This window comes from Sporosarcina sp. FSL W7-1349 (genome assembly GCF_038003045.1).
In the GTDB taxonomy this organism is placed as follows: domain Bacteria; phylum Bacillota; class Bacilli; order Bacillales_A; family Planococcaceae; genus Sporosarcina.
The window spans coordinates 2,248,107-2,358,813 of the sequence record NZ_JBBOOK010000001.1 but is presented as its reverse complement, the minus strand read 5'-3'; the positions used below and the strand labels follow the sequence as shown (position 1 = coordinate 2,358,813).

The following is a 110,707-nucleotide window of genomic DNA, read 5'->3' as shown; positions in this document are numbered from 1 at the left end:
CATCCAGCCCCGGTTACAGTTCGACAATTTGAAAGACAAAATGCTTTATCAACATTTTATAGATGCGGCGAATTACATTGAATCCAGCGATTGCAGAATCGGCCAATTAATCACTTCCGTTTCATCTATTGAAAAAGAAACTGGTTGGAGTTATGGGACCGTCAGAGGGATTCTTGGCAGGCTCGAAGATGCAGGGTTGATAACGGTAGCAACAAGGAGTCAAAAGCGCGGCATTACGGTAACTATCGTGGATTATTCTCGCTTTCAGACCCTTAAAAACTACGAAAAAATTAACAAAGAGGATAACAATCCAGTAACAAAGAGAAAACAATCCAATAACAAAGAGGATAACAAAGAGGACGATTCTACAAAGCCAGTCGTACCAACGGATGAAAGGGGTTCGGAAATGCCTGATAACAAAGAGAATCACAATCCAGTAACAAACCAAGAACAATCCAATAACAAAGAGAATCGCAATGCTATAACAGCATTTATAACATCACTTAACAGCATTAACAGCAATATAACGTTAAAACAATACGTCGATCAGGCGAATGTGAAAAACATAAACTTGTCTTCGGCTGAGGATATCGAAACCTTTGTTGATTTCGCTTTGCGAACCAACGCTTTCCCGGATGGTACATCCAAAAAAATCCTGATTAATTATTTTGACACGATCCGATTGACGCGTTCCACATGCAGGATATCCGCCAAGGTGCTTGCTGGTGTGATTGAGAGGATGGGCAAGTACAGTGCTAATCAAATTAACTATGCACTTTGGACACATTGCGAAAAGCACGATGACAAGCGGGAAACCTATACGCTAGGAATTTTGCGGCAAACGAAAGAGCCGGAAGCGCGTAGGGGCTTGATGCTCCTGAAGAACAAGAATGGTGGTGTGGAAATTGGAGCCAATCAACCAGGTACTCCAAGAAATGATGCAATCCAATCCAAAATTGATGCAGCGAATGAACGCCGTAAGAGAATCGCTGGAATCGAATCCGATCGAGATATTGACGTCCCCTTCTGACGATTGTCCTTTTCGTAGATGTGACGGTACCGGGTTCATCTGGATTAAAGACTGGTCGAAACGCCATGAAAAAAATGTTGTGGATGAATGGAAAGAGGAATGCGAGTGCTACGATCGGCTAATCAAACAACGAGAAATCGATAAAAAGCTAGATTTGTCTGGCATTCCTCCAATTTTCAAAGAGGCAACAGTCCGATCTTTCCGGACAGATATATATCAGCAAACTGATAGCAGGGAGAGGGCAATTGTTGCTCGAAAAGCGGCAATCAACTACGTTACAAACTTTGAAGTCATGCAAGAGAACGGCAAGGGGCTTTACTTGTACAGCGATGTGAAGGGGTCTGGCAAGACTAGGTTGGCTGTTAGCATTGCCAACGCACTTGTCGGTCAACATGGTGTTGATATTGCGTTTATCAAGTCGATGGACCTCATATCTCAGGTGAGAAAGACATTTAAAAATGATTCGGAGCTCACTGAAAGCGAAGTCGTTGAATCGTATCGGAAAGTTGGGCTTCTGGTCGTTGATGATCTGGCAATCAAGGGTGCATCAGAATTTGAAGAGCGGATATTTTACGACATCACAGATTACAGGCTTGAGCATAATAAACCGACTTTATTCACGTCCAACGTTTCAATCGATAGCCTGGAAGACTTTTATCCGGGGGGCCGAGTGGGCAAGCGGATAAAGAAAATGTCGTTGGAAATCTACATGCCAGAAGAGTCCATTCGGGACCAGGAAGCGGATAACGAGAACAATGATTTTGAAAAAATATTGTTCGGGAATTAGGGGGAATTGAAATGACTGAAAAAGTGAAGTTGACGAGGGAGCAGGATACTAGATTGAAAGAAATGCTGAAGGACGTCATGTATTCGAAAGGGTCTATCTTGGTGCAACAAGCTAAAGGATGGAGAGACGGAAATAACATTTGCTTGAACGCATTATCGTTAGATCAATTGGCAAAGGTCTTATACGAACCAAACAGCTATGAAGTCGAAGAAGAATACAAGGTTGGGGATTGGAAGAAAGTTCAGCTTGCCAATAAAAAGTGGGTTATAGGGAAAATCGACACCGTTACTTTTAAAGAAAAAGCTGAAGAAATTGCTCTTAATTATTTGGATGAAGATAGAGTGTGGCGAAGAGTTTGGGAATCAGCTAAGTGCTCTTTCAATCCCACTCCTGAAGAAATCAAAAACGAGAAAGAGCGCAGAGCATGGGCGAAGATCGGCAGGGGGCCGGGAGAGTTTCGGGATGGTGACTTCGGAATTTCCGAATACGGGAACCTTATCGATGGACCAAGTATTTTAAAAGCTCGTTACGAGCTTGGGCAACTACAAGGCTTTTTTCCCGCAGAATCCTTCATCAAGTTTGGAGGTGCAGCTGATGCCTGAATGGATAAAGGGCCCGGGGTTTTACGTGATACAGCCGACTGGCCCGGTAGACAAGGAAATCTTAAAAGCTGAAATGGTTGCACTGGAAATCAAATTGCAGGAAGCGGAAGCTCGTATCGCTGCGAGAAAGGTGGAGTCGGCATGATCGGCACAATTGTACAACCGTCCCGGGAGACAGAGCGGCAGATTTTCATTGAGGATCTAAAACGTCAGGGAATCTATGAAACTCCGAAACAGGAGCCGTTGGAGAGTTTGAGTTATTACTCATTACGGACACTACTGGCGACCAGAATGGCGGTGGCGGAATGAGCAGGGAAATCAGATTCCGGGCGTGGATCCCGATGACAGAGCAAATGATAGGTGTGGATGTGCTTGCAATCAGTCCGGTTGGATGGAGTAGTGACGGAACCGGCGTTAGCCTTGCGTATCAGCCGCACATAAAGGTTATGCAATTCACCGGGCTTCGGGACCGGAACGGCGTGGAGATCTATGAGGGGGATATATTGCAAGGCGGGCATTACCCGATTAGGGGCGAAGATGGATACGTTTTAGTAATTGAATATGATCACGATAGATTTTGGGGCGTTAGGACATTAAAGTCCGGTTCAACGGCAAGAGGCATTTCGCACGGTATTGCTGACGGGCTTTATGAATTTGTTGACGGAGGAATTGAGGTCATCGGCAACATCTACGAGAATCCGGAATTGCTGGAGGTGGCGGAATGACATTACACCAACTGTCCTGTGACAAGGGCCATGAGTGTTATTTGGACCTCAAGTTACCGGAGAACATGATGGTCGTCGTAAATCTGTTGAAACGGATGACTTGCCCGGTTTGTCGTAGCGAGGAATTGAGTTTCCATCCGCAGGGAATCGAGGTGGCGGAATGATCACCTTGCTGATGATTGTGGTGCTTGTCGTGATTGCGGGCCTCTCTTATGGGCTCGGTTGGGTTGACGGGAGGAATCAAGGTCGTGAATGAAACGCCCTATGACCGCTATCTTGATGGACTGGGCAGATTGACCATGGCGCAAGCTGAAAAATTGAAAAAAGGAGAGCCGCTGCTCTATTACGGCCCTGGATCGTTTGAATGGGTGCCGGTGGAATTTGACAGCGTCCGGACATCTCAAGGGAGTCCTGTCGTGATAGTCAAGACGCCGGAAGGCCACATGGTCGCATATTACGAGCGTCTAAAAACGATTGGAACAAATGATTTGTTGGAAGTGAGGTTTGGAAATGACAACTGAAACGAATGCTAAGCAACTGGATAAAATCCAACAAATGTACGGATATGTCGAGGCCGACGAATTTACTATAAAGGCCAAGGACTATGAATGGCTATACAGGCAAGCCGAACGAGCGCAGATTTTAGAGAAGGCCCTGAAAGGAGAATCGGAATGACGAATATCAAAGAACCGATCGCCGTCTGCCCATCCTGCGAAAAGGTCATCTGGTCCGGTGCCCGTGTTTGGCGCAAAGGGGACGAGCTTTATTGCCACAGTAAGTGTCTGGTTGCTTCGTTCTCCAAGGAAAAGGCGGTGGCTCAGTGAACAGTTTTTATGTGTACGAGACTCAACCGGAATTGACGAAAGAGCATTATGACCAAGCCGAAGCTAACGGCATCAGTCGGGCGGCCGTTCGAAAGCGCATCAAGCTTGGTTGGCCTATTCACCGGGCGATAACGGAGCGGATTTTGTCGCAAAAGGAAATTACGGAGAGGGCTTCGGCTGCTTCTCCCTTTCGGGACACCAATAAGTTGCATTTCATAAAGGAGGGCAATGGATGCTGAATCGTGTTGTTTTAGTTGGTCGTCTCACCAAGGATCCGGAGGTCCGTTATAGCCAGAGCGGCGTTGCAATTTGCCGGTTCAATCTTGCGGTCAATCGAGCTTTCAAAAATGCGAGTGGAGAGCAAGAAGCGGACTTTCCAAGTATTTTAACTTTCCGGAAGACCGCGGAAAACGTTGCGAACTTTTTGAAGAAAGGTAGTCTGTGTGGCATTGACGGCCGCATCCAGACAGGCAGCTATGAAAAGGACGGCGTGCGGGTCTATACCACGGAAGTGATTGCGGATAGCGTCCAATTTCTCGAACCGAAGTCCAACCGTTCGGAATCGCCGAATAGTTCCTATCAAGCGCCACAGCAACAATACGGACAACAGCCGTACACATCACCGGCAAACGATCCGTTCGATAGTGGAGGGCCGATTGAGGTTACAGATGATGATTTGCCTTTTTAAAAACCATAAAACTTTGAAAGGGTGAACATGGTGACAGCACTCATTGACGAAACTATTGAATATGGTCCAAGCAATCGGATGAAACGGCACCCGGACTATCATTTCGCGCAGGGCACGCCAATCCAGTTGGAAGAGTTGATTTACCTTTGCAAATTTCACGAGAGTGAACCAGCGCGGACAATCTCATTTGCATTGGGCCGGACCGAGTCCACCTTGCAAAATACGGTCAGTCGATTGAAACGCGACGGCATGTATGACGACCTCAAAAAAGGTTGGGATCGAAGAATCGGGATAGGGGATGAGGATATGACGGAAACCATTGAAAGGACGGCCGAACGCGGCCGGTTATTGAAAACCATCGCCGTGTATTCGCCGGGACGGAACGGCAGGATGAAACACGAAGTAGGGTTCGTCGTTTCGCGCACCAGGCCATTTCAAGATATTTTAACAATTGCGGAACATGAGGATGTTTGCAAGAAAGCGAGGTTGAGCCGATATGGTCAAAGCTTATTCGACAGCTGTTTTAAAAACTGGTGATGACCTTGCCTGGAAATGGCAGCAGGAGAATGCGGAATTGCGGAAGCGGCTGCGTCTTTGTGAAACGGCATTGGAATTTTACGCGGACAACAGCAATTACAAGCATTACGGTTACGATGGCATCCGGCGCGTGACTAATGTCCAGACAGACCGGGGCGAGAAAGCGAGAGAGGCATTGGAGGCGTTTAGTAGTGGGACAGGTTACCGGACTCATGCAAGCGGTGAATGACGAAGTTTTAAACGAGCGGAAGCGGCAGAATGCCAAGTGGGGCCATCAGCGCCATGATTATGGCTTTTGGCTAGCAATCTTAGGCGAGGAGTTCGGGGAGGTTTGTCAGGCCATTCAGCAGGGCAGTGTAGCGAGCAAGTACACGGATGCTGATGATCTGTACACGGAACTAATTCATGTGGCAGCGGTAGCTTCGGCCATTGCAGAGCAAGTGAAGGAGGAACGGGAAAGGAGTCAGCGTTATGCTCAGAACGCTATATCGGATGATTGACGGGGAGCGGCGGGTCATTCACGGACATTTGAGCAAATACGAGGTGGCGGTACTCCGGCAAGAGGGTTGGCGGGAGGATCGGCCACAAGTAAACAAAAACGGGATACCGGTGGGGAGGGCGGTCTAATGGGTGTTTGTAAACGGTGCAATAGGAAACTGAAAACGACGAAGAGTATTGAGGTTGGGTTTGGCCCGGTCTGTAAGAAAAAGCACGATGAAGCGGAAGCGGAGTTTCTAAAATTACAGGTTACGATCGATGAAGAAATTGCGTACCAGGAGCGGATCAGCGTATGAGGCAAAGCGTTCGAAAAAGACCAAGGTCACCCAAGCAGCCACGGGAGTTCCATTCAAAGAAAATTGAGGTTGACGGCATCGAATTTGATTCCAAAACGGAAGCGGCCTATTACAAATTTCTTAAGAAGGATCCAGCAGTAAAGGACATAGAGATTCAACCGAAATTTCAAATCATCCCTTCGTACACCGTCGTGTGTAAACGCTGTGGCGGCTCAGGGAAGCGGACAAGCCCGAAGACGGGGAATCTTATCAACTGCTCTTTGTGCCATGGGAAACAAGAGCGTGAGAAGGCAGGGGCTATCTATACGGCGGACTTTAAAGTCACTTACATAGATGGCTATGAGGAAATCATCGATGTGAAGGGCGGCCCAGTTACTCGGGACTTCCCTTTGCGGAGGAAGCTGTTGGAGAAGGCGATCAGGCAAGAGTTGGTTGTTGTGAGATTGAAAGGCAAGGAGTGGGTGAGGGAATGACAATCATTACAATACCAGAAGCGGTTTTCATTATATGTTCTGGCGTGCTGCTGATGCTATCCGGTTATGCGTTGGGGCGGTTGAGCAAGTGACGCGTCACATCAGACGGGGAATGCGAAGGAGGAAAAAAGAATGGAAAGACAGTATTTTTATATTTCGATGACAGGGCTAAATGAAGATGAAATTCAGGAGGAGTTAGGAGAATTCCTAAATGGATTAGTCACCAAACATAAAGGTTTTGGTGCCACAGTATTAGGGATGACGAAAGAAGCTGCCGAAAAAGTTGAGAAAATGCTAAATGAGTAGTGTCGCATTCCGAAGATGAAATGCAGGAGCCGCATTAAGCGGCTCAGTCTTTGAATCTACTCGGGATAAATCCATAGTGCGAGCGAATGGTACGGATCCAACCTGCTTCCTTGGGGGATCTGGTGGTATTGCCTAACCTACCCGCTACGAGACCTGTTGTACATCCCAAGAAATCAGCTATCTGCTTAATGGACCACTTTTCTTCGTGATAAAGACGCTTAATTTCTTTTGTTGAGTACATGATATCACTCCCTTTTAGTCAAGCTATCAAACAATCTTCAAAAGGGGAAGGTTTAAGAACAAGCAAGAGAGCGCACGCACGAGAGGAGGATGAACATGAACCCGATACAGGAAATATCAAAACTATCAAATCAAATTCCGATTGAAGCATTGCAAGACATTAACAGCCGCGTAACAGATTGGATTGCCGGTGGTGGCAATCATGACGATCCATATATTCATCAGCAATTGCGATATGCAAAGAAACTCGCAAGGAGTGAGGGGAATGGGTGAAGAGATTATTCGAAGATTGATGAGAGACGCAATGTTCGCCGCGATGCACGCTCAGCAAATAGAAGTATATCGAGCGTTCGGCCATCTTAAAGTCTCTTATTTTGACTTAGAATACAGCCCGAAGATCCAAACGAGATTGACCGATATGGATATGCTGCTTCTTCGAATTGATATGGCTCTGGATGCCGGGGATAAGAAACAGTTCTTGCTGTTAACGGATCAACTGAAAGAGGTGGAGCATGAGCAATCGTAAAATTATTTCAATCGCGAACAAAGTGACATTCCTTCGGAAGTATGACGGCCTGAGCATCCGAGAGTTATCAGCCGAATTGAGATTCCGTATGGAGCACATAGCCGACCTGGAAACGGGCGCTGTTCAGGCGGATTTGGAGGATGTTATCAGGTATTGTGATTTCTTCGGAGTGGATTATGAGGGTTTTCTCTTCGATGAGTTCGGAGATTTCAAGGCAGCTTATATCGCAGATAACGAGAAGATGATGAAGGCGATTGGGTACAGCGTATGAGGAATATTCAATAAAAAAAAGACAGGCTCCTCCTGTCTCTACACACATACATCATACCATAGGAGGGGTCCGGGTGGAGAAAACAGCGGTTGTAAATTTGGAGGAAAATGCGGTTTATGTCGTCAAGCGAGGGCAGTTGACAAAGGTTACAGCAAAAAATCATGGCCAGGACGTCATCATCTGGAAGAATGGAGAGGTTCTCGATGTTGATAGGAACCAACGGGTGAGGATAGAGGGACAGGAGGTTATATAAACAAAAAAGAAGGACTTATCAGTGGTTGGGGTACTCCCGTTTCATCCACAAGCGCCTTCTTGCATCTATCTTACTATGTGACAAGTAAGACTAATAGAGTAATTGTCCTTACGGAAGAACCGACGGACACTGAGTAACGGCATTTTCGCTGTTGTTTGGTGTCCTTTTTTTATTTTTCGGTTTATCAACTTGTAAGGATTGCTTGCATGTTCAAAAAAGGGGGTGACGGGGTGAATAAGAGTTTGCGAGAACAGCTGACCGAAATTAAAAAGCAACTTTCAATTCATTACGGGATGTCGAAGGACGAGTCTTCACTAACGATTGACAATGCGTTGCTAGAAGCGCCACAGCCTCTTTCTGGCCTGGTGGATAAAAAGAAGCTTGCTACAAAGAGGGTGGGAAAGGAACGCCTGTCCGACCGGGAACTGCGGGAATTGATGGGGGTTAATCGGGATGTGTACCGGAGAGGTCCGGGCGGGGCTTTTCGTAGAAGATAAGGGGAGGCGATCTTATGACGGAAAAGCAGATCGAGCAGCTGTTGAAGGATTATCATTGGATGATTAATTCCGTGAAAATTATGCGTGAAGGGCTAAATGATATTGGCGATGGGTTAACGGCTCAATATGGACTGGATGCAGCAATGCCGAAAGCTAGTGGGAATCATAGCGATCCAATCTACCGAGAATTCACCCGTCGGGAAAAACGGTGGAAGAAGATCGTGGATTATGAGCGTAAAATTAAGGTGGTCCAGGAACGGATGCACGTAATTACGATTGATCGAGAAGTTGAAGTGCTGCATTGGCTATTAGAAGGTAAAAGCATGAGGTGGATCGGATTGCATATGGGATTGTCTGATCGACATATTGGCCGGATTAAGGACACCGTAGTGCGGAAGATGTCGCAAATGTCGGATAGGTCGGAGATGTGACGAAGGTATATTCCAACTGTTACCATGGAAGGCAGGTCGGGGAGGCGGGTAGGTGCGGGTGTTGCACCTGTCCGCTTTTTCAATTTGTGCGGGTTTATGACCTTCGGTTTAAGTGCGCTTTTTAGGAGGATTTTCACCTTTTTTTGGCGAAGGATGTCAGTGGGGGTGGAAGTGTATGAACTTTGACACAAAATATTTAATTAGATGGGGAATACCAGGGTGGATTATGGTAATGATTTTATTTCCATATTTCCTTTTTACTTATTATGAAGAATTTCTTATGTTAAAAATTGATTTGACTGCATTCCTTGCAGCTGGGGCGGTCCTTACAATTCTTGGAGTTCCCTTAGGGCATATGTTAAACCAAATACATCATGCGATTACTTGGGTATTGCCAAGGATGAAAAATGACGGGTGGCGAAAGTATTTCGAAGAAGAAATTAAAGCGGATAAAATATTCCAAGAAAATGATTATGTAAGAGAAAGATATAGGTATTTGCTATCGAAAAAACATGAGGTAGGAAGTATTTTAGTAAGCTTTACAATTTCAGCAATTGTAATACTGCTAGTGAATGTTGGATATAACAATCAAGGCTGGGCGTGGTTTTATTTTGCAGTCGTACTAATACTCTCAGTGATAATGTTTTTTAGCCGATTATATACAAGTGGAAACATCGAATATTACTTCGACGATTACTTACTTGAGAAATCAAAAAACGAAGTTAATGCTTTTCAGAATGACACAAATATAGAACGAGAATCGGAGGAGGAGCTCTCTCTCTATTACAGAAAGAAAAATTAGCATCTCTTCGGAGGTGCTTTTTCTATACCTAAAAATAAACTAAGCGATTAGCATAATGAGGTGATGCCATTGAATGTGAAGAAATTAAATCCGAAACAACAGGCGTTCGCCGATCACTACATCGAATTAGGAAACGCCGAAGAAGCTGCACTAAAAGCAGGATATAGCAAAGCGTACGCTAGAGGTAAATCATATACATTGTTGGCAAATGTCGGCATAAAAGCCTATATAGAAAAACGAATGGCAGAATTGAAGTCTGAACGTGTTGCGGATCAGCAAGAAGTCATGGAATTCCTCACTGCAGTTATGCGTGGTGAAGTTGAGGAGCCGATTGCAATTCTTGATGGTGAAGGTTATCAAAAGGTAGTCAATGTTAAACCGAGTGCTCAAACCAGAAGATCGGCGGCTGTTGACATTGGGAAGCGTTATGCAATGTGGACGGATAAACAACAAACCGAAGTAACCGGCGCTGTTCAATTCATTGACGATATAAGCGGTGATACAGATGCAACGTAAGCTATCCGAATTCCTCCCGAAAGCATTTCATTCCGTCTGGCGTGCAGCTATTGCGGAGGAAATCCTAAACATCGTTTGCAAGGGCGGCCGGGGCTCAGGGAAATCCTCTGATATTGCACATATCATCGTTCAGCTGCTCATGCGGTATCCACTGAATGCGGTCGGCATCCGGAAAGTGGACAATACAATCGAACTATCCATTTTCGAGCAAATGAAATGGGCCATTTCGGAGCAAGGCGTATCGCACTTATTCAAGATCAATAAATCTCCGATGCGAATCACATATATCCCTCGCGGTAACTACATGGTGTTCCGAGGAGCCCAGGAACCAGAACGGATCAAATCACTCAAGTCAGCTAACTTCCCATTCGCAATTGCTTGGATAGAGGAGCTGGCTGAATTCAAAACGGAAGATGAAGTTACAACTATCACCAACTCCTTATTACGTGGAGAATTGGGCGATGGTCTTTTTTATAAGTTTTTCTTTAGCTATAACCCGCCCAAACGGAAACAGTCGTGGGTGAATAAAAAATATGAATCAGCTTTCATTGCGGATAATACGTTCGTTCACCATTCTACCTATTTAGACAACCCGTTCATCTCAAAACAGTTCATTGAAGAAGCGAATGCGGCCGAAGAACGTAATGAATTGCGTTATCGGTGGGAATATCTTGGTGAGGCAATCGGTTCCGGTGTCGTGCCATTCGATAACTTGGAAATCAAAAAAGGCTGCATTACTGACGATATGGTTAGGAATTTCGACAATATTCGAAATGCTGTTGACTTCGGTTATGCAACAGATCCATTAGCTTTTGTTCGTTGGCATTATGACAAAAAGAAAAATGGTATTTATGCTATAGATGAATTTTACGGCCAAAAGATTAGCAACAGACATTTAGCTAAGTGGTTGCATGGTCGTGGTTATCAATCAGATCGAATTGCAGCTGATTCAGCTGAACCAAAATCAATCAATGAATTGAGAGATGAACATGGTATCAGGCATATGTACGGAGTCAAAAAAGGGCCGGATAGCGTTGAATACGGCGAGCAGTGGTTAGATGATTTAGACTTCATTTGCATTGACCCTTTACGCACTCCGAACACGGCGAAAGAGTTCGAAAACATCGATTATCAAACGGATAAGGATGGGAATACGATTCCAAGATTAGAAGATAAAGATAATCATACAATTGACGCCACTCGTTACGCATTTGAAAACGATATGCGAGGCAACACATTCAGCTTCGACTAAGAGAGGTGAGAGCATGAAGGCGGCTTATTTCCCATACCAAGGCGCAGTCACGGAAACGGACAAACTAAATCAAGTGATTGCAGACGGAAACAAGGCAAAACAATTTGAACTGAATAGGTTAGAAAAGGAAATTGCAAAATTTATCGGATCCGACAAACGTAATATGATGCTTACTGGCGAAAGGTATTATGAAGGCGAGCACGATATCCTTCAAAGAAAGCGACTGGTCATCGGCGAAGGGGGAAGGTTGCAAGAAGCCCCAAACCTTCCGAACAATAAGCGTGTCGACAATCAATACGCTTCGCTTGTTGACCAAAAAGTGAACTATTTACTCGCGAAACCATTAACGATCGAAACGGAAAACGAAGCATATGAGGAAGCGCTGAAGCTGGTTCTTAACAAGCGTTTCCATAGATTGCTTAGAAATACCGGCGAAGCTTCCCTTAATCATGGAATCACTTATTTGCATCCTTTCTATGATGAGCACGGAGAATTGCAATTTAAAAGGTTCCCGGGTTACGAAGTTTTACCTTTCTGGTTAGATACGGATCATACACGTTTGGGTTCGGCTTTGCGTATATACACGGTTATTGATTATGACGGCGATCGAGAAATCGAAGTCACGAAAGTGGACCATTACACCAACAACGGCATTAAGCATTATATCTATGAGCACGGCCGTTTGAAATCAGGCGCAGTCGAACAATCTAGCTATCTCACGATTGAAACGGAATCTGATGAAGGGATAGACGTTGAGTTCAGAAACTGGCAGCGACTGCCGTTGATCCCGTTTAAATATAATCACAAATCGATTCCATTGATTCGGCGCGTGAAAAACTTGCAAGATGCGTACAATAAGATTCTTTCAAACTTCGAGAATCACATGGATGAGGATACGCATAACACGATCATCGTTCTCGAAAACTATGACGGCCAGAACCTCGGGGAGTTTCGGCGCAACCTGTCTCAATATGGAGCGGTGAAAGTACGATCGACAGAGGGTTCCCGAGGTGATGTCCGGACGCTCGAAGTGACGGTCAATAAGGATAACTATGAGTCCATCCTGACGCTGTTTAAAAAGGCGATTATTGAAAATGGCCGTGGCTATGATTCCAAAGATGATCGCATGAGCAATAACCCGAACCAGATGAATATCCAGTCGATGTATTTGGATATCGACCTAGATGCCAACATGATTGAAACCGAGTATCAAGCGGCGTTTGAAGAATTGTTATGGTTCGTCAATCAAGACCTGGCGAATAAAGGGGTGGGTGACTTTGAGAATGAGGATGTGAACATCATCTTCAATCGTGATGTATTGATTAATGAGACCGAGGTAATTGAAGGTCTTGAAAAATCAGGGTACCTGTCTAATGAAACCCGAATTGCTCAACATCCATATATCAAAGATGTTCGCCTAGAAATGAAGCGACTTGAAGCCGAACAGCGCAAACAGATGGATCTCATGGATAACTACGATACCCACTTTAACCAATTGAATGGCGGCGGTGCGGATGGCCAAGAGTAGGGAATACTGGCGCAAGCGATTTGAAATGCTGGAAGATGCTCAGAATCGCAAGGCCGTTAGCTATTACAAAGACCTCGAAAAAGCATACATTCAAACTATGGGTGCAATTGAAGCGGATATCGCTAAATGGTATAGCCGTTTTGCCAAAAACAATGAAATCACGCTGGATGAAGCTAAACGGCTACTGAAATCTGAGGAATTGAGAGAGTTTCGATGGACGGTCGAAGAATACATTGAGTATGGCAAAAGGAACGCAATCAATCAGCAATGGATGAAGCAACTTGAAAACGCCTCCTCCCGCGTCCACATTAGCCGTTTGGAGAGTTTGCGACTACAACTTCAACAGCATGTCGAAAAACTGTATGGTGGGCAAATTGAAGGTTTTGAGCGCTTGATGAAAGAGATTTATCAAGACCAGTATTATCATACGGCTTTTGAGATTCAGAAAGCATTTGAAGTCGGATTCACCTTACAAGCGCTGAATGAGGATGTGCTCACAAAGGTCATCAGCAAACCGTGGACTGTTGACAATATGACATTTTCAGCGAAGATTTGGCGCGACAGAAACTTGCTGATCAATACGTTACACACTGAAATGACGCAGGCATTCGCTCGCGGTGAAGGTCCTCAACGCTTGATATCCGTCATTCAAAAGAAAATGAATACTTCCCGATCTAACGCTGCTCGATTAGTGCAAACAGAGCAAGCGTTTTTTAGTGCTTCTGCTCAGAGGGATGTCTTTAAAGAGTTGGATGTTGATAGGTATGAGATTGTTGCGACCCTGGACAGCAAGACATCTGATATTTGCCAGTCGATGGACGGAAAGGTGTTCGAGATGAGTGATTATCAGCCTGGCGTTACTGCTAATCCGTTCCATCCAAGATGCAGGACCACAACGGCCCCTTGGTTCGAGGATGATTATAGCCAACGTATTGCTCGTGGTCGTAAAGGCAAGGTGTATTACATTTCCAGCAATATCAAATTCCCTGAATGGAAGGAGAGGTTTGTTGCGTGAATTACTTAATCGTTATAGCAAATGGTGAAATGGTCACTAAGCGAAGAATTTCAGGAGTTCACTCCTTAGTTACTTATGATGAAAGGGTTTATGTTTTCCTAGATGTAACAGGAGCAGTTTTATTCTCGGCCCCGTTTGATTCGGTGGTTTATATCGAACAAGAATAATCACTCAAATAAGTTACGATTTATTATGTTTTGACCCAAAAGAGAAATTGATTCGTTAGGAGCGGGATTTATGCGAATTGGATGGCCAAAAGGATTTGCAGAATGGGGATTAGCCATTGGCTTAGTTGGAGGTATAACAAAATGGTACCTGTCTGAACATCCTACAAACTTTCAGTTTCTGGTGATTCTTTTACTTCTGGCAATCTTTAACCGACTGAAAGAAAAGAAAGTAACCAAACGTACTCATTATTTTGAAATCAAGGACTGTAAGAAACACATGTCGGATTCAGGAGAGGCAAGGTGATCCAACATCTCCGTTTGCTACTCGGTTATGTAGCTACTAAAAACGAGGAGGCGCGTTGCATGGAAAGGTATCGAAGAAGGCCACAAGAAGTTCGAGCATTGAAAACATATGAAGGAATGCCGTTGGATGATATTAAACGGTTTCTGGAAGGGTCTGGTTTCGATGTTCACAACCACGATGAAGGGGCTCGACTTAAAGGTTCTCTGGAAGGGGATTTGAAAGTCGCAGCCGGAGATTATATTGTGCTTCACGACGACGGGAAAGTCACATCCTGCTCGGCCGTTGAATTCGAGAAGGACTATGAAAGTGCCCTTAATATGGACGAATTGCATTACGTGATCACTCGATATGGCTATTCGGTTAAGGGTGCCGAGTACTTGCTCCGAGATGAAAGGGCAAGAGCAATTGTATTGGCTCCGTTTTTGGAACAGAAAAAGGAACGGCTTCGGCGGAAAAGTGCTTGCAAATCCGTGAATTCCAATGAAGCCACAGAAATCGTCTCAACAAAACTAGCGCATGCGATAGCGTATAGGTTGCAAAATACTAATTGTTTAAGTGAATAAATTCATCGTCTTTTTAGCATTTGCAGACGTAAAAGATTCAAAGCGAATACCTAACAGGGCGTTGCCTGTAAAACACGAATTAGGAGGAAAATGAATTGAATAAAGAACAATTAATCGCTCTTGGCCTGTCTGAAGAGCAAGCTGATAAAGTGGTGGCCGGTTTCGGACAAATGATTCCGAAAAGCCGTTTGGATGAGAAGATCCAGGAAGTCAAAGATTTGAATGAACAAATCACGGATCGGGACAAGCAGTTGGAAGAATTGAAGAAAGTCGATGCGAAAGGATTGCAGGCAAAGATTGATGAGCTCCAAACAGCCAATGAAACGACAAAAAAGGATTATGAAGCCAAGTTGAAGGAGACGCAGCTTTCTTCCGCTGTCAAATTGGCTCTTGCTGGGAAAGTTCATGACGCTGATCTGGCCGCTTCACTAATCGACACCGGCACGATTGAACTGGATAAGGACGGAAACGTCACTAAAGGACTTGATGAGCAGCTGAAAACGCTGCAAGAATCGAAGTCCTTTTTGTTTGTGCCTGAAAAGGAAACAAAAACAAACCTCAAAGGTACGAAACCCGCTGAAAATTCCAATGGCGGAGAAGGTACAGTGAACATCGGCGCTGATTTCGCGAAAATGCTAAACGACCGCGGCGCTGCACCAAGCAATGAAAATAACCCATGGGGTTAACACAAGGAGGAAACTGATATGCCATATGTAAAACAAGTAGATACATTTAACCGCATTAACTTTTTAGCGTCATCCAAGGTCCAGGCGTTCACTTATCAAGTGAGTGACACTGGTGTTGCGGCGGATGCGAGAGGTCGAAAAATCGTGAAAGCAGGTACGATCCTTCCGGCGAATGATGCAACCGCTGAAGGCATTCTTTACACGGATGTGGACGTGACGGAAGGGCCGCAACCCGGCTCGCTGATCGTGGAAGCTTATGTACTGGAAGAACGCCTGCCGGTTGCGCCCGCTGAAGAAGCAAAAACCGCACTAACAAAAATCACATTCCGATAATTAATTGACAGGAGGAAATGAAATTATGCCAGATGTATTAGAACTATTTGATTCCAAGACGGTGCTAAATTATTTGAAAGAGCGGCAATACAAACCATTGTTGGGGGAAACGTTATTCCCCGAAGTGAAACACGACACATTAGATTTCGAGTATCTAGTAGGGGCGAGCTCTCTCCCAGTCGTGGCGTCTGTACATGCTTTTGATACGGAAGCGGAAATTGGATCTCGTGAAGCGGCGAAACAGGCGCTGGAGGCAGCTTACATTAAACGTAAGATGCAAATCACGGAGAAAGATCTAATCGCATTGCAATTCCCACGCACACCGCAAGAGGAACGATATTTAACAGGTCGTGTATTTAATGATATCGATACATTGGTGCAAGGGGTTAAGGCTCGTGTCGAACTGATGCGAATGGAAGCTTTGTCAACTGGTAAAGTGACGCTGAACGAGAACGGGTTAGACATGTCCGTGAACTACCGTGTACCGAGTGAGCACCAAGAATCGTTAGCGGGAGATGACTTGTGGACTTCGGCTAACGCGGATATTATCGGTGATATGGAGCGTTGGCAAGATCTTCTGGATGAAAAAGCAACTCGTGCTTTAACATCTACAAAAGTATTAACGCAAATCCTTCGCAACAGTAAAATCATCGGTTATCTATACGGGAAAGATTCCGGCCGTATCCCGACTCGTGCGGATCTGAACGCGTTTTTGCTTCAACACGACTTGCCACAAATCGCGGTATATGATTCGAAATTCCGTCGTCAGAATGCTGATGGTTCCTATACAACAGAACGTTACCTTGGCGAAAACAAATTCGTTATGTTCGGTGCGGGAACTCTTGGTGAAACGCTATACGGACCAACCCCGGAAGAGTCTCGCATGGTTCGTGAAGGCAATGAACAAGTGCAAAACATCGATAAGGTGATTGCGATGGTTTATGAGGAAGGGCTGGATCCGGTATCAACTTGGACGAAAGCGGCAGCAACTGCAATCCCTTCATTCCCTGAAGCGAACAACGTATTCCAAGCGCAGCCGATTGCATAAGGAGGTTGTAAGAAGTGGCAAACATTAAAGTAAAAGTGAAAGACGGCGCTTTCCCCATTCGTTACAAGGGAGAGCGCTTTTTGGTTGGCGATGAATTGACGATTGATGACAAACACTTCGATGAATCGTCTATGGAGCGATTAGATGAGCCGAAAAAAGCCACTCGCTTTTCTAAAACATCCGAAAGCGGGTGATTCGCATGTTGGAAGATGTAAAAAAACGATTGGGTTCACTAGGCATCTCAGTGTCCGGTGAGCCTTCAAATTCTGACGATCTAATTTTATCGTTCACCATCGACAAAGTTGCAAATCACATTAATAACCAAACGAACCTTATGAGCATTCCGAAAGGCTTGGAAGAGATCGCCATCGATATGGTTGTTGGCGAATTTCTATTCCTGAAAAAAAGCATGGGGCAGTTGGATGTTGAAACGCTCGACTTTTCCCCTGTTACTAAGCGGGTGCGGGATGGTGATACAGATGTGGAATTTGCCATCGGAGAAAAGAGTACCCCGGAAGCGAATTTCGGCGCGCTGTTGACTTACCTGCGGCATAACGAAGTCGATTTTGTGAAATACCGGGTGATGACATGGTGAACGCTCGCAGAAAGGCCATACAAAGCTTGTATCGAGGTGTCTGCACCGTTAGAACGTGGGAATCGGTGAAAGATCCAATCACTAAAATCACCACGGAAAAAGAAGTGACGAGGTTCGAAAATGAACCTTGTAAACTTTCCTACGAAAAGCAAACCACTACTTCAAATACAGGTGGCCCGGCCGTTATTTCGCAAACCATTAAACTGTCGCTTGCTCCCGAATTAGATGTGCCTTCCGGCAGCAAAATTATCGTTGCCCAAGACGGAGTTACGAATGAATACACTCGTAGCAGTCCTCCGGAAGTGCGCATGGATCATCAGCATATCACGCTTGAACTATTCGAGAGGTACGCGTAATGGCCAGATGGGGTAAGGTCAACTTCAAACAGTTAGAGCGCCTGCAAAAGAAAATGCAGAAACTTGAAAAGGCTGATTTTGATAAGTTCTGCGAAGATATGGCGAAGGAGATAGCCGCAAGATTGCTAGCTAGAGTGATTAAACGGACGCCAGTAGGTGATTACGGCGATGGCACTGTCGGAGGCACTCTACGTAGAGGATGGACTGCTGGAAGTCATCGTGAAGCGGAACTTTCATCCACGTTCGGTGGCGGTGCGGGAGCCAAGAAGTTTGCCGATACAATGACAGTTGTCAAAAAAGGAAGCACGTATGTAATCGAAGTGATAAACCCGGTAGAATACGCCTCTTACGTTGAATATGGCCATCGGACCCGTAATCATCAAGGTTGGGTTCCGGGTCGGTTCATGATGACTATATCAGCGGACGAGGTAGAACAGCTGGCTCCGAAATTGATCGAAAAGAAACTCATGAAACTATTAGGGGAGGCTTTCAATGGAGATTAACGACATTATTACAGCTATCTCCATTAAGTTGAACCAAACTTTCGGGGATGGCTATTCGAATTATATCGACGATGTGCCGCAGGGGTTTCGAACTCCTGCTTTTTTAATTCTCTTTTTAGACCTAGAAGTTGTTCCGCAAATCGGTAAGCGGTGGAAGGTCACTACGCTTTTCAATGTGCAGTATTTCCCTTCTGGCGGTCGTGCTGATGCGTCTAACCACGTATTGAAGGTACAACAAGCCCTTAAAAAAATCACACTGCTGAATGGAGCTGTAATGTTGGGCACTCGGGCGAACAGCGAAATTGTAGACGGAAATGCACATAACTTTATCCATTTCAATTTCTTCTTGCAAGAGATAGAAGCAAAGACTTTCATGGGATCGCTAAGACATTATGCAAACGGAAACGAGGTGGCGACAGTTGGCGAAGAATGAAGTTATTAAGAAAAAATCAAAGGCGACTGCGATTATGGTTGCGGAAGCAATCAACGGAAAAACGCCAACCTTTTCGAAAGCCCAGCTTTTAAAAAGCAAAAAGTATGTTGGTCGTCGAGATGCTTTAAGTGCTTTGCTTAAGGATGGAGAAACATACACACATGATCAAGTGGGACAGATATTAGAGCAATTCTACAAAGGAGGTAGCAAATAATGCTAGGTGGAGGCCCGTTCCTTACACAAAACAAAGTACTTCCTGGTACTTATCACAACTTTATTTCCGCGGCACGTGCATTCGTGAATCTATCGGACCGCGGTTATGTCGGCTTGCCGATGGTCCTTGATTGGGGCGTTGACGGTGATGTATTCACAGTAACTGTCGAGGATTTACAAAAAGATTCGTTAAAAATCTTCGGGTATGATTACACCCATCAAAAATTGAAAGGGATCCGAGACATTTTCAAGAATGCTCACACGGTATTCTTTTATCGGTTGGAAGAAGGCGCTGCAGCGGCGGCCAATTTATTCGGAAAAGCGAAATTCAAAGGCGTACGCGGCAATGACTTAAAGACGGTCATTTCAGCGAATGTTGACGACCCTGCCAAATTCGATGTGCAAACATATCTGGGTACAGCTTTAGTTGATGAGCAATTAGCGGTTGCGACTGCTGCTGAATTAATCAATTCCGACTTTGTTGTTTGGGACGATGCAACAACATTAGATTTAACAGCGGGCACCAACTTTACTGGTGGCACAAACGGAACGGGATTGACCGGAACTGCCTATCAGAATGCGCTAGATTCACTGGAAGCTTATGGCTTTAATACACTTGGGTGCTTGTCTGGCGAACCGACAATCAAATCGCTGTTCGTTGAGTATACAAAGCGTCTGCGGGATAGTGTAGGGGCTAAATTCCAACTTGTTGGGCACAAATTAGGCGCAGCAGATCACGAAGGTGTCATTGATGTCCAGAATGATGCAATCGGCGATGGAGAAGAGGTCTTTGGTGCTGTTTACTGGGGTGTCGGTGCCCAGGCGGGTGTTGCGGTAAATAAATCGAACACCAACAAAGTTTACGGCGGAGAATTTACGCTAGATATGACCGAAACAAAAACTCAACAACAGCTCACTGCTCTATTAAAAGCAGGAAAGTATGTGTTCCATCGTGTGGGCGAGGAGATCCGTGTGCTGGAAGATGTGAACACTTTCACGTCATTCACTGTTGACAAAAACGAGGATTTCTCCATGAACCAAGTCATCCGAGTTCTGGATCAAATCGCTATTGACACGGCAACTTTATTCAACACGCGCTATTTGGGTCAGGTTCCAAATGATCAAAGTGGGCGTGTTTCTTTATGGGGAGATATTGTTGCCCACCGTCGTGAATTGCAAGGCATCCGTGCCATTCAAAACTTCGATCCGGACGAAGTTGTTGTCGCGCAAGGTAATTCGAAAAAATCCGTTGTTGTGAATGAAGTGGTGGAACCGACAGTGGCGATGTCACAGCTCTACATTACAACGACGGTAGCATAAGGGAGGGATATCCATGACAGAAACAATGCACGCCAAAGATTCAATTCACGGGGCGCAGGGAGAAGCGTTTGTGACGGTTGAAGGTAATCGTTATAAATTTGCGAACGTAATCAATTTGGAAGCGAGATACGACAAAACCAAAACGCAAGTTCCGATCATGGGACGAGTTAGCAAGGGGAACAAAGCAACTGGCGGCGAAGGAACCGGTTCGGCCACGTTTCATTACAACACTTCCATTTTCCGAGAGCTGCTTTACCGCTACCAGGAAACAGGGGAGGATATCTACTTCGACATCCAAGTGACAAATGAAGATGCGTCTGCGACTGTTGGTCGGCAAACAACAATCCTGAAAGATTGCAATATGGATGGCGGCATCGTGGCATTAATCGACGCGGATGCAGAATACCTAGAGGATTCTTTCGACTTTACGTTTGAGCGGTTCGAATTCCCAGAACGGTTCAGTATTTTAAATACAATGCAATCGTAATCAAGGCTCACTTCGGTGGGCTTTTCTATTACCCAAATTTGAAAGGATGATATTGAATGAGTAACTTACAAGCTTTCTTTGCACAAAATATTGAAAAAGTAGGAATCGAGAAAATAGAGGTTTCTAAGCGGTTTAAAGAACCCGTCCTTGACGAGAATGGTGAACAAGTTTTTGATGAAAATGGCAAACCTGTAATGCAAGTCATTAAGTGGCATTTTGGGGCGATTGACGGAGAGCAAGACACCGCTAACCGTAAAGCGTGTACGAAGCGGATGCCGGTTCCAGGTAAAAAGGGTATGTTCATGCCAGAGACAGACTTTGACCAATACACCCTAAAAAATGCGGTTTCGACGATTAAGTTTCCTAATTTACACGATGCAGAATTACAAAAATCATATGGGGTTAATGGCGCTGAAAACTTGCTTCAAAAAATGCTGTTGCCGGGTGAACTGACAGAAGTGAAAAAGATCACTCAAGAAGTTAACGGTTTCAATATCGGCATGGACGAACTTGTAGAAGAAGCAAAAAACTAATTGATGACGGTGATCCGGATGCAAATATAGCCCACTACTGGCTTCATAAATTGCATAGATTGCCGTCAGAATACTTAGCTTTGCCTCGGCTTGAAAAAGCATTTGTAATTGCTTCTATTCAGGCGAAAATTGAAGCCGACAAAAAAGCAGAGCAAGAAGTAAAGCGGAATAGCAAAAAAGGTAAGCGTGGCAAGAAGAGATAGCATACCCCCTTTTTTTTCGGTATATTGATGGTTAAAGGGGGGATTGGCATGGCAAGAAATCAAGTAATTGCCGGAGACTATGAAGCAAAAAACATAATGCTCAAGACCAGTTTTTTAGGTAAACAAAAAGTGCATCTGTTCACTGGATTCACCAAAAGTTTTGAGTTAAACAAGGAGACTGTTAAAGACTATGAAGTAATAACAGAAGAACATCGTAAAAGCGCTGTTAGCGGTGTCGCTCGTGGTTTAGTGGGTGGCGCTTTACTCGGTCCTGTAGGGCTTTTAGCGGGGCTTTCAGCAAAAAATAAAGGGACACATACATTAGCAATCGAATTTCATGATGGAAAACGTTCTTTAATTGAAATTAATGAAAAAATCTATAAAGCACTTATCAGTGAATTGTTTTAATCATGCTTAAAAATTTTTTTCTAAGTTATTCAAGAGTTCATCTAACGAAATTATTGTTTCAGATGACGATTATTGGATCACAACTAGGAAGTTAGAGGACAGTAAATATTGCGATGTTTCTGAAGGCGAAGAAACCTTTATTAGAAACATGATACTTAAATCCAAATCGAGGAATCTAAAATATTATTTTGTTCTCGAAAGAAAGAGTGATAAAGCAATTGCTGTTTTTTATAAAAGGATCTACGTTGGCAGAATTAAACTTCAAGGCCGAAAAACTTGGATGCAAATATTGCCTAACCTATATGATGTTAGAAAGTTAGAGAACGAAGAATTGGATACTTATATCGAAAACATCGATTTGTGGATTGATTATATTAATAAGGTTCAAGATTAGATACATCGAAACGGTGTATCTTTTTATTTTGCCTACAAAGGCGGTGAGAAAAATAGCAACCATACGCACGTCCATCATGATAAATGACATGATGAGCCAACAATTCAGGGCAATGAATATGGCGATGTCCACGGTCATTGATAGCTTCCATTCATTAGAAGACGCGACAGGTAGAGCGGTAGACGTCTCTGCTTTGAATGCGGCGCAACGCGAATTACACAAAGTTGAAGCAAGTTTCAATCAAATAGAAGGCGAGATAAGGCAAGCTGAACAAGCTCAAAACAGGTTGAATAACGACATTAATGAAGGTAGCAATCTAATGAAGCGATTTGGAAGTGCGGTTTTAAGCGCTGTTTCTGCTTATGCTTCATATAGAGGGCTGGAGAAACTAACCAACATATCAGACGCATACGCAAATACAACTGCTCGAATATCAATGATGAACGACGGTCTACAGACAACTGCCGAACTGCAAGATGAAATTTATCAAGCGGCCCAAAACTCTTATTCATTATTTAGTGATACTGCCAATATGGTTGCGAAACTAGGAAATAATGCTGCTAGTGCATTTGAAAGCAGCGCGGAAATTGTAGACTTCGCTGAATTGATACAAAAGCAATTTTCTATAGCCGGAACGAGTGCGATGGAAGCGAGTAACGCGGCATTACAATTAACCCAGGCGTTGGGGTCAGGCGTATTACGCGGTGATGAGCTTAACTCGATCTTTGAGCAAGCGCCAAACATCATACAAAACATTGCAGATTATTTAGATGTGCCGATCGGATCCATTCGAGAGATGGCCAGAGAAGGGGAACTGACTGCCGAAATTGTGAAAGCCTCCATGTTTGCGGCTGCTGACGATATTAACCGCAAGTTTGACAGTATGCCCAAGACGTGGGGGAATGTTTGGACCGAGATGACAAACTATGCCAATAACAAGATGTCAAGTGTATCGCATCGTATTAACGATTTTATCAACTCGGCAAACTTTGCGTATCTGCAGCAATCAGCTATGCAGGCATTCGATATAGTCGTAATGGGGATTAACTTCGTTATCGCAATGTTGATTTCATTCGGGAACATAGTGGCAAATGTAGCTCAATTCTTTCAAGAACATTGGTCGATATTCGAGCCGATCTTACTGGTAATCGCTGTGGTGCTAGGAAGTATTGTCACTATACTTTTAGCTAAATACGCAGTCCTAGGGTTGATAAGGGTGGCAACGCTAGCTTGGGCGGCTGCTCAATGGGTTGTTAATGCTGCATATTTAGGAAGCCCGATTACTTGGGTCTTGATCGCAATCATCGCAATCATTGCCCTGATAGTGTACGCCCTTATTATGTGGGGTGAACAAACAGCTACTGTAATCGGTTTTATCATCGGGCTGTTCATGTTGCTATATGCTCGTATTCATAATGTTATAGCGAATCTATGGAACATCTTTGCGGCCATAGCTGAGTTTTTTGTAAACGTTTGGCAGCATCCGATGTATTCTGTTCGAAAAATGTTTTACAACCTAGCTAGTAATGTGCTAGATCAAGCGATTGCAATGGCTCGTGGCTGGGATGGATTCGCCACATCCTTCGTAAATGCAATTATCAAAGCGGTTAATATTGCAATTAAAGCGTGGAACGCATTTATTGAGATTCTTCCAGATGGGGTCGCATCGACCCTCGGGCTAGGAAAAGGAACGGAGTTTTCATACAGAGAATCAATCACAAGTGATCTAGAAGGAATCAAGGGAGCTTTAGGAGACTGGGTTGGAGAAACCCCGGCTGATTACTGGGAAGCGCCAAAAATGGACTTTATGGACTTCGGTGAAGCGTGGAATTCCGGTTTTGATTGGGGTTACGACGGAACGATGGTTGTCAGTGATTCATTAAATGGCCTCGTTGAAAAAGCAAAAGGTTTCCTCGATTATGATACACCCATGAATGATTCGGCATTACAAGCTGCGCTTGAAGGCTACGGTCTTGGTGGTACTGATTACGGTGGTCTTCTGGATGCAATTGACGACGGCAACGACGCGGGTAAAAAGACCGCAGGCAATACCAAAAAGCTTGCTGATAGTGTAAGTATGGCGGGGGATGACTTGAAATATCTCCGGGATCTAGCAGAACGTGACGTCATCAATCGCTATACGACAGCTGAGATTAAAGTGGATATGAAAAACGAAAACTACATCAATAACGAAATGGATATTGATGGTGTAATTGATCGATTCGGCGAACGCGTCGAAGAAGTAGCAGAAACATTAGCGGAAGGTGACGATAGCGATGTATAACTTCTTTCTGGATGGTGTACAGTTTCCAATCGCGCCTTCCGAAATGAATATGCGGATTAATAACCAAAACGAAACCATCGTCCTAATGAACGAAGGCGAAGTTAATATTTTAAAGAAACCCGGCCTAACGGATATTGAGTTTGAAGTCCTTCTTCCAAACGTCAAATATCCGTTTGCTGTTTATCCGGACGGATTCCACCCGGCTGCTCACTTTTTAGAGAAACTTGAACAATTAAAAATTGGACAAGAGCCGTTTCAATTCATCGTCAATCGAATGATGCCAAGCGGAAATCTTTTGTTTGATACAAATATGTCGGTATCTCTTGAGGATTATGAGATTCAGGAGGATGCAGAAAACGGCTTTGATATTGTAGTCTCGATTAATTTGAAGCAAGACAGGCCATACGGCACAAAACGATTGAAAGTCGAAACAAGCACTTCGAACGGCGGTACGACTAAGAAAGCGACTGTAGAAAAACAACGTCCTACCACCTCAAAGAAGATTCCAAAATCAGTAACGGTCAAAAGTGGAGACACACTTTGGGCGATCGCTAAACGGGAGTTAGGGGATGGATCAAAATATACCGAGCTCGCCAAAATTAATAACCTTGCCAATCCAAGTGCAATCAAAGCTGGGCAGGTGATTAAGCTTGAGTAAATCAAAGCTATATATCCTCTCAAGAGGGCGGATATTTGAATGCGCTGTCGAGGAAGGGGTTGTTTGGGAAACCCATCGCAAAAGCACTCCGGGCAAGCTAGCTTTCAATGTACTGAAAGATGAAGCATTAGGATTTCACGAAGGTGATGCGGTGCGCTTTGATTATGATGGCCACAAAATATTCTTTGGTTTCGTATTCATAAAAAAGCGAACCAACAACCGAATCATCAGCGTAACGGCATATGATCAGTTGCGTTATTTTAAAAACAAAGACACGTATGTCTACAAAAATAAAACGGCTGCACAGGTCCTTCAAATGGTTGTCAGTGATTTTCGGCTTAAAGCAGGTATTGTCGCAGATACAAAGCATGTTATTGCATCCAGGGTGGAGGACAATCAAGAGCTCTTCACCATAATGGATAATGCTTTATCAATAACCACCCAAAATACCGGGGAGTTGTACGTACTGTATGATGACTACGGCTCGCTGAATTTGAGAAGTGCCAAAACGCTTAAAACCGATATTTTAATAGATGAAGAAAGTGGTGAAACGTTCGAGTACACCACTTCCATCGATGAAAATACGCATAATAAAATCAAACTTTCTCGGGAGAATAAAAAGACCGGGAAACGGGAAATTTTCATTGCCCAGGACAGCGGGAACATCAACGATTGGGGTGTGCTCCAATACACAGACACAGTTGAAGAAAAAGAAAATGGTAAAGCGAAAGCGGATGCCTTATTGAGTTTGTATAATAGGAAATCCCGGAAATTGCACATCAACAAGGTTTTTGGCGATGTACGAATGCGTGGTGGCGCCACTGTCGGTGTCCAAATGTATCTCGGCGATTTGACCGTAGCTAATTTCATGATGATTGAAACGGCCAAACACACCTTCAAAGAATCGGATTATAGAGTTGATTTGAAACTGATAGGCGGTGATTTCGTTGCGTGATATGACTGATATTATTCGGGCTATCCGTAAAATTGTATTAAATGCACTGAATGCCCAACAGCTCACCAATATTGTTTATGGCACCGTTGAGAATGTTTCACCTTTAAAAATACGAGTGGACCAAAAACTCCTACTTGAACAGGAGCAGCTTAAATTAACACGTGCAGTAATGGATTATGAGGTTGATATGACAGTTGATCACGTGACTGAAAACCGTTCCGGAGGCGGTGGTTATGCAGAATTTGAATCTCATAACCATGAATATAAAGGTCGAAAGAAGTTCCTGATTCATAATGGTTTAGTTGACGGAGACAAAGTGACGATGATTCGCGCGCACGGCGGCCAGCAATATCTTGTTATCGATAAAGAGGTGGTTGGATGATACCTCAACAAATTGAAAATGATGGGTTAGAACTTAATTTCGAAGAAGCTCAAAGTCCTTCTCGAACATATAAAATCGACTTGGAAAAGAAGCGTATTATCGGCTATATCGATGAACGCGAAGCGGTCGAACAGTTTATTTATAAAGTCTTATCAACTGAGCGCTATGAGTATTTGATCTACAGTTGGAATTATGGAGCTGAGATCGCGAAACTGTTTGGCCAGCCGATTCCATATGTATACAGTGAACTTAAAAGATTAATAACGGAAGCATTGACGCAAGATGATCGAATTACAGGCGTTGATGCTTTTTTGTTTACCCACATTAAAAATAAAGTCCATATGCGTATGACCGTTCACACCATTTACGGTGAGATTGAAGCCGAGAAGGAGGTACTGGTTGCATAATGTTTGAATATCAAACTTTCGAGACAATTACAGATCGTATGATTGCATTTGTCGAGGAATGGAAGCGTGAAAAAGGCGAATCCATAGACATACGTGAAGGTGCCGTTGTCTATGATATGAGCGCTATGACCTCAAAGGAGCTTCAAGAATTCTACATTGCGCTTGATGGCGTTATCCTAGAGACTTACCCAGAAACAGCATCAAGACCGAATCTAATTAAACGTGCAGCTGAGTACGGCATTGTTCCCGATGAAGCTACCCATGCGGTGTTAAAAGGCGATTTCAATATTGATATTCCGATCGGTTCAAGATTCTCGCTTGGTGAACTGAACTACGTTGCTATACAACGAATATCACCAGGTGTTTATGAAATGGAATGTGAAACATCCGGAATCATCGGTAATACGCAATTCGGTTCACTCATCCCAATCGAATACATTGATGGGCTGCAAACCGCCGAATTAACCGAGCTACTCATTCCTGGTGAAGATGAAGAGGAAACTGAAGTGTTTAGACGCAGGTTCTTTCTGACTCGTAAACAGATTCCGTATGGCGGAAATCGGGATGATTATTATCAAAAGGTATTGAAAATCGATGGGGTCGGAGGGATGAAATCGTATCGCGCCCCAAATGGCGGCGGAACCGTAGGTGTCACAATTATCGCTTCTGATTACAGTGTACCCACTCCCACTCTTATTAATGAAGCTCAAACGATTATAGATCCAATACCAAATAACGGCGAAGGTTTGGGAGTCGCGCCATATGGGCACCGAGTAACGGTTAAAGGCGTTGAAGAGGTCGTGGTAGATATCGCTATGAAGCTCGTTTTATCAAATGCAACTCCTGGACAACTCCAACCAGAAGTCGAAGCGATCTGTGAAGAATATCTTCTTTCTTTACGTAAGAAGTGGAGCGAGAATGATGTCTTGGTTGTTCGTAAACTTCAAATTGAAGCAAGCGCAATCAATATTTCTGGAATAGCAGATATTACAGAATCGACGATTAATGGAATCGACTCCAATTTAATTTTAACTCGTGACCAGATTCCGGTTCTCGGGGTGGTGACTCTCAGTGAGTAATCGTGTAATGCGAAATCTCCCTCCTATCTATCATGAATTGATTGAAGCGAAAGCCTTAACCGAAAGCGTATCGAATGAACTAGAAATGATTGAGGTAGCAAAAAAACGGGTTGAAAATGAGCAATTCATTGAGACTTCAAGCGAACGGTTTATTCGGATTCGTGAGCAAGGGTATGACATTCGCGCGGATCCATCAACTGAAACGTTGGACTTTAGACGAAGGCGACTTATCGCAAGGCAATCCTCAAGAATGCCAATCACTCAACGTAGGGTGCATGAGATCTTGAGGACCTTGGTGAGTGGTGGATTTGAAGAGCATCTTGATGTAGAAAAGTGTGAAACGCTTTTTGTATTTGATGCAACCGAACAGTCAATTAGTCGAGAAATTGACTACACATTAGAGCGTTTAATTCCACTTAACATGAAATTGTCAATTGCACGACGTGTGAAAACAAAAGTTTATGTCCCGGCATACATGAACGTAGGAACTGAGATCACGATACACCCTATGCAAATTGGTGATATCCGAGATCAAGTTAACTTGAATGTTGCTGCATATGCACAAATTACTCGGGAAGTAACGATCAATCCTATATAGAAAGGAGTTAGAAAATGGTACAGTACGGAACGATAATTACGAACATCGGCCTAGCCAAGATTACAAATGCTCAAATCACCCAAGATACTGTAGATCTTTTGCACATTGCCCTGGGGGATGGAAACGGAGCTTATTACGTACCGTCTCAAAATCAAACTACTTTAAAGAAGGAGGTTTGGCGTGGAGTAATTGCTGATATGTCAGTCAGCGAAAGTAATCCCAATCGCATCTCTGTAAGCGCCTATATCTCCAGTACTGTGGGCGGTTTCACAATAAGGGAGATTGGTCTGTTTGATACAGAAAACAATCTAATAGCTCTATCTCTTTATCCAGAGCAATACAAACCCCAACTTTCCGAAGGTGTGTCGGAAGACGTTTTGCTTCATTTTGAAATCGAAACGTCAAATGCAAGCGTAGTAAATCTCGCTGTTGATCCAACTATTATTATTGCAAGTAGGAAGTATGTCGATGACAAAGTTGCAAGCGCTATGGGGAACACCTCTCAAAAAGTGGATACTTTACAGACATCGCTTACTGCACATTTGGCGGATATGGCGAAGCATAATCAGTTTATTCATGAAGGTCAACTGCATCAAATCGGTTTTGGTTATAATCCAACACTAGGTTGTGTGACGTTCAGTATTAGAGAGGTGATGTAAATGAATATTGATGGGAATTTTCCTAGTTATGAAAGACAGGCTGAAATTAAAGATGCTGTAGATGCTATTCGTGAAGTAATAGATAACCCTGTATCTCCATTTAAAACATTGAAAAGCAAAGTGTATACAGCTAACGGCACATTTATCGTTCCCGCTGGTGTTACGGAGGTTTATTTGACTGGAGGAGGCGGAGGAGGCGGAGGAGGCGGTGGCAGTTCCAGTGGCACAGTTACCCCTACTGGCGGTGGAGTAACTTCTTTCGGCACTCTGCTATCCCTAAGTGGTGGAGGTGCTGGTCAAAATTCTGGTAGAGGTGGAGCTGCTGGAGGACCTGGGGGTAGTAATGGTGGTAGCGGAGTCGGAGGTAATGGAGGCGGAGGCAGTAGTGGGTTTTACAGCGGCGACCCAGGTAGTTCCGAATCATCAAGAAAAGGACCTGCATCTTATTGTAGCGGCGGAGGAGGAGCTGGCGGCGGAGGAGGAGCTGACTTCGTAATAGATTACCCAGTATCTGTAACACCTTTATCGTCTATAAATGTCACTATCGGCGCCAGTGGTCGGGCCGGCGGGCTTAATGGCGCTTGGGGCGGCGACGGAGGTCCTGGCATCCTAACCGTCAAATGGTGGGAATAAGGAGGGAATTATAAATGAAAAAGTTTGCGCAAATTCTCTATAATAAAGCACACTGGATATTCGAAGCCGAAGAAAAACCCGAATTTGCTCCCAACATAGTGCTAGTGGACATTACAGGAAATGCCGAAGTGCAAGAGGGCTGGGACTACGATCCCGAAACAGGCGTATTCACCGAGCCTGTATTTGAACCGGAACCAATGCCGGGGCCGATTGTACCAATCGAGCAAATTGCAGAAGAAACCCTGTTAGAAACTAAGTATCAAACGTTATTACTCGAAATGATGATTTAATAAAAACTAGGAGGAATTTGACATGACAGCATATCAATTATTAGTAAAAGCAATCGAGCGTAAATCCCAATCGGAACAAGACCTAACAAAAAAGGCGAATACATTTTTCGCTTTTGACCAGCTTACGGAAACTGAATATCAAGATGTGATGGATCGTATTGCAATGATGGAAGACGCAGCGTAAGCTTGCGTTATTTTTTATGTCAAAGATCAGTACCTGAGAAATTGAAAGATAAGCCAGATTATAGACTTATCTGGCTTATTAATATAAATTAATCAAAGTTCTCTTCCTTGGCGGCTTTAAGTGCTAATTCTTGCGTGTCATAACCTGTTTGAGATTGCCTTCCGCCTGGAGGGCATGATTGCGCAGACTCGTAGACATGCCATTTGCCGGTAGGTAATTGTTGAACATAGACTCCTATTCTAAGCATGATATTCACCTCTTTCGGATATTCCTATATCTATCTTTACATGATTAAATTATTAGCTCAATAGTTAGATTTTAAACTTCCGAAGTGCTTTTTAATGTTATATCATTCGCTTTAGGACGCTAATGTGCAGCAAGCAATATCAATTGCCAGTTGCGGAGTATTTAGCGGCGGAAGTTGAAAAAGAAGGTAAATAAAAGGACTATCTCCCTTTTTGTCGAATAAAGTCAGAAGATGAGAAAGAAAGGGGGATAAAACATTGGGTGTAAACGAAGTGTTAGAAGCGGTTTCTAGTGGAGAATATTTATTAGAGCTGAACGTTTTTAATGATGCTCCTGCTGACACCGTCATTGTAGGTGCTGTTTCAGAGAAATCTAATCCTGGTGGCTTTGGGCGTCGTGAATTTGCTTTTAGAGGCGAACAGCAAAACGAGCTTTTGGTAGGATTAGCAGAAATTATTAACACAAAGTAATTTTCGGAATTAGAAAAATATATGATTATTTAGGACGTCCACTGGGCGTTCCTATTTTTTATCCTTAAAAATAGAGAATAGGGGAAGGGGGTACTTGAATGACGAAGGGAGAGAGTACCGGTGACTCGTATGGAAATTACAGGCGTTAAAAGCATCGGGGCGCTCGTGGTCAGCTTTTTGATATATTTGATCGGAGTAGTGAATGAGGCGGTTGTAGTTCTCGTCTTTTTCATGCTCCTCGATGTCGTAACCGGTCTACTGCGTTCATGGATTACGAAGTCATGGGACAGCACTATCGGGTTTTCAGGCGTCGTCAAAAAGCTAGGTATTTTCATCATGATCGGCATGGCAGCATCCATCGAATACATGGTCATGGCTGTCGGACAAGACCCGAAAAGCTTAATCATCCTTGGAGTAACGTCTTTTTTTATTGTCAACGAGGGGATTTCCATTCTCGAAAACTGCGCACAAATTGGATTGCCCATCCCGGCAGTCCTTTTTAATGCCTTAGAAAAGATGCACCGGGATCCCTCCGGAAAAGAGCAACGACTTATCCGGCATCCGATACTAGATCGGATTGATAAAAAAGAGCTATTAAAGGAAAACGAGGCTCTGCATCATCAACTAAAAAAAGCAAAAGGGGATAAATCAGATGAAAATCAATTGGAGAGTACGAATGAAGAATAAACTGTTCTGGCTGGCCATGGTGCCGGCTTTTTTATTGGTCATGCAAATTGTAGCTGGATGGTTCGGCTACGAATTGGCAGCCGATCTAATCGGGGAAGAGGCCACCAAGTTTATCAACTCTGTTTTTGCCCTGCTCGTCATCCTTGGGGTCGTGGTGGATCCGACAACCGAGGGTGTGGAAGACAGCCATCAGGCCTTGTGGTATGATCGTCCGAAAAAGAAGGGGTTGAAGTAAAATGACGCAGTTTACGAGACCGTGCGATGGTAGAATCACCAGCTATTATGGTCGGCGCCTTCACCCCATCCATAAAGTAATGATGGGCCACCACGGAATTGATATCGCTGCATCCGGTCGTGTCCCAGTTAAAGCGGCAGCAGCCGGTAAGGTGTCTCGTGTCCTGCTAGATGGAACGCCAGCTGCCGGAGGATACGGTAACTGTATTATGATCAAGCATCCGAATGGTATGGAGACGGTATATGCGCACTTGGCCAGTTTCTCGGTCAGCCTACACCAAGATGTTAGTCAAGGTCAGCAAATTGGCATCATGGGCAATACGGGGAATTCCACTGGCCAACATCTGCATTTCGAGATTCACAAGAGTCCTGGATGGAATAACAAGTACACCAATGAAGTCAACCCCCTCCATTATTACGTGGATCCGGATGTCAAACGGTTGCAACAGTTACTCATCAATGTCGGCCAAAAAATTGCAGTCGATGGCGAGTTCGGCCCAGCGACCGAGGCGGCGGTCAAAGCGTTTCAAAAGGCTGCCGGATTGGTTGTGGATGGCTCGGCCGGCCCGGCGACTTTGGCTGCGTTGGAAAAGTTCGCTTCCGTCAAGGTAGCAGCAGATGGCAGCAAAGGAGATGAGGACTTGAAATTTACGAGCAAAGCGGCCCGGGAGTTATGGGAAACATTTATCGAAAGCAAAGCCCAGCGAGAAATTGTCATACAGGCTGCCGTAGATGCTGGATATAGCGACACATGGATTCAGGATCTGAAAGAAGGTAAAGTCGAACCTGGAGATTTTGCCGGGTTGATGGCCGGTACGATTGTAAAGCAGCACAAGCAAAATAATTAAAGTGCATTTGGCCATAATGTAAACGTTGATATGACGCGGTTTGTAAATTGGCCGAATATCAGTTAAAGCACCCTATCCATGTGGACGGGGTGCTTTTGTCGATTTGTAGTATAAAATAAGGAAATCAGTCATATGCTATACATAGTAGTCTATCTCGTGTTTAAAAGTCTTGTTGTTTAAATCAACAATATTTGTTGACTAAGATAACTATTTGGGTTATTATATAAATGTACGAAACTTCTAATTAGAAAGGAGGAACCATCTGTGTTGAATTCATTCGGTAAGTTTTGTAGAAAACTGCGAATTGACAAAGGTGAGCTTTTGAAAGACATGGCAACAAGACTAGGGGTCACATCTTCCTATCTGTCCGCTGTTGAAAATGGCAAAAGAAACGTTCCTCGCAACTGGATTGAAAAAATTTCCGAAATGTATTCGTTGAACGAACAGGAAATAGGAGAATTAAAACGTTCATTCGACGAGTCCAAAAAGGTAGTTCAGCTTAATTTCGAAGGCTTTAGCAGCGAGGAGAAGAACGACTTACTGGCTTTGGCGCGAGAGTTTAAGGGATTAAATGAAGACGATCGTGAAAAGATTAAGGATATTCTCCTAAAAAGCAAAAAAAGGAGAGATTGAATGACGCTGTACATTGCAAAACCCACTTCCAGGAAAAAGATTCGGGATCTTGCCAATACGCTGAGAAGAATAACCGGATTATATGATGAAGCATATTTTCCGGTTGTCGAATTTTTGGAATTAGCTATGCCCGAATTATTTAAAGAGTTTGAGTATGAAATAGTACCAATCTGTGGGATGCCGAACGAATATGGGATTACATATCCTGAAAAAAACCTGATTTCTATTCGGGAAGATGTTTACGAGAGGGCTATTGATGGTGTGGAGAGAGATAGGTTCACCATCGCTCATGAGATTGGTCATTTTATTCTACACAAACCTGGAATGATTGAACTTGCAAGAACCCAAACAGTTCAAGATATCCCTATTTACAAGAAACCGGAATGGCAAGCAAACACATTTGCTGGCGAGTTGCTTGCCCCTCCACAAGTTATTAGAGGGTTAAGTTTGGAAGAAGTATCGTCAAGTTGTGGAGTGTCACTGCAGGTAAGTGAAATTCAATTAAAAAACATGAATAAGTAAGGAGGACAAGCATTTGAGGAGCAATAAAAAAAGCCCTTGTAGAGGGCCCACATAAAAATATGTACAGTGTCAGTCGCTACAGGACTGTATTTAAAACTTTGGCGAGTTTATACATACTGTAACACTGTAAAAGGCCCTTTGCAAGATATTAATTTGTGAAGGGAAATGATAGCATGATGATTTGTACACCATATATTACTTTGAGGAACGGTAAGCGTCTATTTGCACACGAAAAAGGTTTGGAGGCTTTCTGTTTTGAAGTGACGCCAGAGCAGCATAAAAAATACATGGAGAAGAAGGCGAAAGAGGAAGAAAAAAAGAAAAAGCAGGATGAAAGCGAAGAGAAGGAAGAGTAAAAAATTATTGAAGACCCTTGCGACGGGGTCTTTTTTCTTTCCTTTACATACGAACAATAGTTCTCTATAATGAGTAAAAGGAGGGGAACAAACGTGCGCAAAACATTGGAGAAGTCGGTAATTTATGGAGAAGTACTGGAAATGATGTACTTAGCCAAAGACGGCCAGATCAGCAAGCGTCGGATTAAAGTGATTCAAGTGGGTGAGTCATCGTTTCGTGCTTTTTGCTACATGCGGGGATCTCGAAGGACTTTTACAATCGACAACGTTTTGGCACTAGTTCCCCTGATTGAAAAAGAAGGCGTGGTGATCTGATGCCATTGATCCCGGTAGAAGCGCTGCCAAAATTCGAAAACGCGATATATTTCCCGCTGCTCATCCAGGTATTGGAGCGCGATCGTGTGGCGGTTGAAAGAGGGCCATTCAAGCTGAAAGGGCCATATCTGAAATTAATCGATCAGGCGTTAAAAAATATTCACGCCGAGCAGAAAGAAACAAATGCTTATCTGCGCGCCAATAAAATGAAAGTCATCAAAGGGGGGAATGATGGCACCTTTACCGAGTATTCGTTTTTACACGACGGCTACGAAGACAGCCGGAAATATCTAAACGTCAGGCTGCGCAATCGCACCGAAGAGTTGATGTCCGTTTATTTTGCCATGGTTGAAAAATGATGGGAGGATGATCGTGATGACAGCAATACCAAAACCACCAAAATCGAAAAAGACGAGTGTAGCAGCTCCACAGCTGACGGAATATGATTACACCGAAATCGGGGAGCGGATCAATGAGTCCTTGGAGTTCGGGGCAGAAGTTGAAATCCAGATATATCACCAGAAAAGATACGAAACGTTTCGGGGAGTCGTTACGAGTGCAGACGCTCAAAGTGGATACCTAAAGTTGCGAGTGGGGTACGATACGCTGAAAATCAATATCAATGCCATTGTTGGGGTTAATTGAAGGAAAGGTTGATTGGATGAAAGAATCCATCCGGGACCGGGGAGCCAAGAAGTGGTCCATGTCTATCATGCTGCCGGAGCACGTCCAGAAACTGCGGGAGTGGTACGACGAGGATAATTATGTTGCGCGTCCACATCTAGACAATTTTGATTTACAAGTCTTACAGCACGAAATCGAACGGGCCTATAAGCGCCAATGCGAAACCAAAATAGAAGTTTGGAAAGCAGGCCGGATTGATTTATATATGGGAAAAATATGCGAGCTTGATCCACAGCTCGGCTGCATATCGATCGAGGGGCCGTTTGGCCATGACAGAATATCAGTGCATGATATCGTGTCTGTCCAGTGTGTGGATTAAAAAACGACCGCGTTAGCAGTCGTCTTCAAATATCGCCATGGGTTGATACGGGAACCGTGCTTCCCATGGCACCGGCAGCCAATGTAATTCGGTATTCTGCATTGCTTCCGCAAACTCCGCATCGTCCATCCGTTTGCTGTGATCTATCAGGACATCGCAGAAATGCGGGTGGGCGTATAGAGTCCGGTCCTCGTTAAGTACGCAGATGGTCTCGTTTAGGGATTGAAGATAATATTTCATCGTTTCACCCCTCACTCCTTATCTCTCCAGTGATTAACCACGAATTCTGTCACGGTGTCCTGCACTTTCTCCACGCCGATCCGCACCTCATCCATTAGATAGGTCAGCAGGGAGGCCCACGAAATCCGCTCGTCATAGGGGTTCCCGGCATTAATGTATGCCAGTACCTTCTTCAATTCTTTCATCCTTTTTTCGTCCACATTGGCTTCTATATATGTTCTAGCGAACTCATTCACAAACTCCGTATCTCTCACAGTCGCGTCCAGTAGCAATGTAGTCGCTCGGGCCACTGAACATCCCATAGCGTATCCGATAGCGGACAGGCTATCGTGCATGGATTCCGTCACACGCGTGGAGATTCGTTCCCCTTTTTCATTTGGAGTACGTTTGCTCACTGGCATCCGGTCTGAGTCTCCCAAATAAATCGAGTTCCCTATTTTGACATCCCGAAGAAAGTAACGTGATAGGTAACTAATCACTTTCCGATTAGTAGATCCTGCAATCAGAATCTCTTCAATGACATCCTTGATCGGTGTATCAGTGATGAATGACAAACGGTAAATGCAGTCCTTCAGTTCCTTAGTGACGGTCGGTTTTATATCCCGTTTTTTATCACTCCGGACTTTTCTCTGCCCTACCTTATCCACTCCCCCACTCCTCTTTCTGTCATTTAGCCCCTGTACACTGTTCTATTGTACCGGGGGTATTACAGGATATGCGGGGGAGAGGTGAGGTATCACTTCTTCTTTTTGGGTTTCTTTCGTATTGGAATGCTATATTTGTTGGCGTTGTCTATGATCGCCTTCGCCAAGGCGCTAGTATCCTTCTTGGTCATCTAAATCACTCCACTTTTTACCTCTACCCTGTCCTATTGAAGAATAGTTTATACCTGATTCACATATTGTTTTATTACAAGCGCAATAACAGCCCTCGGGAATGGTCCTGAAATTATGACAGGCGTAATAAAACTGTGGAGGGAATCAGTTGAGCAAACTAATTCTAGGTGTCGACGCCGGGAACTACATGGCCAAGGTCGCCGGGCCATATGGAGTCGATTCGTACCGGACAGCTATCTGCGAATGGTTTGAGAGAAATATCGAGGAATCCTTTGCCGACGACGACATGGAATTTGAAATCGCCGGCCGAAAGGGGTTTGCGGGAACGATCGCAGCATACGAGGATGTGTTCGGCGGATCGGGAGCCATGTTCGGGGATTCGAAAGCGCACGAAGACACTAAAATCCGCGTCCTGCTCGCCATTCATAGATACACCGATAAATACTGCCCGGGCGTTGAAGACGTGACCCTAGTCACGGGGCAGCCTATCGTATCCCACGTGGATGAAGAGAAAGAGCGCATCCAGGAAATGCTTGTCGGGCATCACAAGTTCACCGTCAACGGAACGAAACGACATATCCAGATTCATAATGTCGGCGTCTCGGCCGAAGGGGCAGGCGCTTACTGGTCCAGTCCAGAAGAGGGGACGATTCGCATCCTGGACATCGGCAGCGGGACGGTCAATGCGGCAACCATCATCGACACCAAATACATCAATAACGCTTCCGATACGTTCAACTTTGGGATGGAGACGGTGGATACCGATAACTTAGATAGTGTGGCCCGAGGAATTGTCCGTGCGACCACACGATTAAAATGGAATAGGAACGATTCTGTATATATTTGTGGAGGGATCGCTCGGGAAATCTTGCCGTGCATCGCGTCTCACTATGTAAATGCCCGCATTCTCCAACCTATTCTGGATGAAAAGGGATTCGTCACGGTGGCGGAGCCGGTCTTTTCCAATGCGATTGGTTTTTACAAGTTGGCGAAAGGAGTTCTCGGATGAAGCGAAGGCAGCCGAAGTCGATTAGTTTCAATTTAATGGATGAGTATGAAAAGAAGCTTTTGGATCACGCCGAAAAGGGGGAGAATGGCAACTTTAGCCGTTATATCAAAAGACTGATCGCGAACGACATGGAAGGGTGGCAGGCTCGACCGGCAGCTCCAGTAAATTCCCAAGCCAAAAAGGTAATAAAAGAAAAACCGAAAATAAGTCGGGATTCGATGGGTGGGTTTTTGTGATAAATAAAAAAGAGAAGACGCGGCAGTCTTCTCTTTTTTTATCGCCGACAATCTGCCGACATTTTGCCGACCAACTTAAAAGTTCATAAAGTTTCTTGATGTGGTATAATAAGCTTTAAGTACAGTCTAATCAATCATTTCACCCTATAAAAATTTCTGTAAAAACCTACCCTTGGACACTGGCAGTGTGAAGGTCAGGGGTTCGAACCCCCTATGCTCCATATGCAGGAACCGGGTCAAATTAACCTTTGCCCGGTTCTTTTTTTTATGCCTTTTCTCGGCGTTCGGTCAGTGTTCGCTTTTTGTGTGTCCGGACTGTGCCCGATTGATGAAATTGCGAGTAAAAAAGACGCTGAACCAGGAAGAAATGCCCGAATCCTATCCACTCCAAATCCGTATTACATAAAGGAATGGAGAGGAGAGGCGAATCGTATGAAAATGTGGAAAACAATCGGCATTGGGTTGCTTTTGGTATTCATCGCGGCAGGTTGCAGTGCCCAAGAGGACGCGGCTGCCAAAGATGAGGAGCAGGCTGAAGAACCACAGTTTACACCGGGTGAGTTCAAACCGGGAAATTTCAGCCCAGGCAATTTCAGTCCAGGAGAATTTAATCCGGGTGAATTCAACCCGGGCAACTTTAGCCCCGGCACGTTCAAACCGGGGACCTTCAATCCCGGTAACTTCCATCCTAACGTGCAGGTGAAAGTGAAAGAAGAGGAAATTACGGTGGAAGTGCCAAGTGATTTGCTCTTTGATTTTGATCAAAGCGATTTGAAATCGAAAGTGACGGGCATATTGGACCAAGTCAGTGTCGAGCTCAACGAATACGAAGGGGCGCGTGTTTTCATCGCCGGGCATACGGACAGCCAAGGGGAAGATAATTATAATCAGACCTTGTCTGAAGAACGGGCGGCCAATGTGGCAAATTATTTGAGTGGGCTGGTAAACACCGAACATGTCCAGTTTGAAGTGGCAGGCTATGGTCAAACAAAACCGGTCGCCTCCAACGACACGGAAGAAGGCAGAGCCCAAAATCGGCGTGTCGAAATCGTGGTCGAACCTTTAGAGCAAAAGTAAATGGTGATCTGCTCTTGAATTTAAGTATGGGGGTTGTCGGGAATTGGATGAGGTTTCCTAATTTCCACTTGGGATGGGGACAGAGGCGCTTAAATAGCTGACACCATAGGAGCTGTCCAATAAGTCAGTAAGAACTGGCTTTATCGGATAGACTCATTTTTTAGGTTATGCTAGGAAAATCGCACACGGAAAGGGAGCCTCCCTGGACGATTTTCCGGGATTCAGGACAGTCTCTGCGTATGATCACAAAGAAGCTGCCCATTTCAATGCCTCATGATAGAACTGAAACACTTTTTCATCGGAAATCCCGAATAGGGCACATCCGCTTATCATCGCTTCCCAGTCCCCCTTTTCAACCGAGATAGATAATTCAAGTGTATCCCGCAGCGCATTTGAAGTGCCTTTGAGTGCATCGGTGATATCTTCTTGCAAAGGCAAAATATGTAACACTTCATCCATTTCTTTCCCCAGTAAGGCATCCATTAGGGAAAACATGCCGGTGATAAAAAATGCTGATGCTTGTGGTATTTTCATCTGGATAGCAATCTGTTCGCACATTCTTGCCCTGATTAAGCTCAATCGAATGATTTCTTTAAATCGATCATTCTCCGCAAGAACATTTTCTCTTATCGAAAGTACATAAATCCATTTACGAAGTTCATCTAGTCCAAGTAGAACAATAGCCTGACGGATGGAGTTTATCTTATTTTTTTGTCGATACCCCGCCGTGTTAATTAGTTTAAGTAACTTATAAGACAAAGATAGATCCTGCTCAATGATTTTTGTTATGTCATTTATATTTGGTTCGCTTTGAGATAAAAGATTAATAATTCTAGGGTAGTTATGAAAAGACTCGGGAATTTTCCGCGCAGAGACGATGACCGGCTTTGAGAAAAAGAAACCTTGAAAATAGGTATAACCACTTTCAACGGCTTCATTGAATTCCTTCATGGTTTCAATTTTTTCGGCAAGCATTTTTTTCTTATACTTTTGTACCAGCAGCTCTGTTTTCTTCCTTGCTTCATCCGAAGTTCCCTGAAAATCAATTTTAATAAAGTCCGCTTGTTCTATTAACGCATAAGTATATGGGTTATCTGTGTTTATAACAAAATCATCCAATGCGATTTGATAGCCTAATCGTTTAAGGTCTATACAAATATCCACTAATTCTTTCGTTATCTCAATAGACTCCAGGATTTCAACTACAATTTCAGACGGACGGAAGAAAGTGGGGATTCTAAGACAAAGCAGCTTTTCCGTGAAATTGATAAAACATGGTTTGCCATTCGAAAGTTCTGTAATCCCGATATTTAAGTAGCTGTTAATCAAAACATCTATCGTTGCTTGATCGCCATCAATCTCGGAATAAAAGTTGAGCTGACTATTGCGATACAGAAGCTCGTATGCAAAAACTTCCTGATTTCTAGTGAAAATGGGTTGTCTTCCGACAAAAGCCTCCAAATTGTCACCTTCTTTATGAAATATAAGCTGGTTTTCCGTAAAGAAAAAGCATAACTCTTATTTAATTATGTGCTTGAGGTAATTTATCATAAGAAAATCGTCCTTTATTTTATAATTTCAAAGTGTTTTAATAATACAATTTACATATCCGAGTATTTCGACACTATTTTCCTATTTCCTTTTTTCATTTAATCGGTAGGTTGAAATTGTGGAGAAGCTTTTGGAGATAAAATAGGCGAAGGAATGCTATTTCTCTTTTCCTCATAAGATTGGGGGAGGGGGCGATGAATAATGTATAATCGACAAGCGGCGGTGGACTACGCCAATCAATGGTGGAATGGCCGCAACCCGGCTTTTCCCGCGTTCGACGTAGATTGCACGAGCTATATTTCCCAATGCTTGCTCGCCGGCGGGGCACCGATGCACGGATATCCGAATCGGGAACGAGGTTGGTGGATCCAGGGAGGCACCTGGAGTTTCAGTTGGTCGGTGGCTCATTCGCTGCGCTGGTATTTGGCGGGGTCAAAAAAAGGCTTGACGGCGAGGCAAGTATCTTCCGCTGAAGAACTCGACTTGGGCGATGTCATTGCCTATGACTTCCAAGGGGACGGCCGGTTCGACCATTCTACGATTGTCACAGCAAAAGACGGGGCCACTCCGCTCGTCAACGCGCATACCTACGATGTCCGGCAACGCCATTGGGACTACAAGGACTCCTATGCCTACTCGCCAAACGCGAAATACATTTTCTTTAAAATCAATGACCAATTTTCGTAAATGAAAGCTGTTCAACCGGCCGGGTTGAACAGCTTTATTTCATTTATTCAATCAAACCACAAGACAGCCAACGTGCCTTCCCCGGCATGGACGGCGAGCGTCGAGCTGATGTCACCGATTTCCACTTCAATTCCGGGTACTTGCTCGGCAATCATTTGTTTAAGTTGGATGGCCTGCTCCATCACATTCCCTTGCATCAGATGGATTTTCTTTCGGCGGGGGGTATGGCTTTCCACCACGCGATCGACCAAATATTGAAGGGCTTTTTTCTCGGAACGAACTTTGTCGATTGCTTCCAATTCCCCTTTGCTGGAAATCTGGACAATCGGTTTCACCTTCAGCAAACTGCCGAGGAAAAACTGGACGCCGCTCATCCGGCCGCCTTTGTAAAGTTGTTCGAGCTGGCCGATCAGGATGAAGTTTTGGAGAGTCCCTGCCATTTTCTCGAGTCGGCTTTTGATTTCCGGAATCGTAGCTCCATTTTCATGTAGTTCCATCCCTTTTTCAATCAACCCCGTAATGCCATACGACAGGGATAGGGAATCGATGAAGGTGATTGGAAATCCCGCCAACTCCGCCCCTGCCGTCGAAGAGGCAAGCGTCCCGCTTAGTTTGCTGGAGACATGCACCGCAATTGCCTGCTCATATCCTTCGGCAATCTTCCGAAAGCGCTCCGCAAATTCCCCGGCAGACGGTTGGGAAGTTTTCGGAAACTCTTCTGTATCCTTGATTTGCACGTACAGCTGTTCGGGCGTCAAGTCGACTCCATCGATGTATTGCTTTTCCCCGAAATGTATTGTCAACGGAACTGTAAAGAAATCAGGATGTTGCCGAAGATACTCAGGAACATAGGCAGTGCTGTCCACTATCCAGGCAAGCGGTTTCTTTTTCATAAATCGGATCATCCTTTTTCGTCAATTTTGCTTCTATTTTTACTATATCATGAAAAGTAATCAGAATGTCCAGTAGATTAAGAGGCGGAGTGAACGAAGGGGTGTGCGGCCAGACAAAGTACGGTATACTGGAGGGAGTATATAAAAAGGGGACATGAGGTATGAATCAACAAACATTGTCTGTTAGAGAAGCCATTCGGACAAGACGTTCAATTAAAAACTTCAACGGACAGCCGGTGGATCAAGAAGATATTGAAGCGATTCTAGAGGATGCAGTTTGGGCACCCAATCACGGAAACCGTAATCCATGGCGCTTTGTCGTAGCATCCGGAAAACAATACACGGGTTTTTTGGAAGTGTTGCGTGAATACGGCGTCCCGAACTGGAAAGAGCTAACTCCCGAAGACTTGGAAAAGCAGATGAAAAAATTCACTGGCGCCGGCGCGGTAGCCATGGTCATCGTACCGGAGGATGCCCGGCAGAAAGAGCGCCTCGAAGATTTTGCAGCCGCCAGCACCTGTATCCAGAACATCCAGCTGTTAGCGTGGGATCGAGGAATCGGGACATGCTGGAAAACACCGGTCTTCCTGGATCATCCGAAATTACGGGAAGCCTTGGGCGTCCAGTCGGGCGAGCGGATCATCAGCATGCTGCAATTCGGCTACTATGATGAAATTCCGAAAGCCCGTCCACGTAAACCGCTCGAGGAAATCGTCACATACTATGGAAATGCTAGCGAAGAAGAATAAAAACAAGGGGCCGTCCGGGAAGTCAGTGAAAACTGACTACCTGTGACAGCCCCTTTTGTGTATTCCATGGTAGGTCGCGGGGGAGCGCTCATATATGCTGCGCCCGCGCTTATAACTTCCGTTTCGGCGCTCATCGCTTAATACGGGGTGCCAGCCGACCTAGAGAATTTATTTCTTCAATTCCTCGCCCGTTAATCCTGCGATTTCATAGTAATAATCTCCGATGACGCGCAATCCTTTGTCGAAGTTCTCTAAATGGAAGTGTTCGTTTGGCGCATGGAAGTTTTCCGTATCCAGTCCGAATCCCATGAGAACGACAGGAACTTGCAAGAGTTCATCAAATGCGGCGACGATCGGAATCGAGCCGCCTCCGCGTGTGTAGGCGGTCGGCACGCGGTATACCTTTTCATATGAACGGCCGGCCGCTTGGATAGCGGGGTGGTCGAACGGCGTGATGAACGGTTTTCCTTTGTCGAATTCGCTGACTGTCACCGTGACGCCCGCCGGTTTATGTTTTTCGATATGGGCTTTCAACTTCTCGACAATTTCTTCCGGGTCTTGGTCCGGCACGAGGCGGCATGTGATTTTTGTCCCAGCTTCTGCGGGCAATACGGTTTTAATGCCTTCTCCGGAAAAGCCGCCGAAGATGCCATTCACTTCGAGGGTCGGCCGCGTCCACGTCCGTTCCAAATGGCTAAACCCTTTTTCCCCGAATAACTCGGTGACGCCGACTTCTTGTTTCAACGCCTCTTCATCGAAATCCAACGCCGCATACGCCGCCCGTTCTTCGTCCGTCAGCGGCCGGACATTGTCATAAAATCCATCCACCGTAATCGTGCCTTCCTGGTCATGGAACGAAGCGACGATGGATGCCAACGCATGGATCGGGTTTTGGATGCCCCCTCCATACAATCCGGAATGAAGATCGCCTTTGGCACCCCGGACATCGATCTGCACACCGGCCAACCCGCGCAATCCATAACAGACGGCCGGCTGTCCCGGTCCTGCCAAGCCAGTATCCGAAATAACGATGACGTCAGCTGCTAGTTTTTCCTTGTTCGCCTCGATATACGATTCCAGGTTGGGACTGCCCACTTCCTCTTCGCCTTCGATGATGAACTTCACATTAACAGGTAATTCACCATTCTTCGCCATTAATGCCTCGACGACTTTTACATGCATGAACACCTGCCCTTTATCATCACTGGCGCCGCGTGCATAAATTTTATTGTCCCGGATTTCGGGCTCAAATGGTTGGCTCTCCCATAAATTCAACGGATCGACCGGCTGTACATCATAATGTCCATATACAAGAATGGTCGGTTTTCCTTCCGCATGCAGCCAGTCGCCGTACACGACGGGATGCCCTTCGGTTTCATCGATGAACAGGTTTTCAAGTCCCGCCTGTTTGAAGGAATCCATTAACCACTCTGCTGCTTTCCGCATATCCGCTTTATGTTCCGAGAGTGAGCTGATGCTGGGGATGCGAAGAAATTCCTTCAACTGCTCCAGATGCGCATCCCGATTTTCATTGAAATAATTGTCTAACCCATTGATATGATCCACTTCAATCCCTCATTTCACAAATTTTCATGTTTGGAAACAGTATAACAGAAGGAAAGAAGTTAAGTGAGGAGGACAGACTTGACGAGGTTGGTATGGTATGATATTCGAAAGTTCTAACATTAGTTAGCCGACGTTCTAAAGTCTCTGGTGGAACTATTGTACAGAGGCCTATTTGATTAAGTACAGACTCAATTCGAACTTATCCTGGAGGGACTGCCTTTGTTTATCGCGCTCGGATTCTTTTTATTCTTGTCGTTTTTCCTGTCGGGAAGTGAAACGGCCCTAACCGCTGTAAATCGAATGAAAGTCCAGTTCCGGGCGGATCAGGGGGACAAGCAAGCGATCCGTCTGCAACGACTCATTTCAAAACCGGATCGCATGATCACTGCGATTTTGATCGGGAATAATATTGCCAATATTATGATGCCGACTATCGTCACGATGATTGCCATCGACAAAGGGGCCAATGTTGGAATATGGACAGGGGTGCTGACTGTCATTTTGATCGTTTTCGGAGAGGTGTTGCCAAAGACCATCGCCGCGACGTTTGCGGATCGTGTCGCGTATGTCGTTGCGCCGACCATCAGTCTTATCGTTAAAGTCATGACTCCGATTACCGCCTTGCTGTCCATGTTCACCAATCTTTTCATCCGCATCATTTCGAAAGGTACAGTGACGGAGGCGACGTTGACAAAAGAGGATCTTCGTTCGTTAGTGGATATCGCTTCCATTGAAGGGACGTTTGAACAAGATGAATCCCTTCGCTTGAAAGGGGTGCTCGACTTTCCGGAGAAAGACGTGTCGGACGTGCTGGAGACGCACCGTACGGACATTGTCGGCCTGTCGATCGACTCCACTTACGAGGAAGTGCGGGATACGATCTTGGAGCATTCATATACCCGCTATCCCGTGTATGAGGAAAGCATGGATGCAATTGTCGGGGTCTTTTATTCTAAAATGATTATTAGCTGGTCGTTGGAGCCGGACCGGAAGCTAGGAGAACTGATCGACCGAGATCCACTCTATGTCGTCCAATCTTCCAGTGTCGAACGTGTTTTCAAGCTGATGCTTTCGAAGAAAAAGCATATGGCGATCGTATTGGACGAGTATGGCGGGACGCTCGGTATCGTGACGCAAGAGGATATCATCGAGGAAATGATCGGACAAGATATTGAGGACGAGACGGACCAAGAAGAGGAAGAGCTGGTCTATGAAAAAACGGACACGATGCTCATCTGCCACGGGCGGCTGGAAATTGTCGATGCGATGGAACTGATGGATATTGAACTGCCTACCGATAATGAAACCTTGGGCGGATTTGTCCTGCAAGAGCTCGGCCATCTTCCCGAGCCGGGGGAACGCTTTACGTATGAAAATCTGCGCTTTGAAATTGAAGAGATGGATCGGAGCCGAATTTTGCGAATGAAGATCACGATCAAGGAAGAGGAAAATGAGACGCCGGCCACCTGAAAATAAGCGGATCCAATGTTCTGTTCACTTATTTTTCAACATGCTTACAAGTTTGTAAGCCAACTGAAAGAGAATCCGATGGTTTGTAATCTCCGTATTGCCGATAATGGTATCAACAGTAAGAATACGGGGGCGCTACAATATGAACCAGAATTTGAACGAACTATATGAAGAATACGGACGATACATATATCACCTATGCTTGAAACTAACCCGCAACAAAGAAGAAGCGGAAGATCTGATGCAGGATGTTTGGGTGAAAGTCGTCCGCTACAGTGGACGGATGGCGGATGTCGACCATATGAAAGCCTGGTTGACGACAATTTGCATGAACACATTCCGTGACCGATACCGGAAAGACGTCAGACGCAGCAAACATGTGATGAATCAACCCGAAACACTCGATGTGCCGCTGTTGGACTTGGTGGAAAGCGATGGACCGACACCACCTGAGCTGCTGGAACGAAACGATATTCAAGTACGGGTACAAGAAAAAATCAGCGAGTTGGATCATATTTACAAAAAAACGATTGAATACTTTTATGTCTATCAATACTCTTTGATGGAAATTGCAGAAGTGATGAAGGTGTCGATCGGCACAGTGAAATCCAGACTGTTCCGAGCCAAAAAATACTTGAAAGAAATCCTTATGGAAGACAATACTGTTCGCGACTATGTCATCGCGTAAACACAGCCCAACTGCGGCTGTGTTTTTTGTTTGCAAGTTTCCGAGTCAGGGAATCTATGAATGACAAATGGCAACGCAGAACGGGGTTGGAAGGATGACAAAGACACAGAGGAAACGCTTTCGGAATTATGCAAAGCCGATTGTAATTGGAATGCTGCTGCTCTACGGATTGCTCTATATCGGGGTCATCGTATGGCATACATATAAACCGTTGCCGGACGGCATTTCCTATGAAGGGGATTTACATTTCACAGACCACGTGGACATGTTCACGGACTTGACGTACGCCCAGAACGAGGACGGCGATGGGATGGCGCATGAGTTGTCGATTTTTGAAGAAGTCTATAAGATGGTGGACGAGGCGGAGGAATTCATCGTCCTCGACTTTTTCTTTCTCGACCATCATTACGATGAAGATGTGGACTTTCCGAAAATTGCACAGACGTTGACGGAGCGTTTGATTGCTAAAAAAGAAGAGAATCCCGGAGTCCGTATTGTGTTCATTACCGATCCGGTCAATACGGGATACGGTTCATATGAATCGGAATGGTTCACCAAAATGGAGAAGGCTGGAATCGAGGTCGTATATACCGACTTGGATCCACTTCGGGATTCGACTCCAATCTATTCGGGGTTATACAGGACCCTGTTCCGCTGGGGGGATCTCGAGAAGAAGGGATGGATCCCGAACGCAATGGCAAGCGAGGCGCCTGAAATGACGCTGGCTTCCTATATGAAATTGCTGAATGTGAAGGCAAATCACCGGAAGACGTTCGTTACGGAAAAAGCGGCTTTGGTCACCTCCGGCAATCCGCATGACGCGAGCGGTTTCCATGGCAATGTCGCGTTGAAGGTGGAAGGCAGCGTTTTGAATGATATTTTGGAGGCGGAGGAGGCCGTTCTCGCTTATACTAACGGAGGTTCGTTGCCGCGGGTGAAAGTCGAGGAGCCGGCGGACGGGGATTATGCAGTGCAATATATTACCGAGAAAAAGATCTTTGATGCGTTGCTTCATGATATTCGGATGACGCAATCCGGTGATACGATTCGGATGGGGATGTTTTTCATAGCTGAACGGCAGCTCGTCAATGCGCTAGTCGACGCGGCGAACCGCGGGGTGCACGTGGAGATGATTTTGGATCCGAACGAAAACTCTTTCGGAAATGAAAAATCCGGTCTGCCGAATCGTCCCGTCGTGCAAGAGATGGTGGAAGACACGGATGGAAAGCTGGAAGTCCGCTGGTATAACACGGTGATCGGTCAATATCATACGAAATTGGTCGTCATTCAGACGGCCGAGGAAACATACATTACGAACGGTTCTGCGAATCTGACGGAACGGACACTGGATAATTATAATTTGGAGGGGAACTTGCGGGTGATTGCCCCGAATGACAGTGAATTGGCCCAAGAGCTGGACTCCTATTTTCATAGGCTGTGGGAGAACGAGGATGCCATGTATACGGTGGATATGGAAAAATATCAGAATGAGTTCACGTTTCTCCAACGAGGCATCTATTCATTGCAAAGTTGGCTGAAGTTGACGACCTATTGAAAAGAGGCTGTCCGATAGGGATGGCCTCGTTTCAATCTGTATATCCAATGTGGTCGACTGCGGAGCAACCTGTCCCGCCCGTATCCATCAAGAAAATTGGGCTAGTTGTTTATTCAGCTCGGCCAGCTTTTCTTCCATCGCTGCCAAGCGGGCTTCGGCTTTTTGGACGGATTGGTCGTTCCCGGTGGATTCGAGTTTCTCGATATCTCCTTGGAGATTCACATAATCCATCTTCAATTCGGCAATTTCGGATTCTAATTGGCTTTTGTTCATGATAGGAGCCCCCTCATTTTTCTTCTAGTGTAGCATATGGGAGGTCTCTATGCCTGTCGAACCGCCGATATTGCGTTTCGGATATTCCAAATAGTAACGGATGGCTTCGCATACCGCATCCTTGCCGTCGCCGAGTCCGAGGGACAGTTGTTTGGCCACCGCTTTATGGCGGAGCGTTTCATGGAGAAGAGGCTCCATCACGGCATTTAACAATCCCGATTGCTTCACTTTACGACCGAGCCCGAGGTGGATAAAACCATGCTTTTCTTTTGGGAAGGCGAGTCCGAGCTCAAAGTCATTTTGCGCCAGGACGACGCAGGGAATCCCCATTACGGCGACTTCGTAAGGCATATAGCCGGATGAACAGAGTACGACATCTGCCGTCGAACAGACTTCGGCAAAACTGTACGGAGGCAAGATGATCTTCGTATTGCGACGGCTCAAGGCCATAATCCGAAGCGTGCTAATATCATGACTATAATGCTCGCCGACGAGAATGGTTATTTTTAGCGGAATCTGAAGCTGCAACATATGGCGCAAAGCCCTATACGTCAAGTTCCCTTCATCTTCATCCCCAAACGAGATGACAAGATGGGGAAGCGGGCCCGCGGATTTCTGCCGAAGCCCGATCTCTTTGAATGAATCAACCTCTTCATCCGGAAAGAAGCTCGTCGTCCCGACGACATAATGGTCCGGCACCTCTTCGTTGGAATCCATATACAATGTTTGAAAGACAAGATCCGCCCAATTTCCCCCATCGCCGAAATCATCGAAGTGGATGATGGAGGGAACGAGTTCTGTAATCTTTTCCGCATCTTCCTGGGTTGTCGATCCGCTATCGCGGATTAGGAGATCGGGCTTTAGGACGGCCAATGTCTGGGGAAGGGCGGTTTGGCCGAGAATAGAGATGCTTCGGAATCCGTCCGGTGCCGGGGGGGAATCCTTCCCGCACAGGAAGACGATTTCCGTTTCTTGCTGCAGCGCGTGTGCGAGCATCGTGGCTCTGCGTTCGGGATAGGAGCCTTTTCCATCCGAACGCGCAATATAGAATGCGATCCGTTTCTTTTCTTGTCCGCTTATTGGAATCACCCTTTCAAGGAATATCTTAGATACCATCTCTTCACGATATGTGAACGAATAGGCAACTATGCTCCTTAAAGGAAAGTCAGTTCTGTTCATCCGAATTATAGCTGTGAGGTAGAGGCGTTTTTCTAGGTGAAAAATCTATATTCCGGTTGGCTCCAAGCTGCTCGAACCCCTTCGTGGCAGGCTTTTCGTCAATTGTTGGAGAAGGAGGGAGGGAGTATGGTACACTGGCATTATTTCGTTTGCCTTGCTGAAAAAGTTGAGACGGTTGTCGAAGCGGAAAGCTGGAGAGTAGGATAAAACGAAAACGGCAAGATCTGGGGGGATTCCGTGTTTGATTCGATATTGTTTGATCTGATGCTGATCATTTTGTTAGGGATTTTATCGCAGTGGATGGCTTGGAAATACCGGATGCCGGCGATCGTCATCATGTCGGTTGCAGGTCTATTGGTAGGTCCGGTTTTCGGGTTGATCGACCCGCAGGAAAGCATGGGTGAGCTGTTCGGGCCGATCATTTCATTCGCGGTTGCAATCATTCTGTTTGAAGGCAGTTTGAATTTGGACTTCCGGGAAATCCGGGGTTTCAGCAAGCCGGTCGGCCGGATTGTGACGGTGGGGGCGTTCATCGCTTGGATTGCCGGTTCGCTCGCCGCCCATTATTTGGCAGGACTTTCTTGGGCCGTTGCTTTCATTATCGGTGGGCTTTTCATTGTTACGGGGCCGACTGTCATTTTGCCTTTATTGCGGCAGGCGAAGTTGAAGCCGCGTCCCGCTGCTATTTTGAAATGGGAAGGAATCGTAGTGGATCCGTTCGGGGCGCTGCTGGCTGTGTTCGCGTTCGAATTCATTAAATTCCTGAATAGTGAAGTGACACTGAAAGCATTGCTTCTGTTTTTTGCCGCTTCCCTATTCGCCGTCCTTCTTGGCTGGGGGGCTGCCCGCATCATTGGCAGTGCGTTTGAACGCGGCAGCATCCCGGAGTTTTTGAAAGCACCGATTCTGTTCGTCGTCGTCATTTTCACATTTGTATTGTCGGATGAAATCATGCACGAGACGGGCTTGCTGGCTGTGACAGCGATGGGGATGACGATGGCCAATATGCGGTTGACGACACTCCATGATGTGCGCCATTTCAAGGAGAATATTTCCGTACTGTTGATTTCAGGAATCTTTGTCATGTTGACGGCGTCTCTTGACCCTCATGTGCTCATCGAAATCTTCAACCCGAATATTATACTGTACGTACTTGCGATGCTGTTCATCGTCCGGCCTTTGTCAATTTGGATTTCGACCATTGGCACCGATTTGAATAATCGGGAAAAGCATTTAATTGGCTGGATTGCGCCCCGGGGTATCGTGGCGTTAACCGTTTCCGGTTACTTCGCGACCATTCTGCTGGAGAACGGCTATCAGGATGCAGAATTGCTGACAGCCTTGACGTTTGCGCTCGTCTTTTCAACAGTTGTTTTGCATGGGTTTAGCATCGGCTGGTTGGCGAAACGACTGAATTTGACTACGGCGGACGAATCGGGAGTACTTTTGGTCAGCGGCACTCGGTTTGCGGCTGAACTGGCGGTCTCCATCAAAGAGACGGAGAATGCCGTGATGCTCGTCGATCGATCTTGGGCAGGGCTGTCCCATGCGAGGAAGCGTGGATTGACTAGTCATGTTGGGGATATCTTATCGGAACAGATTGAATACCATTTGGATCTGACGCCGTATCGGTATATGCTGGCGATGACGAAGGTGGATACGTATAACGCGCATATTTGTGCGGATTTTGCACCGGATTTAGGACGTGAGCATTTATTCCAGACGGCCTTCCATGTCGGGAAAGATGTGGAGTCGTTCAATATTACGGGAGGGCAAACGCTTTTCACGCCTGCCATTTCCATCTATGATCTGGAGGAGCGGATGGATTCGGGGCATGTCATCCGCAAGACGTTGATTACAAAGCAGTATAGTTATACACAATATTTGCGGGAGCGGGATGATACCTCGATCCTTTTGTACATTCACCGGGCGGACGGATCGATCGAGTTTTATTCGCCGAATTTCGAGTTGCAGGCGCAGGCCGGGGATGCGGTCATTGCCCTGACATCGCCGTTCAAGACGATCGAGCGCGTCAAAGACCGGTTGGCAGCGGAGAATGGGGAGGACGCGGTTCCTGTAGAGGAAATCGAGGACTTTTTCACGGAAGAGAAAAAGCCGGGAAAACCGAAAATTCCGGGCGAAGCGCCACTTTCCCAGCGCTAGAAGTTGGTTTCTGGGATAGCGGACCTTTTTTCTGATACGATAGGGAAGGATTAGGAAGGAGAGGGTTCGAGTTGAAAGTTTTGTTTGTGGACGGGACCATTATCGGCAGCAAAACGGGTGCAGTACTGGAAACAGTCCGGCAATATATTGAAGAGACCGGCTATGGCTACAATCTGGAACTACTCAAATTGGCAGATTACGACCATCAATTCGTCGATGGTCGCCCTGCGAATGCATATAATGATGACATGCAGAAGCTGGTGAAGAAGTTCGAAGAGGCGGATGGCTATATTTTAGCGACGCCCATTTTCCAAGGGTCGATACCGGGTGTGTTAAAGAATACTTTTGATTTGCTCCACCCGCACACATTACGGTACAAACCAGTTTCCATCGTGGCGAACGGCGGCACGTATCAGCATTATTTAGTGGTCGAAAATCAGCTGAAGCCGATTTTGGATTACTTCCGTTGCCTCGTCACACCGAATTACGTTTACACCCATGCCAGCCATTTCGATGAAACGAATAAGATTATTGATGAAGATGTGCACAACCGCTTGCGCGAGTTGGCAAGAGTATTCGTCCAATATGCGGAAATGAGCAAGGTATTGCCTAAAAAAGCATTAGATGAACAATAACCAAAACCCGCCTGGTCATTCTCGCCAGGCGGGTTTTTGGGTTGTGTACTCGGTGCGGCGGTTTGGTGCCAGGCACTCACACAAATTGGACACTATTCAGAAAACTATGGTGGACTAGCCGTTGATTCTGGCATATCAAAATAAAGTTTTGAGGCCGCATTTCCTTAGGAAATTCGAATTTGAGTATGTGTTTCCTCAAAAAGTAGGTTCAAAATACAATTATCTAATTTTGTATGAAATTGACACATTATGCCCCTTCCTTTACGGTGTTCGAAAAGGGGAAAGGAAGAGGACGTTGGTGCGAAAACAGAGAAAGTGGAATCCGAAATTTTTCGATCATGTCGTCATGCGTGGAAATAATCGGCAAGATATATTTCTTGATGGGAGGGATGTAGCGGCATTTTTTCGGGTTCTTCATTACACTTATGAAAAGTATCCGTTTACGATTATTGCCTATTGCATCATGAATAATCATTATCATCTCCTCATCCGTTCACCAGAAGTACAGCTTAGTAAAGTGATGGCTTATATAAATCGGCGTTATAGCGAGATGTTCAAGAAAAAATATCAGTATACAGGGCACCTCTATGAAAGTCGTTATTTTTCGGTGATGGTTATCACCCCTCGATCGCTCTTGAAAGTCAGCCGCTATATCCACCGCAACCCAATCGACACGAAAACCCCAATGGTGAAGCGGATGGAAGATTATCCTTATAGCTCATTTTATCTTTATAAAAATAGCAGCAATGCACCGTATCCATTTCTGGACCTGGAATACCTGCCTACACTCCTATATAAAACACATGAAAAGACATCCGATGCCTATTGCTCTTATTGTGAGGAGGAGAAGGACAGTGAAGTACCCAATTCAGAGGAGAATGAAAAACAGTCCATGTTATAATAAGAATTACTGGCAGCTTAACTTTATAAGTAGTATCAATTGTGCGAACAAACATGATTGTTTAAACAAACACGTTTGTTTGGGTGCCTGGCACCAGAAAGGAGATTTTGATGTCCAAATCTGTAGTATTAGCTGAAAAGCCATCGGTCGCCCGTGATATTGCGCGGGTGCTCGGTTGTCATAAAAAAGGAAATGGGTTTTTGGAAGGAAATCAATACATCGTCACTTGGGCGCTTGGCCATTTGGTGACGCATGCCGATCCGGAGGGCTACGGGAATGAATATAAAGAATGGAAGCTCGAACATCTCCCGATCATTCCAGAACCATTCAAACTGGTGCCGATTCGTCAGACGTCCAAGCAATATAACGCGGTGAAAGCCCTGCTTAGACGGAACGATGTCAAAGAGGTGATCATTGCAACAGACGCTGGTCGGGAAGGGGAGCTTGTCGCCCGCTGGATTCTGGAGATGGCGAAAGTCCGCAAACCGATCAAGCGGCTCTGGATTTCCTCGGTGACGGATAAGGCGATCAAGGACGGGTTCAATCAATTGAAAGACGGTCGCCAATATGACCATTTGTACGAAGCGGCTGTTGCCCGGGCGGAGGCGGACTGGGTGGTCGGCATTAATGCGACGCGGGCGCTTACAGTGAAATACAATGCCCAGCTCTCGACAGGGCGTGTCCAAACGCCAACTCTTGCCATGATTGCGGAGAGGGAGAGGCAGATCCGCGAATTCCAGTCGAAATCCTATTACGGATTGCAAGCGTTGACAGAAACAGCAAGGTTCACTTGGCATACGAAAGCGGGCCAGACTCAGTCTTTCGATAAAGAAGTCGTTGAAAACGTCCTTCACAAGCTGGACGGGGTTCATTCCGGAAAGGTGCTTGATGTGAAATCAACTCCGAAATCACAACCCGCTCCGCATCTGTTCGATTTGACGGAATTGCAGAAGGAAGCCCATCGCCGCTGGGGCTGGTCGGCGAAAGAGACGTTGTCTACGCTTCAAAATCTATACGAACGTCATAAAGCGGTCACCTACCCACGGACCGACTCAAAGCATTTGACGTCCGACATGGCGGGGACGCTAAAAGAGCGCATCAGGGCAGTCGATATCGGACCGTACCGGAAGTCGGTCAATGCGCTGCTTCGCTCCAATGCCACGAAGCCGCAAAAAGGTGTCATCGATGACAAGCGGGTGTCCGACCACCATGCCATCATTCCGACGGAGGAAACACCGATTTTGCAAGACTTATCCGACAAGGAGAATCGCCTGTATGACCTGATCGTCAAACGGTTTTTGGCTGTCTTCTTCGGCGCGTTCCGTTATGATCAAGTGACGGTAGAACTCGAGGCGGGCGGAGAAATGTTCAAGGCGAAAGGCCGGACGATCACGGACGAAGGTTGGAAAAAAGTCTATTCGACAGACGAAGAAGAAGCGGACTCCGATGCGCTTCCGCCTTTCCAAAAAGGCGACGAAGTGAAAATCCGAGCGATTGTCATGACGGACGGACAAACGAAACCGCCTGCCCGTTTCAATGAAGGGACGTTGCTTGCGGCAATGGAAAACCCGGTGCAATTCATGGCAGGTGAATCGAAAGACCTGATTAAAACAATCGGTGAAACCGGCGGACTCGGGACGGTAGCAACTCGGGCAGATGTCATTGAACGGCTTTTCAGCACTTTCGTCATCGAGAAGAAAGGCAACGACATCTACACGACATCGAAAGGCCGCCAACTGCTTGAACTTGTTCCGGAAGATTTGAAATCACCCGCGCTGACGGCAGAATGGGAGCAAGGGCTGACGAAAATCGCAAAAGGTCAAATGAAAAAAGAGGCCTTCATGAAAGACATGATCGATTTCTCCAAAAAGACCGTTAGCGAGATCAAAACGGATGATAAGAAGTTCCGTCATGATAATGTGACTGGGAAAACATGCCCTGACTGCGGCAAACTGTTGCTGGAAGTGAACGGCAAGCGCGGCAAGATGCTTGTCTGTCAGGATCGGGAATGTGGACACCGCCGCAACGTCTCCACATTGACGAACGCCCGATGCCCGGTGTGTAAAAAGAAGCTGGAATTGCGCGGGGAAGGCGATGGCCGGATTTTCGTTTGCAAATGCGGACACCGTGAAAAACTGTCCGCCTTTGAAAAACGACGGGCCAACTCCGGAGGTAAGAAAGCCGACAAGCGGGATGTGCAAAAATATATGAAGAAACAAGAAGAGCCTGTGAATACGGCAATGGCGGATGCATTGAAGAAATTATTCGAAGAGTAAGTGACAGGTCGACCGAAAGTGCGTTAATGGGAGTTAATAACAAATTACGTAGACCTGTCGAGATATTTTATCTATCTCGACAGGTCTACGCACAGTACTTTGATGGATGGTTCAATTTCAAATATCCAACAGATGATTTAAAATTCCTATTTTGAAAATTGCACAGTAGCTTCGCCCAATGTTGAGAATTTAGCAACAAATGTATCCCCGGGCTCCGCCACAACTGCAGTAGATAGTGCTCCAGATAAAATGACCTCACCGGCTTTTAATGAGACACCATATTCGTATAATTTATTAGCAAGCCAAGCTACACACAACGCGGGATCACCCAACACGTCAGTACCTTTGCCTTCATTCACGATTTCGTTATTTTTTAACAGTTGCATTGTTACACTTTTTAAATCAATTTCGTTGATAGTGACCTTATTGGAACCGAGGACATATAAACCACATGATGCGTTATCCGCCACGGTGTCGATCAGATTGATTTTCCAATCTTTTATTCTACTATCTATAATTTCAATTGCGGGTACAACGTAATCTGTTGCACGCATTACCTGTTCGATCGTCACGTTGGGACCAGCTAAATCTTCTTTTAATACAAAGGCTATTTCGCCTTCAATCTTTGGCTGGAATAACGTTCTTAAACTTACTGCCCCTCCGTTCGGGATTTCCATTGATGCCAGTAAATGGCCATAGTCAGGTTGATCTACACCAAGTAAACTTTGCATAGCTAACGAGGTTAAACCGATTTTTTTCCCCGTTATAATACTGCCTTGATCTACAGCAACTTGGATTCTGTGCAGTTGTATTGAATACGCATCCTCAATAGACAGATTTGGAATTGTTGAGGAAAGAGCTTCGATTTCCTTATGATCTTGATAAGCCTCGTCTAATAATAGAGTAGCCTTTTCTATTGAAGCATTCGTCATGATAAGCATGCACTCCTTTCAAGATTAGGCTTCCTAATGTTAGAAGCATCTCTTTAGTGTTAGTCATTTGAATATGCCTTCAAATCAGCTGCAACCTCTAAAATTATATCTTCTTGTCCGCCTACTGCTTTTCGCTTACCAATTTCAATTAAAATATCACGTGAATCAACTCCAAATCGTTCAGCCGCTTTTTGAGCATGAAGCAGGAAACTAGAGTATACCCCTGCATAGCCAAGTACTAAACTGCCCCGAGTGATCTCTTGAGGCTGCGGTAAAATTGGTGCTATAATTTCTTCTGCCACATCCATAATTTTGTATAAATCAATTCCTGTTTGAATACCCATTTTATCCAATACACTGACAAGCACTTCTGTCTGTGTATTCCCGGCACCCGCACCCAAGCATCGAATACTTCCATCGATACGTTTAGCACCTTCCTGAATGGCAGCCAACGAGTTAGCCACTGCCAAAGATAAATTGTTATGTGCATGGAATCCGATTGGTACACCAATTTCCTGTTTAAGTGCCCGGACACGATCAGCTACTTGATTGGGTAATAAAGCACCTGCGGAGTCCACGATATAAACTACATCCGCGCCGCCCTTTTCCATTATTTTCGCCTGTTCAACGATTTTAATCGGATCAGCCATATGCGACATCATAAGAAAACCGACTGTTTCCAGTCCTAACTCTTTTCCTAAATGTAAATGCTGTAAGGATACATCGGCCTCTGTTACATGCGTTGCCACCCGTAACATAGAAACACCTAGCTGAGCAGCTTGCTTAATTTCTTGTTTTGTTGCTATACCTGGTAATGAAAGTACCGCAATTTTTGCCTTTTTCGCTGTTTCTACAGCCGCTTCAATTAATTCAAATTCATTAGTTAAGGACTGCCCATATTGAATGGTAGATCCTCCTAAGCCATCTCCGTGTGCGACCTCGATATACGGAATATTTGCCTCATCTAAGCCATGCACCGAACGCTTTACTTGATCGACAGTAAATTGATGGCGCATGGCATGACTCCCGTCACGTAAGGCTACCTCTGTAATAATGACATCACGTTTCATCGCTGTTACCTCCTACTCATGATAGAATCTGACTTTGCCCATTCCTCGGCAATTTTAACAGCAGCAGCTGTAATAATATCCAGATTTCCAGCGTAAGCAGGTAAGTAATCCGCTGCACCGGCAACTTCAAGGAAAATTGAAATTCGATTTCCTTCTATATACGGGCTAGCTTTTAAACGATACCCGGGCACGTACTGCTGCACTGCGCGTTCTGTTTTTTTAAGAGCAGTGTATAACGCATCTTCATCTGATATCTCTTGCCTTACTGTCAAATGAATCGTATCGTTCATCATAATAGGCGGCTCAGCCGGGTTTAAAATAAGAATGGTCTTACCACTTTTCGCACCACCGACCACTTCAATTGCACGGGATGTCGTAGCGATAAATTCATCAATATTTGCCCGAGTAGCCGGTCCAGCACTTTTGCTGGCGATTGTAGCTACAATTTCTGCATACTCTATATCATATAATTCAGATACTGCATGAATCATTGGAATCGTTGCCTGTCCGCCACAAGTAACCATATTGACATTGTCTGTGTCTAAATGATCGTGGAGATTCACAGTAGGGACGGTTAATGGGCCGATTGCAGCGGGGGTAAGATCAATCATTCGCTTTCCAAAAGCTTGTACTTGTTCCGCATGCTTTATATGGGCATAAGCACTCGTCGCATCAAAAATAACATCTGCAAGCTCCGGTGTCTCTAAAAATCCATCCAGTCCTGTATCAATGGTTTGGAAACCGGAATCTCTTGCCATACGCAAACCATCAGAATCAGGATCAATTCCGATTACCGCTGTCAACTCTAGAGTAGGCGAACGTTGAATTTTTTTCATTAAGTCGGTACCAATATTGCCAGAGCCTAAAATAGCTACTTTTAACTTCGACATTATAAACTCCCTTTTGAAAATTATTTCCGGTGTACTTTTAAGTAATGCATACAAAACAGTTTTTACGGACCCTTAAAAAGAGTCCGTAAAAATTAAAGCTATCTTAAAACTTTTTTGAACTGACATCATCATTATTGATCCATGTACTATCTTTCCAGCCGTTCAAGTCATAATCGTTCATACATGTTTCAACAAACTCTTTTAAGCTATCTCCAAGCGGGGATTGGTTGGCAAAATTATAGACGTCCATACGAACCGCCTCATGATTTCCGGAGTAGTTTCGTTCATAAAGCTCATGGCGACTGCCAAACTCACTGCCCATCGCATCCCAAAGTAGTTTAATTAATTTATTTCGTTCAACGGCATCATAGCCATTTGACCCTCGATAGAATTTGTCCAAATACGGTCTTAGATCAGGGTGGCTAAAGTCTTCCGCGCTCGACGGCTGCACGATTAGCCCGCCGGCTACTACTTGTTGAATAATATCCTTAACCCGAGGCCATGCAATGGCATTCATAATGCGTGAGGTAGTTGCTACATTAATATTAGGCAAGTATACACCGCCCGAAGAAATATTCGGCTCACTTATCATCGCTGTCGACATTGACCAGAAAATTTGTCTCCAAGCCAGTACTTCTCCAACTTGGGCTTGTACGCCTCGGAATGTATTCGTACCGGCGGCTTCAACGGCTTTCATCAGCAAACCTGATACAAAATCAAGTTTAACACCCATTCTTGTACTTGCCTGAAGCATAGCTCTGTTTATATAGCCCGTAGCAGGAAGGAAATTATTTGATTTTTCGACGTCTCTATATACAATTACGTTTTCCCATGGGATTAATACATTATCAAATACAAGAATGGCATCGTTTTCATCGTAGCGGCTTGATAATGGGTAATCAAAAGGTGATCCCGTTTTAGCTGCTGCCATTTCGTAGGAAGGACGGGAAATGATCTTTAATCCTTCGGCATTCATATCAACGAAAAAGGCTAGTGCATATTCCTCTTTTTGAACAGGCTGAAATTGAGCTACAAAGGTATAATTCGTGAGCATACTACCAGTTGCAACCATCTTCGCACCATTGACAACAATTCCTTTGTCTGTTTCTTTCACTGCTCGGATATTAATATCGTTTTCGTGCACTGGTTTGTTCCGATCTACCGGGGGATTGACAATTGCATGATTGAAGAACCATACTTTTTCTTGTGATTCCTTATACCAAAATTCGGCGTTTTTCCTGTACTCTCCAAAATATTCGGGTGTATCGCCTAAACCTGCGAGAAATGTTGCCTTGAAATCTGGAGTTCGACCCATATATCCATAGCTTAGCCGATTCCATTCCGCAATCGAATCTCTCGCTTCTACAAGCTCTTGCTGACTGCGGCTTGCCCGAAAAAATTTGTGGGTAAAACCGCCGGAACCAGTATCGGTTTCCGTTGTGAGTTTCTCTTGATACGCCGGATCATGTAATGCATCGTATAGTTTGGCCACACTTCTCACAGAATTTCTGAAAGCGGGATGTGTGGTAACATCCTTCACTTTCTCTCCATAAATATAAACATTTCTTCCATCCTTCAATGATTCCATGTATTCGCTTCCAGTTAGCGGCGAACGTAAATCCAAACGTACTTCCGTCATAAAAATCGCCTCCATTTTTTGAGATTTATGGTTTATGCCTCGGTTGTTTGATCCATGACGTGATTATCACGGTGAGGTACATAATCAGTAGGTCCCCACATAGTCAAACCTAATGCCAATTCCTCTTCATTCCATTCAACTGGTTCCCAATCAGGATCAAAGATTAAGTATCCATTGCTAAATAATTCAACACGGTGGCCACTTCCCGGGTCTTGTACGTAGGTAAAGAATGCCTGGCTTACCCCATGCTTTCCAGGACCTTGGTCTGGGGTAATACCATTTTCCCGAAGTATATCGCATGCTCTCAACACATCCTGTGCATTATCTAGCCAATAAGCAACGTGATGTAATCTTGCCGGAGTCGGAGCATTTGGAGCGGCCATGACTGCAACATCATGAACTAATGGCGTCACACTCATCCATCCGCCAGCTACATGACCATTATCCAATTTTACATATTCACGCATCTTAAATCCGAGCTGTTCTGCCAACCAAGCATGTGCATCAGCTGGATTGTGAGAAGTCCAGAGGTTGACGTGGTCAATCCGGCGTGGAGCAATCCCTCTATTCCATGATTTATAGACTTGGTTTTTTAAAACAGAACGGTCAGCTTCAGGAGGTAAAGGTTTTTCTACGTCATAGTACAATTCAAAATTATGGCCCGTCGGCATTTGAAAACGGATCGCGTTCCCTTGACCCTTTTCATATCCTTCCTTTAATGAATTAACCTTGACACCGGAGTCCGTTAAGATTTTAGCGAAACCTTCCACGTCTTCAGGTCGCTTTACACGCCAGCCGACATGGTCCATGTATGGTCGGTCACCGGCTTTTAACACAAGGCTATGGTGCTCTAGCTCATTATTGGCACGCAAGTAGATTGTGTCGCTCGATCGCTCGGTAATTTCTAATCCAATGACCTCATGAAAGAACCAAAGTGATTTTTCCAAGTTTGGAGTTACTAATGAAACATGACCCAACTTGGCTATTTCCGGAATATACATTTGCATCCCCACTTTCAAAGTTTTTTGCAAGGCCTTTGTTAAAATTTTTCATTGAGAAAGCCCTTTAGCAATTGTAAATAACTATCCCTTTTTTCAATTTGAATCCAATGTCCACAGTGATTAAAAATATGAAGTTGGGAATTCGGGATATGCTGATTCAGATACACGCTGGAATCCGGTGTTACAAAGCGATCTTCTCGTCCGTGTGTGATAAGGATTGGGTGCTCCATTCGCCTGAGAGCTGAAGGTGGTATAGCCATTTCAGCAGGCGAGGAAGAAAAGAAACTTTCGAAAGATCTTCGGACTTCGGGACGCATCAATTCTTCATAACGATCTTTAATAATTGAATCTACTTTTTCCTGTAAAATAGATTCATCATAAACAAACCATTTCGTCAGGTTTTCAAGCGCACTGATGGATGGATCTTTATAAAAGTTAACCATTCGTTCAACTTCTTGGGTTGGCTCGGCTTTTCCACCCGCACTTCCCATTAACGAAATTCGATTAAATCGGTTAGGCGCGGTCATAAGTAAATGCATTGCCAGAGAACCACCCATTGAATTACCTACAATATGCGCACTTTTTATTTCATATTGGTCCATCATACTTAAAACTTGATTAACTCTGAGTCGCATCCAGCCTCTTAGACTTTTTGGCATATCTTCAGGATGATCTGTCTTTCCATAACCCAAAAGATCTGGAGCTAACACATGAAATTGATCTGTTAATCCTGGAATAAAATCTTGCCAATTGGATGCTGCCGAAGCACCTGGACCACCGCCATGCAATAAAATAATAGTTTCATTTTCTTTATTTCCGCTTTCTAGCAGAAATGTAGAATATCCCTCAGTTATGATTTTGTTTTCGCTAATCATAAATGATTCCCCCTTCCAAAAATTCCAAAAATCAAAATATGTTCATTTACAAAAAGTGTTTTTCACACTATATTGTTTACAAACACAATATTGATTTAGATTGATTATAGTATTGTTGTTAAATTAAACAATAATCAGAATACGGCAAAGCGTTAATTTATGAACAGATATCTGAATATTGTTCATGTTTTGACTTGTTTGGAAGGATCGGGGACATATTAATCGAACGATAGGGAGTGGAAGTTACATGTCAAATGAACAAAACATTGCTAGACGGATTCCTCGCTCAAAAAAGTTGATTCGAACGGTTCTAATAAAATTATTAAATGAGAAAAGCATTGAGGAAATAACGGTAGCTGATATTACTACAAAAGCAGATATTAGCAGGGGAACTTTTTATCTTCATTATCAAGACAAGTATGATTTGATAGAAAAAACCGAACAAGAAATTTTAAATGAAGTGGAAAATATTGGTGGATTGGTAAGAAAAGCAATACTGCACTCCAGTAAAGTTCAAGAAACAGAAGAACGGGTTTTGCGTCTGTTTGAATATGTGGCATTAAATGCCGCTATCATGCAAGCGTTGCTGGGACCGACTGGTAATTTAACCTTTCAAGTAAAACTGAAAAAGCTAATAAAAAATATTTATTTGTCAGGCTTAATAGGCAATCAAACGTTGGTTCCCGCAGAATATTTAAGTTCATATATAGCTTCGGCCCATCTCGGAGTTCTTCAAGAATGGTTAGACACCGGCTTGAAGGAATCACCAAGTGAAATGGCTAAAATTATTTCAAAGACGACGATTTTCGGCCCAGCCTCTGTAGTAGGTGGTGAAGAATAGTAATAGGGGTTTACCTGAAGCATTGCTCTTTTTCGAAAGCCGACAAGCGGGGTGCACAAAATAGTTAAAGAAACCAGAAGAGCCGGTGAATACGGAATGGCAGATGCATTGAAATTCGATAAATAAGGGATGGATTGGATACAAACTCCTGTTTCTAGGGAAATTTACGGGGAAAGGTATCCAAGAGGAACTGCGATATTTTGAAGCTTTTGACGGGTTTATTACAAATACAATACAGGTATAATCAAATTACTAGTATTTTGCGAAAATAACCTTGCGGAGGTGAAATTCCATGAATGCCGTTTTGACACAGGCCGGTGGTGATCAAATCCAGCGCTATGAGGCCATTCGTCGACGCAATGCCGAAACGGCGTATGACCGGAACGTCCAATACAATGGGCGCCATCAAAAAACGATCGAAGAATTGGAAGCATTATTGGTTGGAGACAAGGAGCCTGCAAGCGAGCCGGATGTCAAGCCGGAAATCCGACAGCTCGATGCGGGCCAAATGAAGCAGATTGCCCTTCCACTTGGAAAAACATTGGAAGAAACGGTGGATCTCTGGCGAGGCGTGCGGGCGGATGCGCTCGCTGCCGAACCGGAACCGACTACAGCGGACTATCAGTTGGCCGCCGCCGCATCTGCTAAAATACGGCAGACGGAAGCGCAAATTGCCATCCAAGATCGCATCCGAACCGAGTTGGAACACCATGCTGCCCAGCAAGAGACGTCGGCAACCAATATTCCGACAACGGAGCTTCCCTCTGCTGAAGAACGTGAATTTTTCTTGATGCAGAAACGCTACCAGCAAGCCATTTCCGCTTATTCGATGCAAGCGGAAGCCCGGCAAAACGGCTATGCCATTGAATGGCCAAGCTTTTCTAGAACTGCATAAAGGATTATGAAAGGCCGCCTGCACAGGCGGCCTTTTGAATTGGAGCAAAGCGTTGTCTGCAGTTTGAGTTAAGCGAGGTCTTTACGTTGCAAAGTGCCGATCGGTGCGCCTAAAAGCCGGGATATTTCAGTTGTTTTTTCTTTTAAAAGTTTGACGGCTTCAGAGTTTTCCGATACGTCAAGAGAGTTTTCAAGACCTACCACAGTAAGCACAGCAATCACTTGAGAGGAATGGTCAAAAATTGGCGCAGCTATTGCGCTAATACCGGGAATGATGTTGCTGATTACATAGGAGTACTCTTTCTCGCGTATGGTGTTTAAATTCTCTTGAAATTGATCTACGCTTATAGAGCATTTGTTTAATTCCCGGTTAATTTGTTCGGCCGTCAAATGGTTGGGCAAGTAGGTGGCAAATACACGGCCTGAGGCACTTTGAATGACACTAACACGGGAGCCCACTTTGATTCCGATATTGATGGGTTTATTGCTTTCTTCCCAGCTGATAAAAAAGGGGCCGCCCTCTCCCCAAATCGCCAACGCCGCTGTTTCATTCAATGTATCTTTTAACTCGATTAAATATGGGGCAACGACGTCAGTAATATTTAACTTCTGGGATGCGCGTAACCCTAGCATGATTAATTCTGATCCGAGAGTGTATTTTGCATCTTCGCTTTTCTCCAAAATCCCGGTTCTAATAAAACTTGTTAAATACCGATGCAGTTTGCTCTTGGATGTATCGCATAAGATCGCAATTTCAGTAATCGTGAGAGGTTTATCAGCTTCAGCAATTTTTTTTAAGATGTCAACTCCAACCTCAATTGATTGTATACCTTTACTTTTTGATTCTTCGTTAGTCATGATATATCTCCTTACATTTCATTTTGATATGAGGTTATATACTAAAAATGGTGTTACTAAATTTATTGGATTGTCTTTAATCATTATTAAATTGCTAATGTCGTCCTATATTTAAGTATATAGTGGGTTTTCTTTTTAGGCAAAAAAATAAAGGAATGTAGATGCACAAGACATCATGAGACTTGAGGGAGTACGTCATCGCAAGCAAAGCGGAGATCCAAAGGGCATCGTATATTTTAGCATCGTCGTGGCCAGTATTATCCAACAATGACCACGTAGCTTTTCCCAAGGTCGTTTGCAGATTACATATCTAATTATTACGCAATCCACTCCCTATTGAACTAGTGACGAGCAATCGCTTTCCCGATACCTCTGCTTTTTTTCAGCTAATTGCAAATCTATAATAAAACTCCTCCTATTCATCCGATGTTATACAAAAATAATAAAAAGCCAATTTCCAATGAAGGGAAACTGGCTTTTTGATTTCAATAGACTTTCATAGTAATTTAAAATTATTTATCTGTTCTTAGAATCTTCAAAAGCTTGGTTGATCGCTTTAAACGGATAGAACTTTATAATTTGTCAAATGGGAATGCCCTTATTAAAGAACTAATGATTCTTCCTGATGAAAATGAGGCATTACCTGTTTCGCAAAGCGCTCCATCGCTTTCATCGTGTCTTGATGTGAAAGCCCGCCAAAATCAAAGTAGAGAATGACTTCATCCAAACCTGCCGCTTCTATTTCTTTGAGTTTTTGAGTCACATATTCAGCATCGCCTACAATGATGCTCTTATCACTCAAACTGTCGGTAGTCATATTTTTTAACTGATCAACGATTTCGGCAAAATAGCGAATATTTGGCGGCGCCGTAGACGGGTCATCCGGGAAAGCTGGAACAAGACCAGTGAAGTATTTTAACATACGGCGTTTTGTTTCTTCTTCCTCTTCCTTTGTTTCCACGACATTAATGAAATATGAACAGCTTGCCTTTCTGTTCGAAAACCCATTTTCTGCGGAAATGCGGTTAAAGGTATTAATTGCGTTTTCCATCGTGCCGAATACCATATTTGCGGCGAATGGTGCGAAGATAACATGTTCCCCCATCTCGGCCGCTTTACGGATAGAAGGTTCACTAAAAGCGGCTACATAAATTGGTAAATTTTCTTGTAACGGCGTAGGCGTCAGCTGAATTTCTGGGAACGAGAAGATTTCCCCTTCATGAGAAATCGGGCCTTTTGCACGCCAAGCTTTTTGAATAATGTCCAACCCTTCAAAAAAGATTTCACGACTTTTGTTGAAGTCGATGTCAAACACGTCATATTCGCGTTTATCATAGCCGCGACCCGCCGAGAAGATAGCCCGGCCATTACTAAGTAAATCGAGTAAAGCGTATTCTTCAGCCAAACGGATGGGATGGGTAGCTGGAAGCAGGACAGTGGCAGGCGCTAATTTAATTTTCTTTGTTTTCGCGGCCACACTTGTTAAAAACATAGCGGGCGAAGGAAGAACACCTAATGCACTAAAGTGGTGTTCAGGAACCCAGACTGAATGAAATCCAAGTTCTTCCGCATAAATACATTGTTCTTCCAAATCTAAGATCATTTGATTCGGGTCTTTCCGAGTCTCACCGTATTCGATAGGATTGTCCGTTAAAGTAAAATAACCAATTTTCATGTCGCTGTCACCTCATATATTATTTGTTAACATTGGGTGAAATATATTCACTCAATGTTAATTTAAACGATAACAAATACGTTGTGGGTTTGTAAAGAGAGAAGTCTATTTATTTTAGGAGTTTTAAATAATTAATATTTTTTGATATTTGTTCTTTACAAATGAAAAACGAATAGTATAATGAAAAACAATCACAAATGTTCAACCTAGTTCACCTAAGGTTAACAAAGTAAATTCTATTTAGAAAACCCTACAGTTGTAGTTTCATCAGAACGTACACGGCAATGTCTAAATGGATAGTAAAACAGGTTCTAAAAAATTGGAGGGAACATAATGCTTAAAGTCGAAAACCAAGATCTGTTTAAAGAAGTGATGGGAAACTATCCAACGGGAGTTACCATCGTAACAGCAACAAATGAAGAGGGAACACCGATCGGCTTAACCGTAAACTCATTTGCCTCTGTATCTCTAGATCCTCTTATGGTTCTGTGGTCAATCGATCATGGTGTATCTACACTCCATGACTTTGTAAATGGAGGGAAATTTGCAATCCACATTTTAGCCGGGGAGCAGCAAGAGCTTTGCCGTACATTTGCGAGTAAGGGAGTAGACCGTTTTAGTCAATGTAGTTGGGAAATTTCAGAAAACGAATTGCCCATTATTGAGGATACTTTCGCTGTTTTAGAGTGCGAAACATTTAAGGTGGTTGAAGCGGGAGACCATACAATTTTAATTGGTAATGTGAAAGCCATTAGCAAGAATGACAAAGAACCAATGCTCTATCACCGCAGACGGTTTGCTTCAATACCTGCTGAATTTTATGAAGTGAAATAAGTTCATCAAGAAGAGATCTATATTCGGATTTGGTTTCCAAGGTTAAAACGTCGATTGAAATCGAAGGCCCAAGTAAATGCCTACATCGGTATTCTTGCTCTAGTTAAATAGAAATCAAGGAAAACGGAACATGCTGCTGCAGAAGTTCTGCTTTTCCTTGTTTCAAAACAATGGAATTGACGAGGTGAAAAGTGATGGATATCGAAGAAACTGTTATTCATTATTTGGAAAAGCACCCCGGAGCCAGTGCAAATAAAATCATAAATTATTGCCACCATCTCCATGCGGAAAATCAATTCTTAGAAGCAAATCAATTTAGAGCAATTGTTTCAAAAAAGCTTCGTGTTTTAAAGAAAAAGAGGGTGCTTCATAATAAACAAAACGCATGGTATTTATTAAAATACAAAGCTCAGTGATAACAATGTACAGGTAAATGGAAGGAAAGTGGAAAATAGAGAGCTTTCATAATTGAATACAGGGGGATGAATAGGTTTTCGAATTATCCTTCTTGAAAGCGCCATCTATTTATTATTACTATCTTTTATATTGATCAGTATGAACATTTACATTACATTTTCAAAAAAAAAAGAGGAATTTTATGAATTCCGTTAAAGTGGGACAAGTGATTGAAGAATCAAAGTTTAATCGTTTTCATGCCTCTGCTGCAAAACACGCATCAGAAGAAAAAAGCATAATGCAGGCTCAATAGAATTTAAAAATTAATGATTTTATTAGGTTTGAAAGGTCCGATCGAATCGGGGCTTTTAAACCTTTTTTCTTTAAAAGATACCCATCGATAATGAAAGAACCAGTCATCTAAAGGGCCCTCCCCGAATTTCATAAACGTATTATGCCAATCCCTATTCTTATGCCGTTGAAACATGATACATTGAATATAAATATTCAAAAGTAACATCTATCCTTGTTTGCAGTGAATCTGGATAACCTCATTATAAGGATGTGTATCGATGGCAAAGCAAAAAAAGAATGCCAAAACAAATGCAGTCCGGATCCTCGAAGGGGAGCAGGTCGGATATGAATTGATGGAATACGCAGTGGACGATGGCCTGCTCGACGGGGTATCGGTTGCCGAAAAAACGGGCCAGGCGGCGGATAGCGTATATAAGACATTGGTGACGATGGCAGGCCCACCGCGGGAACTTTTCGTGTTCCTTCTGCCCGTTGCGGCGGAACTGGATTTGAAAAAGGCGGCCCGGGCAGCGGGAGTGAAAAAACTGGATATGCTGCCGCTGAAAGACTTGACCAAAGAAACCGGCTACGTGCGCGGCGGCTGTTCCGCCGTCGGCATGAAAAAGAAGTATCCGACATTCATTGACCACTCCGCAGAAAGTCTGGAGCAGATGGTCGTCAGTGCGGGGAAACCCGGCTTGCAAATGAAACTCGCCCCACAGGACTTGGCCCATGTAGCAGGAGCAAGTTTCAAAGACCTAGCGAAGTCGTAAGTGCTACAATGATAGAAAAGGGCGACTGTAGTCAAAGAAAGAAGAATGAGAATGGAAAATAGAAAGAAAATACTGCTGTGGAGATGGATTTTCTTCCTTGCAGGATTGATGGTCATGTCGTTGGGCATTTCAATGACCATCAAAGGGCAGCGGCTCGGCATCAGCCCATGGGATGTTCTGCACGTCGGGCTGTACCGAAACTTTGGGCTGACCATCGGAACGTGGGGGATCCTCACGGGACTTATCATTGTCCTGACAACAGCAGCCGTCATGAAACAATGGCCGAAAATCGGCACGTGGATCAATATGGTCCTCCTCGGGCTGTTCATTGACCTGTTCAATTGGCTGCTGCCCGAATTCAGCACACTTTGGGGGCAAACGATCATCTACGTAATCGGAGTCGTGGTGCTCTCCTATGGTGTCGGCATCTACGTATCCCCGAATATGGGAGCAGGCCCGCGGGACAGCCTGATGCTCATCCTCGCAAAAAAATGGGGAATCAGCATCAAAGTGATCCGGACAGGCATCGAGGTACTGGCCGGAATTATCGGCTGGCTGCTAGGAGGCCCGGTTGGCGTCGGGACTGTGTTGATTGCGCTGCTAAGCGGACAGATCATCCAAATCGCTTTGCCGCAATGCCAGAAATTATTGTTAAGAATCATTAAGGAAGAAGATCAGCAGGTATTATTGAAATAAGCGAAAGCACGGGCAGACAAGCCGTGCTTTTTTTCGTGTTCCGGGCATAAGATAAGCGAACGTACAGAAAGGATGGTCGGCATATACGGAACGGTAACGCAATACATGGGGACAGCCTATACGGGACTTGGGATTTCGCATAAATATGATAAATTGATGACGGAAGCTGCGGAGACGGTATTTTTGAAATGCCCTCCAACGAATACCATTTCAACTGCTCTGAATGAAACCGCCATGCACTTTATCAAACGGGGATACGACATCGATCGATTCATGGATCCGATCCAGTTGGATAAAACGGATGCCATCTTCATAAAAGGACCGAACCTTTTCTACCTTCAGGCATCGCATCCCGTCGCCTTGGAACCGACAGACCTCGGTGGCCGGCATCGGGTGATCAGCCTCTATGATATGTATGAGGAAGCCAAACTGCGGGAAATGAACGAAACAATCGCGGGCAATCGAGGCGAAGCGGAAACGGCGCTGGAAAAAGCCATGAACGCCTTGGGGGAAGCGAAAAAAATCCATGATGAATGGGAAACGGTTAATATCGGCAGGATGATATGGGACCTCCACGTGCAAACAATTGCTTCGTTGAAAGAGGAGCTGTTCGGAACAATCCGGTTGAATAAAAAATCGTCCGTCTCCCATCGCTTGATCGGCTCCATGACGTCGAATGGCGGTGCCCACGATTACATCCCGTCCATCACGCATGCGTCAGAGCGCCGGCTGCTCATCAAAGGATTGCCGGGAACGGGGAAATCGACTTTAATGCGGGCGCTTGGGGCGGAAGCCGAAAAACGGGGATTCGATGTTTTATATGGATGGTGCGGACTCGATCCATCGGGTATTGATTTGGTCCAATTCCCGGAATTATCGATATGCCTGTTCGATGCGACGAAACCCCATGCCTATGATCCCGAGCGTCCAGGCGATGAACTGCTGGACCTGGTGAAAATGTGTACGGACGATGAAGAAGCGGAAGAGAAGATTGGCACGATCCGGGAAGCATACCAGGAAAAAATAATGGATGCCGACGGATACATGCAGGCCTATGCACAAGCAAGAAACAAGATGATCCAAGATATGGACTCCGCCATTCAGCAAGATGTGCTACATGAGAAATTGGCCTTGTTGGTGGAGGAAGAATGAAAGCACCCCGTACGGAACGGCTCCGTGCGGGGTGCTTGAATTGTATTAAAATAAAAGATGGGCAACTCCTGCGATGATCGGCAGAGAAATCAATGTACGAAGAAGGAAAATGACAACGAGATCCAGGATATTTAACGGAATTTTCGTCCCTAAGATCAGTCCACCGACTTCGGACATATAGATTAATTGTACAACGGAAACGGTCGCAATGACGAAGAGCGTCATCGGTTCTGTAATCACACCGTCCGCCAAAATGACGGGCAAAAACATATCTGTGATCCCGACAACCATCATCGGTGCCGCTTCCGCCGCTTGCGGTAATCCGAGAACGGCAAGGATCGGTTCGAATGGTTTTCCGAGAATCGTAAAAACACTCGTATACTCAGCGATGATCAGGGCGACCGTACCAAAAGCCATAACGATCGGAGCCACACCGAACCACATATCCAGCACATTCCGGAAGCCATCTCCGATGACTTGTCCGAAGGAACGGTTTTTCTTCGCCGTATTCAGCGCGTTTTCCAACCCATGGCTGAGGACGTTATAGCCTTCAGGCAATTTCTCGTCATTGCCTGTGAAAGGCCGGCCGTCAATATACTCCGAACGTTTTCCGGCTAGCGGATAGATCCGCGGCATGATCAAGGCGAGGATGAACCCCGTCAGGAGGACCGTTCCATAGAACGGCAAGAAATAGTCGTCCAAACCGACCGTGCCGATGATGACAAGGGAAAATGTGATGGATACGACCGAGAAAGTCGTCGCAATGATTGCGGCTTCCTTTTTCGTATAATGGCCATCCTCATATTGTTTGCTTGTCAACAGGACGCCAATCGTGCCATCTCCAATCCAAGAAGCGAGCGCATCAATCGAAGAACGGCCTGGCAGTTTGAATAAAGGCCGCATGATTTTCACCATCATCGTCCCGAAAAATTCGAGCAACCCGAAATTCAGAAGCAATGGCAAAAGCAAACCGGCAAAAAGGAAAATGGTGAATAAGAATGAGACAAGTCCGTCCGGCGCCAATAACAAGCCTCCGGTGTTTTCATTCCAAACAGCTTCCGGTCCGATTTGGAAGGTGACCATGACAGCAAATACGGCACCCAGTATGCGAGTGACGGTCCAAAAAGGCGACACTTTAAATAGACTCATTATAAAGGAAGGCTTCGCGCCGTCGCTTCGTTTAAAGAGAAACAGCAACGAACCGAGAGCAGCGATGACGATAACAATCATGGCGGTCATCGGCATTGTCGGTTCCAGGGCAACGGATAATATATCTGCAAACTTGGCAATCGGAACTTTCCAGCCGCTTTCGAACTTCAGCGGAATCATGAAAAGGACGACCCCGAGAATGGAAGGCACGAGGAATAACAGCCAAGTGGATAAACTGAATTTCTTCACAATCTCAACTCCTTTTAGTAATACAAAATCGTGAATAAATATACACTAATCGTTTTTGGACCATCTGTAAAGAGGTTACAAGTAAGTTGTATTCTTCAGTTAAATTAAAAAATACCATGTCTTGGACAGCGAGGATCCGATTTACCTTTAATGTTGCTCATTTTATAGAAATGAGGGGCGGTAGTTTTTGGCAGAGGTTCATTTTATATATAAATAAAAAATACTGCAATCAATCGAAGAGCGAAGGGGTTGATTGATTGCAGTATTTCTGTGCACCCTGCAAAAAATGAAGGTGTCAACTTTTGTATCCTGCCGGTGGATGTCCTTTATATATCGATAAATACCGTAGGCAATTCAGGTTTATTCAAAATCCTTATCCCAACGATACGTATAAAACTGTTCCTTCGTCAGCCATTGGATGGCTTCTGGATCTTGTGCTGCCCATTTCTCTTCCATTTCTTGAAGCAGCCAAATCGTTTGGGAGGCGTGAGATTTTAACGTTGCGATTTTTTTCTCGGAAACCGGGGTTATATCATGAATGACATCCGGTTCCCCGAGTATCTCGATTGTGTTATTGGCAAAAGCCTTTGTATAAAGCGTCGGACGTTCTGCTTCCGGCATTTTGCGAATGGCCCGAACTACGGCGCGTGCGGTTGCATCATGATCCGGGTGGACGGACAATCCCGGGAAGAACGAAATGACGAGGGACGGATTCGTTTCGTCGATCAAATCGGTGACAAGCTGGACCATTTTGTCGTCATCCTCGAATTCAATCGTCTTATCCCGAAGGCCCATCATGCGCAAATCGTCCAATCCCATCGCTTCACAAGCTTTCAGGAGTTCTTCCTTCCGGATCTGTGGCAATGTCTCCCGGTTCGCAAACGGTGGATTGCCCAAGTTCCGCCCCATTTCGCCTAGAGTGAGACAGGCATAGGTGACGGGAACCCCCATCTCCCGATATGTAGAAATGGTGCCGGATACCCCGAAAGCTTCGTCGTCGGGATGCGGGAAGACGACCAGCACATGGCGTTCTTTTTTTATCATTACAGTCCCTCCTTAATAAGTGAACGGCGTCTCGCTGATTTCAAGAGCGACCGCTAACTTTCCTTCACCATCCAGGCCGGCCATCAGCAGCCGATCATGCTCATCCAACGTATAATGGGTAATCCCTTGAGCGTAGATCCAGCCCGACGGAAGTTTCAAGCCGATGCGGTGCGGCGAATCCCCCGCGACTTTCCCTAATTCATATTTCACCACCACATTGCGAATAAACGCGCCTGCGTTAAAAAAGCCTTCATTGAAATGGGACGCATAGGAACCATTGGTCGTTTCCAAATGGATGTAGACCTCTTTATTCGCAAAGGAATCAATCAATTCCTGCAAATGCTCCGGTTTAACTTGCTCCATGGATTATCCTCCTTCTTGCTACAGAACTGCTTCTCTTCAGTATATAGAAAAAGAGAGTTGAATGCGATATCCTTGCTTCGACGGGGAAAGGGGACAGATGGGCAGTGCGATAGGGCCGGGAATTACAACCAATCCTGGGAGTTGTCCATTCAAACGCCCGAGATGTCCAACCAAAGTGTCGGATTGTCCAACAACCGTGCACGCTTACCCCTGATATTCCGGATGCCCATGCCGAGCGCAGCCAAATAGGTAGCAGGCGGTCTCGAGGTAGGTCCCGAATTCCAATGCAGGGACGTAGCCGTCAGAGATTTCCTCATAAAGTTTCATGTCATCTCGCAATCGCTCAAGATTTTCCACTTTGTCGCGCGGCGTCCAGTCTTCATCGCAATCTTCTTCCACGGACTCTTGCCACTCCACCTCTTTCAGTTGTCTTGCTTCCTTCAATACGTCCTCCGCTATTCGCGTACGTCCGAGTTCCCGCAAGGCGAAGACGTAGCGGCCGACCCAACACGGTTGTTTCCAATAGTTGTCCCACCCCTTGGCGAACCAGTAGACTGCCTCTTCGTAAGCCCCGATTTCAACGTAAAGGTCTGCCACCTCCACTTCGCCGACGAAATCATCGTCCTCATCTGCGAACGTAGCGAGCACCTGCTTGGCTGCGTTCCGCTCGCCGAGATCTGCCAAGCATTTCGCATGTCCATAAAGCGCCGTGTCCGACTTTCCGGCCGCGCACCTGAATTGCTTGGAAGCTTCTGCTGTTTTGCCAAGTTCATATGAAGCGACCGCCAAATTATGCCATGTCGTTTTGGATTCATGAATGGCCAAAGCTTGCTCCCAAGCGCTCTTTGCTTCCTCCCATCTTTCAAGCCGGCCATACAATTCACCCTGCAAATAATAGGGGAAATGCGAGGATGGCTTCAGCCCCACTGCCTCTTCGGCAAGTCCCAACGCTTTTTCGAATTCGTCTTCCTCATGGCAATAAATCCATGCCAAATTTGTCAACGACTGAACATCCCGCGACCGGCGAACCGCTTCTTGGAATAACTCCAATGCCTCGTCATACTGATTCGCTTCCAGCAATTGAATCGCTTGTTGATTCAGGTTCATTCTCAGCCTCCTCAATAAAAAACCAGGAGACTTCTGCATCTCCTGGCATCCACTTACACTTCAGTCAACGTAATTTCCGGTGCACCAAATTTAGTTTTGGCACCGTGCATGACGGGGCCGACATATTCATTCAGTCTCCAACCGTGTGCAATGGCAGCGGTGACAAATTCTTTCGCTTCCACGACCGCTTCCTTTACGCCCATGCCGTTTGCCAGATTGGCTGTGATTGCGGCGGCGAATGTGCAGCCCGCCCCGTGGTTATAATGCGTGTCCGTCTTTTCGGCTTCGAGCAGTGTGAAGGTTTCCCCGTCATAAAACAGGTCGGCAGCTTTGTCATGCTGCAGCTGTTTGCCGCCTTTGATGACGACGTTGCGCGCGCCGAGGGAATGAATTTTTTCCGCGACCGATTTCATTTGCTCGATTGTCGAAGGGGTTTTCATTCCCGCCAGTTGGCCTGCTTCGAACAAGTTAGGTGTGACGATTTCGGCTTTCGGTAGCAAATAGGTTACCATGGCATCGACTGTTCCCGGATTCAATACTTCATCCTCGCCTTTACAGACCATGACGGGATCGATCACCACATGATCGAGACCGGATTCCGCAATGGCTTCGCCTGCCGTTTGGATGACTTCTTCTGTACTCAACATCCCCGTTTTGATGGCATCGATGCCTGTGGAAAGGGCGGTCTTAATTTGCGCTTTCAAAATATCGATCGGGAGGGAGTACACGGAGTGGCTCCAGTTGTTATCAGGGTCCATCGTCACGACGACGGTCAATGCCGTCATGCCGTACGTTCCGTGCTCTTGGAATGTTTTCAAGTCAGCTTGGATCCCTGCTCCACCTGATGTATCAGAACCTGCAATGGTCAATGTCTTTTTCAATGTCATCATAAATCTCCTTTAGTTTGGAATGAATGTATCTCAATCTTAATGAAAGTAAAGAGGAATTACAATTGTCGAACATTGGCCAATCAGTTGTAGGGTAGGAAACTTTCCGTTAGTCTAAACGTATAAGATATTGTCGAATTACGAGACTAGGAGGGATGGCATGGCGAAAGATAAGAAATTGGATGAAATTGAAAAGCTGCTGCAGGAAGTTCGGGCTTCCCAGAAAGAATCCGCTGTCACAGTTGATGAAATTGGATCGCGCAAAAAAATTCCTTTCTGGAAAGTCGGAAAACTATTCTTTTCCGTCTGGCGAAAATCATTTATCCTCATCGGACTTCTCATTTTAGCCCTATTATTGGCTTTGCCATTCATCACGTTTCATTTCCTCAAGATGGGGTCGACGGCAACAGAGGAAAAAGGCGTGTTCCTGGAACGGATACAAGAACTTCAACAGCTCACGACGGCTGAAGTCTATACAAAAGTGATTATCGAACGGCGGGACAACCAGCTGTTCGGACAAGATATCGGCTTGAATGTGCCGGGGACGAAACGGCAACTATTAGTCATCATCCCGGGGTCCGTCAAAGCCGGAGTGGACCTAGCAGGTTTGACAGAGAAAGATATAGTGGTAAATGAAGAACAGAAGACGATCGAACTGGCGGTTCCGCCCGCTACTTTCTTAGGAGGAGCTGAACTTTTTTTCGACCAGGTCGAAGTGTATTCCTATGAGGGGGTCTTCCGGGAAAAAGCGAATATCGAGGAAGCATACGAACTGGCTGCGGAAGCGAAAAAACTCATTGTCGAGGAGGCGAGCGGGCAGGGCATCCTGCAAACCGCGCAGCATCAAGCGGAACGGACATTGGAGGACATGTTTTCATTCACCGGCTATGATGTGACGATTAAGGTCAAGGAGTGATTGCGCGATGGAGAAGAAAATATTCGGCAATGACTGGGATGACGTGCTGAAGCATGAATTCCAGAAGCCGTATTACCAACAGCTCCGGGAATTTTTGAAGGTGGAGTACAGCAAGGAAACCATCTATCCGGCGATGGATGATCTGTGGACAGCTTTCAAATTAACCCCTTTTGAAAAAGTGAAAGTCGTCATTTTGGGACAAGATCCTTATCACGGGCCAGGGCAGGCGCACGGCTTGAGCTTTTCCGTACAACCGGGCGTTCCATTGCCACCGAGCTTGCGAAATTTGTTCAAAGAGTTATCGACGGATATCGGATGTGCCATCCCCAAAGAGGGGACATTGACGGGATGGGCACGCCAAGGCGTCCTGATGCTGAACACGGTGTTGACCGTGCGGGAAGGCAATGCCCACTCCCACCGGGGGCAAGGGTGGGAACCTTTCACGGACGAGGTGATCCGCCAATTGTCCGTGCGGGAAGAGCCGGTGGTGTTCATCCTTTGGGGACGTCCCGCGCAACAAAAGAAAAAACTTATCGACACGACCCGGAATGCGGTCATCGAATCCGTACACCCGAGTCCACTCAGCGCCAGCCGTGGCTTCTTCGGCAGCCGCCCCTACTCCGGAACCAATCAAGTCCTGAAGTCGTGGAATGAAAAGCCAATCGACTGGTGTCAGGTGAATCGTTTTGAATAAAAGAAAGGGGCGCTCCTTGGTTGGGGCGCCCCTTTTTACGGTGTGCCCGGCATGGGCTATAACTTGGTGGTGAAAGTCCACTACAGGCTTGGCAGTAGGAACTGTTAGCTTAAGGCAAGGGTGTCCACCGTGAGGTGGAATCTGAAGGAAGCCGGCGGCAAAATCCCGAACCGACGGACAGAAACTGCATATGAGGCTGAATTGGAACGGACGAGTTTGCCGTACAAAACAAAGTCCAATACTGCCCGAGTTCCATACAGTAAATGCAGCGGTTACATGGGAGGAAGGTTATAGCTCTTACCCGGGGAGGTCTTACAGGGGTTCCCGACAAGAGGGATGGAATATTCCACAGGAACAAATCCGTCAGTGATGGCAGGTTGAACTGTAAGAAGTCAGCAGAAGCCATAGTAGTCCATAAGGACGAAGGGCTGAACAATAATAATCCTGAAATGAAATGGAGGTAAAGACAGTGCAAAGACCACAGAAAACATCGGCAGATGGCTGGCCGCAAAGGGATAGGTTGGAAACCGAAGAATATGCGGGAGCGTGCAGTCCTGTCTTTACAGAAATGGAGCGACAGGATGGTATCGATTTGATTGATAAAGTAGTCGACATCAACAACCTCTTTAACGCTTGTAAGAAAGTGAAGGCAAATAAAGGGGCGCCGGGTGTCGATGAAATGACAGTAGATGAACTTTTAGGTCATGTAGCCAAATACCGAACCCAACTTATTAGAAAGCTGAAAGACGGTTCGTACGAACCACTGCCAGTAAAACGTGTTGAAATTCCAAAGTTAGATGGGTCAATGCGAAAACTCGGCATACCGTGTGTACGGGATCGAATGGTTCAACAAGCCATCTATCAGGTGATTGGTAAAATCATTGACCCTCATTTTTCGGAGAGGAGCTATGGTTTTCGTCCAAAACGGAATCAGCATCAAGCCATTAAGCAATCCATCACATATTATGAACAAGGTTATAGAGTGGTAGTCGATTGTGATTTAAAAAGCTACTTCGACACCATTAATCATCAGAAGCTGATGGAATATCTAAAAGAGTTCATAAACGACAAGATTGTCCTAAAGTTGATATGGAAGTTTCTAAAGAGTGGCATCCTTGAAGATGGACTTATCAGTCCAACAGAAGAAGGTGCTCCGCAAGGTGGCGTACTCTCCCCGATTCTTAGCAATGTCTATTTGAATCAATTAGATAGGGAACTTGAAAGACGGGGGCATAAATTCGTACGATTTGCGGATGATTTCTGCATATACGTGAAAAGCAGGCGAGCAGGGGAACGTGTTTTGGAAAGCATTACAAAGTTCCTTGAACATGATTTGAAGCTGACAGTGAACCAAGAAAAGAGCAAGGTGGGTTCTCCGGTCAAACTCAAGTTCCTCGGTTTCTGCCTCCATTCCACATCTAAAGGTGTGGGTTGTAGACCACATCACTCCGCAAAAAGTCGATTCAAATCAAAATTAAAGAAAATCACCAAACGGAATCGCCCGGGCCGCTTTGACGAGATTGCCAAAGAAATCAACCAAGTGACAATAGGTTGGATAAACTACTATGGAATTGGCTTTATGAAAAGTTTTATCAAATCCATGGCACAATGGCTGAACCATCGGTTACGTCAACTGATATGGAAACGTTGGAAGAAGATATGGACAAAATACCGTCAGTTACGAAGGCTGGGAATTTTACATGAAGAAGCTTGGAAAGTATCAAATTCCCGAAAGGGATATTGGAGAGTCTCCAAAAGCGAAACTCTACATAAAGCAATCAAAGCAGAAACGCTCACCAAGTGGGGTCTGAAAGACCTGAATCACTTGTATGAGCGTCGATACTTAAGTTATTGAACCGCCGTATACGGAACCGTACGTACGGTGGTGTGAGAGGTCGGGAGCTAATCACTCCCTCCTACTCGATTGGGCTCGTGCTGATACCTTGGCGGCAGTGCTGATACCTTGCGACAGTGTTGATAACTCGACGCTGACCGCTGATAACCCGCTTCCAACCGCTGATGACTCAATTCCCACCCCCATACCCTCGCTCATCTCCCAACCTACCCTTCATTCAACCCAAATAATAGGCGTGTCTTGCAAAACTTGGCGGTGGAAAGCTATAGTTGTATTGAATAAAGGGGGGATGCGTGTGGCTGTGAATTGCTTTCGATGCCGAAACTTCTACGTGACGTGGGAGCCGAAACATCCGCGGGGATGTAAGGCATACGGATTCAAGACGAGGGAGCTGCCGTCCGCCGTCGTCCAACGGTCCTCCGGTATGGAGTGTATGAAATTCGAACCGAAAAAGAGGGAGTGAAGCCGATGATTTCACAACAACAACTATTTGCCGAGATGGAGCGGCAACTGCAACTAGCGAAGCGGGCGGGGGATGAACGGACGGTCCGGGAATCATTGGCCGCCATTCGGTCGCTTTGCGAGGTCGTGCTCGGCGGGGATGCGAAGCCAGAGGCACCGGCTATGCCGATCACTTCATTTGAAGCGAAAGTGTTGGAGGAAGAGGATGCCAATGGGGGCTCCATCTTTGATTTCTAATGAATAAATTTGTGAACTTGACGGATATCCTTGCAAAAGTGACGGATATACCAATCAATTTGACGATTATCCCCGCCAATCCGCGACACCGTTTTAAATCGTGCCGAAATCGTCATCTTTCCCCACTCGGAAATCGGATAAACTGGTAAGTACAATGGAGAGAAAGAAGGGAACAGAATGCCATTTTTCATTATTGCGGGGGCTGTCAATGCCGCCATTGCCGTTGCGCTTGGAGCGTTTGGTGCGCATGCGCTGAAAGAGCGGTTGTCGGAACGGTATTTGGCCATCTGGGAGACTGCGGTGCAATATCAAATGTTCCACGCGATCGGATTGCTTGCGATCGGTATTTTGATGAGTTCTTCCTTATTCGGTCCATCGACGTCCCTGTCATGGGCCGGGTATCTGATCTTGGCCGGGATCATCATCTTTTCGGGAAGCTTATATGTGCTTAGCCTATCGGGAATCGGTGTACTTGGCGCCATCACTCCGATTGGCGGCGTCGCGTTTATCGTCGGTTGGATCATGCTAATTATCGCAGCTGTCAAATTTGGAAAATAAGACAAGGAGGGACTTTCCCTTCTTGTCTTTTTTATCCACCAAATCGTCAAATCCATAAGTTCCCGCTCACTTCCCTTTTGATACACTAAAAGAAAAGGAGGCGTTCCTATGGTTCTCACACGCATGCGATCCAAGCAATGGATTTTCGGTGTTTTGCTTGCTTTCACCCTTATCAGTAATTACCTGATCTATCGCCTGCCTGACGTCGTGCCGGCCCCTGCCTATGCGACAGGAGTGGTCTTCGGCTCACTCCTCGATTTGGCAATCATTGCGCCGTTGCTCATCTTGGCGATGACTCGGAAGAAAGGGTTTACTGTGAAGCGGTTCATCACCTTCATGGTGCTCGGTCTTGTGGCTGCCCGTTTCATCATTCCGGCATCGTACTTCGAACCGTTCCGATTTGTCCCGTATGCAGCCATCGCGTTAGAAGGCGGTATTCTGCTTGCGGAAATCGGATTGATTTTCCTGCTTGTCAAACATATGCCGGCCATTTTACGGGACATGAAAAAGTCCTCTGCCACCGGGTTATTTGCCTTTCCGACCATAGTGAAAGAAAAGGTATCCGCCCATCCATTGATTTCCGTGATTGCAGCCGAATCGGTGATGTTCTACTATGCCATCGCCTCTTGGAAACAAGCACCACCCTTGGGGGAGTCCAAATTCTATCTCCACCGGAAGACGAGTCTGCTTGCGTTTTATGTCATGCTGATCCATGCGATTATCATCGAGACGGTAGGTCTCCACTGGTTCTTTCATGACAAATCGGTCCTTCTTTCCATTGTATTGATCCTGCTCAATGTCTACACAGTTCTGTATTTTATTGCCGAGATACAAGTGGTCCGCCTCAATCCGCTCGAATTGGCGGAGAATAAAATGCGGATATCTCTCGGACTAGGCAAGCGTATGGAAATTCCGTATGAGGAGATCGCCGTTATCGTGGAAGGGGAGGCCGCCCAGTCATATAATCTGGGGCAAAAAGGGTTGATTCAATTCATCGCCAAGGATTTCGAAGAATTGAAGCCACAGTTTGTCCTTCATTTTAAACGGCCGCTTCGGGCGACGTTGTTCATGGGTATGGAAAAAACGTATACGAGCGCAGCGATTCGGGTGGATGAACCGGAACGTTTTCTCCGTGTATTACAAAAGAAGATCGAACACTGAAAAACGTCCGTACCCCCGAAAATGGGAGGTACGGACGTTTTTTACGGCGTCTGATTAAAATAGCGCAGCTCTTCATCAAATTCCGCGTAATCAAAGTATATCATCGGGAACAGAAAGCGGTGCCCGGTCCCCGATTCGCTTAAAATGACGTGGTCGCGTCCCGCAGCTTCCACCATGCCCCGAACATTTTTAGCAGTAGTGCCCGACGCCCCATGTTCGAAGGAGAAATGGAAATTGCCGATTTTTCCACGATTCAAGCGTAAAATGTTTTCAATATACGATTCTTCCCGTCCCTGGGTAGGCGGCCTTCCGCTCGGAATTGTCACTGGCGGCGGCACGACATGTTGATTTTGATAGGTAGGGTTCCAATAGTATTGAACCAATTTGTCATCCTTTCTAAATTTAGATAGCAGGGCAGTCTTGTTCCGTCGGGGAATAGAAGCAATGCGACTTGAAGCGGCCGGTGTTCCATTGGTTATACCATTGGGCCGGGCAACTCCCAGCCGGCATGAAAAACCAGAGGGAACGGGTGGCCGGATGGAACCGTTCTCCTTCAATGACCCGTCTCGCCAATCGCCGATCTTCTTCGCGAGCCCGCTGATAAAAATATGATTTCTGTGTTGCTTCAAACCCGCCCGGCGATTGGAATACCATATCCTGCACGGACCGGATATCATTAAAATCCAGACATCCGGCACGGACGCGATTAACCCCGACATTGCCGACCATCAGCATGCCGAGTTGCCCATCTCCTTCCGCTTCAGCGCGCATCAATCGCGCGAGTAGATCAACTTCTCTACTTGTGGCCTGAATTACTGCCACGGCAATACCCCCTTGCCACTACCTTATGTCCGGTTTACGACAAACATGCAAGTCGGGAAAATAAAAAACCACATGCAGATTGGCACTGACCACCTTTTTTGAGACAAGTAAAAAACACCTTATTATGCAGCCATTTGCCGGTATTGTACCGGTGATTGGCTGTTTAATTTCGTTTGAATGCGGATATTGTTATAATAAGTAATATATTCTTCGACAATCTGCATCACATGCGCATTGGTAGTGCGATAGATGTCGTCGAGGTAGAACGTTTCCGACTTTAGCGAGGAGTGGAACGTTTCGATTGGGGAATTATCAGCGGGTGTGCCTTTACGGGACATGCTCATGGTAATTCCCTTTTCTTTTACTGCCATTTGATAGGCATATGATGTATAAACCGAGCCTTGATCGCTATGCAACATACAGCCCTCCGGTAAGTCCGGTAATTGATGCAACGTATCCAAAACGAAAGTGGTGTCCTGGATGAAACCGATGGTTTGGGCCACAATTTCTCCGTTGTAGACATCAAGGATACTTGAAAGATACATCATGGATTGGCCGAAGGGCAAGTAGGTAATATCTGTCACCAACTTCTCCAAAGGCTTAGAAGCAGTAAAATCCCTCTCTAACAGGTTCGGTGCTACATGTGCGGGCTGCCCGGTACGTTTGCGTCTCTTCACTTTCACACGGCACTGCCAACCATGTTTCTGCATGACATGTTGTACCGTCTTCTCACAGACTCCTGGATATTGAGCCGCAATCTTCCGGTACCCATATCGGAATTTATGCTTCTTACACAATTCGCCAATCTGCCGATCCCGCGCCTCCTTTGGTGTCTCATTCCCCTCTTGGGCTTTCCAGCGATAATACGATGAACGACTGATACCCATGTGTCGGCAGATCTCTCCTATAGACATATCTCCACTCCATTCTTCCACTAACTGAATCACAACTTTTGGCGCCACTTCCTTTCCAATTCTGCGTACTTTTTTAATACTTCGACCTGTTGTCTCAGAAAGCGATTTTCAGCCTGCAATCTCGCTGTCTCACTTTCATACTCGGGTCCTTTGCCGAAGGCATATTGCTTGCCGACCGGTTGTGCAAGACGGTGCAATTCACCATTCCGATACCATCGCATCCAAGTTTTCAGCTGTGTATAGTTCCGGATGTTCAGTTCCTCCATTACTTCTTTCACAGGAACACCCGCTAACCGCATTTCAATCGCCTTCAATTTCACTTCTTCTGGATAACTAACTCTAGTTCCCATAGAAAAAACACCTCCACGTTGATGTATTAAGGTTCAATACCCGTTTTTCAACGTAAGGTGTTTTTATTTGTCTCATTTTCTTAGGTCAGTTCCATTACTCTGCATGTGGTGCGTTTCTTCAGATTTTAAAGAACTCCGCTTTTTTATCGCCATCTAAAATAGTACCGACGAAGAAGGAACCGAATACGCCGTAGCGTGCACTCACTTCATCAAAACGCATTTCATAGACAAGTTTCTTGAATTGAAGGACGTCATCTGAAAATAAAGTAACGCCCCACTCATAGTCGTCAAAACCGACAGAACCGGAAATGATCTGTTTCACTTTTCCTGCATAGCTGCGTCCGATCAAGCCGTGGCTGCGCATCAATTCTTTTCGCTTGTCCATATCGAGCATATACCAGTTGTCGTCGCCTTCGCGCTTTTTGTCCATCGGGTAGAAACAGATGTACTGATTGCGCGGCAGTTCCGGATAGAGACGACCACGTATATACGGATTCTGGTATGGATCTTCATCCGATTCACCAGCTAGATAATTAGACAATTCTACAACGGAAACATATGAATACGCTGGGATTGTAAAATCGGCAATCGTCAGTTTATTGAATTCAGCTTCCAATTCTTGCAATTCATCCATCGTTGGACGCAATGTCATGAGCATGAAATCCGCTTTTTGTCCGACGACTGTATAGAAGGCGTGACTTCCCGTTTTGGCGTCATCCGCTTGTTGCAATTTTTCCAGGTAGGCGAGGAATTCATCGACTGCCGCTTGGCGTTCCTCTTTCGAAATCGCTTTCCAAGATGCCCAGTCCATGGAGCGCAAGTCATGTAATACATACCATCCATCGAGTGTGATCGCTGCTTCATTCAAAACTATTCAGTCTCCTTCACGATATATTTACTTCTGTAATCAGTGTAGCATAAACTAGGCGGAAAGTTCTTTCCGTAGCGCCGTTGTCATGAATTTGCCATGGGATGAAACTCTTTTATCACCTGGCCGGTTCGTGTATGCTTAAGGTAATGAACTTGACTCAGCAAATGCTTTTGGACTGAAAGCATTTGCTGAGTCAAGTTAAGTCTTCGGCGGATCGTACGGATTTTGAATAGGGGTTAAGGAAGGCGGCGTCATGACGCTGTTTGTGAAAGTGCCTTAATTCAAAATCTGGATGCAAGTAGGCCGAGGCGTAATTGATTTTTCAAAAGAGGTGTTGAAAATGGATTTATTTGACGTGATTCGGAAACAATTGGCGGGGCAGAAGAAGACGATCGTTCTCCCGGAAGGTTGGGATGGCCGGATTGTGACAGCAGCTGCGAGGCTTCAGGCGGAAGGTTGCGTGACGCCGCTTTTGCTTGGCAAGGAAGAAGAGGTGAATGCGGCGGCTGCGGAAGCGGGTGTCGACATTACGGGAATAACGATTATCGACCCGGAGCAAGCTCCGTATTTTGAGGAACTCGTCGAACAATTCGTGGAAAGACGGGGAGGGCGCTCCTCCGCGGAAGAGGCCCGCGAGTTGTTGAAGGACGTCAATTATTTTGGAACGATGCTCGTCTATACGAACCGGGCGGATGGCCTAGTCAGCGGCGCCGCCCATTCGACAGCGGATACTGTGCGGCCGGCACTCCAGATCATTAAGACCCGACCGGGGGTTTCACGGACGAGCGGTGCTTTCATTATGATGAAAGGAAAAGAACGGCTTGTGTTCGCGGATTGCGCCATTACCGTGGCTCCAACCGCAGAGGAACTTGCCCAAATTGCGATTGAAAGTGCGAAAACCGCGAAATCATTCGGCGTGGAACCGCGCGTCGCGATGCTGTCTTTCTCAACAAAAGGCTCTGCAGTGACTGAAGAGACGGAAAAAGTGGCGAAAGCGGTGCAAATCGCCCAAATGCTGGAACCGGATTTGCCGCTCGATGGGGAATTCCAATTTGATGCGGCCTATGTTCCAGAAATCGCCGCGAAGAAGGCACCGGACTCCATCCTCCAAGGGGATGCCAATGTATTCGTCTTCCCGACACTGGAAGCGGGGAACATCGGATACAAATTGACAGAGCGGCTTGGCGGCTATGAAGCGATCGGTCCCGTTTTACAAGGGCTGAACGCGCCGGTGAACGATCTGTCGCGCGGCTGTTCGGCGGACGATGTATATAAAGTTTCCTTGCTGACAGCGGCACAAAGTTTATCTTAATTTGAAAAAACAGGAGAATTGGCAATGGCACAGTCGTTATTACACATACCGGAATGGCGGTTCATCGACGAGTCGATATCGGCTCGCTGCCGTTCCGCCCTGGAATCCTTTGCAGCAGATGACACCCTTTGCCATCTCGTCGGTCAGCAGCTGAGCGTGCCGGCCGTCCGGACTTGGGTTCATGAGGAGACTGTTGTGCTCGGCATTCAGGATCACCGTCTCCCTCACGTCGACGAGGCTATCGAGATGTTGGAGGCGAGAGGGTATCGGGTGATTGTTCGGAATTCAGGCGGTTTGGCAGTCGTTCTGGACGGGGGCATCTTGAATATTTCCATCGTCTTATCGGAGCGCGAAGGGGCCATTGATATCCCGGCAGGCTACGAAACGATGTTGGAGTTCGTCCGCCTGCTATTCCCGGAGGCCGGGGAGCGGATCGAAGCGTATGAAATTGTCGGTTCTTACTGCCCCGGCTCCTATGACCTCAGCATCGGCGGCCAGAAATTTGCAGGCATCTCCCAGCGTCGGCTCCGTTCCGGCATCGCCGTCCAAGTGTATCTTTGCGTTGAAGGAAGCGGCGCAGCCCGCGCGGAGATCATCCGGGACGTCTATGATATAGGGTTGCAAGGGAAAGCGACCAAGTTCAGCTATCCGTCCATTCGGCCCGAAGTGATGGCATCTTTGGAGGAACTGCTCGGCATGCCGCTAACCGTCGGCGACGTCATGATCCGCGTGCAAACCCTATTGGACAAACTGGCCGATCGCGTCACTTTCGGCGGGTTCCAAGCGGACGAAATGGACCTGTACACGTTCTACCTCAACCGCGTCGTCGAACGGAACCAAAAAATGCTGGTCTGAATAAAACACAGCCTACCTATGTAAGGGGCGGCTGTGTTTTTGGTTTTGATTTAAGAAAGGGCCTCTGGAAACTTTAAAATATGTCCGTCGAACTTTTGGGTTTTTGAACCAATACCTGCTGGGCCTCTCAACATTTCTCTTTGACTCCTAAATAAATTCTGGGAACCCCTAAACTTTTGGGTTCAACCTCTCAACAAAATCTTAGATCATCCCAACGTTTCCGAACCTCTCAACATATCCGCCGAACCACACAACAATTTCCCTCTACTTCCAAACGAATACCGTGGACCTTTAAACGTTTGGGTTCACCTCTCCAATGAAATTCCGGAACTTCTCAACGCATCTGAACCTCGCAACGTTTCCCTTCAACTCTCAAACAAATTTTGGGGACCTTTAAACATATGGGTTCAACCTCTCAACATAATCCGGGAACTTCCCAACGTTTCCCGAACCTCTCAGCATATCCGTCAAGCTTCACAACACTTCCACCCGACTTCCCAACGTTTCCCATGAACCTCTAAACAATCAGCCCCAACTTCCCAACGAAATCCAACAACTTTTCAACGTTCCGCCCCTATCCATGTACCTGTCTAACACCAAAGCCCAACACCAAAAAAAACCACCGATCAATGATTAATCGGTGGTTCTTTCGTAACAAGGTTTCCGTTTTGTTCCATTTTGAAAACGGGAGCGGTCCGTTCGGCGTCGTCTTCCAGTGTAACGAGGCGACGTGCCCGGTTCATGATCTGGACGAACTGATCGTAGTCATCTCGCAAGGTTTTATTCTCCTGGCGAAGTTTCTCAATCTCATTCTCGAGTTCTTCCATTTTTTCTTGTGCGATTTTCGCAGTTTGTTTCCAACGCAATGATTCGTTATCGCCCGCCCCAGAGTGGTGCATCCTGACGAGATAGGCGATGACCGTATCTAGGGATAGGGCTGATAGAGGAACAGAAGTCTTTTGGTCTTCATCCCCGCCCTGTGAAGGGGTGTACAACTGCTGGCCGCGCCGTTTGAAATCTTTTCCGAGGACGCGCATGGCCTGCTTCCGTTCCTTTTTCGCTTCCGCCAATTCCTTCTCATAATCGCGGCGGACTACCGCATTCCAGCGGAAACCGCATGCCGCCGCTGTCCGGTTCAACAAATCCCCGACCTCTTCGAACGCGCTCAATTGCGTACTTCCTTCGCGGACATGCCGCAACACCGTCTCGGCCAATAAAATATCATTTTCTTCTACCCAAGCATCCTGTCTAACTTTCACCATTTCCGTGCCTCCTGCCATGTTCATAGTCTTTTTCTATCGTCAGTTTGGACAGAGTTCACGTGTTTTATTCATAAAGTCGCCGTCATTCTAGTAAATTTTTTTAACCCAACCCAAAATGTTACCAATCAATCATGCCTCGGCGTGTTGGTGTACGGATTTTTTCGAGCTTGCTCGAAAAGTTCCCCTTAGCTGAACAGAAGATCAACCACCACCTATAGAGGTGGGAGTCTTCTGTTCCCGCCGCTCCGCTTTCAGCACAACTAAACTTTGCTGAATAAAGATAAAATCAAACCGCAAGCAGGCGTTGTCACGAAATTGTGGGGGAATGATTCTTTTTCCATCTTTCGTCGTCCGCCCGAATTGTCTATACTAAGAAGAATGATTGACGGAGGTGCGAGTGGGCGATGGCATACGAACATGAAAAACTGTTTGAAGAAAAAGTGTTTAAAGATCCGGTGCACCGCTATATCCATGTGCGGGACAAAGTGATCTGGGATGTCATCGGAACCCGGGAATTCCAGCGACTGCGCCGGATCCGGCAACTCGGCACCACATATCTCGTATTCCACGGCGCGGAGCATAGCCGCTTCCAGCATTCCCTTGGCGTCTATGAAATCGTCCGCCGCATTTTGGATGACGGCTTCGTCAACCGGTCTGAGTGGCGGAAGGAAGAACGCCTCGTGACTTTATGCGCCGCTTTGCTGCATGATCTCGGTCATGGCCCGTTTTCGCATGCGTTTGAAAAAGTGTTTAATTTGGACCATGAACAATTCACACAAGGCATCCTGCTTGGGGATACCGAGGTGAATGAAGTGCTCCGCCGCGTCGGCGATGACTTTCCGCAAAAAGTGGCGGACGTCATCGGCAAGACGTATCCGGACAAGCTCGTCGTCAGTCTCATCTCGAGCCAAATCGACGCCGACCGGATGGATTATTTGCAGCGCGATGCCTATTATACAGGGGTGTCGTACGGCCATTTTGACATGGAGCGGATTTTACGCGTCATGCGTCCGACCGAGGAGCAGGCCGTCGTTAAATATAGCGGCATGCACGCGGTGGAGGACTATATCATGAGCCGCTATCAAATGTACTGGCAAGTGTATTTTCATCCAGTATCCCGCAGCGCCGAAGTAATTTTGATGAAAATTTTACATCGGGCGAAACATCTCCATGAAAGAGGGTATACGTTTAAGCAAGAGCCGGCTCACTTCCGTTCCTTCTTTGACCGGACGTATGAGCTGGAAGATTATATTTCACTAGATGAGAGTGTGTTATTGACCTATTTCCAATCATGGACAAAGGAGAACGACCCAATTCTGGCGGATCTTTGCTATCGATTCATAAACCGGCGGCTGTTCCAGCATGTCGAATTCGACCCGGCGACGGAGTATCGGAAAATCGGGGAGCTAGAACGGTTATTCAAGGAAGCGGGCATTGATCCCAACTATTATTTGATTGCCGATTCGTCCTCGGATCTGCCTTATGATTTCTATCGGCCGGGGGAGGAGAACGAACGCCTGCCAATTTATTTGCAAATGCCAACTGGGGAGCTGCGCGAATTATCCCGTTCCTCCGATATCGTCGATGCCATTTCGGGGAAACGCCGGACAGATCACAAGCTTTATTTCCCGGAAGACGTCCTGTTGAAAGGAAAAGACGAAAATCCAATCTATGAACAGATCTTACATATGTTGAAAAATGAGGGAGGGGTATGACCTTGTTACAGGAACATGCCAAAATTGTGCAATTTATATCACTTGCGAATGAAGTGAATGGGCGGAAAAAATTGCAGAAAATGGTGTACATCGCGAAAAAGATGAATTTCCCATTCGCGGAGAAATATGAATTGCATATGTACGGGCCGTACTCGGAAGAGTTGACGCTGCGAGTGGAGGAGCTTTGCGAAATGGGGTTCTTGGCGGAACAACGCACGGACAAGGGGTCGTACGTCCGCTACAGTTACCAGGTGACGGAAGAGGGGGCTGGCTTCTTGGAGACCGCCGAGTCGCCGCATGAGCTTTTATCGACCTGCATCGAACGGTTGAATGAAAAAAGCTCCAGGTTCCTGGAACTGGTCTCGACATTGCTTTATTTCGACCATCTGGAGCGGGACGAGCAAATTGCCAAAGTCCATATCGTAAAAAATAAATTGAATTTTTCAGACGAGGAAATGACGAACGCATTTGATTTCATTGCCGAACTGCAGGCGTGCGCGGCGATGTAAAAAAAGTCGGCTTAGCGGGGCAGAGTGACAGCTCCCGATAGGCCGACTTTTATATTTGCTCTGCTTTATTGATCGCTCAAGCGTTTTCCGGCAACAGCATAATGGCTTTTTGTCATTTCCTCAATGAAGACGACAACCGCTTCAGCAGGAGCGCCCGTCGTTTCGACGACCACTTCTGTCACTTTTTCGCAAAGCGCGCGTTTTTGTTCTTCCGAACGCCCTTCAAGCATTTTCACAGTTACGTATGGCATTCAACTTCCCCCTTTCCCCGGAAATCCGGTATAGTGTATATACTATCAGATTTGGAGGGGACGAATACATGGCAAATGAAGAAAAGCCGAAACAGAAAATGGGCTTCACGATCATAAAAGACGATCCAATCGATGGACATAAAGGATTCGGAGTCGGTGCGTTATCATTGGAAAATGTGTCGCCCGTCATCATCGACGTAGAAGAGGGGACTGCAAGCATCGAAATCGGTGCCATGCACGCCCGAAGCGATATTGAACGAGGCATCAAATTCACGACGGATCGGGCGGATTCCGAGGGTGGGAAACCGTATTGGCTCGTGTGGGTCACGATTGATTTCAAAGAAGACGGTCCGTATTATGCAGGAGTGACGGCGTGTGAGATGATCGTCAACCGCGAAAAGCGCCGGGGCTACAAAATACTAGCCGATCATGTGAACAGAATGGACAAATCCATGAAGCGGCAGATCATTGTCGATCAGATGGACGACGAATCGAAAAAAGTGCTGGCTGAATTCCTCTCTATCCACAATGAGGAAATGTGGAAGCGGAGCGAGCCGAAGCTGCATGTCGACTTAGGCGTGGATTCGCCGGGTTTATGAACGATATGTGACAAATTCCGCATACTTCCCGTTCCGAGGTTGAATGTCGCCAGGAAAGGAAGTACACTGAAATTACAGCTTGCCATTGTAAGCTAGGACAACCGGAAGAGTGCTATCGCTGAAGGGCGCCGTATCACCCAAACCCAAGCGCGATACGCCTCGACAGGACGCCTCGCCCGGTAAAAAAGCTTTCCCCCGTCAAGAGAGGAAAGCTTTTTTGATTTGGGATAAACTTCTTGGTTTCGGGAGAATGCTGATAAGTTCGGGTGATCGCTGGTGACTTTGAGCGGCCACTGAAAACTCCGCGCCCCGCGCTCATAACTCACAGCTCCGCGCTCATAACTAGTGCATACCCGCTCATAACTCTATGCTGCCGCTTATAACTACATGCAACTGCCGATAACTTCCGCCCGCCCGCTGATAACTCCATGCCACGGCTGATAACTCCGTCCAACCGCTGATAATTCCGTGCCACGGCTGATAACTTCGCGCAACGGCTGATAACTTCGTCCAACCGCTGATAATTCCGTGCCATTGCTGATAACTCCTCGCAACCGCTGATAACTCCTTGCCCCACGCTCATAATTCATACACCCACGCTTATAACCCCATGCCTCGCGCTCAAAGACCGTGCGTCCGCGCCCATAACTCCAGTCCCGCGCCCATAATTCGTACATCCACGCTCAAACACCACAATTCCACACCCCACCCTCACTCAAAAAACGAAAACGGGAAGAGGTCGAACTTTTTGTCGTCGCCTTTTCCGGAAGAGCGCTGTTCGCGCAAGGCCCGGTCGGTGCATAGTTTTTGCGGGATGTCTTTTTCCTTCACATAGACGAACCGCTGGCGGTCACAGCCGGAGACAGCAATCCCGCCTGTTTCCACATCGATTTTCACATTACTGACACCGGGAGGCGGCAGAAATGGTTCTGGCGCCTTCCCCTTATGGGCTTCTTCCATGAATTCAATCCAGATTTTCTTCGAAGCGGCTTTGTCAATCGGATTGCTCAATTGCACTCCTTTATCAAAGCCATTCCAGATGCCGGCAGTCAACGATGGGCTAAAGCCGATCAAATACTGGTCCGACAAGGTCGTGCCCGATTTGGCAGAGTACGGACGCGACTGTTGTTCCCGCATGGAAATTCCAGTTGCTATTAAATGATCATTGAAGACGGGGTCGAACATGCCCGTCATCAAATGTGTGAGAATGAACGCATCTTGTTCGGTCATGGCTCGTTTACCCTTTTGTTCCGGGTGTTCGTAGACTGTTTTTCCTTCCGCGTCCGTGATGGCGTAAATGGTCATCGGTTCCACTGCCACCCCCGCGGATGCAATGCGGTTGTAGGCTTTGGTCATATCGGATAAGGTCACTTCCGACGTCCCGAGAGCGACCGCCGGGGATTCAGGAAATTGGGTATCGATGCCGAGCCGTTCCGCCATCTTGGAAAATTTCTTATATCCGATGTCTTCCAGCGTCTTGACGGCGTAGATATTATCCGAAATTGCAATGGCCTGGGCGAGCGAGATAGGTTGATTGGCGAATTTACCGTTCACATTATTCGGAACGTAAGTGGAGCGCCCTTCATCATACGTAAAGACCGTCTTTTCGGTCGAGAGAAACGTGAGCGGGCTGTAGCCGTTTTCCAATGCAGCCGCATATAGAATCGGTTTCATCGCCGAGCCGGGTTGCCGTTTCGCTTGGGTTGCCCGGTTGAACGGACTTTCGGCATAATCGACGCCCCCCACGAGCGAAGTGATTGCCCCGGTGTTCGGTTCCATCGAGATGAATCCGACTTGCAAGCCGCTGTCCGGCATCCATTTCGCAATCACTTCCTCTGCTGTTTGTTGATGGTGGGGATCCAGCGTCGTTCGGATCGTCCAGCCGCCTTCTGCCGGGTGCCGCCCTTTCTCGGCCAACAGCCGTTCTGCTTCCCGCCACACTTCATCCAAGAAATATGGGGCAACCCGTTTCGTATCGGCCCACTCTTGCGTCTTGAGGCGGATCGGTTCTTTTTTCGCCCGTTCCTTCTGCTGCTCGGTAATGAACCCTTCCTCTTCCATCAGCGACAGGACTAACTGCTGGCGTTCCTTCGACCTCGTGGGGTTATCCACAGGAGAGTAAACCGAAGGCCCCTTCGCAATCGCCGTGATGACAGCGGACTCCTCCAATGTCAGATCCTTTGCCGATTTTCCAAAATAAAACCGGCTGGCTGCTTCGACGCCATACATGCCGTGCCCGAAATAGACCGTATTCAAATAGCCTTCCAAAATGTCATCTTTCTCATAAAACCGCTCCATCCGATAGGCGTAGAGCGCTTCATTGACTTTCCGACTCCAGCTTTTTTCATGTGTCAAATAGAGGTTTCGGGCATACTGCTGGGTGATTGTACTGGCTCCTTCGGCTTTTCGCATCGTTTTGATATCTTTCAAGACGGCGCCGGCAATCCGTCGGTAATCAAATCCGTTATGTTTGTAAAAGTTCCTATCTTCTGTCGCAATGACCGCATCGATCAACATAGGTGAAATTTCATCCAGGCTGACCCAATACCGTCGTTCAAGTGAAAAGCGATCGCCGATCTGGTTGCCGTTTTTATCCAAGAAAATAGTAGCTTTCGGCACGCTCAAAGAAGGTGCCCCTGTAATCTGGGCATAGATTCGAAGGGATAGGAAGATGGTCAGCGCCGCAGTCAATGCCATGACTGCCAGCAGCATTATCCGCCTGATCGTCACTTGCCGTTTCCTCTTTTTCACAAACACCGTTCGTCGCATAGGATCCCGCCCTGTCCTTGTCGTCTTTCCCTTCAGTATGCGAAGCAAGGAAAGAGATTAAACGGGTCAAATGAAAAACATCTCTTTGTCTTTTATTTAGCGGGTGTCCAAACCTCCATCGAATGTATAGGAACTGGCGCCCTTAGTCGCTGACGGATGTCACAGAGTAAGAGAGGATACGCGTCTAAATACGCCGTGAAGGTGCCTTGATTTTTGTAAAGGATGTGGAATACGACGAAACGACGAATTGACCCTAGGCTGTTTAAAGACCGTGTTTAATTTCTGTGAAAAGCGCTGGAGTACGGCAAAACGGCTCCATTGTTGTTCGAGAGCTGTGCCTTAATTTCAAAAAACGGTGAATTGAACCTACGTTGTTTAAATGCCGTGCCTTAATTTCTTCAAAAGGCGCAGAAATACGGCAAATCGAGCCCTTCGCTGCTCGACTTGCTGTCGAGCGTGGTGCTTGAATTTCAGAAACGGTGAATTGCCCCTCCGCTGTTTAAATGCCGTGCCTTAATTTCTGCAAAAGGCGCAGAAATTAAGGCAAATCGAGCCCTTCGCTGCTCGATTCGCTGTTCGATTCGCATTTGATTTCTGGATGGATTGAAATAAAGGGAGGGAGAACGGTATAATAACTAGATATGTGGAGGTGAGCGTATGGAACGGCAACAACTAGGGAAACAAGTGGATATCCGGCTCCATTCGTCAGTCCGGCATCCGGGACAAGCCAAGGAAACGCAAGAGTTCCGGTTGACGGGAAGACTCATTGAAAAAAAGGGAACCTCCTACTTGCAATACGAAGAACAACAGGACGGCACGATCGAGACGATTGTCAAACTGGATCCGAACGAGGCGCTTATTATGCGCAAAGGGGCTGTCCGGATGCGGCTGCCTTTCAGTGTAGAAAACAGGCGGATAGGATCCTACGGCAACGGCCCGGTGACTTTCGATCTCCATGTCGAAACGGACCATCTGCGCTTCACCCAGGAACAGGATGGTTTACCGGGCCAGTTCGATGTCCAATATCGGCTATCGGACGGCAGCTCTATACTCGGCACATACCATTTGATTATTACATACACGGAGGGAAAATCATGAACGCGGTAGAAAAGATTCAAAATGAAGTGAAAGCGGCATTGCGCCAAGCGGTGATCGACGCTGAGCTTGTCGATTCGACCGACATTCCGGACATCATGCTGGAGACACCGAAGAACAAAGAGAACGGGGACTATGCCACCAATATTGCAATGCAGTTGACCAAGATTGCGAAACAACCGCCGCGCGCGATTGCGGAGGCAATCCTTGGGAAATTGGATACTTCGGGCACGTCCATCGATTCGATTGAAATCGCGGGCCCAGGGTTCATGAACATCCGGTTGAAAACAGATTACCTTGGGGATGTCGTGAAAACGGTATTGGACCAAGGGGAAAACTACGGTCGATCCGACGCCGGGGCGAACGAAAAAGTCCAAGTGGAATTCGTTTCCGCGAACCCGACCGGTGATCTGCATCTCGGTCATGCACGGGGCGCGTCCCTGGGCGATTCCCTATGCAATGTGCTGGACTTTGCCGGATACGATGTCTACCGCGAATATTATATTAATGATGCCGGCAATCAAGTGCATAATCTGGCGAAATCCGTGGAAGCCCGCTATTTCCAAGCGCTTGGTATGGAACGGGATATGCCGGAGGATGGCTATCATGGCCAGGACATCATCGATATCGGCAAGAAGTTGGCCGAGGAGTTCGGAGACAAATATGTCAACGCTTCGGAAGAAGAGCGCTATTCGTTTTTCCGCGAATACGGCCTTCAATTCGAATTGGCGAAGTTGAAAAAGGACCTAGCAGACTTCCGAGTTTCCTTTGACAATTGGTTTTCGGAAACTTCTTTATACGAAGATGGAAAGATCGATGTGGCACTCGATAAGCTACGGGCGAATGGCCATGTCTATGAGGAAGACGGTGCGACATGGTTCCGCTCGACGACATTCGGAGACGACAAAGACCGGGTGCTCATTAAAAATGACGGCACGTATACGTATTTGACGCCGGATATCGCCTATCATGAGGACAAGCTGGGTCGCGGCTTCGATAAGCTCATCAATATTTGGGGAGCCGATCACCACGGATATATTCCGCGGATGAAAGCGGCTATCGAGGCACTGGGCTATGACCGAGACACTTTGGAAGTCGAAGTGGCGCAAATGGTCCAGTTGTACAAAGACGGCGAAAAGTTCAAGATGAGCAAGCGGACCGGAAAGGCGGTAACATTGCGCGAACTCGTGGAAGACGTCGGATTGGATGCGGTCCGCTATTTCTTCGCCATGCGTTCGGGTGATTCGCAGATGGATTTCGATTTGGACCTCGCCATTTCCCAGTCTAATGAAAATCCGGTCTACTACGCACAATATGCACATGCGCGGATCTCTTCGATCCTGCGTCAGGCGGAAGAGAAAGGGTTGTCTGCTTCCGTCGAGCATGTCTCTTTATTGCAGACCGAAAAGGAACTTGAGTTGATCAAGAAAATCGGGGACTTCCCGAAACTGGTAGCCGATGCGGCAAGGCTTCGTTCGCCGCACCGGGTGACGACGTATATCCAAGAGCTGGCGGCGACTTTCCACAGCTTCTACAATGCGGAGAAAGTGCTCGATCCGGACAATCGGGAGCTGTCCGAAGCACGGCTTGCGCTCGTCACCGCGACACGTGCGACCGTCGCGAACGCCTTGAAACTCGTAGGCGTATCGGCACCGGAACGGATGTAACAACAAGTTGGACCGCTGCGCCCTGGCGCAGCGGTTTTACTATGGGTAAAAGGTATTGATTTGAGAATAAAGAATGGAAAGTGACGGATAGACCTGTGGACTTGACGGATAATTTTCCGGAAGTGACGGATACCCCTCGCAAACTGACGGATAAATCACCAAAAGTGACGGATACCGGCGCATACTTCTTCAGTGGAACACTCGACAGCCCCCTTTTCTGTAGTATAATGAGAAAAACTAGCGTAAAGGTGCCCCGTGCGTGTGACGGGGTTAAAAGGGAAGCCGGTTCAAAGCCGGTGCGGTCCCGCCACTGTAAGTGCGAGCAAGACGCGAAAAGTCACTGGAAGGATTCCGGGAAGACGCGGCAAGCGATGACCACAAGCCAGGAGACCTGCCTTTATGAATCACCCGTGACCTGCGAGGAATAGGTCGGTGGAAATCGGACCGCTTTTTGGCGTTTGGATTTTTACTTGGACATCCTCCGTATTTGTACGGGGGATTTTTCAATTTACACGATTGAGGGGTTAAAAAATGACCAGGTTCATTGCAACAACAGAGGGGTTTTTCGTGTCCTCCGATTATGTCAGTTTCCGGGCAGACCAGCCGATGAAGACATTATCTTCCGCTGTCCACAACGCGGGCATCGGATCGTACCGCGCCTTCGTCAATCGCAGCGTCGATATCCATTATAATGTTGACGATGCCCAAGCGGAAATGGCGGCATATCTGGAACAGCAAGGATTCCAGCCGGCGGAGACGGTGGGGATGATGACCGCCGTGTCGACCGAACATGTCGAAATCGGCCAATACGATGGCGACTTCGGCTCCATTCTTGTCGCCGTGACGGCGGGTGTCGGGAATGCTGTGGATGTCTCGCAAGCGCTGACCCGCGAAGAGGAACAGAAAATAGGGACAATCAATACATGGGTCATCGTCAATGGCGATTTGTCGGATGAGGCGTTCGTCCAGGCGATCATCACGGCAACCGAGGCGAAAGTGAAAGCCCTTCATGATGAAGCAATCCGAGACCCGCTGACCGGGACGATCGCTACCGGGACGTCGACGGACAGCGTCCTCGTGGCAGCCACACAGCAAGGCGCACATCTTCCGTACGCCGGGACAGTGGCGCCGCTTGGGAAATTGGTCGGTCACGGCGTCTATGATTGCACGGTGCGGGCGCTGCGGGCGTACAAGAAAGTGAAAGGGTGGGCAACGTGATACCGTCACATTTCATCGCCATTGCAATTGGCCTTCTATTGGACCGGCTCATCGGGGACCCGCCGAATTGGCCGCATCCTGTCCGTTGGATCGGTTCTTTCATTTCCAAGATGACGGCTGTTTTGAATAAAGGGAAGTACCGCGTCGGGAAAGGGGCTATCCTGCTTGTCGCCACGGTTGGAATTGTCACGGCAGCGGTAGCAGTCATTGTTTGGCTAGCTTACGAGATTCATACGTTTGCCGGGATTGCGGTTGAGGCAATCCTGATTGCGGTCGGGTTAGCGCAGAAGAGTTTGCGTGACGCCGCGCTGTCTGTGCAGCGACCGCTAAAAGAGGGCAATTTTTCGGAAGCGCGAGAAAAATTATCATGGATTGTCGGCCGGGACACCGAGAAGTTAGATGAGAGCGAGATTTCGCGAGCGACGATTGAAACGGTTTCCGAAAATACGGCGGATGGCGTGACATCTCCGTTGTTTTGGGCTTTTCTGATCGGCGCCCCTGGTCTTTGGCTATACAAAGCGGTCAATACGCTTGACTCGATGGTCGGTTATAAAGACGAGCGGTATGGCCAGTTCGGCAAGTTCTCCGCGCGGGCGGACGATCTGCTTAACTACATTCCCGCCCGGATCACTGGCCTTCTCATCCTCTTCCATACAAGAAATGAAGGAAAGTTGCCGTTTGGGCAGCGGATTGTCGGCTTTGGCAAGGATTCTCGGCGTCATCCGAGTCCGAATAGCGGATTTCCGGAAGCGGCGACCGCTTGGCAACTGGGCATCCGGTTAGGCGGGAAAAGCACGTACCGCGGTGTCGTTTCGGCACGTCCGGAAATCGGGCCGGGCTTTGTACCGCTGACTGCCCAACATATTCAATCTGCCGTCACGCAGATGCACATCGCGTCCTTCGTGTTCTGGCTTTGGATGACAGTGATCGGGGTGTTGGTCTTTGCAAATACATAAAAAAGGGTTGCTGACCGTAATTCTCGGCGGCAGCCGAAGTGGAAAAAGCGCATATGCCGAAAATTATTTAGTGAATAAAGCGGACCGAACAGGCGGTCGTCTTGTCTATATTGCTTCAGGGACGGCAACGGATGCGGAAATGCAGGCCCGAATCGACCAACACCGTCTGGATCGAGCCTCCATGAATTGGACTACACTCGAACAGCCCGTCCGGTTGGAGGAAGTGCGACCGGTAATCCGCCCGGGTGATTTGGTCCTTTGGGATTGCGCCACGACTTGGCTGGCGAATGAATTATATGAAGGTTGGGATACAGGGACTCCTTGCATCCGACAACCAGGCTGCATGGAAGAAAAAGTGAGTCGCCTTTATGAGACGATCGAGAGGTTGCTGCAAACCGGTTCCCATCTCGTCATCGTTTCTAATGAAGTGCTGGATGATATGCCGATGGAAGACGCCGAGACGAAGATCTATATGCAATGGCTCGGCCGCATTCATCGCGAATTCATCCGACGTGCAGATGAAGCGATCGAAATGGATTACGGCGTGGCGACGTACTGGAAAAAGGGGGAGAAACGATGAATGGGTTAATGGTCGTCGGGACGGCATCCGATTCGGGAAAGACGATGATTTGCACAGCGCTCTGCCGGATCTTAGCCAATGAAGGAGTGCGGGTGGCGCCGTTCAAATCGCAGAACATGTCGAGATTTTCGGCGAAGACGGAACAGGGCGAAGAGATGAGCCGCGCTCAATACCTTCAGGCAGAAGCCGCCCGGACGACGCCCTCGGTATACATGAATCCGATTTTATTGAAACCGGTAGGATTGATGAAATCGGAAGTGCTTTTTTTCGGGGAGAAGTTCGGCCCCGTAACGGGAATGGCGTATCGCGAGCAGTTTTTCCAGCAAGCGGTCGAGGCGATTCGGACAGCCTTGGCGCAACTGGCAAAAACGTATGATACCGTCATCATCGAAGGAGCTGGCAGCCCGGCGGAGGTGAATTTGAACGATCGGGAAATCGTCAATATGCGGGTAGCGGACATTGCGGATGTCCCTGTTGTGCTTGTGGCGGATATTGATCGCGGCGGAGCCATCGCCTCGATCGTCGGCACTTTGCAACTGCTCGCTCCTGCACATCGTGACCGGGTCAAAGCGATCATCATCAATAAATTCCACGGGGACCCCGCCTTATTCCAAGAAGGGATTGATTTCATCGAATCCTATACGGGCGTCCCGGTTGCGGGAATCATCCCATACAAAGCGGATCATGGCATCCAGGAGGAGGACATGGAACGGACGGTCAATCCGGCTCCGGCCGGCGTGGATGTCTATGAGGCGTGGGCGGAACATATTAAAAATCATCTCGATTGGCCTCTGATCAAGGGCATCATGACTTCGGCTAGAGAGGGGGACCCCGCTTGAACGGCATATTGCTCGCCATCCAGTTTTTCACCGCGATTCCTTTGCAAAAGGAATTTCCGCTCGGGAGGAAAGAAGTGACCGGCATGTACATCGCCTTGCCATTCGTGGGAGCGGCGATCGGATTGGTGATGTTCGCGGTTGCTGCGCTTTTTTCGGGCGGGTTGGAGCTGGGAACCTTGCTGACCACAGTGGCCGTCGTCACGACTGGCATCATGTTGACGGGAGGTTTGCACCTGGACGGATGGGCGGACACCGGGGATGCGTACTTTTCGTATCGGGATCAGGCGAAGCGACATGAGATTCTGGATGACCCGCGATTGGGCGCGTTTGGCACGATGGCGCTCGTCCTGCTCGTCCTTATTAAAATATCCTTGATTCATGAATTCCTCACCTCCCATGCTGACTGGACATATCTATATTTCATCCTCATCCCCTTCTTGGCGAGGGCGGGCATGAATATATTCTTCGTGACGGTGCCGCTCGCAAAGGACAAGGGGCTCGCCCATTTCTTCAAGGAGAAGATGGCGGGTAAAGGAATTGTCGGCGTTTCCGTACTGGTAAGTTTGTTATTGCTGGCTGTTATCGGCTTTGTAACGGACCATCTTGGGATGGCCATCGCCCTGTTTGCAGTCCTTTCGGCATCCCTCCTTCTTTATCGAAGATGGACCGTGAGAAATTTTGGCGGTGTTTCAGGGGACTTATGCGGCGCATTCATTGAAGGAGCGGAGGTGTTGTTATGGTTCGTCGTTATCGTATTCATTTGATCCGCCATTTGCCGACCTTGGGCAATCAAGAACGCAAATATGTCGGGTGGACCGATGAGCCGATTGTCGTGGAGGGGGAAATGACGGAGCCACTCAACCCTTCTGTCGTGCAGGGAAGCGATTTGCTGCGTGCCAAACAGACGGCCACTCTTTATTTTCCGAAAGCGGAGTATGTAGCGGATGCACGATGGCGTGAATGCAATTTCGGAAAATTTGAAGGGAAAACGTATGCCGAACTGGAAAAGGTACAGGAATACCGTGACTGGATCGGCAATCCGTTTTTGATTGCTCCGGTGGATGGTGAAAGTTTGAAAGCTGTGGAAAAGCGGGTCTTGGAAGCGATGGCGGAGCTGTCGGATGAGGCAGTAGTCGTCACACACGGCGGACCGATGCGAGTCATCCTGACGAGATTCTGCCCATTCCCGAAGGAGTTCTGGTCTTGGAACATTCCGCATGGCGTCGTCTACCATCTGGACTGGGACAGTGAACAAGCGTTCAAGGAGGGAAAGCCATGCATGTCTATATCGGCGGAGCTGCAAACGGAAAACGGGATTATGTAAGGTCGATGCTTGCGGGACGGGAAGTGAGCTGGTACGAAGGGAAGCTTCCGGAACGAGTGGATTCCACAGTAGTCGTGGCCGGTCTTGAGGATTGGATGGCCCGGACGGAGCTATCCGAAGCGGAAGCGATCCGCCAAGTGCTGGAAAGCCTAAAAGGGCAAGATGTCATTGTCATCTTGACAGATATCGGCCGAGGCATCGTGCCGATGGACCCGGCTTTGCGGGAACTGCGCGACCGGTGCGGTCGCCTGTACCAGCGGCTGCTGGCGGAAGCGGATGAAGTGACCCGGATCTGGTACGGATTGGCACAAACTTTAAAGAATAGGGGAGAGGGAAAATGAAAATTTACACACGGACTGGGGATAAAGGACAGACGAGTCTGATCGGGGGCCGCGTCGACAAGGACAGTTTGCGCGTCGAAGCATATGGCTCGATGGATGAACTGAATTCATTCATCGGAAAGGCGATGACGGAACTCGATCCAGCTATTTTCACGGATATACTGAAGGATTTGGAAGCTATCCAAAATGAACTCTTCGACGGCGGCGGCGATTTGGCGAATGTCATGAAGGAACGCCATTATAAATTGAATGAAGAGCCGATCGCCGTGCTGGAACAGCGGATCGATGACCTGATGGAAGAAGCGCCAGAACTCGAGCGTTTCATCTTACCGGGCGGTTCACCGGGAGCAGCCACCTTGCACATCGCAAGGACTGTCGCAAGACGTGCGGAACGATTGACAGTGACGTTGATGAAATCGGAAGAAGAGGTGCCCGCGGTCGTCCAACGGTACTTGAACCGCCTCTCCGATTACCTTTTCGTCGCGGCCCGCATCGTCAATGCAAGATTGAACGTACCCGACAACGAATACGTCCGCAGTGCGAAAGTGTTCCGGACGGATAAGCCGGGGAAAGATAAGAAGTGAAGGGAAAACCCGCGTTTTTCGCGGGTTTTTTGATTGCCGGGAAACTGGGCAAGTCGTTTTTGGGAGTCTGGGCAGGTGTCTTTGCCGTTCGCGCTAATACCTCCTGCGCCACGCTCATAAGTCGTCGTTCGGCGTCCATAACTCTCGTGCCGCGCTCATAAGTCGTCGTTCGCGCCCATAACTCTCGTGCCGCGCTCATAAGTCGTTGTTCGCGTCCATACCTCTCGCGCCGCGCTCATAAGTCGTTGTTCGCGCCATAGCTCCCGCACCGCGCTTATAACTCGTCGTTCGGCGCCCATAACTTCATTACCACCTTATAACTCGTCGTTCGGCGTCCATAACTTCATCACCACGCTTATAACTCGCAGTTCGTAGTCCATAAATCCCGCGCTGGCCCATAATCCCATTTACCCGCTCATCCCCTCTCCGCGGCAAACGACCTATAAAAGCAATACATCAATCTCTGTCCACACCTAGAAATTGCGAATAACGCAATTTTAAATTCCTTATATCGAAATATTTAAATTATTCTATTGAAAAAGGCGGAAAATATAGTATACTCGAATTATGCCGATTATCCAGATAAATGATAGTCCAAAAAGTAATATTCTGCTGTCGAATAAAAATTTCTGTTGACTGAATGCTCATTCATAATTAAACTGTTAAATAAGAGTGACCGACAATCAGTATGTCATGTTTGTTTTTAAAGAAAGGGGAGGGAATGAATGGGGCCATTACTAATTGCCAATTGGGTGTTGTTTTTAGCCGTCACGGCCTATGCGCTGGCATTATTCACGTATTTATTAAAAACACGGACCCAATTCATCAAACTCGGTCGAAGGGAAGAGTTTGACAAGAATGTATCCAGAAGGCTTGAAGCAATCTGGGTGAATGTCTTTGGACAAAAGAAATTATTGAAGGATAAGAAGAGCGGATCGATTCACGTCATGTTCTTCTATGGTTTCCTGCTTGTACAATTCGGCGCAATCGATTTGATCTGGAAAGGGCTCAAGCCGGGATCGCATTTGCCGTTCGGACCGATTTATCCGGGCTTCACGTTTTTCCAGGAGATCGTCGTCGCGGTCATTCTTATAGCAGTTATCTGGGCGTTTCATCGCCGCTACGTTGAGAAGCTGGTTCGCCTGAAACGGGGCTGGAAATCCGGCCTTGTCTTAATATTCATCGGAACGCTTATGTTGTCGACACTTGTCGCAAATGGAGCGAATATCATCTGGCAGGGACATGAAACAACATGGACAGAACCGATGGCATCCGCCATTGCTGCAGGACTCAGCTTCATGTCGCCGACCGCCGCAGCAACCGTCTTTTTTGTCGCATGGTGGATTCACTTGCTGACGTTGCTGACATTCCTCGTCTATGTGCCGCAATCGAAGCACGCGCACTTGATTGCAGGACCGGTCAATACGTATTTCATGCGTTTCGACCGCCGTGGCAAACTGGCGCCGATCGATTTCGAAGCACTTGAGAATGTGGAAGAGGAAGATGAAATGCCAGCTCTTGGAGTTGGAAAAGTAACCGATTTCACGCAGCTTCAAATGATTGACCTCTACGCTTGCGTGGAATGCGGACGTTGTACGAATATGTGTCCTGCTACCGGGACGGGCAAAATGTTGTCTCCGATGGATTTGATTACAAAGCTGCGCGATAATTTGACGAACACTGGGGCGCTTGTCACGAAGCAGAAGCCGTGGGTTCCGGCTCCTATGTTCAAGAACACGAAGGGGAATCAAATTGCGCTGGCGGCTGGGGCGGAAGGTGCCGTACTTGATGATATTTACAGCCCGAGCTTGATCGGGGATGTCATTACGGAAGAGGAAATCTGGGCGTGCACGACTTGCCGGAACTGTGAAGACCAATGTCCGGTCATGAACGAACACGTCGACAAAATCATAGATCTTCGCCGTTATCTCGTCATGACGGAAGGGAAGATGGATGCGGATGCACAACGTGCGATGACGAACATCGAGCGTCAAGGGAATCCGTGGGGACTGAACCGGAAAGAGAAGGAGAACTGGCGCGATGCCAATCCGGAACTTCATATTCCGACTGTCAAAGAAATGAAAAAAGCGGGCGAAGACTTCGAATATCTATTCTGGGTCGGCTCCATGGGTGCTTTTGATAACCGTTCCCAAAAGATTGCGTTGTCGTTTGCGCATCTTCTGAACGAAGCGGGCGTCAAATTCGCCATTCTGGGGAATAAAGAGAAGAACTCCGGTGACACACCGCGCCGTCTAGGAAATGAATTTTTATTCCAAGAGTTGGCGACATCCAATATTGAAGAGTTCGAGAAAGCGGGCGTTACAAAAATTATCACAATCGACCCGCACGCATATAATATATTTAAGAACGAATACCCGGATTTCGGATTCGAGGCGGAAGTCCTCCACCATACGGAACTTCTCCATGAACTCGTCGTCCAAGGGAAATTGAAACCGCAGCATGCGATTAATGAAACGATTACATTTCATGATTCCTGCTATCTCGGCAGATACAACGACGTCTATGACCCGCCGCGTGAAATTCTGAAAGCGATTCCGGGCGTTCAACTGGTCGAGATGAAACGGAACCGCCAGGACGGCATGTGCTGTGGAGCTGGCGGAGGTCTGATGTGGATGGAAGAGGATACCGGCCACCGCATCAACGTAGCACGGACCGAGCAGGCGCTCGAAGTAAGCCCGGGCATCATTTCTTCCGGTTGTCCATACTGCTTGACGATGCTCTCGGACGGAACGAAAGCGGTAGAAGTGGAAGATTCGGTTGGCACATACGATATCGCCGAATTACTAGAACGTTCGATTTTCGGTGAGGAGAAACAATTGGCTGCAACGGAAGAAGAGGACACGGTTCTTCAATAAGCTATTGCGGAACTATCAGTCTTGTCGTATAATTGGATTAACTTGCCTCAAATGACTTTATGTGTGGTTAAATAAGAGGTAATAGGCATTCAAATTCGGAGGGATTCCAAACTCTTTGTCGAGTCAAGTTAAGCCTCCGGCGGATGTTACGGATTTTTTAGGGGGAGCTTTTCGAGCAAGCTCGAAAAAATCCGGACACAATCACGCCGAGGTGTAATTGATTTAGGAACTGGACGGATTGCACCGACCTGTTTGACATCACAACTAATGCAGGGAGTGGGACTCACTCCCTTTTTCTTCGAAGCTGCGTTGAGCGAGCGTTCAGTCAATGAAATTCAATTCCATGACAGTCAACTATCAAAACGGAGGCGATGGGAAATGGCAAGAACAGTAATTATCGGAGGGGCACGCACCCCGTTTGCTAAATTGGGTGGAGCCTTGCAAGCGATGTCAGCAAGCGATCTGGGTGGAATCGCGATCAAAGAGGCACTGCATCGTGCGGACGTGAAAGAAGATGAAGTGAATGAAGTCATCATGGGGACGGTGCTTCAAGCAGGGCAAGGACAAATCCCTTCCCGCCAAGCAGCGACGAAAGCGGGCCTTCCATGGTCGGTGAAAACGGAGACCATCAACAAAGTATGCGCTTCTGGAATGCGGAGCGTCACATTGGGCGATCAGCTCATCCGCTTGGGAGACGAGGAAGTAATCGTTGCGGGCGGCATGGAATCGATGTCCAATGCGCCGTATTACTTGCAGAAAGGCCGCTTCGGTTTGAAGATGGGCGATACGAATTTGGTGGATGGGATGATTTACGATGGACTGTCCTGTGCCTTCTCACCAGAGCGGGTACATATGGGAACCTACGGCAACCAAACAGCGGAAGCGTTTACATTGACGCGCGAAATGCAGGATGAATGGTCCTACCGCAGTCATCAGCGTGCAACAGAAGCGATTGATAAAGGGGTATTGGCTGAAGAAATCGTACCGGTTGAAATTCCGCAACGAAAAGGGGATCCAGTGATTTTCGATACGGATGAAGCGCCTCGACGGGACACTTCCCTGGAGACACTAGCGAAACTGCGTCCGGCATTCGGCAAGGACGGCACGATCACAGCCGGAAATGCACCGGGAGTGAATGACGGGGCATGTGCCTTAGTGTTAATGAATGAAGAACGGGCGAAAAAAGAAGGGAAAACGCCGCTCGCGACAATTATCGGTCACGCTGAAGTCGCCATCGAACCGGAAAACTTCCCCCAAACGCCAGGTCTCGTCATCAATGAACTCTTGAAAAAGACGGGCAAGAAGCTGGAAGACATCGACCTATTCGAAATCAACGAAGCATTTGCAGCCGTAGCTCTAGCAAGCTCTCAAATTGCGGACCTAGACCCGGAGAAAGTGAATGTCAATGGCGGCGCGGTTGCGCTTGGTCACCCGATCGGGGCGAGCGGTGCCCGGATCATCTTGACACTAGCCCATGAACTGAAACGCCGCGGCGGCGGTATCGGCATTGCATCGATCTGCTCGGGAGGCGGGCAAGGCGATGCCGTCATGATCGAAGTTGAGAAAGACTGAAGGAATCGGGAAAAAAGGGGGAATAAAGTATGAAAATCAAAAAAGTAATGGTCATTGGTGCGGGACAAATGGGCGGGGGCATTGCCCAAGTATGTGCGCAAGCCGGTTTTGAAGTGACATTGAATGATATCAAGGAAGAGTTTTATGATAGAGGACTTGCTGTTATTACGAAAAACTTGTCCCGAAATGTCGAAAAGGGACGGATGACGGAAGACGAGAAAAATGAAGTGCTCGGACGGATCACGAAATCAGTGGATCTGCAAGATGCTTCCGGCGTCGATATGGTCATCGAGGCTGCTGTCGAGAACATGGAAATCAAAAAATCCATCTTTGAGCAATTGGATAAAATTGCGCCGGAACATGCGATTCTCGCAACGAACACCTCTTCATTGCCGATTACAGAAATTGCAGCGGTAACGAATCGTCCGGAAAAAGTGATCGGAATGCACTTCATGAACCCGGTGCCGGTCATGAAACTCGTGGAAATCATCCGTGGCCTTGCAACAGCGGACGAAGTATATCAAGCCGTTGAAGATATGACAGTAAAACTGGACAAAACGCCGGTGGAAGTGAACGATTTCCCTGGATTCGTCGCAAATCGGATTCTTATGCCAATGATCAACGAAGCGATCTATACGCTTTATGAAGGCGTGGCGAAAGAAGAGGCGATTGACGAAGTGATGAAACTGGGCATGAATCATCCGATGGGACCTTTGCAATTGGCGGACTTCATTGGACTCGACACATGCCTCTACATCATGGAAACATTGTACGAAGGGTTTGGCGACTCCAAATACCGCCCATGCCCATTGCTTCGCAAATATGTGAAAGCCGGCTGGCTCGGGAAGAAATCAGGACGTGGCTTCTACGTTTACGAATAAAGGAGAGCAAATGCTATGGATTTACAATTTACCGAAGAACAACTGATGATGCGCGACATGGTGCGGAATTTTGCCAAAACAGAGATTGAGCCGTTTGTTCCCCAGATGGAAGCGGGGGAGTTTCCACACGACATCTTAACGAAAATGGGCGAGCTTGGTCTGATGGGTATTACGGTTCCGGAAGAATACGGCGGATCGGGTATGGATTTTATTTCCTATATTATCGCGATCAACGAACTATCCAAAGTGAGCGCGGTTGTCGGAGTCATCCTATCAGTCCATACTTCGGTCGGAACGAACCCGATCCTTTATTTTGGAAATGAACAGCAAAAGCAAGAGTACGTACCGAAAATGGCGAGCGGCGAATACCTCGGGGCCTTTTGCTTGACCGAACCTTCCGCGGGGTCGGATGCGGGTTCATTGAAAACACGGGCCGTCAAAAAAGACGGACATTATGTGATCAACGGTTCCAAGGTCTTCATTACGAACGGCGGGGAAGCGGATGTCTATATCGTGTTTGCCTCGACGGATCCATTGAAAGGCACGCACGGCGTCACGGCGTTCATCGTCGACAAAGATACACCGGGACTCGTCATCGGAAAAGATGAAGAGAAAATGGGGCTTCATGGTTCACGGACCGTCCAATTGACGTTCGAAGACATGAAAGTGCCGGAAGATAAGGTGCTTGGCGTAGAAGGCGAAGGATTCAAGATCGCCATGGCCAATCTCGATGTAGGCCGGATCGGCATCGCATCACAAGCACTTGGCATTGCGGAAGCTTCATTGGAAGCGGCGACAGGTTACGCGAAAGAGCGTGTCCAGTTCGGAAAACCGATCGCCGCCCAGCAAGGGGTCGGATTCAAATTGGCTGATATGGCCACAGCGGTGGAAGCATCGCGACTGCTTGTCTACCGGGCTGCACAAATGCGGTCGGAAGGGCTGTCATGCGGGAAAGAGGCATCGATGGCGAAACTATTCGCCTCCCAGACGGCGGTCGATTGCTCGATCGAAGCGATCCAAGTGTTCGGCGGATACGGCTATACGGAAGACTATCCAGTGGAGCGTTATTTCCGCGATGCGAAAGTGACGCAAATCTATGAAGGAACGAGCGAAATTCAAAGGCTCGTCATTTCGAAACAATTAACGAAATAATAATAAGCCGGGATGCTAGGTACTACCACAATTCGCAAAGGCGCGAATAGCCGTTAGTACCTGGCACCCTAGACAATTTGAAGACAAGGTGGGGGACAGTATGGATTTCAAATTATCAGAAGAACATGAAATGATTCGGAAAATGGTGCGTGACTTTGCGGAGAACGAGGTCGCACCGACTGCGGCGGAACGGGATGAAGAAGAACGGTTTGACATGGCATTATTTGAAAAGATGGCGGAACTCGGATTGACGGGTATCCCTTGGCCGGAAGAGTACGGCGGCATCGGCAGTGACTATCTTGCCTACGTCATCGCAGTGGAAGAGCTTTCCCGAGTCTGTGCATCGACGGGTGTTACCTTATCGGCTCACACATCCCTTGCAGGTTGGCCGGTTTTCAAATATGGTACGGAAGAGCAGAAGCAAAAATATTTGCGTCCAATGGCGGAAGGAACAAAAATCGGTGCGTACGGTTTGACGGAGCCGGGTTCCGGTTCGGACGCTGGAGGCATGCGCACGACTGCCAAATTGGATGGCGACGACTATGTACTGAACGGATCCAAAATCTTCATTACCAACGGCGGGATTGCGGACATCTACATCGTGTTTGCAGTGACCGATCCGGAATCGAAGCATAAAGGAACGAGTGCATTCATCGTCGAGAAAGACTTTGCAGGCTTCTCCGTCGGAAAGAAAGAGAAGAAGCTTGGGATTCGTTCATCCCCAACAACGGAAATCATGTTCGACAACTGCCGGGTGCCAAAAGAGAACCTTTTGGGTGAGGAAGGAGAAGGCTTCATCATCGCAATGAAAACATTGGATGGCGGCAGGAACGGGATTGCCGCACAAGCTGTGGGGATAGCCCAAGGAGCGCTCGAAGCATCGGCTGATTATGCGAAAGAGCGGGTGCAGTTTGGTAAACCGATCGCAGCGAACCAAGGCGTCGGCTTCAAGCTTGCGGACATGGCGACAGCGGTGGAAGCATCTCGCCTATTGACATACCAAGCAGCTTGGTTGGAATCGAATAACTTGCCATACGGAAAAGAATCGGCCATGGCGAAATTGATGGCCGGAGATACAGCGATGAAAGTGACAACCGAAGCGGTTCAAGTATTTGGCGGTTACGGGTATACGAAAGATTACCCGGTCGAGCGTTTCATGCGCGATGCGAAAATTACGCAAATTTACGAAGGAACGCAAGAAATTCAACGTCTGGTCATCTCCCGTATGCTGACAAAATAAACGGGAGGTTCGTATGGAAAAAAAACTTGTAGTCAAATCGTCCGTCAAAGACGAAAACTTGATAGAAAAACGTCGGGAGCAAATGATCCGGGGCGCCGTCAAGCTGTTTAGGAATAAGGGATTCCATCGGGCGACGACACGGGAAATTGCCAAAGAGGCGGGCTTCAGCATCGGCACGCTCTATGAATATATCCGGACGAAGGAAGACGTCCTTTATCTCGTCTGTGACAATATTTACAATAAAGTGCTCAACCGCCTGAACGGTTCGCTTGATCAGGAAGGGACCGTGGAAGGCATCCGGCTTGCCATCGACAAGTATTTCCACTTAATCGACAATATGTCAGATGAATTCCTCGTTATGTACCAGGAATCCAAATCCTTGCCGAAGGACGCTTTGCGATATGTCCTACAAAAGGAGATGGAAATGGTCGCTCTATTTGAGAACCTATTCAAGGCCTGTGCCCGTTCGGGGGAACTCCGCATCACCGACGAAGAAATCCGGATAGCGGCCAACCACATCGTCGTCCAAGGGCAGATGTGGGCGTTCCGGAGATGGGCTTTCGATAAGGATATGACGATTG

At 46.6% G+C, this 110,707-nt stretch carries 143 protein-coding genes and 1 riboswitch (2 of these 144 only partly in view); of the genes, 114 read left to right on the top strand and 29 right to left on the bottom strand.

Translation table 11 applies throughout. The annotated features are described in order from the left end of the window. The 56 genes from MKY41_RS11630 to MKY41_RS11355 form a co-directional block, all read left to right on the top strand. Positions 1-1,030, top strand: the 3' portion of a protein-coding gene (locus MKY41_RS11630; protein WP_340745169.1) for a hypothetical protein. Its footprint begins 32 nt before the window's first position; only the last 1,030 of its 1,062 coding nucleotides appear in the window; its start codon lies beyond the left edge, outside the window; its stop codon occupies positions 1,028-1,030. Beyond that, positions 969-1,817, top strand: coding sequence for an ATP-binding protein (locus MKY41_RS11625; protein ID WP_340745168.1), 849 nt, complete (start codon positions 969-971; stop codon positions 1,815-1,817). The genes MKY41_RS11630 and MKY41_RS11625 overlap by 62 nt, the downstream gene beginning before the upstream one ends. A gap of 11 nt (positions 1,818-1,828) precedes the next feature. Further along, entirely contained in the window at positions 1,829-2,419 is a 591-nt protein-coding gene (locus MKY41_RS11620) for a hypothetical protein (protein WP_340745167.1), read from the top strand. After that, positions 2,412-2,564 carry a pilus assembly protein PilO gene (locus tag MKY41_RS11615; RefSeq protein WP_340745166.1) on the top strand — a complete coding sequence of 51 codons (153 nt, stop codon included), beginning with the start codon at positions 2,412-2,414 and terminating at the stop codon, positions 2,562-2,564. The genes MKY41_RS11620 and MKY41_RS11615 overlap by 8 nt, the downstream gene beginning before the upstream one ends. Next, positions 2,561-2,728, top strand: coding sequence for a hypothetical protein (locus MKY41_RS11610; protein ID WP_340745165.1), 168 nt, complete (start codon positions 2,561-2,563; stop codon positions 2,726-2,728). The genes MKY41_RS11615 and MKY41_RS11610 overlap by 4 nt, the downstream gene beginning before the upstream one ends. Next, the gene (locus MKY41_RS11605; protein WP_340745164.1) at positions 2,725-3,144 is read left to right on the top strand and encodes a YopX family protein; all 420 of its coding nucleotides are present in this window, start codon (positions 2,725-2,727) and stop codon (positions 3,142-3,144) included. Before MKY41_RS11610 ends, MKY41_RS11605 begins: the two co-directional genes overlap by 4 nt. Beyond that, complete coding sequence (locus MKY41_RS11600; protein ID WP_340745163.1) at positions 3,141-3,308, top strand: hypothetical protein; 168 nt, start codon at positions 3,141-3,143, stop codon at positions 3,306-3,308. Before MKY41_RS11605 ends, MKY41_RS11600 begins: the two co-directional genes overlap by 4 nt. A gap of 84 nt (positions 3,309-3,392) precedes the next feature. Beyond that, positions 3,393-3,665 (top strand): hypothetical protein, encoded by a 273-nt coding sequence (locus MKY41_RS11595; protein WP_041075157.1) that lies wholly within the window; start codon positions 3,393-3,395, stop codon positions 3,663-3,665. Continuing rightward, positions 3,655-3,819, top strand: coding sequence for a hypothetical protein (locus MKY41_RS11590; RefSeq protein WP_340745162.1), 165 nt, complete (start codon positions 3,655-3,657; stop codon positions 3,817-3,819). Before MKY41_RS11595 ends, MKY41_RS11590 begins: the two co-directional genes overlap by 11 nt. Beyond that, entirely contained in the window at positions 3,816-3,968 is a 153-nt protein-coding gene (locus MKY41_RS11585; RefSeq protein ID WP_340745161.1) for a hypothetical protein, read from the top strand. The genes MKY41_RS11590 and MKY41_RS11585 overlap by 4 nt, the downstream gene beginning before the upstream one ends. Beyond that, entirely contained in the window at positions 3,965-4,207 is a 243-nt protein-coding gene (locus MKY41_RS11580; RefSeq protein ID WP_340745160.1) for a hypothetical protein, read from the top strand. Before MKY41_RS11585 ends, MKY41_RS11580 begins: the two co-directional genes overlap by 4 nt. Then, positions 4,201-4,656: a single-stranded DNA-binding protein gene (gene ssb, locus MKY41_RS11575; protein ID WP_340745159.1), complete on the top strand. Its 456-nt coding sequence runs from the start codon at positions 4,201-4,203 to the stop codon at positions 4,654-4,656. The genes MKY41_RS11580 and ssb overlap by 7 nt, the downstream gene beginning before the upstream one ends. A gap of 30 nt (positions 4,657-4,686) precedes the next feature. Beyond that, positions 4,687-5,193, top strand: coding sequence for a hypothetical protein (locus MKY41_RS11570; RefSeq protein WP_340745158.1), 507 nt, complete (start codon positions 4,687-4,689; stop codon positions 5,191-5,193). Next, the gene (locus MKY41_RS11565) at positions 5,153-5,422 is read left to right on the top strand and encodes a hypothetical protein (RefSeq protein WP_340745157.1); all 270 of its coding nucleotides are present in this window, start codon (positions 5,153-5,155) and stop codon (positions 5,420-5,422) included. Before MKY41_RS11570 ends, MKY41_RS11565 begins: the two co-directional genes overlap by 41 nt. Beyond that, entirely contained in the window at positions 5,385-5,693 is a 309-nt protein-coding gene (locus MKY41_RS11560; protein ID WP_340745156.1) for a MazG-like family protein, read from the top strand. The genes MKY41_RS11565 and MKY41_RS11560 overlap by 38 nt, the downstream gene beginning before the upstream one ends. After that, positions 5,665-5,820, top strand: a complete 156-nt coding sequence (locus MKY41_RS11555; RefSeq protein ID WP_340745155.1) for a hypothetical protein — start codon at positions 5,665-5,667, stop codon at positions 5,818-5,820. Before MKY41_RS11560 ends, MKY41_RS11555 begins: the two co-directional genes overlap by 29 nt. Then, positions 5,820-5,987, top strand: coding sequence for a DUF6011 domain-containing protein (locus MKY41_RS11550; protein WP_340745154.1), 168 nt, complete (start codon positions 5,820-5,822; stop codon positions 5,985-5,987). Before MKY41_RS11555 ends, MKY41_RS11550 begins: the two co-directional genes overlap by 1 nt. Then, positions 5,984-6,460, top strand: a complete 477-nt coding sequence (locus MKY41_RS11545; RefSeq protein WP_340745153.1) for a DUF1064 domain-containing protein — start codon at positions 5,984-5,986, stop codon at positions 6,458-6,460. Before MKY41_RS11550 ends, MKY41_RS11545 begins: the two co-directional genes overlap by 4 nt. Positions 6,461-6,592: 132 nt before the next feature. Further along, complete coding sequence (locus tag MKY41_RS11540) at positions 6,593-6,766, top strand: hypothetical protein (protein ID WP_340745152.1); 174 nt, start codon at positions 6,593-6,595, stop codon at positions 6,764-6,766. Positions 6,767-7,102: 336 nt separating this feature from the next. Then, positions 7,103-7,279 (top strand): DUF6877 family protein, encoded by a 177-nt coding sequence (locus MKY41_RS11535; RefSeq protein WP_340745151.1) that lies wholly within the window; start codon positions 7,103-7,105, stop codon positions 7,277-7,279. Then, positions 7,272-7,532, top strand: a complete 261-nt coding sequence (locus MKY41_RS11530) for an IDEAL domain-containing protein (protein ID WP_340745150.1) — start codon at positions 7,272-7,274, stop codon at positions 7,530-7,532. The genes MKY41_RS11535 and MKY41_RS11530 overlap by 8 nt, the downstream gene beginning before the upstream one ends. Beyond that, positions 7,519-7,803, top strand: a complete 285-nt coding sequence (locus tag MKY41_RS11525; RefSeq protein ID WP_340745149.1) for a helix-turn-helix domain-containing protein — start codon at positions 7,519-7,521, stop codon at positions 7,801-7,803. Before MKY41_RS11530 ends, MKY41_RS11525 begins: the two co-directional genes overlap by 14 nt. A 73-nt stretch (positions 7,804-7,876) precedes the next feature. Continuing rightward, positions 7,877-8,056 carry a DUF3954 domain-containing protein gene (locus MKY41_RS11520; protein ID WP_340745148.1) on the top strand — a complete coding sequence of 60 codons (180 nt, stop codon included), beginning with the start codon at positions 7,877-7,879 and terminating at the stop codon, positions 8,054-8,056. Positions 8,057-8,286: 230 nt separating this feature from the next. Continuing rightward, positions 8,287-8,553 (top strand): hypothetical protein, encoded by a 267-nt coding sequence (locus MKY41_RS11515; RefSeq protein WP_340745147.1) that lies wholly within the window; start codon positions 8,287-8,289, stop codon positions 8,551-8,553. A gap of 14 nt (positions 8,554-8,567) precedes the next feature. Then, on the top strand, positions 8,568-8,984 hold the full coding sequence (locus MKY41_RS11510) for a DNA-binding response regulator (protein ID WP_340745146.1): 417 nt from the start codon (positions 8,568-8,570) through the stop codon (positions 8,982-8,984). A 175-nt stretch (positions 8,985-9,159) separates the two neighbouring features. Next, a complete protein-coding gene (locus MKY41_RS11505) occupies positions 9,160-9,786 on the top strand; it encodes a hypothetical protein (RefSeq protein WP_340745145.1) in 627 nt (208 codons plus the stop codon). Positions 9,787-9,861: 75 nt separating this feature from the next. After that, positions 9,862-10,302 carry a terminase small subunit gene (locus tag MKY41_RS11500; RefSeq protein WP_340745691.1) on the top strand — a complete coding sequence of 147 codons (441 nt, stop codon included), beginning with the start codon at positions 9,862-9,864 and terminating at the stop codon, positions 10,300-10,302. Then, positions 10,292-11,554 (top strand): PBSX family phage terminase large subunit, encoded by a 1,263-nt coding sequence (locus MKY41_RS11495; protein WP_340745144.1) that lies wholly within the window; start codon positions 10,292-10,294, stop codon positions 11,552-11,554. Before MKY41_RS11500 ends, MKY41_RS11495 begins: the two co-directional genes overlap by 11 nt. Before the next feature lie 13 nt (positions 11,555-11,567). Next, positions 11,568-13,082: a phage portal protein gene (locus MKY41_RS11490; RefSeq protein ID WP_340745143.1), complete on the top strand. Its 1,515-nt coding sequence runs from the start codon at positions 11,568-11,570 to the stop codon at positions 13,080-13,082. Then, positions 13,069-14,097: a minor capsid protein gene (locus MKY41_RS11485; RefSeq protein ID WP_340745142.1), complete on the top strand. Its 1,029-nt coding sequence runs from the start codon at positions 13,069-13,071 to the stop codon at positions 14,095-14,097. The genes MKY41_RS11490 and MKY41_RS11485 overlap by 14 nt, the downstream gene beginning before the upstream one ends. Positions 14,098-14,334: 237 nt before the next feature. Beyond that, the gene (locus MKY41_RS11480) at positions 14,335-14,568 is read left to right on the top strand and encodes a hypothetical protein (RefSeq protein WP_340745141.1); all 234 of its coding nucleotides are present in this window, start codon (positions 14,335-14,337) and stop codon (positions 14,566-14,568) included. A 59-nt stretch (positions 14,569-14,627) separates the two neighbouring features. After that, positions 14,628-15,131: a hypothetical protein gene (locus MKY41_RS11475; protein ID WP_340745140.1), complete on the top strand. Its 504-nt coding sequence runs from the start codon at positions 14,628-14,630 to the stop codon at positions 15,129-15,131. A 95-nt stretch (positions 15,132-15,226) separates the two neighbouring features. After that, a complete protein-coding gene (locus MKY41_RS11470) occupies positions 15,227-15,817 on the top strand; it encodes a phage scaffolding protein (protein ID WP_340745139.1) in 591 nt (196 codons plus the stop codon). Between the two features lie 18 nt (positions 15,818-15,835). After that, a complete protein-coding gene (locus tag MKY41_RS11465; RefSeq protein ID WP_340745138.1) occupies positions 15,836-16,150 on the top strand; it encodes a hypothetical protein in 315 nt (104 codons plus the stop codon). Positions 16,151-16,175: 25 nt separating this feature from the next. Further along, a complete protein-coding gene (locus MKY41_RS11460) occupies positions 16,176-17,198 on the top strand; it encodes a major capsid protein (RefSeq protein ID WP_340745137.1) in 1,023 nt (340 codons plus the stop codon). A gap of 14 nt (positions 17,199-17,212) precedes the next feature. Next, the gene (locus MKY41_RS11455) at positions 17,213-17,392 is read left to right on the top strand and encodes a hypothetical protein (protein ID WP_340745136.1); all 180 of its coding nucleotides are present in this window, start codon (positions 17,213-17,215) and stop codon (positions 17,390-17,392) included. A gap of 8 nt (positions 17,393-17,400) precedes the next feature. Then, positions 17,401-17,793 (top strand): hypothetical protein, encoded by a 393-nt coding sequence (locus tag MKY41_RS11450; RefSeq protein ID WP_340745135.1) that lies wholly within the window; start codon positions 17,401-17,403, stop codon positions 17,791-17,793. 65 nt (positions 17,794-17,858) lie between these two features. Beyond that, positions 17,859-18,149 (top strand): hypothetical protein, encoded by a 291-nt coding sequence (locus tag MKY41_RS11445; RefSeq protein WP_340745134.1) that lies wholly within the window; start codon positions 17,859-17,861, stop codon positions 18,147-18,149. Then, the gene (locus MKY41_RS11440; protein WP_340745133.1) at positions 18,149-18,652 is read left to right on the top strand and encodes an HK97 gp10 family phage protein; all 504 of its coding nucleotides are present in this window, start codon (positions 18,149-18,151) and stop codon (positions 18,650-18,652) included. The genes MKY41_RS11445 and MKY41_RS11440 overlap by 1 nt, the downstream gene beginning before the upstream one ends. After that, on the top strand, positions 18,642-19,085 hold the full coding sequence (locus MKY41_RS11435) for a phage tail terminator family protein (protein WP_340745132.1): 444 nt from the start codon (positions 18,642-18,644) through the stop codon (positions 19,083-19,085). The genes MKY41_RS11440 and MKY41_RS11435 overlap by 11 nt, the downstream gene beginning before the upstream one ends. Further along, positions 19,072-19,299 carry a hypothetical protein gene (locus tag MKY41_RS11430; protein WP_340745131.1) on the top strand — a complete coding sequence of 76 codons (228 nt, stop codon included), beginning with the start codon at positions 19,072-19,074 and terminating at the stop codon, positions 19,297-19,299. The genes MKY41_RS11435 and MKY41_RS11430 overlap by 14 nt, the downstream gene beginning before the upstream one ends. Beyond that, positions 19,299-20,618 carry a phage tail sheath C-terminal domain-containing protein gene (locus MKY41_RS11425; protein ID WP_340745130.1) on the top strand — a complete coding sequence of 440 codons (1,320 nt, stop codon included), beginning with the start codon at positions 19,299-19,301 and terminating at the stop codon, positions 20,616-20,618. Before MKY41_RS11430 ends, MKY41_RS11425 begins: the two co-directional genes overlap by 1 nt. Before the next feature lie 13 nt (positions 20,619-20,631). Continuing rightward, complete coding sequence (locus MKY41_RS11420) at positions 20,632-21,105, top strand: phage tail tube protein (protein ID WP_340745129.1); 474 nt, start codon at positions 20,632-20,634, stop codon at positions 21,103-21,105. 56 nt (positions 21,106-21,161) lie between these two features. Further along, entirely contained in the window at positions 21,162-21,638 is a 477-nt protein-coding gene (locus MKY41_RS11415; protein ID WP_340745128.1) for a phage tail assembly chaperone, read from the top strand. 251 nt (positions 21,639-21,889) lie between these two features. Then, positions 21,890-22,249, top strand: coding sequence for a hypothetical protein (locus MKY41_RS11410; RefSeq protein WP_340745127.1), 360 nt, complete (start codon positions 21,890-21,892; stop codon positions 22,247-22,249). Positions 22,250-22,731: 482 nt separating this feature from the next. Beyond that, positions 22,732-24,927, top strand: coding sequence for a tape measure protein (locus MKY41_RS11405; protein WP_340745126.1), 2,196 nt, complete (start codon positions 22,732-22,734; stop codon positions 24,925-24,927). Next, positions 24,920-25,585, top strand: a complete 666-nt coding sequence (locus MKY41_RS11400; RefSeq protein WP_340745125.1) for a LysM peptidoglycan-binding domain-containing protein — start codon at positions 24,920-24,922, stop codon at positions 25,583-25,585. The genes MKY41_RS11405 and MKY41_RS11400 overlap by 8 nt, the downstream gene beginning before the upstream one ends. Next, on the top strand, positions 25,578-26,540 hold the full coding sequence (locus MKY41_RS11395; protein WP_340745124.1) for an XkdQ/YqbQ family protein: 963 nt from the start codon (positions 25,578-25,580) through the stop codon (positions 26,538-26,540). The genes MKY41_RS11400 and MKY41_RS11395 overlap by 8 nt, the downstream gene beginning before the upstream one ends. Position 26,541: 1 nt before the next feature. Beyond that, a complete protein-coding gene (locus MKY41_RS11390; RefSeq protein WP_340745690.1) occupies positions 26,542-26,922 on the top strand; it encodes a DUF2577 domain-containing protein in 381 nt (126 codons plus the stop codon). Beyond that, entirely contained in the window at positions 26,919-27,329 is a 411-nt protein-coding gene (locus MKY41_RS11385; RefSeq protein ID WP_340745123.1) for a DUF2634 domain-containing protein, read from the top strand. Before MKY41_RS11390 ends, MKY41_RS11385 begins: the two co-directional genes overlap by 4 nt. Continuing rightward, positions 27,329-28,408 (top strand): baseplate J/gp47 family protein, encoded by a 1,080-nt coding sequence (locus tag MKY41_RS11380; RefSeq protein ID WP_340745122.1) that lies wholly within the window; start codon positions 27,329-27,331, stop codon positions 28,406-28,408. The genes MKY41_RS11385 and MKY41_RS11380 overlap by 1 nt, the downstream gene beginning before the upstream one ends. Continuing rightward, entirely contained in the window at positions 28,401-29,006 is a 606-nt protein-coding gene (locus tag MKY41_RS11375; protein WP_340745121.1) for a putative phage tail protein, read from the top strand. Before MKY41_RS11380 ends, MKY41_RS11375 begins: the two co-directional genes overlap by 8 nt. Positions 29,007-29,020: 14 nt before the next feature. After that, a complete protein-coding gene (locus tag MKY41_RS11370) occupies positions 29,021-29,665 on the top strand; it encodes a phage tail protein (RefSeq protein ID WP_340745120.1) in 645 nt (214 codons plus the stop codon). A gap of 343 nt (positions 29,666-30,008) precedes the next feature. Beyond that, entirely contained in the window at positions 30,009-30,161 is a 153-nt protein-coding gene (locus MKY41_RS11365; RefSeq protein ID WP_340745119.1) for a hypothetical protein, read from the top strand. A 151-nt stretch (positions 30,162-30,312) separates the two neighbouring features. Continuing rightward, positions 30,313-30,588, top strand: coding sequence for a hypothetical protein (locus MKY41_RS11360; RefSeq protein ID WP_340745118.1), 276 nt, complete (start codon positions 30,313-30,315; stop codon positions 30,586-30,588). 22 nt (positions 30,589-30,610) lie between these two features. Beyond that, a complete protein-coding gene (locus MKY41_RS11355; RefSeq protein WP_340745117.1) occupies positions 30,611-30,772 on the top strand; it encodes a hypothetical protein in 162 nt (53 codons plus the stop codon). 88 nt (positions 30,773-30,860) lie between these two features. On the opposite strand, the gene MKY41_RS11350 is transcribed toward MKY41_RS11355, so the two are convergent. Beyond that, a complete protein-coding gene (locus tag MKY41_RS11350; RefSeq protein ID WP_340745116.1) occupies positions 30,861-31,019 on the bottom strand; it encodes a hypothetical protein in 159 nt (52 codons plus the stop codon). Between the two features lie 256 nt (positions 31,020-31,275). On the opposite strand from MKY41_RS11350, the gene MKY41_RS11345 reads away from it, so the two are divergent. The 11 genes from MKY41_RS11345 to MKY41_RS11295 all read left to right on the top strand — a co-directional run bounded on the left by MKY41_RS11345 (position 31,276) and on the right by MKY41_RS11295 (position 36,086). Beyond that, the gene (locus MKY41_RS11345; protein ID WP_340745115.1) at positions 31,276-31,488 is read left to right on the top strand and encodes a hypothetical protein; all 213 of its coding nucleotides are present in this window, start codon (positions 31,276-31,278) and stop codon (positions 31,486-31,488) included. Between the two features lie 129 nt (positions 31,489-31,617). Continuing rightward, positions 31,618-32,175 (top strand): phage holin family protein, encoded by a 558-nt coding sequence (locus MKY41_RS11340; protein ID WP_340745689.1) that lies wholly within the window; start codon positions 31,618-31,620, stop codon positions 32,173-32,175. Next, positions 32,141-32,410: a phage holin gene (locus MKY41_RS11335; RefSeq protein WP_340745114.1), complete on the top strand. Its 270-nt coding sequence runs from the start codon at positions 32,141-32,143 to the stop codon at positions 32,408-32,410. Before MKY41_RS11340 ends, MKY41_RS11335 begins: the two co-directional genes overlap by 35 nt. 1 nt (position 32,411) lies before the next feature. Further along, the gene (locus MKY41_RS11330) at positions 32,412-33,257 is read left to right on the top strand and encodes a peptidoglycan DD-metalloendopeptidase family protein (RefSeq protein WP_340745113.1); all 846 of its coding nucleotides are present in this window, start codon (positions 32,412-32,414) and stop codon (positions 33,255-33,257) included. A 264-nt stretch (positions 33,258-33,521) separates the two neighbouring features. Next, positions 33,522-33,890 (top strand): helix-turn-helix domain-containing protein, encoded by a 369-nt coding sequence (locus tag MKY41_RS11325; RefSeq protein WP_340745112.1) that lies wholly within the window; start codon positions 33,522-33,524, stop codon positions 33,888-33,890. Further along, positions 33,891-34,412 carry an ImmA/IrrE family metallo-endopeptidase gene (locus MKY41_RS11320; protein WP_340745111.1) on the top strand — a complete coding sequence of 174 codons (522 nt, stop codon included), beginning with the start codon at positions 33,891-33,893 and terminating at the stop codon, positions 34,410-34,412. Positions 34,413-34,585: 173 nt separating this feature from the next. Next, a complete protein-coding gene (locus MKY41_RS11315; RefSeq protein ID WP_340745110.1) occupies positions 34,586-34,768 on the top strand; it encodes a hypothetical protein in 183 nt (60 codons plus the stop codon). Between the two features lie 93 nt (positions 34,769-34,861). After that, entirely contained in the window at positions 34,862-35,083 is a 222-nt protein-coding gene (locus tag MKY41_RS11310; protein WP_340745109.1) for a transcriptional regulator, read from the top strand. Beyond that, positions 35,083-35,442: a hypothetical protein gene (locus tag MKY41_RS11305; protein ID WP_340745108.1), complete on the top strand. Its 360-nt coding sequence runs from the start codon at positions 35,083-35,085 to the stop codon at positions 35,440-35,442. Before MKY41_RS11310 ends, MKY41_RS11305 begins: the two co-directional genes overlap by 1 nt. A 16-nt stretch (positions 35,443-35,458) precedes the next feature. Further along, positions 35,459-35,728: a YolD-like family protein gene (locus MKY41_RS11300; RefSeq protein ID WP_340745107.1), complete on the top strand. Its 270-nt coding sequence runs from the start codon at positions 35,459-35,461 to the stop codon at positions 35,726-35,728. Between the two features lie 16 nt (positions 35,729-35,744). Further along, a complete protein-coding gene (locus MKY41_RS11295) occupies positions 35,745-36,086 on the top strand; it encodes a YolD-like family protein (protein WP_340745106.1) in 342 nt (113 codons plus the stop codon). 12 nt (positions 36,087-36,098) lie between these two features. On the opposite strand, the gene MKY41_RS11290 is transcribed toward MKY41_RS11295, so the two are convergent. Both MKY41_RS11290 and MKY41_RS11285 read right to left on the bottom strand, forming a co-directional pair. Then, a complete protein-coding gene (locus tag MKY41_RS11290) occupies positions 36,099-36,326 on the bottom strand; it encodes a hypothetical protein (RefSeq protein ID WP_340745105.1) in 228 nt (75 codons plus the stop codon). A gap of 11 nt (positions 36,327-36,337) precedes the next feature. Next, entirely contained in the window at positions 36,338-36,973 is a 636-nt protein-coding gene (locus MKY41_RS11285; RefSeq protein ID WP_340745104.1) for a hypothetical protein, read from the bottom strand. A gap of 337 nt (positions 36,974-37,310) precedes the next feature. On the opposite strand from MKY41_RS11285, the gene MKY41_RS11280 reads away from it, so the two are divergent. From MKY41_RS11280 to MKY41_RS11270, 3 genes are all read left to right on the top strand, one after another. Then, on the top strand, positions 37,311-38,171 hold the full coding sequence (locus MKY41_RS11280) for a ParM/StbA family protein (protein WP_340745103.1): 861 nt from the start codon (positions 37,311-37,313) through the stop codon (positions 38,169-38,171). Beyond that, positions 38,168-38,407, top strand: coding sequence for a hypothetical protein (locus MKY41_RS11275; protein WP_340745102.1), 240 nt, complete (start codon positions 38,168-38,170; stop codon positions 38,405-38,407). Before MKY41_RS11280 ends, MKY41_RS11275 begins: the two co-directional genes overlap by 4 nt. Before the next feature lie 432 nt (positions 38,408-38,839). After that, on the top strand, positions 38,840-39,484 hold the full coding sequence (locus MKY41_RS11270; RefSeq protein WP_340745101.1) for an OmpA family protein: 645 nt from the start codon (positions 38,840-38,842) through the stop codon (positions 39,482-39,484). Positions 39,485-39,727: 243 nt separating this feature from the next. Here the strand turns inward: MKY41_RS11270 and MKY41_RS11265 are convergent, their stop codons facing one another. Beyond that, the gene (locus MKY41_RS11265; protein WP_340745100.1) at positions 39,728-40,945 is read right to left on the bottom strand and encodes an EAL and HDOD domain-containing protein; all 1,218 of its coding nucleotides are present in this window, start codon (positions 40,943-40,945) and stop codon (positions 39,728-39,730) included. 291 nt (positions 40,946-41,236) lie between these two features. On the opposite strand from MKY41_RS11265, the gene MKY41_RS11260 reads away from it, so the two are divergent. Continuing rightward, positions 41,237-41,722, top strand: coding sequence for an amidase domain-containing protein (locus MKY41_RS11260; RefSeq protein ID WP_340745099.1), 486 nt, complete (start codon positions 41,237-41,239; stop codon positions 41,720-41,722). Positions 41,723-41,769: 47 nt separating this feature from the next. Here the strand turns inward: MKY41_RS11260 and MKY41_RS11255 are convergent, their stop codons facing one another. After that, on the bottom strand, positions 41,770-42,615 hold the full coding sequence (locus MKY41_RS11255) for a DegV family protein (RefSeq protein WP_340745098.1): 846 nt from the start codon (positions 42,613-42,615) through the stop codon (positions 41,770-41,772). 161 nt (positions 42,616-42,776) lie between these two features. Here MKY41_RS11255 and MKY41_RS11250 point away from each other — a divergent pair, with 161 nt between their 5' ends. Next, positions 42,777-43,364 (top strand): nitroreductase family protein, encoded by a 588-nt coding sequence (locus MKY41_RS11250; RefSeq protein ID WP_340745097.1) that lies wholly within the window; start codon positions 42,777-42,779, stop codon positions 43,362-43,364. Between the two features lie 168 nt (positions 43,365-43,532). Here the strand turns inward: MKY41_RS11250 and MKY41_RS11245 are convergent, their stop codons facing one another. Then, positions 43,533-44,930, bottom strand: a complete 1,398-nt coding sequence (locus tag MKY41_RS11245; RefSeq protein ID WP_340745096.1) for a dipeptidase — start codon at positions 44,928-44,930, stop codon at positions 43,533-43,535. Between the two features lie 219 nt (positions 44,931-45,149). On the opposite strand from MKY41_RS11245, the gene MKY41_RS11240 reads away from it, so the two are divergent. From MKY41_RS11240 to MKY41_RS11230, 3 genes are all read left to right on the top strand, one after another. Continuing rightward, on the top strand, positions 45,150-46,400 hold the full coding sequence (locus tag MKY41_RS11240; RefSeq protein ID WP_340745095.1) for a hemolysin family protein: 1,251 nt from the start codon (positions 45,150-45,152) through the stop codon (positions 46,398-46,400). Positions 46,401-46,542: 142 nt separating this feature from the next. Continuing rightward, the gene (locus tag MKY41_RS11235) at positions 46,543-47,088 is read left to right on the top strand and encodes an RNA polymerase sigma factor (RefSeq protein WP_340745094.1); all 546 of its coding nucleotides are present in this window, start codon (positions 46,543-46,545) and stop codon (positions 47,086-47,088) included. 94 nt (positions 47,089-47,182) lie between these two features. Continuing rightward, positions 47,183-48,643 carry a phospholipase D family protein gene (locus MKY41_RS11230; RefSeq protein ID WP_340745093.1) on the top strand — a complete coding sequence of 487 codons (1,461 nt, stop codon included), beginning with the start codon at positions 47,183-47,185 and terminating at the stop codon, positions 48,641-48,643. An 87-nt stretch (positions 48,644-48,730) separates the two neighbouring features. Here MKY41_RS11230 and MKY41_RS11225 read toward each other — a convergent pair whose 3' ends face one another. Continuing rightward, positions 48,731-48,916 carry an SE1832 family protein gene (locus tag MKY41_RS11225; RefSeq protein ID WP_041073023.1) on the bottom strand — a complete coding sequence of 62 codons (186 nt, stop codon included), beginning with the start codon at positions 48,914-48,916 and terminating at the stop codon, positions 48,731-48,733. A 24-nt stretch (positions 48,917-48,940) separates the two neighbouring features. Next, complete coding sequence (locus tag MKY41_RS11220) at positions 48,941-50,032, bottom strand: hypothetical protein (protein ID WP_340745092.1); 1,092 nt, start codon at positions 50,030-50,032, stop codon at positions 48,941-48,943. A 300-nt stretch (positions 50,033-50,332) separates the two neighbouring features. Between MKY41_RS11220 and MKY41_RS11215 the strand changes: the two genes are divergently transcribed. The 4 genes from MKY41_RS11215 (at position 50,333) to MKY41_RS11200 (ending at position 56,070) form a co-directional block, all read left to right on the top strand. Continuing rightward, entirely contained in the window at positions 50,333-52,258 is a 1,926-nt protein-coding gene (locus tag MKY41_RS11215) for a cation:proton antiporter (protein WP_340745091.1), read from the top strand. Between the two features lie 71 nt (positions 52,259-52,329). Further along, a complete protein-coding gene (locus tag MKY41_RS11210) occupies positions 52,330-52,893 on the top strand; it encodes an NADPH-dependent FMN reductase (RefSeq protein ID WP_340745090.1) in 564 nt (187 codons plus the stop codon). A 298-nt stretch (positions 52,894-53,191) separates the two neighbouring features. Then, positions 53,192-53,794 carry a transposase gene (locus tag MKY41_RS11205; protein WP_340745089.1) on the top strand — a complete coding sequence of 201 codons (603 nt, stop codon included), beginning with the start codon at positions 53,192-53,194 and terminating at the stop codon, positions 53,792-53,794. Between the two features lie 110 nt (positions 53,795-53,904). Continuing rightward, on the top strand, positions 53,905-56,070 hold the full coding sequence (locus MKY41_RS11200; RefSeq protein ID WP_340745088.1) for a DNA topoisomerase III: 2,166 nt from the start codon (positions 53,905-53,907) through the stop codon (positions 56,068-56,070). Positions 56,071-56,216: 146 nt separating this feature from the next. On the opposite strand, the gene MKY41_RS11195 is transcribed toward MKY41_RS11200, so the two are convergent. The 6 genes from MKY41_RS11195 to MKY41_RS11170 all read right to left on the bottom strand — a co-directional run bounded on the left by MKY41_RS11195 (position 56,217) and on the right by MKY41_RS11170 (position 62,477). Further along, the gene (locus tag MKY41_RS11195) at positions 56,217-57,002 is read right to left on the bottom strand and encodes a 2-keto-4-pentenoate hydratase (protein ID WP_340745087.1); all 786 of its coding nucleotides are present in this window, start codon (positions 57,000-57,002) and stop codon (positions 56,217-56,219) included. A 59-nt stretch (positions 57,003-57,061) separates the two neighbouring features. Continuing rightward, the gene (gene dmpG / locus MKY41_RS11190) at positions 57,062-58,072 is read right to left on the bottom strand and encodes a 4-hydroxy-2-oxovalerate aldolase (protein WP_340745086.1); all 1,011 of its coding nucleotides are present in this window, start codon (positions 58,070-58,072) and stop codon (positions 57,062-57,064) included. 5 nt (positions 58,073-58,077) lie between these two features. Then, entirely contained in the window at positions 58,078-58,962 is an 885-nt protein-coding gene (locus MKY41_RS11185) for an acetaldehyde dehydrogenase (acetylating) (protein ID WP_340745085.1), read from the bottom strand. A gap of 103 nt (positions 58,963-59,065) precedes the next feature. Next, complete coding sequence (locus MKY41_RS11180) at positions 59,066-60,601, bottom strand: 4-hydroxyphenylacetate 3-hydroxylase family protein (RefSeq protein ID WP_340745084.1); 1,536 nt, start codon at positions 60,599-60,601, stop codon at positions 59,066-59,068. 32 nt (positions 60,602-60,633) lie between these two features. Next, complete coding sequence (locus MKY41_RS11175) at positions 60,634-61,602, bottom strand: VOC family protein (RefSeq protein ID WP_340745083.1); 969 nt, start codon at positions 61,600-61,602, stop codon at positions 60,634-60,636. A 38-nt stretch (positions 61,603-61,640) separates the two neighbouring features. Next, on the bottom strand, positions 61,641-62,477 hold the full coding sequence (locus tag MKY41_RS11170) for an alpha/beta fold hydrolase (protein ID WP_340745082.1): 837 nt from the start codon (positions 62,475-62,477) through the stop codon (positions 61,641-61,643). A 247-nt stretch (positions 62,478-62,724) separates the two neighbouring features. Here MKY41_RS11170 and MKY41_RS11165 point away from each other — a divergent pair, with 247 nt between their 5' ends. Continuing rightward, a complete protein-coding gene (locus tag MKY41_RS11165) occupies positions 62,725-63,318 on the top strand; it encodes a TetR/AcrR family transcriptional regulator (protein WP_340745081.1) in 594 nt (197 codons plus the stop codon). 292 nt (positions 63,319-63,610) lie between these two features. Next, positions 63,611-64,213, top strand: a complete 603-nt coding sequence (locus MKY41_RS11160; RefSeq protein WP_340745080.1) for a hypothetical protein — start codon at positions 63,611-63,613, stop codon at positions 64,211-64,213. A gap of 68 nt (positions 64,214-64,281) precedes the next feature. On the opposite strand, the gene MKY41_RS11155 is transcribed toward MKY41_RS11160, so the two are convergent. Beyond that, positions 64,282-65,070, bottom strand: a complete 789-nt coding sequence (locus tag MKY41_RS11155) for an IclR family transcriptional regulator (RefSeq protein WP_340745079.1) — start codon at positions 65,068-65,070, stop codon at positions 64,282-64,284. 601 nt (positions 65,071-65,671) lie between these two features. Continuing rightward, the gene (locus MKY41_RS11150) at positions 65,672-66,745 is read right to left on the bottom strand and encodes an LLM class flavin-dependent oxidoreductase (protein ID WP_340745078.1); all 1,074 of its coding nucleotides are present in this window, start codon (positions 66,743-66,745) and stop codon (positions 65,672-65,674) included. A 333-nt stretch (positions 66,746-67,078) separates the two neighbouring features. Between MKY41_RS11150 and MKY41_RS11145 the strand changes: the two genes are divergently transcribed. The 5 genes from MKY41_RS11145 (at position 67,079) to MKY41_RS11125 (ending at position 70,890) form a co-directional block, all read left to right on the top strand. Beyond that, a complete protein-coding gene (locus MKY41_RS11145; protein WP_340745077.1) occupies positions 67,079-67,579 on the top strand; it encodes a flavin reductase family protein in 501 nt (166 codons plus the stop codon). A 194-nt stretch (positions 67,580-67,773) separates the two neighbouring features. Continuing rightward, the gene (locus MKY41_RS11140; RefSeq protein WP_340745076.1) at positions 67,774-67,995 is read left to right on the top strand and encodes a hypothetical protein; all 222 of its coding nucleotides are present in this window, start codon (positions 67,774-67,776) and stop codon (positions 67,993-67,995) included. Positions 67,996-68,547: 552 nt separating this feature from the next. Further along, a complete protein-coding gene (gene ybaK, locus MKY41_RS11135; RefSeq protein ID WP_340745075.1) occupies positions 68,548-69,042 on the top strand; it encodes a Cys-tRNA(Pro) deacylase in 495 nt (164 codons plus the stop codon). Between the two features lie 51 nt (positions 69,043-69,093). Continuing rightward, entirely contained in the window at positions 69,094-69,738 is a 645-nt protein-coding gene (locus tag MKY41_RS11130) for a YczE/YyaS/YitT family protein (protein ID WP_445683308.1), read from the top strand. Positions 69,739-69,843: 105 nt separating this feature from the next. After that, positions 69,844-70,890 carry a hypothetical protein gene (locus MKY41_RS11125; RefSeq protein ID WP_340745073.1) on the top strand — a complete coding sequence of 349 codons (1,047 nt, stop codon included), beginning with the start codon at positions 69,844-69,846 and terminating at the stop codon, positions 70,888-70,890. Between the two features lie 45 nt (positions 70,891-70,935). On the opposite strand, the gene MKY41_RS11120 is transcribed toward MKY41_RS11125, so the two are convergent. The 5 genes from MKY41_RS11120 to thiD all read right to left on the bottom strand — a co-directional run bounded on the left by MKY41_RS11120 (position 70,936) and on the right by thiD (position 75,689). Further along, positions 70,936-72,288 (bottom strand): YjiH family protein, encoded by a 1,353-nt coding sequence (locus MKY41_RS11120; protein ID WP_340745072.1) that lies wholly within the window; start codon positions 72,286-72,288, stop codon positions 70,936-70,938. 360 nt (positions 72,289-72,648) lie between these two features. Further along, positions 72,649-73,332: a bacillithiol biosynthesis deacetylase BshB2 gene (gene bshB2 / locus MKY41_RS11115; protein WP_340745071.1), complete on the bottom strand. Its 684-nt coding sequence runs from the start codon at positions 73,330-73,332 to the stop codon at positions 72,649-72,651. A gap of 12 nt (positions 73,333-73,344) precedes the next feature. Continuing rightward, a complete protein-coding gene (locus MKY41_RS11110; RefSeq protein ID WP_340745070.1) occupies positions 73,345-73,695 on the bottom strand; it encodes a YojF family protein in 351 nt (116 codons plus the stop codon). Between the two features lie 204 nt (positions 73,696-73,899). Continuing rightward, a complete protein-coding gene (locus MKY41_RS11105; protein WP_340745069.1) occupies positions 73,900-74,802 on the bottom strand; it encodes a tetratricopeptide repeat protein in 903 nt (300 codons plus the stop codon). Positions 74,803-74,855: 53 nt separating this feature from the next. Continuing rightward, positions 74,856-75,689 (bottom strand): bifunctional hydroxymethylpyrimidine kinase/phosphomethylpyrimidine kinase, encoded by an 834-nt coding sequence (gene thiD, locus MKY41_RS11100; RefSeq protein ID WP_340745068.1) that lies wholly within the window; start codon positions 75,687-75,689, stop codon positions 74,856-74,858. Positions 75,690-75,849: 160 nt separating this feature from the next. Here thiD and MKY41_RS11095 point away from each other — a divergent pair, with 160 nt between their 5' ends. The 7 genes from MKY41_RS11095 to MKY41_RS11065 all read left to right on the top strand — a co-directional run bounded on the left by MKY41_RS11095 (position 75,850) and on the right by MKY41_RS11065 (position 81,572). Further along, positions 75,850-76,605: a DUF4230 domain-containing protein gene (locus MKY41_RS11095; RefSeq protein WP_340745067.1), complete on the top strand. Its 756-nt coding sequence runs from the start codon at positions 75,850-75,852 to the stop codon at positions 76,603-76,605. A 7-nt stretch (positions 76,606-76,612) separates the two neighbouring features. Then, a complete protein-coding gene (locus MKY41_RS11090; RefSeq protein ID WP_340745066.1) occupies positions 76,613-77,299 on the top strand; it encodes a uracil-DNA glycosylase in 687 nt (228 codons plus the stop codon). A gap of 568 nt (positions 77,300-77,867) precedes the next feature. Beyond that, positions 77,868-79,154 carry a group II intron reverse transcriptase/maturase gene (gene ltrA / locus MKY41_RS11085; RefSeq protein WP_340745601.1) on the top strand — a complete coding sequence of 429 codons (1,287 nt, stop codon included), beginning with the start codon at positions 77,868-77,870 and terminating at the stop codon, positions 79,152-79,154. A 289-nt stretch (positions 79,155-79,443) separates the two neighbouring features. After that, positions 79,444-79,617, top strand: a complete 174-nt coding sequence (locus tag MKY41_RS11080) for a uracil-DNA glycosylase (RefSeq protein ID WP_445683307.1) — start codon at positions 79,444-79,446, stop codon at positions 79,615-79,617. A 5-nt stretch (positions 79,618-79,622) separates the two neighbouring features. After that, the gene (locus MKY41_RS11075) at positions 79,623-79,853 is read left to right on the top strand and encodes a YwdI family protein (protein ID WP_340745064.1); all 231 of its coding nucleotides are present in this window, start codon (positions 79,623-79,625) and stop codon (positions 79,851-79,853) included. A 177-nt stretch (positions 79,854-80,030) separates the two neighbouring features. Beyond that, complete coding sequence (locus MKY41_RS11070; RefSeq protein ID WP_340745063.1) at positions 80,031-80,411, top strand: DUF423 domain-containing protein; 381 nt, start codon at positions 80,031-80,033, stop codon at positions 80,409-80,411. Between the two features lie 108 nt (positions 80,412-80,519). Further along, positions 80,520-81,572 carry a beta-carotene 15,15'-monooxygenase gene (locus MKY41_RS11065; RefSeq protein WP_340745062.1) on the top strand — a complete coding sequence of 351 codons (1,053 nt, stop codon included), beginning with the start codon at positions 80,520-80,522 and terminating at the stop codon, positions 81,570-81,572. A gap of 41 nt (positions 81,573-81,613) precedes the next feature. Here MKY41_RS11065 and gerQ read toward each other — a convergent pair whose 3' ends face one another. The 4 genes from gerQ to hemQ form a co-directional block, all read right to left on the bottom strand. Next, the gene (gene gerQ / locus MKY41_RS11060) at positions 81,614-81,955 is read right to left on the bottom strand and encodes a spore coat protein GerQ (protein WP_340745061.1); all 342 of its coding nucleotides are present in this window, start codon (positions 81,953-81,955) and stop codon (positions 81,614-81,616) included. A 19-nt stretch (positions 81,956-81,974) separates the two neighbouring features. Then, entirely contained in the window at positions 81,975-82,394 is a 420-nt protein-coding gene (locus MKY41_RS11055; protein WP_340745060.1) for a cell wall hydrolase, read from the bottom strand. Positions 82,395-82,516: 122 nt separating this feature from the next. Then, a protein-coding gene (locus MKY41_RS11050; protein WP_340743851.1) for an IS3 family transposase occupies positions 82,517-83,658 on the bottom strand; the annotation gives its coding sequence in 2 pieces (ribosomal slippage) (positions 82,517-83,385 and positions 83,385-83,658; 1,143 coding nt in all). A gap of 118 nt (positions 83,659-83,776) precedes the next feature. Continuing rightward, on the bottom strand, positions 83,777-84,526 hold the full coding sequence (gene hemQ, locus MKY41_RS11045) for a hydrogen peroxide-dependent heme synthase (RefSeq protein ID WP_340745059.1): 750 nt from the start codon (positions 84,524-84,526) through the stop codon (positions 83,777-83,779). 337 nt (positions 84,527-84,863) lie between these two features. Between hemQ and pta the strand changes: the two genes are divergently transcribed. Both pta and MKY41_RS11035 read left to right on the top strand, forming a co-directional pair. After that, positions 84,864-85,841 (top strand): phosphate acetyltransferase, encoded by a 978-nt coding sequence (gene pta / locus MKY41_RS11040; protein ID WP_340745058.1) that lies wholly within the window; start codon positions 84,864-84,866, stop codon positions 85,839-85,841. A 24-nt stretch (positions 85,842-85,865) separates the two neighbouring features. Beyond that, complete coding sequence (locus tag MKY41_RS11035; RefSeq protein WP_340745057.1) at positions 85,866-86,696, top strand: lipoate--protein ligase family protein; 831 nt, start codon at positions 85,866-85,868, stop codon at positions 86,694-86,696. A gap of 626 nt (positions 86,697-87,322) precedes the next feature. Here the strand turns inward: MKY41_RS11035 and MKY41_RS11030 are convergent. Continuing rightward, a complete protein-coding gene (locus MKY41_RS11030; protein WP_340745056.1) occupies positions 87,323-87,958 on the bottom strand; it encodes an RsfA family transcriptional regulator in 636 nt (211 codons plus the stop codon). A 404-nt stretch (positions 87,959-88,362) separates the two neighbouring features. On the opposite strand from MKY41_RS11030, the gene MKY41_RS11025 reads away from it, so the two are divergent. Further along, positions 88,363-89,673 carry an HD domain-containing protein gene (locus MKY41_RS11025; RefSeq protein WP_340745055.1) on the top strand — a complete coding sequence of 437 codons (1,311 nt, stop codon included), beginning with the start codon at positions 88,363-88,365 and terminating at the stop codon, positions 89,671-89,673. A 2-nt stretch (positions 89,674-89,675) separates the two neighbouring features. Continuing rightward, entirely contained in the window at positions 89,676-90,182 is a 507-nt protein-coding gene (locus tag MKY41_RS11020; RefSeq protein ID WP_340745688.1) for a YwgA family protein, read from the top strand. 65 nt (positions 90,183-90,247) lie between these two features. Here the strand turns inward: MKY41_RS11020 and MKY41_RS11015 are convergent, their stop codons facing one another. Further along, complete coding sequence (locus tag MKY41_RS11015; RefSeq protein WP_041073063.1) at positions 90,248-90,433, bottom strand: 2-hydroxymuconate tautomerase; 186 nt, start codon at positions 90,431-90,433, stop codon at positions 90,248-90,250. Positions 90,434-90,501: 68 nt separating this feature from the next. Between MKY41_RS11015 and MKY41_RS11010 the strand changes: the two genes are divergently transcribed. Next, the gene (locus MKY41_RS11010) at positions 90,502-91,032 is read left to right on the top strand and encodes a YwhD family protein (protein ID WP_340745054.1); all 531 of its coding nucleotides are present in this window, start codon (positions 90,502-90,504) and stop codon (positions 91,030-91,032) included. 322 nt (positions 91,033-91,354) lie between these two features. Here MKY41_RS11010 and MKY41_RS11005 read toward each other — a convergent pair whose 3' ends face one another. Then, a complete protein-coding gene (locus MKY41_RS11005; protein WP_340745053.1) occupies positions 91,355-91,567 on the bottom strand; it encodes a hypothetical protein in 213 nt (70 codons plus the stop codon). A gap of 176 nt (positions 91,568-91,743) precedes the next feature. Continuing rightward, positions 91,744-93,801, bottom strand: a complete 2,058-nt coding sequence (locus tag MKY41_RS11000) for a transglycosylase domain-containing protein (protein WP_340745052.1) — start codon at positions 93,799-93,801, stop codon at positions 91,744-91,746. 657 nt (positions 93,802-94,458) lie between these two features. Here MKY41_RS11000 and MKY41_RS10995 point away from each other — a divergent pair. The 16 genes from MKY41_RS10995 to MKY41_RS10920 all read left to right on the top strand — a co-directional run. Further along, positions 94,459-94,899 (top strand): DUF1934 domain-containing protein, encoded by a 441-nt coding sequence (locus tag MKY41_RS10995; protein ID WP_340745051.1) that lies wholly within the window; start codon positions 94,459-94,461, stop codon positions 94,897-94,899. Next, positions 94,896-96,563 carry an arginine--tRNA ligase gene (gene argS, locus MKY41_RS10990; RefSeq protein WP_340745050.1) on the top strand — a complete coding sequence of 556 codons (1,668 nt, stop codon included), beginning with the start codon at positions 94,896-94,898 and terminating at the stop codon, positions 96,561-96,563. Before MKY41_RS10995 ends, argS begins: the two co-directional genes overlap by 4 nt. A gap of 229 nt (positions 96,564-96,792) precedes the next feature. Continuing rightward, a riboswitch (cobalamin riboswitch) is annotated at positions 96,793-96,976 on the top strand. Between the two features lie 118 nt (positions 96,977-97,094). After that, positions 97,095-97,781 (top strand): adenosylcobinamide amidohydrolase, encoded by a 687-nt coding sequence (locus MKY41_RS10985; RefSeq protein WP_340745049.1) that lies wholly within the window; start codon positions 97,095-97,097, stop codon positions 97,779-97,781. Then, positions 97,781-98,737: an adenosylcobinamide-phosphate synthase CbiB gene (cbiB, locus tag MKY41_RS10980; protein ID WP_340745687.1), complete on the top strand. Its 957-nt coding sequence runs from the start codon at positions 97,781-97,783 to the stop codon at positions 98,735-98,737. The genes MKY41_RS10985 and cbiB overlap by 1 nt, the downstream gene beginning before the upstream one ends. After that, positions 98,724-99,317, top strand: coding sequence for a bifunctional adenosylcobinamide kinase/adenosylcobinamide-phosphate guanylyltransferase (locus MKY41_RS10975; RefSeq protein ID WP_340745048.1), 594 nt, complete (start codon positions 98,724-98,726; stop codon positions 99,315-99,317). Before cbiB ends, MKY41_RS10975 begins: the two co-directional genes overlap by 14 nt. Then, a complete protein-coding gene (locus MKY41_RS10970) occupies positions 99,314-100,156 on the top strand; it encodes a cobyric acid synthase (RefSeq protein ID WP_340745047.1) in 843 nt (280 codons plus the stop codon). The genes MKY41_RS10975 and MKY41_RS10970 overlap by 4 nt, the downstream gene beginning before the upstream one ends. Further along, on the top strand, positions 100,153-100,920 hold the full coding sequence (cobS, locus tag MKY41_RS10965; RefSeq protein ID WP_340745046.1) for an adenosylcobinamide-GDP ribazoletransferase: 768 nt from the start codon (positions 100,153-100,155) through the stop codon (positions 100,918-100,920). Before MKY41_RS10970 ends, cobS begins: the two co-directional genes overlap by 4 nt. Beyond that, a complete protein-coding gene (locus MKY41_RS10960; protein ID WP_340745045.1) occupies positions 100,893-101,480 on the top strand; it encodes a histidine phosphatase family protein in 588 nt (195 codons plus the stop codon). The genes cobS and MKY41_RS10960 overlap by 28 nt, the downstream gene beginning before the upstream one ends. Further along, complete coding sequence (locus MKY41_RS10955; RefSeq protein ID WP_340745044.1) at positions 101,432-101,821, top strand: bifunctional adenosylcobinamide kinase/adenosylcobinamide-phosphate guanylyltransferase; 390 nt, start codon at positions 101,432-101,434, stop codon at positions 101,819-101,821. Before MKY41_RS10960 ends, MKY41_RS10955 begins: the two co-directional genes overlap by 49 nt. Then, positions 101,818-102,405, top strand: a complete 588-nt coding sequence (locus MKY41_RS10950; RefSeq protein WP_340745043.1) for a cob(I)yrinic acid a,c-diamide adenosyltransferase — start codon at positions 101,818-101,820, stop codon at positions 102,403-102,405. Before MKY41_RS10955 ends, MKY41_RS10950 begins: the two co-directional genes overlap by 4 nt. A 725-nt stretch (positions 102,406-103,130) precedes the next feature. Continuing rightward, positions 103,131-105,281 (top strand): (Fe-S)-binding protein, encoded by a 2,151-nt coding sequence (locus tag MKY41_RS10945; protein WP_340745042.1) that lies wholly within the window; start codon positions 103,131-103,133, stop codon positions 105,279-105,281. Between the two features lie 378 nt (positions 105,282-105,659). Next, on the top strand, positions 105,660-106,853 hold the full coding sequence (locus tag MKY41_RS10940) for an acetyl-CoA C-acetyltransferase (protein WP_340745041.1): 1,194 nt from the start codon (positions 105,660-105,662) through the stop codon (positions 106,851-106,853). A 29-nt stretch (positions 106,854-106,882) separates the two neighbouring features. Continuing rightward, entirely contained in the window at positions 106,883-107,734 is an 852-nt protein-coding gene (locus MKY41_RS10935) for a 3-hydroxybutyryl-CoA dehydrogenase (RefSeq protein WP_340745040.1), read from the top strand. A 15-nt stretch (positions 107,735-107,749) separates the two neighbouring features. Then, positions 107,750-108,886 carry an acyl-CoA dehydrogenase gene (locus MKY41_RS10930; RefSeq protein WP_340745039.1) on the top strand — a complete coding sequence of 379 codons (1,137 nt, stop codon included), beginning with the start codon at positions 107,750-107,752 and terminating at the stop codon, positions 108,884-108,886. A 100-nt stretch (positions 108,887-108,986) separates the two neighbouring features. Next, complete coding sequence (locus tag MKY41_RS10925; RefSeq protein WP_340745038.1) at positions 108,987-110,126, top strand: acyl-CoA dehydrogenase; 1,140 nt, start codon at positions 108,987-108,989, stop codon at positions 110,124-110,126. A gap of 13 nt (positions 110,127-110,139) precedes the next feature. Continuing rightward, positions 110,140-110,707: the 5' portion of a TetR/AcrR family transcriptional regulator gene (locus tag MKY41_RS10920; protein ID WP_340745037.1), read on the top strand. It continues 71 nt past the right edge of the window; only the first 568 of its 639 coding nucleotides appear in the window; it begins with the start codon at positions 110,140-110,142; its stop codon lies beyond the right edge, outside the window.

What these genes read in the sequence shown, in the direction of transcription:
- MKY41_RS11625 (WP_340745168.1), top strand. Translation starts at nt 969, where the DNA reads ATGAACGCCGTAAGAGAATCGCTGGAATCGAATCCGATCGAGATATTG.
- MKY41_RS11620 (WP_340745167.1), top strand. Translation starts at nt 1,829, where the DNA reads ATGACTGAAAAAGTGAAGTTGACGAGGGAGCAGGATACTAGATTGAAA.
- MKY41_RS11615 (WP_340745166.1), top strand. Translation starts at nt 2,412, where the DNA reads ATGCCTGAATGGATAAAGGGCCCGGGGTTTTACGTGATACAGCCGACT.
- MKY41_RS11610 (WP_340745165.1), top strand. Translation starts at nt 2,561, where the DNA reads ATGATCGGCACAATTGTACAACCGTCCCGGGAGACAGAGCGGCAGATT.
- MKY41_RS11605 (WP_340745164.1), top strand. Translation starts at nt 2,725, where the DNA reads ATGAGCAGGGAAATCAGATTCCGGGCGTGGATCCCGATGACAGAGCAA.
- MKY41_RS11600 (WP_340745163.1), top strand. Translation starts at nt 3,141, where the DNA reads ATGACATTACACCAACTGTCCTGTGACAAGGGCCATGAGTGTTATTTG.
- MKY41_RS11590 (WP_340745162.1), top strand. Translation starts at nt 3,655, where the DNA reads ATGACAACTGAAACGAATGCTAAGCAACTGGATAAAATCCAACAAATG.
- MKY41_RS11585 (WP_340745161.1), top strand. Translation starts at nt 3,816, where the DNA reads ATGACGAATATCAAAGAACCGATCGCCGTCTGCCCATCCTGCGAAAAG.
- ssb (WP_340745159.1), top strand. Translation starts at nt 4,201, where the DNA reads ATGCTGAATCGTGTTGTTTTAGTTGGTCGTCTCACCAAGGATCCGGAG.
- MKY41_RS11565 (WP_340745157.1), top strand. Translation starts at nt 5,153, where the DNA reads ATGGTCAAAGCTTATTCGACAGCTGTTTTAAAAACTGGTGATGACCTT.
- MKY41_RS11555 (WP_340745155.1), top strand. Translation starts at nt 5,665, where the DNA reads ATGCTCAGAACGCTATATCGGATGATTGACGGGGAGCGGCGGGTCATT.
- MKY41_RS11550 (WP_340745154.1), top strand. Translation starts at nt 5,820, where the DNA reads ATGGGTGTTTGTAAACGGTGCAATAGGAAACTGAAAACGACGAAGAGT.
- MKY41_RS11545 (WP_340745153.1), top strand. Translation starts at nt 5,984, where the DNA reads ATGAGGCAAAGCGTTCGAAAAAGACCAAGGTCACCCAAGCAGCCACGG.
- MKY41_RS11540 (WP_340745152.1), top strand. Translation starts at nt 6,593, where the DNA reads ATGGAAAGACAGTATTTTTATATTTCGATGACAGGGCTAAATGAAGAT.
- MKY41_RS11535 (WP_340745151.1), top strand. Translation starts at nt 7,103, where the DNA reads ATGAACCCGATACAGGAAATATCAAAACTATCAAATCAAATTCCGATT.
- MKY41_RS11530 (WP_340745150.1), top strand. Translation starts at nt 7,272, where the DNA reads ATGGGTGAAGAGATTATTCGAAGATTGATGAGAGACGCAATGTTCGCC.
- MKY41_RS11525 (WP_340745149.1), top strand. Translation starts at nt 7,519, where the DNA reads ATGAGCAATCGTAAAATTATTTCAATCGCGAACAAAGTGACATTCCTT.
- MKY41_RS11510 (WP_340745146.1), top strand. Translation starts at nt 8,568, where the DNA reads ATGACGGAAAAGCAGATCGAGCAGCTGTTGAAGGATTATCATTGGATG.
- MKY41_RS11505 (WP_340745145.1), top strand. Translation starts at nt 9,160, where the DNA reads ATGAACTTTGACACAAAATATTTAATTAGATGGGGAATACCAGGGTGG.
- MKY41_RS11495 (WP_340745144.1), top strand. Translation starts at nt 10,292, where the DNA reads ATGCAACGTAAGCTATCCGAATTCCTCCCGAAAGCATTTCATTCCGTC.
- MKY41_RS11490 (WP_340745143.1), top strand. Translation starts at nt 11,568, where the DNA reads ATGAAGGCGGCTTATTTCCCATACCAAGGCGCAGTCACGGAAACGGAC.
- MKY41_RS11485 (WP_340745142.1), top strand. Translation starts at nt 13,069, where the DNA reads ATGGCCAAGAGTAGGGAATACTGGCGCAAGCGATTTGAAATGCTGGAA.
- MKY41_RS11480 (WP_340745141.1), top strand. Translation starts at nt 14,335, where the DNA reads ATGCGAATTGGATGGCCAAAAGGATTTGCAGAATGGGGATTAGCCATT.
- MKY41_RS11475 (WP_340745140.1), top strand. Translation starts at nt 14,628, where the DNA reads ATGGAAAGGTATCGAAGAAGGCCACAAGAAGTTCGAGCATTGAAAACA.
- MKY41_RS11465 (WP_340745138.1), top strand. Translation starts at nt 15,836, where the DNA reads ATGCCATATGTAAAACAAGTAGATACATTTAACCGCATTAACTTTTTA.
- MKY41_RS11460 (WP_340745137.1), top strand. Translation starts at nt 16,176, where the DNA reads ATGCCAGATGTATTAGAACTATTTGATTCCAAGACGGTGCTAAATTAT.
- MKY41_RS11440 (WP_340745133.1), top strand. Translation starts at nt 18,149, where the DNA reads ATGGCCAGATGGGGTAAGGTCAACTTCAAACAGTTAGAGCGCCTGCAA.
- MKY41_RS11435 (WP_340745132.1), top strand. Translation starts at nt 18,642, where the DNA reads ATGGAGATTAACGACATTATTACAGCTATCTCCATTAAGTTGAACCAA.
- MKY41_RS11425 (WP_340745130.1), top strand. Translation starts at nt 19,299, where the DNA reads ATGCTAGGTGGAGGCCCGTTCCTTACACAAAACAAAGTACTTCCTGGT.
- MKY41_RS11420 (WP_340745129.1), top strand. Translation starts at nt 20,632, where the DNA reads ATGACAGAAACAATGCACGCCAAAGATTCAATTCACGGGGCGCAGGGA.
- MKY41_RS11415 (WP_340745128.1), top strand. Translation starts at nt 21,162, where the DNA reads ATGAGTAACTTACAAGCTTTCTTTGCACAAAATATTGAAAAAGTAGGA.
- MKY41_RS11410 (WP_340745127.1), top strand. Translation starts at nt 21,890, where the DNA reads ATGGCAAGAAATCAAGTAATTGCCGGAGACTATGAAGCAAAAAACATA.
- MKY41_RS11405 (WP_340745126.1), top strand. Translation starts at nt 22,732, where the DNA reads ATGATGAGCCAACAATTCAGGGCAATGAATATGGCGATGTCCACGGTC.
- MKY41_RS11400 (WP_340745125.1), top strand. Translation starts at nt 24,920, where the DNA reads ATGTATAACTTCTTTCTGGATGGTGTACAGTTTCCAATCGCGCCTTCC.
- MKY41_RS11390 (WP_340745690.1), top strand. Translation starts at nt 26,542, where the DNA reads ATGACTGATATTATTCGGGCTATCCGTAAAATTGTATTAAATGCACTG.
- MKY41_RS11385 (WP_340745123.1), top strand. Translation starts at nt 26,919, where the DNA reads ATGATACCTCAACAAATTGAAAATGATGGGTTAGAACTTAATTTCGAA.
- MKY41_RS11380 (WP_340745122.1), top strand. Translation starts at nt 27,329, where the DNA reads ATGTTTGAATATCAAACTTTCGAGACAATTACAGATCGTATGATTGCA.
- MKY41_RS11370 (WP_340745120.1), top strand. Translation starts at nt 29,021, where the DNA reads ATGGTACAGTACGGAACGATAATTACGAACATCGGCCTAGCCAAGATT.
- MKY41_RS11365 (WP_340745119.1), top strand. Translation starts at nt 30,009, where the DNA reads ATGGTGGTAGCGGAGTCGGAGGTAATGGAGGCGGAGGCAGTAGTGGGT.
- MKY41_RS11360 (WP_340745118.1), top strand. Translation starts at nt 30,313, where the DNA reads ATGAAAAAGTTTGCGCAAATTCTCTATAATAAAGCACACTGGATATTC.
- MKY41_RS11355 (WP_340745117.1), top strand. Translation starts at nt 30,611, where the DNA reads ATGACAGCATATCAATTATTAGTAAAAGCAATCGAGCGTAAATCCCAA.
- MKY41_RS11350 (WP_340745116.1), bottom strand. Translation starts at nt 31,019, where the DNA reads ATGCTTAGAATAGGAGTCTATGTTCAACAATTACCTACCGGCAAATGG.
- MKY41_RS11340 (WP_340745689.1), top strand. Translation starts at nt 31,618, where the DNA reads ATGGAAATTACAGGCGTTAAAAGCATCGGGGCGCTCGTGGTCAGCTTT.
- MKY41_RS11335 (WP_340745114.1), top strand. Translation starts at nt 32,141, where the DNA reads ATGAAAATCAATTGGAGAGTACGAATGAAGAATAAACTGTTCTGGCTG.
- MKY41_RS11330 (WP_340745113.1), top strand. Translation starts at nt 32,412, where the DNA reads ATGACGCAGTTTACGAGACCGTGCGATGGTAGAATCACCAGCTATTAT.
- MKY41_RS11320 (WP_340745111.1), top strand. Translation starts at nt 33,891, where the DNA reads ATGACGCTGTACATTGCAAAACCCACTTCCAGGAAAAAGATTCGGGAT.
- MKY41_RS11315 (WP_340745110.1), top strand. Translation starts at nt 34,586, where the DNA reads ATGATGATTTGTACACCATATATTACTTTGAGGAACGGTAAGCGTCTA.
- MKY41_RS11305 (WP_340745108.1), top strand. Translation starts at nt 35,083, where the DNA reads ATGCCATTGATCCCGGTAGAAGCGCTGCCAAAATTCGAAAACGCGATA.
- MKY41_RS11300 (WP_340745107.1), top strand. Translation starts at nt 35,459, where the DNA reads ATGACAGCAATACCAAAACCACCAAAATCGAAAAAGACGAGTGTAGCA.
- MKY41_RS11295 (WP_340745106.1), top strand. Translation starts at nt 35,745, where the DNA reads ATGAAAGAATCCATCCGGGACCGGGGAGCCAAGAAGTGGTCCATGTCT.
- MKY41_RS11290 (WP_340745105.1), bottom strand. Translation starts at nt 36,326, where the DNA reads ATGAAATATTATCTTCAATCCCTAAACGAGACCATCTGCGTACTTAAC.
- MKY41_RS11275 (WP_340745102.1), top strand. Translation starts at nt 38,168, where the DNA reads ATGAAGCGAAGGCAGCCGAAGTCGATTAGTTTCAATTTAATGGATGAG.
- MKY41_RS11270 (WP_340745101.1), top strand. Translation starts at nt 38,840, where the DNA reads ATGAAAATGTGGAAAACAATCGGCATTGGGTTGCTTTTGGTATTCATC.
- MKY41_RS11260 (WP_340745099.1), top strand. Translation starts at nt 41,237, where the DNA reads ATGTATAATCGACAAGCGGCGGTGGACTACGCCAATCAATGGTGGAAT.
- MKY41_RS11255 (WP_340745098.1), bottom strand. Translation starts at nt 42,615, where the DNA reads ATGAAAAAGAAACCGCTTGCCTGGATAGTGGACAGCACTGCCTATGTT.
- MKY41_RS11250 (WP_340745097.1), top strand. Translation starts at nt 42,777, where the DNA reads ATGAATCAACAAACATTGTCTGTTAGAGAAGCCATTCGGACAAGACGT.
- MKY41_RS11235 (WP_340745094.1), top strand. Translation starts at nt 46,543, where the DNA reads ATGAACCAGAATTTGAACGAACTATATGAAGAATACGGACGATACATA.
- MKY41_RS11230 (WP_340745093.1), top strand. Translation starts at nt 47,183, where the DNA reads ATGACAAAGACACAGAGGAAACGCTTTCGGAATTATGCAAAGCCGATT.
- MKY41_RS11225 (WP_041073023.1), bottom strand. Translation starts at nt 48,916, where the DNA reads ATGAACAAAAGCCAATTAGAATCCGAAATTGCCGAATTGAAGATGGAT.
- MKY41_RS11220 (WP_340745092.1), bottom strand. Translation starts at nt 50,032, where the DNA reads ATGGTATCTAAGATATTCCTTGAAAGGGTGATTCCAATAAGCGGACAA.
- MKY41_RS11200 (WP_340745088.1), top strand. Translation starts at nt 53,905, where the DNA reads ATGTCCAAATCTGTAGTATTAGCTGAAAAGCCATCGGTCGCCCGTGAT.
- MKY41_RS11195 (WP_340745087.1), bottom strand. Translation starts at nt 57,002, where the DNA reads ATGACGAATGCTTCAATAGAAAAGGCTACTCTATTATTAGACGAGGCT.
- dmpG (WP_340745086.1), bottom strand. Translation starts at nt 58,072, where the DNA reads ATGAAACGTGATGTCATTATTACAGAGGTAGCCTTACGTGACGGGAGT.
- MKY41_RS11185 (WP_340745085.1), bottom strand. Translation starts at nt 58,962, where the DNA reads ATGTCGAAGTTAAAAGTAGCTATTTTAGGCTCTGGCAATATTGGTACC.
- MKY41_RS11180 (WP_340745084.1), bottom strand. Translation starts at nt 60,601, where the DNA reads ATGACGGAAGTACGTTTGGATTTACGTTCGCCGCTAACTGGAAGCGAA.
- MKY41_RS11175 (WP_340745083.1), bottom strand. Translation starts at nt 61,602, where the DNA reads ATGTATATTCCGGAAATAGCCAAGTTGGGTCATGTTTCATTAGTAACT.
- MKY41_RS11170 (WP_340745082.1), bottom strand. Translation starts at nt 62,477, where the DNA reads ATGATTAGCGAAAACAAAATCATAACTGAGGGATATTCTACATTTCTG.
- MKY41_RS11165 (WP_340745081.1), top strand. Translation starts at nt 62,725, where the DNA reads ATGTCAAATGAACAAAACATTGCTAGACGGATTCCTCGCTCAAAAAAG.
- MKY41_RS11160 (WP_340745080.1), top strand. Translation starts at nt 63,611, where the DNA reads ATGAATGCCGTTTTGACACAGGCCGGTGGTGATCAAATCCAGCGCTAT.
- MKY41_RS11155 (WP_340745079.1), bottom strand. Translation starts at nt 65,070, where the DNA reads ATGACTAACGAAGAATCAAAAAGTAAAGGTATACAATCAATTGAGGTT.
- MKY41_RS11150 (WP_340745078.1), bottom strand. Translation starts at nt 66,745, where the DNA reads ATGAAAATTGGTTATTTTACTTTAACGGACAATCCTATCGAATACGGT.
- MKY41_RS11145 (WP_340745077.1), top strand. Translation starts at nt 67,079, where the DNA reads ATGCTTAAAGTCGAAAACCAAGATCTGTTTAAAGAAGTGATGGGAAAC.
- MKY41_RS11140 (WP_340745076.1), top strand. Translation starts at nt 67,774, where the DNA reads ATGGATATCGAAGAAACTGTTATTCATTATTTGGAAAAGCACCCCGGA.
- ybaK (WP_340745075.1), top strand. Translation starts at nt 68,548, where the DNA reads ATGGCAAAGCAAAAAAAGAATGCCAAAACAAATGCAGTCCGGATCCTC.
- MKY41_RS11130 (WP_445683308.1), top strand. Translation starts at nt 69,094, where the DNA reads ATGGAAAATAGAAAGAAAATACTGCTGTGGAGATGGATTTTCTTCCTT.
- MKY41_RS11125 (WP_340745073.1), top strand. Translation starts at nt 69,844, where the DNA reads ATGGGGACAGCCTATACGGGACTTGGGATTTCGCATAAATATGATAAA.
- bshB2 (WP_340745071.1), bottom strand. Translation starts at nt 73,332, where the DNA reads ATGATAAAAAAAGAACGCCATGTGCTGGTCGTCTTCCCGCATCCCGAC.
- MKY41_RS11110 (WP_340745070.1), bottom strand. Translation starts at nt 73,695, where the DNA reads ATGGAGCAAGTTAAACCGGAGCATTTGCAGGAATTGATTGATTCCTTT.
- MKY41_RS11105 (WP_340745069.1), bottom strand. Translation starts at nt 74,802, where the DNA reads ATGAACCTGAATCAACAAGCGATTCAATTGCTGGAAGCGAATCAGTAT.
- thiD (WP_340745068.1), bottom strand. Translation starts at nt 75,689, where the DNA reads ATGACATTGAAAAAGACATTGACCATTGCAGGTTCTGATACATCAGGT.
- MKY41_RS11095 (WP_340745067.1), top strand. Translation starts at nt 75,850, where the DNA reads ATGGCGAAAGATAAGAAATTGGATGAAATTGAAAAGCTGCTGCAGGAA.
- MKY41_RS11090 (WP_340745066.1), top strand. Translation starts at nt 76,613, where the DNA reads ATGGAGAAGAAAATATTCGGCAATGACTGGGATGACGTGCTGAAGCAT.
- ltrA (WP_340745601.1), top strand. Translation starts at nt 77,868, where the DNA reads ATGGAGCGACAGGATGGTATCGATTTGATTGATAAAGTAGTCGACATC.
- MKY41_RS11080 (WP_445683307.1), top strand. Translation starts at nt 79,444, where the DNA reads ATGCGTGTGGCTGTGAATTGCTTTCGATGCCGAAACTTCTACGTGACG.
- MKY41_RS11075 (WP_340745064.1), top strand. Translation starts at nt 79,623, where the DNA reads ATGATTTCACAACAACAACTATTTGCCGAGATGGAGCGGCAACTGCAA.
- MKY41_RS11070 (WP_340745063.1), top strand. Translation starts at nt 80,031, where the DNA reads ATGCCATTTTTCATTATTGCGGGGGCTGTCAATGCCGCCATTGCCGTT.
- MKY41_RS11065 (WP_340745062.1), top strand. Translation starts at nt 80,520, where the DNA reads ATGGTTCTCACACGCATGCGATCCAAGCAATGGATTTTCGGTGTTTTG.
- MKY41_RS11035 (WP_340745057.1), top strand. Translation starts at nt 85,866, where the DNA reads ATGGCACAGTCGTTATTACACATACCGGAATGGCGGTTCATCGACGAG.
- MKY41_RS11030 (WP_340745056.1), bottom strand. Translation starts at nt 87,958, where the DNA reads ATGGTGAAAGTTAGACAGGATGCTTGGGTAGAAGAAAATGATATTTTA.
- MKY41_RS11025 (WP_340745055.1), top strand. Translation starts at nt 88,363, where the DNA reads ATGGCATACGAACATGAAAAACTGTTTGAAGAAAAAGTGTTTAAAGAT.
- MKY41_RS11015 (WP_041073063.1), bottom strand. Translation starts at nt 90,433, where the DNA reads ATGCCATACGTAACTGTGAAAATGCTTGAAGGGCGTTCGGAAGAACAA.
- MKY41_RS11010 (WP_340745054.1), top strand. Translation starts at nt 90,502, where the DNA reads ATGGCAAATGAAGAAAAGCCGAAACAGAAAATGGGCTTCACGATCATA.
- MKY41_RS11005 (WP_340745053.1), bottom strand. Translation starts at nt 91,567, where the DNA reads ATGGCACGGAATTATCAGCGGTTGGACGAAGTTATCAGCCGTTGCGCG.
- MKY41_RS11000 (WP_340745052.1), bottom strand. Translation starts at nt 93,801, where the DNA reads ATGCGACGAACGGTGTTTGTGAAAAAGAGGAAACGGCAAGTGACGATC.
- MKY41_RS10995 (WP_340745051.1), top strand. Translation starts at nt 94,459, where the DNA reads ATGGAACGGCAACAACTAGGGAAACAAGTGGATATCCGGCTCCATTCG.
- argS (WP_340745050.1), top strand. Translation starts at nt 94,896, where the DNA reads ATGAACGCGGTAGAAAAGATTCAAAATGAAGTGAAAGCGGCATTGCGC.
- MKY41_RS10985 (WP_340745049.1), top strand. Translation starts at nt 97,095, where the DNA reads ATGACCAGGTTCATTGCAACAACAGAGGGGTTTTTCGTGTCCTCCGAT.
- MKY41_RS10970 (WP_340745047.1), top strand. Translation starts at nt 99,314, where the DNA reads ATGAATGGGTTAATGGTCGTCGGGACGGCATCCGATTCGGGAAAGACG.
- MKY41_RS10960 (WP_340745045.1), top strand. Translation starts at nt 100,893, where the DNA reads ATGGTTCGTCGTTATCGTATTCATTTGATCCGCCATTTGCCGACCTTG.
- MKY41_RS10955 (WP_340745044.1), top strand. Translation starts at nt 101,432, where the DNA reads ATGCATGTCTATATCGGCGGAGCTGCAAACGGAAAACGGGATTATGTA.
- MKY41_RS10950 (WP_340745043.1), top strand. Translation starts at nt 101,818, where the DNA reads ATGAAAATTTACACACGGACTGGGGATAAAGGACAGACGAGTCTGATC.
- MKY41_RS10945 (WP_340745042.1), top strand. Translation starts at nt 103,131, where the DNA reads ATGGGGCCATTACTAATTGCCAATTGGGTGTTGTTTTTAGCCGTCACG.
- MKY41_RS10940 (WP_340745041.1), top strand. Translation starts at nt 105,660, where the DNA reads ATGGCAAGAACAGTAATTATCGGAGGGGCACGCACCCCGTTTGCTAAA.
- MKY41_RS10935 (WP_340745040.1), top strand. Translation starts at nt 106,883, where the DNA reads ATGAAAATCAAAAAAGTAATGGTCATTGGTGCGGGACAAATGGGCGGG.
- MKY41_RS10930 (WP_340745039.1), top strand. Translation starts at nt 107,750, where the DNA reads ATGGATTTACAATTTACCGAAGAACAACTGATGATGCGCGACATGGTG.
- MKY41_RS10925 (WP_340745038.1), top strand. Translation starts at nt 108,987, where the DNA reads ATGGATTTCAAATTATCAGAAGAACATGAAATGATTCGGAAAATGGTG.